This window comes from Streptomyces sp. NPDC002845, from assembly GCF_053591955.1.
This window is the reverse complement of the sequence record NZ_JBSFUU010000014.1, coordinates 1-113,334: the sequence shown is the minus strand read 5'-3', so window position 1 is coordinate 113,334 and position 113,334 is coordinate 1. Positions and strand designations below refer to the sequence as shown.

103 protein-coding genes and 5 pseudogenes (1 of these 108 only partly in view) are annotated in these 113,334 nt (G+C 70.4%); 56 read left to right on the top strand and 52 right to left on the bottom strand.

Features of this window, described 5'->3' with window-relative positions:
* From ACWD3C_RS13070 to ACWD3C_RS13045, 6 genes are all read right to left on the bottom strand, one after another.
* Positions 1–1,005, bottom strand: partial view of a 4-coumarate--CoA ligase family protein gene (locus tag ACWD3C_RS13070; RefSeq protein WP_451143135.1) — the 5' portion only. It extends 564 nt beyond the left edge of the window; 1,005 of the gene's 1,569 nt are visible here — the first part of the coding sequence; the start codon lies at positions 1,003–1,005; its stop codon lies beyond the left edge, outside the window.
* A 70-nt stretch (positions 1,006–1,075) separates the two neighbouring features.
* Positions 1,076–2,242: an acyl-CoA dehydrogenase family protein gene (locus tag ACWD3C_RS13065; protein ID WP_451143133.1), complete on the bottom strand. Its 1,167-nt coding sequence runs from the start codon at positions 2,240–2,242 to the stop codon at positions 1,076–1,078.
* Between the two features lie 107 nt (positions 2,243–2,349).
* Complete coding sequence (locus tag ACWD3C_RS13060) at positions 2,350–4,206, bottom strand: acetyl/propionyl/methylcrotonyl-CoA carboxylase subunit alpha (RefSeq protein WP_451143131.1); 1,857 nt, start codon at positions 4,204–4,206, stop codon at positions 2,350–2,352.
* An 8-nt stretch (positions 4,207–4,214) separates the two neighbouring features.
* Positions 4,215–5,822, bottom strand: coding sequence for an acyl-CoA carboxylase subunit beta (locus ACWD3C_RS13055; RefSeq protein ID WP_451143129.1), 1,608 nt, complete (start codon positions 5,820–5,822; stop codon positions 4,215–4,217).
* Complete coding sequence (locus ACWD3C_RS13050) at positions 5,819–7,540, bottom strand: acyclic terpene utilization AtuA family protein (RefSeq protein ID WP_451143127.1); 1,722 nt, start codon at positions 7,538–7,540, stop codon at positions 5,819–5,821. The genes ACWD3C_RS13055 and ACWD3C_RS13050 overlap by 4 nt, the downstream gene beginning before the upstream one ends.
* Positions 7,537–8,388, bottom strand: coding sequence for a TIGR03084 family metal-binding protein (locus tag ACWD3C_RS13045; protein ID WP_451143125.1), 852 nt, complete (start codon positions 8,386–8,388; stop codon positions 7,537–7,539). Before ACWD3C_RS13045 ends, ACWD3C_RS13050 begins: the two co-directional genes overlap by 4 nt.
* Before the next feature lie 238 nt (positions 8,389–8,626).
* On the opposite strand from ACWD3C_RS13045, the gene ACWD3C_RS13040 reads away from it, so the two are divergent.
* Entirely contained in the window at positions 8,627–9,571 is a 945-nt protein-coding gene (locus ACWD3C_RS13040) for an EamA family transporter (RefSeq protein WP_451143123.1), read from the top strand.
* Positions 9,572–9,805: 234 nt separating this feature from the next.
* On the opposite strand, the gene ACWD3C_RS13035 is transcribed toward ACWD3C_RS13040, so the two are convergent.
* Positions 9,806–10,435, bottom strand: a complete 630-nt coding sequence (locus ACWD3C_RS13035) for a TetR/AcrR family transcriptional regulator (protein WP_451143122.1) — start codon at positions 10,433–10,435, stop codon at positions 9,806–9,808.
* A 108-nt stretch (positions 10,436–10,543) separates the two neighbouring features.
* Here ACWD3C_RS13035 and ACWD3C_RS13030 point away from each other — a divergent pair, with 108 nt between their 5' ends.
* Entirely contained in the window at positions 10,544–11,602 is a 1,059-nt protein-coding gene (locus ACWD3C_RS13030; protein WP_451143120.1) for an aldo/keto reductase, read from the top strand.
* Between the two features lie 14 nt (positions 11,603–11,616).
* Here the strand turns inward: ACWD3C_RS13030 and ACWD3C_RS13025 are convergent, their stop codons facing one another.
* Both ACWD3C_RS13025 and ACWD3C_RS13020 read right to left on the bottom strand, forming a co-directional pair.
* Positions 11,617–12,741, bottom strand: coding sequence for a lipid II:glycine glycyltransferase FemX (locus tag ACWD3C_RS13025; RefSeq protein ID WP_451143118.1), 1,125 nt, complete (start codon positions 12,739–12,741; stop codon positions 11,617–11,619).
* A 96-nt stretch (positions 12,742–12,837) separates the two neighbouring features.
* Positions 12,838–13,083: a GntR family transcriptional regulator gene (locus ACWD3C_RS13020; RefSeq protein ID WP_451143116.1), complete on the bottom strand. Its 246-nt coding sequence runs from the start codon at positions 13,081–13,083 to the stop codon at positions 12,838–12,840.
* 150 nt (positions 13,084–13,233) lie between these two features.
* Here ACWD3C_RS13020 and ACWD3C_RS13015 point away from each other — a divergent pair, with 150 nt between their 5' ends.
* The 4 genes from ACWD3C_RS13015 to ACWD3C_RS13000 all read left to right on the top strand — a co-directional run bounded on the left by ACWD3C_RS13015 (position 13,234) and on the right by ACWD3C_RS13000 (position 15,087).
* The gene (locus ACWD3C_RS13015) at positions 13,234–13,554 is read left to right on the top strand and encodes a hypothetical protein (protein ID WP_451143114.1); all 321 of its coding nucleotides are present in this window, start codon (positions 13,234–13,236) and stop codon (positions 13,552–13,554) included.
* Positions 13,555–13,571: 17 nt separating this feature from the next.
* On the top strand, positions 13,572–13,868 hold the full coding sequence (locus ACWD3C_RS13010) for a hypothetical protein (RefSeq protein ID WP_451143112.1): 297 nt from the start codon (positions 13,572–13,574) through the stop codon (positions 13,866–13,868).
* Between the two features lie 324 nt (positions 13,869–14,192).
* The gene (locus ACWD3C_RS13005; protein WP_451143110.1) at positions 14,193–14,534 is read left to right on the top strand and encodes a MazG nucleotide pyrophosphohydrolase domain-containing protein; all 342 of its coding nucleotides are present in this window, start codon (positions 14,193–14,195) and stop codon (positions 14,532–14,534) included.
* Positions 14,535–14,610: 76 nt separating this feature from the next.
* On the top strand, positions 14,611–15,087 hold the full coding sequence (locus ACWD3C_RS13000) for an HIT family protein (protein ID WP_451143108.1): 477 nt from the start codon (positions 14,611–14,613) through the stop codon (positions 15,085–15,087).
* 42 nt (positions 15,088–15,129) lie between these two features.
* Here the strand turns inward: ACWD3C_RS13000 and ACWD3C_RS12995 are convergent, their stop codons facing one another.
* Together ACWD3C_RS12995 and ACWD3C_RS12990 are read right to left on the bottom strand one after the other, a co-directional pair.
* Positions 15,130–15,585 carry a hypothetical protein gene (locus ACWD3C_RS12995; protein WP_451143106.1) on the bottom strand — a complete coding sequence of 152 codons (456 nt, stop codon included), beginning with the start codon at positions 15,583–15,585 and terminating at the stop codon, positions 15,130–15,132.
* 456 nt (positions 15,586–16,041) lie between these two features.
* Positions 16,042–18,972: an FAD-binding and (Fe-S)-binding domain-containing protein gene (locus ACWD3C_RS12990; protein ID WP_451143104.1), complete on the bottom strand. Its 2,931-nt coding sequence runs from the start codon at positions 18,970–18,972 to the stop codon at positions 16,042–16,044.
* Between the two features lie 352 nt (positions 18,973–19,324).
* On the opposite strand from ACWD3C_RS12990, the gene ACWD3C_RS12985 reads away from it, so the two are divergent.
* The 6 genes and pseudogenes from ACWD3C_RS12985 to ACWD3C_RS12960 all read left to right on the top strand — a co-directional run.
* A complete protein-coding gene (locus ACWD3C_RS12985) occupies positions 19,325–21,058 on the top strand; it encodes a sensor histidine kinase (RefSeq protein ID WP_451143102.1) in 1,734 nt (577 codons plus the stop codon).
* A pseudogene (locus ACWD3C_RS12980) lies at positions 21,055–21,456 on the top strand (roadblock/LC7 domain-containing protein); the annotation flags it as partial. The gene ACWD3C_RS12985 and the pseudogene ACWD3C_RS12980, both read left to right, overlap by 4 nt.
* A gap of 179 nt (positions 21,457–21,635) precedes the next feature.
* On the top strand, positions 21,636–21,983 hold the full coding sequence (locus tag ACWD3C_RS12975; protein WP_451143100.1) for a DUF742 domain-containing protein: 348 nt from the start codon (positions 21,636–21,638) through the stop codon (positions 21,981–21,983).
* Positions 21,984–22,233: 250 nt separating this feature from the next.
* Positions 22,234–23,457 (top strand): cytochrome P450, encoded by a 1,224-nt coding sequence (locus ACWD3C_RS12970; protein WP_451143223.1) that lies wholly within the window; start codon positions 22,234–22,236, stop codon positions 23,455–23,457.
* Positions 23,458–23,538: 81 nt separating this feature from the next.
* Complete coding sequence (serC, locus tag ACWD3C_RS12965) at positions 23,539–24,657, top strand: phosphoserine transaminase (protein ID WP_451143098.1); 1,119 nt, start codon at positions 23,539–23,541, stop codon at positions 24,655–24,657.
* 125 nt (positions 24,658–24,782) lie between these two features.
* Positions 24,783–25,365: pseudogene (locus ACWD3C_RS12960) on the top strand (transposase family protein); the annotation flags it as partial.
* A 6-nt stretch (positions 25,366–25,371) separates the two neighbouring features.
* Here the strand turns inward: ACWD3C_RS12960 and ACWD3C_RS12955 are convergent.
* The 4 genes from ACWD3C_RS12955 to ACWD3C_RS12940 all read right to left on the bottom strand — a co-directional run bounded on the left by ACWD3C_RS12955 (position 25,372) and on the right by ACWD3C_RS12940 (position 30,821).
* A complete protein-coding gene (locus tag ACWD3C_RS12955; protein ID WP_451143096.1) occupies positions 25,372–26,916 on the bottom strand; it encodes a fused MFS/spermidine synthase in 1,545 nt (514 codons plus the stop codon).
* A 326-nt stretch (positions 26,917–27,242) separates the two neighbouring features.
* The gene (locus ACWD3C_RS12950) at positions 27,243–28,757 is read right to left on the bottom strand and encodes a cellulase family glycosylhydrolase (RefSeq protein ID WP_451143094.1); all 1,515 of its coding nucleotides are present in this window, start codon (positions 28,755–28,757) and stop codon (positions 27,243–27,245) included.
* Between the two features lie 214 nt (positions 28,758–28,971).
* Complete coding sequence (locus tag ACWD3C_RS12945) at positions 28,972–29,751, bottom strand: ABC transporter permease (protein WP_451143221.1); 780 nt, start codon at positions 29,749–29,751, stop codon at positions 28,972–28,974.
* Positions 29,752–29,840: 89 nt separating this feature from the next.
* Positions 29,841–30,821 carry an ATP-binding cassette domain-containing protein gene (locus ACWD3C_RS12940; protein WP_451143092.1) on the bottom strand — a complete coding sequence of 327 codons (981 nt, stop codon included), beginning with the start codon at positions 30,819–30,821 and terminating at the stop codon, positions 29,841–29,843.
* Between the two features lie 103 nt (positions 30,822–30,924).
* Here ACWD3C_RS12940 and ACWD3C_RS12935 point away from each other — a divergent pair, with 103 nt between their 5' ends.
* On the top strand, positions 30,925–31,692 hold the full coding sequence (locus ACWD3C_RS12935; RefSeq protein ID WP_451143090.1) for a TetR/AcrR family transcriptional regulator: 768 nt from the start codon (positions 30,925–30,927) through the stop codon (positions 31,690–31,692).
* Positions 31,693–31,723: 31 nt separating this feature from the next.
* Entirely contained in the window at positions 31,724–32,134 is a 411-nt protein-coding gene (locus tag ACWD3C_RS12930; RefSeq protein ID WP_451143088.1) for a PPOX class F420-dependent oxidoreductase, read from the top strand.
* A gap of 86 nt (positions 32,135–32,220) precedes the next feature.
* On the opposite strand, the gene ACWD3C_RS12925 is transcribed toward ACWD3C_RS12930, so the two are convergent.
* Positions 32,221–33,213: a WD40 repeat domain-containing protein gene (locus ACWD3C_RS12925; RefSeq protein WP_451143086.1), complete on the bottom strand. Its 993-nt coding sequence runs from the start codon at positions 33,211–33,213 to the stop codon at positions 32,221–32,223.
* A 164-nt stretch (positions 33,214–33,377) separates the two neighbouring features.
* Positions 33,378–34,574, bottom strand: a complete 1,197-nt coding sequence (locus ACWD3C_RS12920; protein ID WP_451143084.1) for an RNA-guided endonuclease InsQ/TnpB family protein — start codon at positions 34,572–34,574, stop codon at positions 33,378–33,380.
* Positions 34,575–34,831: 257 nt separating this feature from the next.
* Here ACWD3C_RS12920 and ACWD3C_RS12915 point away from each other — a divergent pair, with 257 nt between their 5' ends.
* Positions 34,832–35,512: an SGNH/GDSL hydrolase family protein gene (locus ACWD3C_RS12915; RefSeq protein ID WP_451143082.1), complete on the top strand. Its 681-nt coding sequence runs from the start codon at positions 34,832–34,834 to the stop codon at positions 35,510–35,512.
* 106 nt (positions 35,513–35,618) lie between these two features.
* The gene (locus ACWD3C_RS12910) at positions 35,619–36,209 is read left to right on the top strand and encodes a Uma2 family endonuclease (RefSeq protein WP_451143080.1); all 591 of its coding nucleotides are present in this window, start codon (positions 35,619–35,621) and stop codon (positions 36,207–36,209) included.
* Positions 36,210–36,276: 67 nt separating this feature from the next.
* Here ACWD3C_RS12910 and ACWD3C_RS12905 read toward each other — a convergent pair whose 3' ends face one another.
* Positions 36,277–37,230 (bottom strand): nuclear transport factor 2 family protein, encoded by a 954-nt coding sequence (locus tag ACWD3C_RS12905; RefSeq protein WP_451143078.1) that lies wholly within the window; start codon positions 37,228–37,230, stop codon positions 36,277–36,279.
* Positions 37,231–37,380: 150 nt separating this feature from the next.
* Here ACWD3C_RS12905 and ACWD3C_RS12900 point away from each other — a divergent pair, with 150 nt between their 5' ends.
* Complete coding sequence (locus tag ACWD3C_RS12900) at positions 37,381–38,376, top strand: aldo/keto reductase (protein WP_451143219.1); 996 nt, start codon at positions 37,381–37,383, stop codon at positions 38,374–38,376.
* Positions 38,377–38,756: 380 nt separating this feature from the next.
* On the opposite strand, the gene thpR is transcribed toward ACWD3C_RS12900, so the two are convergent.
* From thpR to ACWD3C_RS12885, 3 genes are all read right to left on the bottom strand, one after another.
* A complete protein-coding gene (gene thpR, locus ACWD3C_RS12895; protein WP_451143076.1) occupies positions 38,757–39,326 on the bottom strand; it encodes an RNA 2',3'-cyclic phosphodiesterase in 570 nt (189 codons plus the stop codon).
* A 252-nt stretch (positions 39,327–39,578) separates the two neighbouring features.
* Positions 39,579–40,997 carry an MFS transporter gene (locus ACWD3C_RS12890; RefSeq protein WP_451143074.1) on the bottom strand — a complete coding sequence of 473 codons (1,419 nt, stop codon included), beginning with the start codon at positions 40,995–40,997 and terminating at the stop codon, positions 39,579–39,581.
* 252 nt (positions 40,998–41,249) lie between these two features.
* Entirely contained in the window at positions 41,250–41,687 is a 438-nt protein-coding gene (locus ACWD3C_RS12885) for a MarR family winged helix-turn-helix transcriptional regulator (protein ID WP_451143072.1), read from the bottom strand.
* 154 nt (positions 41,688–41,841) lie between these two features.
* Here ACWD3C_RS12885 and ACWD3C_RS12880 point away from each other — a divergent pair, with 154 nt between their 5' ends.
* The 3 genes from ACWD3C_RS12880 (at position 41,842) to ACWD3C_RS12870 (ending at position 45,174) form a co-directional block, all read left to right on the top strand.
* Complete coding sequence (locus tag ACWD3C_RS12880; RefSeq protein WP_451143070.1) at positions 41,842–42,024, top strand: ribbon-helix-helix protein, CopG family; 183 nt, start codon at positions 41,842–41,844, stop codon at positions 42,022–42,024.
* A gap of 94 nt (positions 42,025–42,118) precedes the next feature.
* Positions 42,119–42,439 carry a DUF2530 domain-containing protein gene (locus ACWD3C_RS12875; protein ID WP_451143068.1) on the top strand — a complete coding sequence of 107 codons (321 nt, stop codon included), beginning with the start codon at positions 42,119–42,121 and terminating at the stop codon, positions 42,437–42,439.
* Positions 42,440–42,759: 320 nt separating this feature from the next.
* Positions 42,760–45,174, top strand: coding sequence for an HAD-IC family P-type ATPase (locus ACWD3C_RS12870; RefSeq protein WP_451143066.1), 2,415 nt, complete (start codon positions 42,760–42,762; stop codon positions 45,172–45,174).
* A gap of 34 nt (positions 45,175–45,208) precedes the next feature.
* Here the strand turns inward: ACWD3C_RS12870 and ACWD3C_RS12865 are convergent, their stop codons facing one another.
* The 7 genes from ACWD3C_RS12865 to ACWD3C_RS12835 form a co-directional block, all read right to left on the bottom strand.
* Positions 45,209–46,132 carry a hypothetical protein gene (locus tag ACWD3C_RS12865; RefSeq protein WP_451143064.1) on the bottom strand — a complete coding sequence of 308 codons (924 nt, stop codon included), beginning with the start codon at positions 46,130–46,132 and terminating at the stop codon, positions 45,209–45,211.
* 138 nt (positions 46,133–46,270) lie between these two features.
* Positions 46,271–47,110 (bottom strand): calcium-binding protein, encoded by an 840-nt coding sequence (locus ACWD3C_RS12860; RefSeq protein WP_451143062.1) that lies wholly within the window; start codon positions 47,108–47,110, stop codon positions 46,271–46,273.
* Between the two features lie 509 nt (positions 47,111–47,619).
* Positions 47,620–50,745: a sacsin N-terminal ATP-binding-like domain-containing protein gene (locus tag ACWD3C_RS12855; protein WP_451143060.1), complete on the bottom strand. Its 3,126-nt coding sequence runs from the start codon at positions 50,743–50,745 to the stop codon at positions 47,620–47,622.
* 285 nt (positions 50,746–51,030) lie between these two features.
* Positions 51,031–51,477 (bottom strand): NUDIX domain-containing protein, encoded by a 447-nt coding sequence (locus ACWD3C_RS12850; protein ID WP_451143217.1) that lies wholly within the window; start codon positions 51,475–51,477, stop codon positions 51,031–51,033.
* A 118-nt stretch (positions 51,478–51,595) separates the two neighbouring features.
* Complete coding sequence (locus ACWD3C_RS12845) at positions 51,596–52,159, bottom strand: peptide deformylase (RefSeq protein ID WP_451143058.1); 564 nt, start codon at positions 52,157–52,159, stop codon at positions 51,596–51,598.
* A 615-nt stretch (positions 52,160–52,774) separates the two neighbouring features.
* Positions 52,775–52,984, bottom strand: a complete 210-nt coding sequence (locus tag ACWD3C_RS12840) for a DUF397 domain-containing protein (protein WP_451143056.1) — start codon at positions 52,982–52,984, stop codon at positions 52,775–52,777.
* Entirely contained in the window at positions 52,981–53,856 is an 876-nt protein-coding gene (locus ACWD3C_RS12835; protein ID WP_451143054.1) for a helix-turn-helix domain-containing protein, read from the bottom strand. Before ACWD3C_RS12835 ends, ACWD3C_RS12840 begins: the two co-directional genes overlap by 4 nt.
* Before the next feature lie 425 nt (positions 53,857–54,281).
* Between ACWD3C_RS12835 and ACWD3C_RS12830 the strand changes: the two genes are divergently transcribed.
* From ACWD3C_RS12830 to ACWD3C_RS12810, 5 genes and pseudogenes are all read left to right on the top strand, one after another.
* Positions 54,282–55,154 carry a hypothetical protein gene (locus ACWD3C_RS12830; RefSeq protein ID WP_451143052.1) on the top strand — a complete coding sequence of 291 codons (873 nt, stop codon included), beginning with the start codon at positions 54,282–54,284 and terminating at the stop codon, positions 55,152–55,154.
* Between the two features lie 100 nt (positions 55,155–55,254).
* Positions 55,255–56,259 (top strand): diaminopimelate epimerase, encoded by a 1,005-nt coding sequence (gene dapF / locus ACWD3C_RS12825; RefSeq protein WP_451143050.1) that lies wholly within the window; start codon positions 55,255–55,257, stop codon positions 56,257–56,259.
* A gap of 103 nt (positions 56,260–56,362) precedes the next feature.
* The gene (locus tag ACWD3C_RS12820; RefSeq protein ID WP_451143048.1) at positions 56,363–57,391 is read left to right on the top strand and encodes a fatty acid desaturase; all 1,029 of its coding nucleotides are present in this window, start codon (positions 56,363–56,365) and stop codon (positions 57,389–57,391) included.
* A 184-nt stretch (positions 57,392–57,575) separates the two neighbouring features.
* Positions 57,576–58,055, top strand: a complete 480-nt coding sequence (locus tag ACWD3C_RS12815; protein WP_451143046.1) for an ATP-binding protein — start codon at positions 57,576–57,578, stop codon at positions 58,053–58,055.
* Between the two features lie 208 nt (positions 58,056–58,263).
* Positions 58,264–59,184: pseudogene (locus ACWD3C_RS12810) on the top strand (helix-turn-helix domain-containing protein).
* 89 nt (positions 59,185–59,273) lie between these two features.
* Here the strand turns inward: ACWD3C_RS12810 and ACWD3C_RS12805 are convergent.
* Positions 59,274–60,200 carry a DUF3027 domain-containing protein gene (locus tag ACWD3C_RS12805; protein WP_451143044.1) on the bottom strand — a complete coding sequence of 309 codons (927 nt, stop codon included), beginning with the start codon at positions 60,198–60,200 and terminating at the stop codon, positions 59,274–59,276.
* Between the two features lie 560 nt (positions 60,201–60,760).
* Here ACWD3C_RS12805 and ACWD3C_RS12800 point away from each other — a divergent pair.
* The 4 genes from ACWD3C_RS12800 to ACWD3C_RS12785 all read left to right on the top strand — a co-directional run bounded on the left by ACWD3C_RS12800 (position 60,761) and on the right by ACWD3C_RS12785 (position 64,400).
* Positions 60,761–62,194, top strand: a complete 1,434-nt coding sequence (locus tag ACWD3C_RS12800; protein WP_451143042.1) for an MFS transporter — start codon at positions 60,761–60,763, stop codon at positions 62,192–62,194.
* 136 nt (positions 62,195–62,330) lie between these two features.
* Positions 62,331–62,804 carry a DUF2771 domain-containing protein gene (locus ACWD3C_RS12795; protein ID WP_451143040.1) on the top strand — a complete coding sequence of 158 codons (474 nt, stop codon included), beginning with the start codon at positions 62,331–62,333 and terminating at the stop codon, positions 62,802–62,804.
* 26 nt (positions 62,805–62,830) lie between these two features.
* Entirely contained in the window at positions 62,831–63,559 is a 729-nt protein-coding gene (locus ACWD3C_RS12790; protein ID WP_451143038.1) for a futalosine hydrolase, read from the top strand.
* Entirely contained in the window at positions 63,543–64,400 is an 858-nt protein-coding gene (locus ACWD3C_RS12785) for a 1,4-dihydroxy-6-naphthoate synthase (RefSeq protein WP_451143036.1), read from the top strand. Before ACWD3C_RS12790 ends, ACWD3C_RS12785 begins: the two co-directional genes overlap by 17 nt.
* A gap of 45 nt (positions 64,401–64,445) precedes the next feature.
* On the opposite strand, the gene ACWD3C_RS12780 is transcribed toward ACWD3C_RS12785, so the two are convergent.
* Positions 64,446–64,829: a cold-shock protein gene (locus tag ACWD3C_RS12780; RefSeq protein ID WP_451143034.1), complete on the bottom strand. Its 384-nt coding sequence runs from the start codon at positions 64,827–64,829 to the stop codon at positions 64,446–64,448.
* Positions 64,830–65,047: 218 nt separating this feature from the next.
* On the opposite strand from ACWD3C_RS12780, the gene ACWD3C_RS12775 reads away from it, so the two are divergent.
* On the top strand, positions 65,048–65,299 hold the full coding sequence (locus tag ACWD3C_RS12775) for a hypothetical protein (RefSeq protein WP_451143032.1): 252 nt from the start codon (positions 65,048–65,050) through the stop codon (positions 65,297–65,299).
* Between the two features lie 24 nt (positions 65,300–65,323).
* Here ACWD3C_RS12775 and ACWD3C_RS12770 read toward each other — a convergent pair whose 3' ends face one another.
* Together ACWD3C_RS12770 and ACWD3C_RS12765 are read right to left on the bottom strand one after the other, a co-directional pair.
* Entirely contained in the window at positions 65,324–65,935 is a 612-nt protein-coding gene (locus ACWD3C_RS12770) for an HAD family hydrolase (RefSeq protein ID WP_451143030.1), read from the bottom strand.
* Between the two features lie 102 nt (positions 65,936–66,037).
* Entirely contained in the window at positions 66,038–67,084 is a 1,047-nt protein-coding gene (locus ACWD3C_RS12765) for a hypothetical protein (protein WP_451143028.1), read from the bottom strand.
* 263 nt (positions 67,085–67,347) lie between these two features.
* On the opposite strand from ACWD3C_RS12765, the gene ACWD3C_RS12760 reads away from it, so the two are divergent.
* Positions 67,348–69,912, top strand: a complete 2,565-nt coding sequence (locus ACWD3C_RS12760) for a helicase C-terminal domain-containing protein (protein WP_451143026.1) — start codon at positions 67,348–67,350, stop codon at positions 69,910–69,912.
* A 271-nt stretch (positions 69,913–70,183) separates the two neighbouring features.
* Here the strand turns inward: ACWD3C_RS12760 and ACWD3C_RS12755 are convergent, their stop codons facing one another.
* Entirely contained in the window at positions 70,184–70,498 is a 315-nt protein-coding gene (locus ACWD3C_RS12755; RefSeq protein WP_451143024.1) for a hypothetical protein, read from the bottom strand.
* Positions 70,499–70,843: 345 nt separating this feature from the next.
* On the opposite strand from ACWD3C_RS12755, the gene ACWD3C_RS12750 reads away from it, so the two are divergent.
* Positions 70,844–71,128 (top strand): hypothetical protein, encoded by a 285-nt coding sequence (locus tag ACWD3C_RS12750; RefSeq protein WP_451143022.1) that lies wholly within the window; start codon positions 70,844–70,846, stop codon positions 71,126–71,128.
* A 17-nt stretch (positions 71,129–71,145) separates the two neighbouring features.
* Here ACWD3C_RS12750 and ACWD3C_RS12745 read toward each other — a convergent pair whose 3' ends face one another.
* Entirely contained in the window at positions 71,146–71,811 is a 666-nt protein-coding gene (locus tag ACWD3C_RS12745) for a TetR/AcrR family transcriptional regulator (RefSeq protein WP_451143020.1), read from the bottom strand.
* A gap of 90 nt (positions 71,812–71,901) precedes the next feature.
* Here ACWD3C_RS12745 and ACWD3C_RS12740 point away from each other — a divergent pair, with 90 nt between their 5' ends.
* From ACWD3C_RS12740 to ACWD3C_RS12725, 4 genes are all read left to right on the top strand, one after another.
* Positions 71,902–72,882 carry an NAD(P)-dependent alcohol dehydrogenase gene (locus tag ACWD3C_RS12740; protein WP_451143018.1) on the top strand — a complete coding sequence of 327 codons (981 nt, stop codon included), beginning with the start codon at positions 71,902–71,904 and terminating at the stop codon, positions 72,880–72,882.
* 122 nt (positions 72,883–73,004) lie between these two features.
* On the top strand, positions 73,005–73,973 hold the full coding sequence (locus ACWD3C_RS12735) for an ATP-binding cassette domain-containing protein (protein WP_451143016.1): 969 nt from the start codon (positions 73,005–73,007) through the stop codon (positions 73,971–73,973).
* Complete coding sequence (locus tag ACWD3C_RS12730; RefSeq protein WP_451143014.1) at positions 73,970–74,806, top strand: ABC transporter permease; 837 nt, start codon at positions 73,970–73,972, stop codon at positions 74,804–74,806. The genes ACWD3C_RS12735 and ACWD3C_RS12730 overlap by 4 nt, the downstream gene beginning before the upstream one ends.
* Before the next feature lie 437 nt (positions 74,807–75,243).
* Complete coding sequence (locus tag ACWD3C_RS12725) at positions 75,244–75,492, top strand: hypothetical protein (protein WP_451143012.1); 249 nt, start codon at positions 75,244–75,246, stop codon at positions 75,490–75,492.
* Here ACWD3C_RS12725 and istB read toward each other — a convergent pair.
* The gene (gene istB / locus ACWD3C_RS12720) at positions 75,482–76,675 is read right to left on the bottom strand and encodes an IS21-like element helper ATPase IstB (RefSeq protein ID WP_451143010.1); all 1,194 of its coding nucleotides are present in this window, start codon (positions 76,673–76,675) and stop codon (positions 75,482–75,484) included. The two genes, ACWD3C_RS12725 and istB, sit on opposite strands and share 11 nt — an antisense overlap.
* 131 nt (positions 76,676–76,806) lie before the next feature.
* On the bottom strand, positions 76,807–77,640 hold the full coding sequence (locus ACWD3C_RS12715) for an SDR family oxidoreductase (protein WP_451143008.1): 834 nt from the start codon (positions 77,638–77,640) through the stop codon (positions 76,807–76,809).
* A gap of 223 nt (positions 77,641–77,863) precedes the next feature.
* Between ACWD3C_RS12715 and ACWD3C_RS12710 the strand changes: the two genes are divergently transcribed.
* Positions 77,864–79,750 carry a glycoside hydrolase family 15 protein gene (locus ACWD3C_RS12710; protein ID WP_451143006.1) on the top strand — a complete coding sequence of 629 codons (1,887 nt, stop codon included), beginning with the start codon at positions 77,864–77,866 and terminating at the stop codon, positions 79,748–79,750.
* Here ACWD3C_RS12710 and ACWD3C_RS12705 read toward each other — a convergent pair.
* From ACWD3C_RS12705 to ACWD3C_RS12695, 3 genes are all read right to left on the bottom strand, one after another.
* Positions 79,747–80,985: a cytochrome P450 gene (locus ACWD3C_RS12705; RefSeq protein ID WP_451143004.1), complete on the bottom strand. Its 1,239-nt coding sequence runs from the start codon at positions 80,983–80,985 to the stop codon at positions 79,747–79,749. The two genes, ACWD3C_RS12710 and ACWD3C_RS12705, sit on opposite strands and share 4 nt — an antisense overlap.
* Positions 80,986–81,328: 343 nt before the next feature.
* Positions 81,329–82,723, bottom strand: a complete 1,395-nt coding sequence (locus ACWD3C_RS12700) for an NAD(P)/FAD-dependent oxidoreductase (RefSeq protein WP_451143002.1) — start codon at positions 82,721–82,723, stop codon at positions 81,329–81,331.
* Positions 82,713–82,949 carry a ferredoxin gene (locus ACWD3C_RS12695; RefSeq protein WP_451143000.1) on the bottom strand — a complete coding sequence of 79 codons (237 nt, stop codon included), beginning with the start codon at positions 82,947–82,949 and terminating at the stop codon, positions 82,713–82,715. The genes ACWD3C_RS12700 and ACWD3C_RS12695 overlap by 11 nt, the downstream gene beginning before the upstream one ends.
* Positions 82,950–83,199: 250 nt before the next feature.
* Between ACWD3C_RS12695 and ACWD3C_RS12690 the strand changes: the two genes are divergently transcribed.
* Complete coding sequence (locus ACWD3C_RS12690) at positions 83,200–83,877, top strand: GAP family protein (RefSeq protein ID WP_451142998.1); 678 nt, start codon at positions 83,200–83,202, stop codon at positions 83,875–83,877.
* 185 nt (positions 83,878–84,062) lie between these two features.
* Positions 84,063–85,733 carry a DNA repair helicase XPB gene (locus ACWD3C_RS12685; protein WP_451142996.1) on the top strand — a complete coding sequence of 557 codons (1,671 nt, stop codon included), beginning with the start codon at positions 84,063–84,065 and terminating at the stop codon, positions 85,731–85,733.
* Between the two features lie 19 nt (positions 85,734–85,752).
* On the opposite strand, the gene ACWD3C_RS12680 is transcribed toward ACWD3C_RS12685, so the two are convergent.
* Complete coding sequence (locus tag ACWD3C_RS12680) at positions 85,753–85,944, bottom strand: hypothetical protein (RefSeq protein WP_451142994.1); 192 nt, start codon at positions 85,942–85,944, stop codon at positions 85,753–85,755.
* 492 nt (positions 85,945–86,436) lie between these two features.
* Between ACWD3C_RS12680 and ACWD3C_RS12675 the strand changes: the two genes are divergently transcribed.
* The gene (locus ACWD3C_RS12675; protein ID WP_451143215.1) at positions 86,437–88,404 is read left to right on the top strand and encodes a HelD family protein; all 1,968 of its coding nucleotides are present in this window, start codon (positions 86,437–86,439) and stop codon (positions 88,402–88,404) included.
* 59 nt (positions 88,405–88,463) lie between these two features.
* On the opposite strand, the gene ACWD3C_RS12670 is transcribed toward ACWD3C_RS12675, so the two are convergent.
* The 3 genes from ACWD3C_RS12670 to ACWD3C_RS12660 all read right to left on the bottom strand — a co-directional run bounded on the left by ACWD3C_RS12670 (position 88,464) and on the right by ACWD3C_RS12660 (position 91,403).
* Complete coding sequence (locus tag ACWD3C_RS12670) at positions 88,464–89,714, bottom strand: trypsin-like serine peptidase (RefSeq protein ID WP_451142992.1); 1,251 nt, start codon at positions 89,712–89,714, stop codon at positions 88,464–88,466.
* Between the two features lie 187 nt (positions 89,715–89,901).
* Entirely contained in the window at positions 89,902–90,597 is a 696-nt protein-coding gene (locus tag ACWD3C_RS12665) for a copper homeostasis protein CutC (protein WP_451142990.1), read from the bottom strand.
* A 119-nt stretch (positions 90,598–90,716) separates the two neighbouring features.
* Complete coding sequence (locus ACWD3C_RS12660) at positions 90,717–91,403, bottom strand: maleylpyruvate isomerase family mycothiol-dependent enzyme (protein ID WP_451142988.1); 687 nt, start codon at positions 91,401–91,403, stop codon at positions 90,717–90,719.
* Positions 91,404–91,467: 64 nt separating this feature from the next.
* Between ACWD3C_RS12660 and ACWD3C_RS12655 the strand changes: the two genes are divergently transcribed.
* The 4 genes from ACWD3C_RS12655 (at position 91,468) to ACWD3C_RS12640 (ending at position 98,646) form a co-directional block, all read left to right on the top strand.
* On the top strand, positions 91,468–92,139 hold the full coding sequence (locus ACWD3C_RS12655) for an HD domain-containing protein (RefSeq protein ID WP_451143213.1): 672 nt from the start codon (positions 91,468–91,470) through the stop codon (positions 92,137–92,139).
* A 20-nt stretch (positions 92,140–92,159) separates the two neighbouring features.
* Positions 92,160–93,248: a GNAT family N-acetyltransferase gene (locus ACWD3C_RS12650; RefSeq protein WP_451142986.1), complete on the top strand. Its 1,089-nt coding sequence runs from the start codon at positions 92,160–92,162 to the stop codon at positions 93,246–93,248.
* Between the two features lie 165 nt (positions 93,249–93,413).
* A complete protein-coding gene (locus tag ACWD3C_RS12645; RefSeq protein WP_451142984.1) occupies positions 93,414–93,824 on the top strand; it encodes a Pepco domain-containing protein in 411 nt (136 codons plus the stop codon).
* A gap of 13 nt (positions 93,825–93,837) precedes the next feature.
* The gene (locus ACWD3C_RS12640; RefSeq protein ID WP_451142982.1) at positions 93,838–98,646 is read left to right on the top strand and encodes an HD domain-containing protein; all 4,809 of its coding nucleotides are present in this window, start codon (positions 93,838–93,840) and stop codon (positions 98,644–98,646) included.
* On the opposite strand, the gene ACWD3C_RS12635 is transcribed toward ACWD3C_RS12640, so the two are convergent.
* Positions 98,588–98,869, bottom strand: coding sequence for a DUF4031 domain-containing protein (locus tag ACWD3C_RS12635; protein WP_451142980.1), 282 nt, complete (start codon positions 98,867–98,869; stop codon positions 98,588–98,590). The two genes, ACWD3C_RS12640 and ACWD3C_RS12635, sit on opposite strands and share 59 nt — an antisense overlap.
* Before the next feature lie 7 nt (positions 98,870–98,876).
* The gene (locus ACWD3C_RS12630) at positions 98,877–99,272 is read right to left on the bottom strand and encodes a hypothetical protein (RefSeq protein ID WP_451142978.1); all 396 of its coding nucleotides are present in this window, start codon (positions 99,270–99,272) and stop codon (positions 98,877–98,879) included.
* Between the two features lie 56 nt (positions 99,273–99,328).
* On the opposite strand from ACWD3C_RS12630, the gene ACWD3C_RS12625 reads away from it, so the two are divergent.
* Positions 99,329–100,351, top strand: a complete 1,023-nt coding sequence (locus ACWD3C_RS12625; RefSeq protein WP_451142976.1) for a MurR/RpiR family transcriptional regulator — start codon at positions 99,329–99,331, stop codon at positions 100,349–100,351.
* Positions 100,352–100,518: 167 nt separating this feature from the next.
* Positions 100,519–101,418 (top strand): N-acetylmuramic acid 6-phosphate etherase, encoded by a 900-nt coding sequence (murQ, locus tag ACWD3C_RS12620; protein WP_451143211.1) that lies wholly within the window; start codon positions 100,519–100,521, stop codon positions 101,416–101,418.
* A gap of 66 nt (positions 101,419–101,484) precedes the next feature.
* On the opposite strand, the gene ACWD3C_RS12615 is transcribed toward murQ, so the two are convergent.
* Positions 101,485–102,258 carry a carbonic anhydrase gene (locus ACWD3C_RS12615; RefSeq protein ID WP_451142974.1) on the bottom strand — a complete coding sequence of 258 codons (774 nt, stop codon included), beginning with the start codon at positions 102,256–102,258 and terminating at the stop codon, positions 101,485–101,487.
* 317 nt (positions 102,259–102,575) lie between these two features.
* Between ACWD3C_RS12615 and ACWD3C_RS12610 the strand changes: the two genes are divergently transcribed.
* Positions 102,576–103,412 carry an aldo/keto reductase gene (locus ACWD3C_RS12610; protein WP_451142972.1) on the top strand — a complete coding sequence of 279 codons (837 nt, stop codon included), beginning with the start codon at positions 102,576–102,578 and terminating at the stop codon, positions 103,410–103,412.
* 104 nt (positions 103,413–103,516) lie between these two features.
* Complete coding sequence (locus ACWD3C_RS12605; RefSeq protein WP_451142970.1) at positions 103,517–104,086, top strand: hypothetical protein; 570 nt, start codon at positions 103,517–103,519, stop codon at positions 104,084–104,086.
* Positions 104,087–104,098: 12 nt separating this feature from the next.
* Here ACWD3C_RS12605 and ACWD3C_RS12600 read toward each other — a convergent pair whose 3' ends face one another.
* The 5 genes from ACWD3C_RS12600 to ACWD3C_RS12580 all read right to left on the bottom strand — a co-directional run bounded on the left by ACWD3C_RS12600 (position 104,099) and on the right by ACWD3C_RS12580 (position 106,586).
* Positions 104,099–104,518: a PIN domain-containing protein gene (locus tag ACWD3C_RS12600; RefSeq protein ID WP_451142968.1), complete on the bottom strand. Its 420-nt coding sequence runs from the start codon at positions 104,516–104,518 to the stop codon at positions 104,099–104,101.
* Positions 104,509–104,715: a type II toxin-antitoxin system VapB family antitoxin gene (locus ACWD3C_RS12595; RefSeq protein WP_451142966.1), complete on the bottom strand. Its 207-nt coding sequence runs from the start codon at positions 104,713–104,715 to the stop codon at positions 104,509–104,511. Before ACWD3C_RS12595 ends, ACWD3C_RS12600 begins: the two co-directional genes overlap by 10 nt.
* Positions 104,716–104,864: 149 nt before the next feature.
* Positions 104,865–105,998 carry an NADH:flavin oxidoreductase gene (locus ACWD3C_RS12590; protein ID WP_451142964.1) on the bottom strand — a complete coding sequence of 378 codons (1,134 nt, stop codon included), beginning with the start codon at positions 105,996–105,998 and terminating at the stop codon, positions 104,865–104,867.
* A gap of 76 nt (positions 105,999–106,074) precedes the next feature.
* Positions 106,075–106,365, bottom strand: a complete 291-nt coding sequence (locus tag ACWD3C_RS12585) for a hypothetical protein (protein ID WP_451142962.1) — start codon at positions 106,363–106,365, stop codon at positions 106,075–106,077.
* Complete coding sequence (locus tag ACWD3C_RS12580) at positions 106,362–106,586, bottom strand: hypothetical protein (RefSeq protein ID WP_451142960.1); 225 nt, start codon at positions 106,584–106,586, stop codon at positions 106,362–106,364. Before ACWD3C_RS12580 ends, ACWD3C_RS12585 begins: the two co-directional genes overlap by 4 nt.
* Positions 106,587–106,698: 112 nt before the next feature.
* On the opposite strand from ACWD3C_RS12580, the gene ACWD3C_RS12575 reads away from it, so the two are divergent.
* The 3 genes and pseudogenes from ACWD3C_RS12575 to ACWD3C_RS12565 all read left to right on the top strand — a co-directional run bounded on the left by ACWD3C_RS12575 (position 106,699) and on the right by ACWD3C_RS12565 (position 108,664).
* Positions 106,699–107,538 carry a helix-turn-helix domain-containing protein gene (locus ACWD3C_RS12575; RefSeq protein WP_451142958.1) on the top strand — a complete coding sequence of 280 codons (840 nt, stop codon included), beginning with the start codon at positions 106,699–106,701 and terminating at the stop codon, positions 107,536–107,538.
* Positions 107,522–107,785: a DUF397 domain-containing protein gene (locus tag ACWD3C_RS12570; protein WP_451142956.1), complete on the top strand. Its 264-nt coding sequence runs from the start codon at positions 107,522–107,524 to the stop codon at positions 107,783–107,785. The genes ACWD3C_RS12575 and ACWD3C_RS12570 overlap by 17 nt, the downstream gene beginning before the upstream one ends.
* Positions 107,786–107,823: 38 nt before the next feature.
* Positions 107,824–108,664: pseudogene (locus tag ACWD3C_RS12565) on the top strand (IS5 family transposase).
* A 44-nt stretch (positions 108,665–108,708) separates the two neighbouring features.
* Here ACWD3C_RS12565 and ACWD3C_RS12560 read toward each other — a convergent pair.
* On the bottom strand, positions 108,709–109,566 hold the full coding sequence (locus ACWD3C_RS12560) for a maleylpyruvate isomerase family mycothiol-dependent enzyme (RefSeq protein WP_451142954.1): 858 nt from the start codon (positions 109,564–109,566) through the stop codon (positions 108,709–108,711).
* A 116-nt stretch (positions 109,567–109,682) separates the two neighbouring features.
* On the opposite strand from ACWD3C_RS12560, the pseudogene ACWD3C_RS12555 reads away from it, so the two are divergent.
* From ACWD3C_RS12555 to ACWD3C_RS12535, 5 genes and pseudogenes are all read left to right on the top strand, one after another.
* A pseudogene (locus ACWD3C_RS12555) lies at positions 109,683–109,922 on the top strand (transposase); the annotation flags it as partial.
* A gap of 211 nt (positions 109,923–110,133) precedes the next feature.
* Complete coding sequence (locus ACWD3C_RS12550) at positions 110,134–110,682, top strand: DUF1062 domain-containing protein (protein ID WP_451142952.1); 549 nt, start codon at positions 110,134–110,136, stop codon at positions 110,680–110,682.
* Between the two features lie 144 nt (positions 110,683–110,826).
* Positions 110,827–111,393, top strand: a complete 567-nt coding sequence (locus ACWD3C_RS12545) for a DinB family protein (RefSeq protein WP_451142950.1) — start codon at positions 110,827–110,829, stop codon at positions 111,391–111,393.
* A 239-nt stretch (positions 111,394–111,632) separates the two neighbouring features.
* A complete protein-coding gene (locus tag ACWD3C_RS12540) occupies positions 111,633–112,526 on the top strand; it encodes a hypothetical protein (RefSeq protein WP_451142948.1) in 894 nt (297 codons plus the stop codon).
* 59 nt (positions 112,527–112,585) lie between these two features.
* A complete protein-coding gene (locus ACWD3C_RS12535; RefSeq protein ID WP_451142946.1) occupies positions 112,586–113,161 on the top strand; it encodes a Uma2 family endonuclease in 576 nt (191 codons plus the stop codon).
* Positions 113,162–113,334 lie beyond the last annotated feature (173 nt).

The window sequence follows — 113,334 nt, the reverse complement described above, 5'->3', positions numbered from 1 at the left end:
CGCTCCCCTGGGGACGACATGCGTGCCGGGCGAGAGTTCCGTCATGCCGTACGCCTGTCCGATCGGTGGCACTCCGAGGCGGCGGGAGCAGGCGGTGGCGAGCGCCGCGTCGAGGGGTGCGGCGGCGGAGACGATGAACTTCAGGGAGGAGAGGTCGTAGTTGGCCACCGCCGGGTGCTTGGCGAGGGCGAGGACGATCGGCGGGGCCACGTACAGGCCGTCGATGCGGTGCTTCTCGATGGCCGCGAGGAAGGTGTCGAGGTCGAAGCGGGGCAGGACGACGACGGTGGCGCCCTGCCTGAGGGGCGCGTTCATGAGGGCCGTCAGCCCGTAAATGTGGAAGAAGGGCAGCACGGCGAGGATGCGTTCGCCCTGGTGGATCGTCATGACGGGTTCGAGCTGCGAGAGGTTCGTGGCGATGGACCGGTGGGTGAGCATCACGCCCTTGGGGATGCCGGTCGTGCCGGAGGAGTACGGCAGCGCCGCGATGTCTTCGGCGGGGTCGATGTCGACCTGCGGCTCGGGGGCGGTGGTGGCGAGCATGTCGATGATCGACCGGTGTCCGGGGGCGCTGTCGCAGACGAAGATCTCCCGTACGCCGCCCACGCGTTCGGCGGCCTCGCGGGCCACCTCCAGCAGCGGCGACACGGTCACGATCCACCGGGCCTTCGAGTCACCGATCTGCTTGGCCAGCTCCTCGGGCGTGGCGAGCGGGTGCACGGTCGTGACGGAGGCACCCGCGCGCGTGGCGGCGTAGAAGACCGTCGGGAAGGCGATCGTGTTGGGGCTGTGCAGGGCGAGTACGTCGCCCTTGCGCACGCCCGCCTCGGCGAACGCGGCGGCCAGCCGACGGTGGAGCCGGTCGAGTTGTGCGTACGTGAGGGTCGTGCCGTCCACGCCGTCGATCAGCGCGGGCGTGTCGCCGAACTCGGCCGCCCGGCCCAGGACGGCCTCGTGGATGGGTAGTTCGACGGCCGGGACGTCTGCGTACTCGCTGCGGAACATGCTCGGTTCCTCCTCGCACGACGGTGTGCACGGCGGTGTGCATGGCGGTGTGCTGGGTACGGCTTGCGGATCAGTACGACTTGGGCAGGCCCAGGGTCTGGTGGGAGACGTAGTTGAGAATCATCTCCCGGCTCACCGGCGCGATACGAGACACGCGCGCGGCCGTGATGAGGGAGGCGAGGCCGAATTCGGCGGTGAGGCCGTTGCCGCCGAGGGTGTGCACGGCCTGGTCGACGGCCTTCACGCAGGCCTCTCCGGCCGCGTACTTGGCCATGTTGGCGGCCTCCCCGGCGGCGACGTCGTCCCCGGAGTCGTGCAGGAAGGCGGCCTTCTGCATCATCAGGCGGGCCAGTTCGAGTTCGATGTGGGACTGCGCCAGGGGGTGCGCGATCGCCTGGTGGGCGCCGATGGGTTCCCTCCAGACGGTGCGGTCACGGGCGTACTCGACGGCCTTGGCGAGCGCGTAACGGCCCATGCCGATCGCGAACGCGGCCGTCATGATCCGCTCGGGGTTGAGCCCGGCGAAGAGCTGGAGGAGGCCCGCGTTCTCGTCTCCGACGAGTGCGTCGGCGGGGAGGCGTACGTCGTCGAGGGTCAGCTCGAACTGCTTCTCCGCGCCGTGGAGTTCCATGTCAATGCGGCGGTATGCGAAGCCGTTGGCGTCCCTCGGGACTATGAACAGGCAGGGCTTGAGGCGGCCGGTGCGGGCGTCTTCCGTGCGGCCGACTATGAGGGTCGCTTCGGCGATGTCCACGCCGGAGATGAAGACCTTGCGGCCGGTGAGGAGCCAGTCGCCTCCGGCGGGGTCGCGGCGGGCGGTCGTGGTGATGCGGTGGGAGTTGGAGCCGGCGTCGGGTTCTGTGATGCCGAAGGCCATGGTGCGGGTGCCGTCGGCGAGGCCGGGGAGCCACTGTTGTTTCTGGGCTTCTGTTCCGAAGCGGGCGATCACTGTGCCGCAGATTGCCGGTGAGACGACCAGCATGAGGAGGGGGCAGCCTGCGGTGCCGAGTTCTTCCAGGACGATGGAGAGTTCGGCGATTCCGCCGCCGCCTCCGCCGTATGCCTCCGGCAGGTTGACGCCGAGGTAGCCGAGCTTGGCTGCCTCGGACCAGAGTTCGTCGGGGTGGCCGCCTTCTTGGACGACGGTGGTGAGGTATTCGCGGCCGTAGCGCTTGCCCAGGGCGGATACGGCGGCTCGGAGGTCCTTGTGTTCTTGGGATTCGATTACCGGGGACATGGGGCTCCTAAGGGGGAGAGGGCTTCTGCCGTCTGGAGGGTGCGGATTTGTTCGTGGCTGGTCGCGCCCACGCGGCGGAGCCGCATGATCGACACAGCCCCGCGCCCCTAGAGGGGCTCGACCACGGCCAGAAGGGTGCCCATATCCACCTGCTGGCCTGGAATGGCGTGGATGGCGCTGAGCGTGCCCGCGACGGGGGCCGAAATGCGGTGCTCCATCTTCATCGCCTCCAGCCAGATCAGGGGGTCTCCGGCCTGTACCGCCGCCCCCTCGGTCAGTCCCTCGGCGACCCGTACGACCGTGCCGGGCATCGGTGCCAGGAGGGAGCCGGGGGTGTGGTCGGCGGTGGGGGTGGGGAAGCGGGGGAGGGCGGTGAGGGAGGTGGTGTTGACGTAGATCTGGTCGCCGTAGCGGGTTACGTCGAACTTGCGTTGTACGCCGTCGGCTTCGAGGACGACTCGGGTGGGGGAGGTGTGTACGACGCGGGCGCCCGGGGCGGTGAGGCCGGCGCGGGTGTGGTGGTAGCTGACCTCGTGTTCCTCGCCTGCCATGGCGTAGCGCTTGATCTGGGGCTGGGAGGGCAGGTTGCGCCAGCCGCCGAAGCGGGAGCGGCCGTGGGCTTCGGCGAGGGCGGCGGCCAGGGGGGCGTACGGGTCGGGGGTGGGGGTGGTGAGGTCGGGGAGGTGGCGGTCGTAGAAGCCGGTGTCGATGCGGGCGTCGGTGAACTCGGGGTGGCGTAGCGACCGTACGAGCAGGTCGCGGTTGGTGGTGGGGCCGTGGATCGCGGTTCGTTCCAGGGCGGCCGCCAGTTTGCGGACGGCCTCGGCGCGTGTGGGGGCGTGGGCGATCAGCTTGGCGAGCATGGGGTCGTAGTGGATGCCGATGGGGTCGCCGTCGGTGTAGCCGGTGTCGAGGCGGACGCCGGGTGGGGCGGAGAGGTGGTGGAGGGTGCCTGTCTGCGGGGTCCAGTCACGGGTGGGGTCCTCGGCGTAGAGGCGGGCCTCGATGGCGTGGCCACGCGCGCGTGGGGGGTCGTTTTCGAGGGGTTCGCCTTCCGCGATCCGGAGCTGGAGAGCCACCAGGTCCACGTCGAACACCGCCTCCGTGACGGGGTGTTCGACCTGGAGGCGGGTGTTCATCTCCAGGAAGTGGGCCTGGTCGTCCGCGATGAGGAACTCGACCGTACCGGCGCCGACGTAGGAGACCGCGCGGGCGACGCGTACGGCCATCGCGTACAGGGAGTCGGTCAGTTCGGGAGTCAGACCCGGTGCCGGGGCCTCCTCGATGACCTTCTGGTGGCGGCGTTGGAGGGAGCAGTCGCGCGTGCCGAGGGGCCACACCGTGCCGTGCGTGTCGGCGAGGATCTGCACCTCGACGTGCCGGCCGGCCGCGTCACCCTCGAAGTATGGCTCGACGAAGACCTCGCCGTCGCCGAAAGCGCTCAGGGCCTCGGCGCGGGCGGCCTCCAGCTCACCGTCCAGCTCCCCCAGGTCCCGTACCACCCGCATGCCGCGCCCGCCGCCGCCCGCCGCCGCCTTGACCAGCACGGGCAGGTCGGCCTCGGTGACCGTCGCGGTGTCCAGGGGCTCGATCCCCATCAGCTTCTTCGCACGCGTCTTCGACGCCATCGCCTCGATCGCGTCCGGCGGCGGCCCGATCCAGACGAGGCCCGTGTCGAGGACGGCGCGCGCGAAGCCGGCGTTCTCGGAGAGGAAGCCGTAGCCGGGGTGGATCGCGTCCGCCCCTGCGCTCAGGGCGGCCTTGACGATCAGGTCGCCGCGCAGATACGTCTCCGAGGGCGCCGCCCCCGGCAACCGTACCGCCGCGTCGGCCACGCGCGCGTGGAGGGCGTTTTCGTCGGCGTCCGAGTGCACGGCGACCGTCCGGATTCCCAACTCACCGCACGTGCGGAAGATCCGGCAGGCGATCTCGCCCCGGTTGGCGACAAGGAGTGTCGAAATCACTGTTCGCCTCACATCCGGAAGACGCCGAAGCCACCGCGCGCGCCCTCGTACGGCGTCGTGTGGATCGCGGACAGGCACAGGCCGAGGACGGTGCGGGTGTCGCGCGGGTCGATGACCCCGTCGTCGTACAGCCGCCCGGACAGGAACATCGGCAGGGACTCGGACTCGATCTGCTGCTCCACCATGGCCCGCAGCGCGGCATCGCCCTCCGCTGCTCTTTCGTCGTATGGCTGCCCCTTCGCCGCCGCCGACTGCCGGGCGACGATGGACAGGACCCCGGCGAGCTGCTGCGGGCCCATGACGGCCGACTTGGCGCTGGGCCAGGCGAAGAGGAAGCGGGGGTCGTAGGCGCGCCCGCACATGCCGTAGTGCCCGGCGCCGTACGAGGCTCCCATGAGCACGGACACGTGGGGCACCCGGCTGTTGGACACCGCGTTGATCATCATCGCGCCGTGCTTGATGATGCCGCCCTGTTCGTACTCCTTGCCGACCATGTAGCCGGTGGTGTTGTGGAGGAAGAGGAGGGGGATGTCGCGCTGGTTGGCGAGTTGGATGAACTGAGCGGCCTTCTGCGACTCCTCGCTGAACAGCACCCCTTGGGCGTTGGCGAGGATGCCGACGGGATAACCGTGCAGAGTGGCCCAGCCCGTCGCGAGGCTCGTCCCGTACAGGGGCTTGAACTCGTCGAAGTCCGAGGCGTCGACGACGCGGGCGATGACCTCGCGGGGGTCGAAGGGCGTGCGCAGGTCTCCCGGCACGATGCCGAGCAGCTCGTCCTCGTCGTACTTCGGCGGTGCCGCCGGGCCCGGATCGCCGTACGCCTTGCGGTGGTTGAGGCGGGCGACGACGCGGCGCGCCTGGCGGAGGGCGTCCGGTTCGTCGACGGCGAAGTGGTCCGCGAGACCCGACACACGCGCGTGCATCTCGGCGCCGCCGAGCGACTCGTCGTCGCTCTCCTCCCCGGTGGCCATCTTCACGAGGGGCGGCCCGCCGAGGAAGACCTTCGCCCGCTCCTTGACCATGATCACGTGGTCGGACATGCCGGGGATGTACGCGCCACCGGCCGTCGAGTTCCCGAAGACGACCGCCACCGTCGGGATGCCCGCCGCCGACAGCCGGGTGAGGTCGCGGAAGATGGCCCCACCCGGGATGAAGATCTCCTTCTGGGACGGCAGGTCGGCCCCGCCCGACTCGACGAGGCTGATGCAGGGCAGCCGGTTGGCGAGTGCGATGTCGTTCGCCCGCAGGGCCTTCTTCAGGCTCCAGGGGTTGCTGGCACCGCCGCGTACGGTCGGGTCGTTCGCGGTGATCAGGCATTCCACGCCGTCGACGACCCCGATGCCGGTGACGAGCGAGGCTCCCACGGTGTAGTCGCTGCCCCAGGCGGCCAGCGGGGACAGCTCCAGGAAGGGCGTGTCGGGGTCGAGGAGCAGTTCGACGCGTTCGCGGGCGAGCAGCTTGCCGCGTTTCCGGTGTCTCGCCATGTACTTCTCGCCGCCGCCCGCGAGGGCCTTCGCGTGCTCGGCGTCCAGTTCGGCGAGCTTGGCGAGCATGGCTTCGCGGTGGGCGGTGTAGTCGGAGGCGGTCGGGTCGAGGGCGGAGGTCAGGACGGTCACGGGGTGGCCTCCGGGGAGCGGGAGTGGGGGCGGGCAGTCAGCAGGGTCTCCGGTATGTCCAGGTGGCGGGAGCGCAGCCATTCGCCGAGGGCTTTGGCCTGGGGGTCGAAGCGGGCCTGCGAGGCGACGCCCTCGCCGAGGATGCCCTCGACGACGAAGTTGAGGGCGCGCAGGTTCGGCAGGAGGTGGCGTACGACGGTCAAGTCGGCCGTCTCCGGGAGGAGTTCGCGGAAGCGGTCGACGGTGAGGGTGTGAGCGAGCCAGCGCCAGGCCTCGTCCGTGCGGGCCCAGACGCCGACGTTGGCATTGCCGCCCTTGTCTCCGCTGCGGGCGCCTGCGACGAGGCCGAGGGGGGCGCGTTTCCGGGGCCCGGGGGGCGGGGGCTCGGGGAGAGAGTGCTCCTCCAACGGGCCGAGTACGAGGGTGTCGTGGGCCGGAGTCACCGGGACTCGCCGGCCGTCGTGGAGGACGGCCGTGTGGCCGACGTCGCTCTGGGGGACGTACGCCTCTTCGAACACCCCGTAGGGGGCGCCCTTTCCCGGCGGTGCCGGCACATGGAAGCCGGGGTAACTGGCGAGGGCGAGTTCGACGGCGGCTCCGCTGAGGGCCCGGCCCACCGCGTTCTGGTCGGCGTCCCGGACGACGAGCCGGAGCAGGGCACTGGCCGTCTCCTCGGTGGGGGCGTCGGGGTGGTCGGTGCGGGCGAGTTCCCAACTGACGTGTGCCGGACGTGACTTGGCCAGGGCTTCTGTCATCTGCTGCCGTACGAGCGCGGCCTTGGCCTCGATGTCGAGGCCGGTGAGGACGAAGACGACCTCGTTGCGGTACCCGCCGAGGCGGCCCCGGCCGACCTTGAGGGTCGGGGGCGGGGCCTCTCCTCGTACGCCTTCAATGCGCACCCGGTCACGGCCGTCCTGACTGAGCCGGACCGTGTCCAGCCGGGCGGTGACGTCGGGACCCGCGTACCGGGCGCCGCCCGTCTCGTACAGCAGCTGCGCGGTGACCGTGCCGACGTCCACGACGCCGCCGGTGCCGTCGTGCTTGGTGATGACGGCGGTGCCGTCCTCGTGGAGTTCGGCGAGCGGGAAACCAGGGTGACGCAACCGCTCCGGCGGATGCTCGGCGAAGAAGGCGTAGTTGCCGCCGGTCGCCTGCGTCCCGCACTCCAGCACATGCCCGGCGACGACTGCGCCCGCGAGCCGGTCGTGGTCCGTCGGCGTCCAGCCGAAGTGGGCGGCGGCGGGCCCGGTGACCAGGGCCGCGTCGGTGACCCGCCCGGTGACCACGACATCGGCGCCCTCCCGCAGACAGGCCGCGATCCCGAAACCGCCGAGATAGGCGTGCGCGGCGAGGCTTCCCGGGTGCCGTGCGGTGAGGTCGTCGCCCTCGACGTGGGCGACGCGCACCGGTATGCCGAGCCGGTCCGCCAACTCCCGTACGGCGTCGGCGAGTCCGGCCGGGTTGAGGCCGCCCGCGTTGGTGACGATCCGTACGCCGCGGTCATGGGCCAGGCCGAGGCACTCCTCCAACTGGCGCAGGAAGGTGCGGGCGTAACCGGCGGAGGGGTCCTTGAGGCGGTCGCGGCCGAGGATGAGCATGGTCAACTCGGCGAGGTAGTCGCCGGTGAGGACGTCGAGGGGGCCGCCGGTGAGCATCTCGCGCAGGGCGTCGAAGCGGTCGCCGTAGAAGCCGGAGGCGTTGGCTATGCGGAGGGTCATTGGCGGGTTCCTGTGGCGCCCTTGGGCCTCTTGGTCTCTGTAGTTGCTTTGGCCTTTGTGGCTTTCTTGGGCTCGCGCCCGGCTCCGGGTGGTCCGGCGAAGGCCTGGGCGATGTCCAGCCAGCGGTCGGCGTCGGGGCCTTGGGCGCGTACGGCGAGGTCGGCGCGGTGGGCGCGCTGGGTGACCAGGAGGCAGAAGTCGAGGGCGGGGCCGGTGACCCGTTGCGGGGCGTCTTCGGGGCCGTAGGACCAGAGGGACCCGTCAGGTGCGGCCAGCTCGACGCGGAACTCCTCCCCGGGCGCCGGCAGCCCCCGTGCCCCGAAGGCGAAGTCCCGTGCCCGTACGCCGATCCGGACCACGTGCCGCAACCGGCCGGTCGCCCGGCGGGAGACCCCCAGCGCGTCGGCGACGTCCTCCCCGTGCGCCCAGGTTTCCATGATCCGCCCGGTGGCCATGGAGGCGGTGGACATCGGCGGCCCGAACCAGCCGAACCTCGCCCCTGGTGGCGCGGCCCGCAGCGCCTCCTGCAGGGCGGTCCGCCCTTCGCGCCACCGCGCCAGCAGCTCGGCGGGTGGCAGCGCGGCACCCTCCTCGGCCCCCTCGTCGACGAAGGTGTCCGGAGAGGCGAGGGCCTTCTGCACGTACGCCGTGAACGCCTCCGCGTCCGTGACGGCGAGCAGGGCGGCCCGGTCGGTCCAGGCGAGGTGGGCGATCTGGTGGGCGATGCTCCAGCGGAGCGCGGGCGTTGCCAGCGCCCAGCGATCCTCGCCCAACTCCCCTACGAGCCGGTCGAGTTCGTCGCTCTCCTCGCGCAGGTCGTCGAGCACGGGCGTCGTCGGATCGGACACGGGGCGCTCCCCTCGGGGCACGGCGGCATGCGGGGTGGTGCGTGTGAGGGAGCATGGCAGCGCCCGTAAAAACAAGCAAGCGTGCTTGCATTAATAGTCGACCGTCTTCCGCGGAGGGCCTCGCGGAGCAACGCCGTAAGCGCCAAAAGAGGTTCACACTCCTGACGCAGTCCATTACCCTGAACCCGAATGTCTACCTCAATGAACTAACCCCGCTCGCCCCCCTGGACGGCCCCTCGTGACACACCCCAGCACGGAGCAGACCTCGCCCGCGCCCGCCCCCGCTCCCGCGCTCGCCGCGCCGTCGTCCCTCCGCCCGGGCCGTCTCCGAAGCCGGGGTCCGCTCGGGCCGGTCGGGCTGGTGCTGGCCGGGGCGATCTCGGTGCAGTTCGGCGGGGCGCTGGCCGTGAGCCTGATACCGCGGGCCGGGGCGCTGGGGGTGGTGACCCTGCGGCTGCTGGTGGCCGCGGTCGTCCTGCTCGTCGTGTGCCGGCCCCGCGTCCGGGGCCACTCGCGCACGGACTGGGGCACGGTGATCGTCTTCGGCATCACCATGGCCGCCATGAACGGCCTCTTCTACCAGTCGGTCGCCCGCATCCCACTGGGCCCGGCGGTCACGCTGGAGGTGCTCGGCCCGCTCGCCCTCTCCGTCCTGGCCTCCCGGCGCGCGGTGAACGTGGTGTGGGCCGGCCTGGCGCTCGCCGGGGTGTTCCTGCTGGGCGGCGGGGGCTTCGGCGACCTGGACCCGGTCGGGGTGGCGTTCGCGCTGGGCGCGGGGGCCATGTGGGCGGCGTACATCGTCTTCAGCGCCCGCACGGGGCGCCGCTTCCCGCAGGCCGACGGGCTCGCCCTGGCCCTGGCGGTCGCGGCGGTACTGTCCCTGCCGCTGGGGCTCGTCGAGTCGGGGACGCGGCTGCTCGAACCGACCACGCTCGCACTGGGCGCCGCCGTGGCCGTACTGTCGTCAGTCCTCCCCTACACCCTGGAGCTCCTCGCCCTCCGCCGCCTGCCCGCCTCCACCTTCGCCGTCCTCATGAGCCTGGAGCCCGCCATCGCCGCGATCGCCGGCTTCCTCATCCTCAACCAGGCCCTCTCCCCCACCGAGTCCCTCGCCATCGCCCTGGTCATCGCGGCGAGCATGGGGGCGGTGCGGACGCAGGTGGGGCGGGGGAGGGCGGGGTAGCCGCGGGTCACTTCTCCCTCTCCGTCGGCTGACCAGGGTCTGTCCGGCGGATCAGGCTGGAGGAAAGCGACGCTGCCTTGTCAACGCGAGGGAAGCGGGGCGGACGAGCACGCCGATACGGGCTTGGACCACCGCCCAACTCGCCCCCGAGACCGGCGGAACCTGGCGCCACTACGCCCCCTCCCGGAGATCACGCACGGTGACCCGCATTCCGCGACGGATGCGGGAAGCCGGTCACACAGGCCCTCCTTCGCCCCGCAGGTACGCTCCCGCGCGCGCCGCAGCCGCGGCAGCCTCGGCGGCCCGGTCGGCGGCGGCTTCGTCGAGGCTCTCACCGCTGGTCAGCAGACGGTAATAGAGGGGGGCGGAGACAGCACGGATCACCTCGTGGACGTCGGTGCCCTCAGGCACCTCGCCCCGGTCGATGGCCTGCTGGACGGAGGGCGCCCACTCCTTGACGCGGATGTCGTAGAAGCGGTGCAGGGCCTCGGCCGTCTTCGCCTCGCAGGTGGCGGCCGCGATCACTGCCTTGAACAGCGCTCCGTGCCGCGGGTCGGCCAAGGTGCGCTGCACGAGCCGGGCGTTGGCCTTGAGATCACCGAGCAGCGAGCCGGTCTCGGTCCGTGGCAGTGACTGCTCGGCCATGTCCAGCAGCAGGTCGGCCACCAGGCTGGTCACCGTTCCCCAGCGGCGGTAGACGGTGGTCTTGCCCACGTCGGCACGGCGCGCGATGTCGGCGAGGTCCAGGCGGTCAAAGCCATGCTCCGCCAGAGCGTCCCCGGCCGCCTGCAGCACCGCAGCCCGCACCCGCGCCGTGCGCCCGCCGGGACGTACGGTCCCCGGATCCGCACCCTCAAACCCCATAACGGGACTCCAGTTTCATTAATCGCTTACCCCTGCTACGTTGAAGAACACGCTAACGGAACTACAGAACTGTTAGCCAGGCGAGGCAACAAGGATTAAGGAGCAGCCATGGAATACAGGCGGCTGGGCACATCCGGCCTCAAGGTCCCCGCACTGAGCTTCGGCGCCGGCACCTTCGGCGGCCAAGGACCGCTGTTCGGCGCCTGGGGCAACACCGATGCGCAGGAGGCGCGCCGCCTCGTGGACATCTGCCTCGACGCCGGGATCACGATGTTCGACACCGCCGACGTCTACTCCGGCGGCGCCTCCGAGGAGGTGCTGGGCGAAGCGATCAAAGGCCGCAGGGACCAGGTGATCGTGTCCACCAAGACCAGCCTGCCGATGGGCGACGGCCCAGGCGACGCGGGCTCCTCCCGTTCGCGCCTGATCACCGCATGCGAGGACGCCCTGCGCCGGCTCGGCACCGACTACATCGACCTGTTCCAGCTGCACGCCTTTGACGCCGGCACACCGATCGAGGAATCCCTGTCCACGCTCGACGACCTCGTACGGGCAGGAAAGGTCCGCTACGTCGGCATCTCCAACTTCTCCGGATGGCAGGCGATGAAGTCCCTCGCGATCGCGGAGAGGTACGGCCACCCGCGCCATGTCGCACATCAGGTCTACTACTCCCTCATCGGCCGCGACTACGAATGGGAGCTGATGCCCCTGGGGCTCGATCAGGGCCTCGGAGCCCTCGTCTGGAGCCCCCTCGGCTGGGGACGGCTCACCGGCAAAGTCCGCCGCGACCAGCCGCTGCCGACCCAGAGCCGACTGCACCGCACCGCGGACCACGGCCCGCCGGTCGAGGACGAACACCTCTACCGCGTGGTCGACGCCCTCGACGAGATCGCGCAGGAGACCGGCAGAGGAATTCCGCAGATCGCCATCAACTGGCTGCTGCAGCGGCCGACCGTCTCCTCCGTCATCATCGGCGCCCGCAACGAGGAGCAGCTCCGGCAGAACCTCGGCGCCGTCGGCTGGGCTCTCACACCCGACCAGATGGCGAAACTCGATGCGGCGAGCGCCAAGACGGCGCCCTACCCGTACTTCCCGTACCAACGCCAGGAAGGTTTCGCTCGCCTCAACCCACCGGTGGCCGACGTCGCGCCTCCGCCTGCCGCGTGACATCAGCGTCAGCGTCAGCGGCGCGACATGTACAGCTCCAGCGCCTTGTGCAGCAGCCGGTTGAGGGGGAAGTCCCACTCCCCCAGGTACTCCGCCGCCTGTCCGCCCGTGCCGACCTTGAAGCGCAGGAGACCGAGGAGGTGGTTGGAGTCCTCCAGGGTGTCCGTGATGCCGCGCAAGTCGTAGACGGCGGCGCCGAGTTCGTGAGCGTCGGTCATCATGCGCCACTGGATGGCGTTGTTGGGCTGGACCTCGCGTTTGCGGCTGGTGGAGGCGCCGTACGAGTACCAGACGTGCCCACCGACCGTCAGCATCGTGGCCGCCGAGAGGACCTCGCCCTCGTGGTGGGCGAGGTAGAGGCGCATACGGTCCGGGTCCTCGGCCGTCAGCGCGGTCCACATGCGCTGGAAGTACGGGAGGGGGCGGGGGATGAAGCGGTCGCGTTCCGCGGTCTCGGTGTAGAGGCCGTAGAAGGCCGGGAGGTCGTCGTAACCGCCCTGGACGACCTTCACACCCGCCTTGTCCGCCTTCTTGATGTTGCGGCGCCACTGCTGGTTGAGGCCGCGGTGAAGGTCCTCCAAGGAGCGGTCGGAGAAAGGGACTTGGAAGACATAGCGCGGCTGTCCGGCCGCGAAGCCGTCCTCGCCGCCCAGTTCCGTCCGCTCCCAGCCCATACGGCGGAGGCGGTCGGCCACGGCCTCCGCCCTGGGGTCGTGTTCCGTGGCCGGTGTGTCGCCGAGGCGCCGGGCCGTCGGGTCCGCGATCGCCGTCTTGACCGCGTCCGCGCTCCAGCGCCGTACGACCACGGGCGGGCCCATCTTCACGGAGAAGGCCCCGCGCGCCTTCAGATACGCCAGCATCGGCTGCAGCCAGCGGTCCGCCAGGTCGGGCGCATACCAGTCGATGACCGGGCCCTCGGGGAGGTACGCCAGGTAGCGCTTCAGCTTGGGCAACGGGCGCAGCAGGACCAGCCCCGCCCCGACCAGCCGACCGCCCTCCTCGAACCATCCCATGCTCTCCGCACGCCAGTCCGGCTTCACATCACCCCAGGACGGCACCTGCATGTGGCTGGCAGAGGGGCGGGTGCGGATGAAGGCCAGGTGGTCTTCGCTGGTGATCGGCTGGAGGCGGAGGGGCATGCCGGGCTCCTTGTAGCGCTGCGTACGGTCGGTTCGCCAGCGTAGGCAGTCAACCTGCGGACAACTGGCTGCCGCACGAGGCCCACACTCCGCCGACTACGTCTCATGCTTCTGGGGCCGCTCGGCGACGAAGGAGCCGAGGCCGGGCTCGGTGTAGATGAGCCCTTCCCTGCGCAGCCCTTGGTGCACTTTCTGCGCGGTCGCTGTTGCGATGCCGAATTCAGCAATGATCTGCATGACGGACGGCACTCGCGTACGTGGTGGGTAGGTCCCGTCCTCGATCCGCCTGCGGATGACTTCAGCGACCTGCCGCCAGCGAGGAATGTCTGGTACGAACTGCATCACTACACCACCATGCCCATACTGCGGACACTAGTGCGATCCGTGATACTCCCCCCACTATGGCTAGAGCGAGACGCGGAAGACCCCCGCGACGGGAGCAAGCCGTCCGGGGGCGTGGCCACCAGCCAAACCTGAACGGAGCTGATGACAGTGACCGACCTTATCGGTCGCCTCGTTGCCTGGGTGAGCCTCCTGCTCATCCCGCGAGGCGCGCACCGACGCGTCACACACCACCGCACACACCCGGCCGCCCCTCCCTCAGCCACCAGTCCGCCCCCGGCCCGACCCGCACTCCCCGCCCACCGCAGCCCCTACGGCCTGGACACCCCACTCGACGGCACCGCCACCGTGGCCATACGCCCGTACGTGACCGCCCACGAGCAACGCCAACGGCGGCGCGAACTGGCCATGGCCGCAATGGGGCTGGACATGCCCGGCCCGTGCTGGATTCACGGGATGGAGGTCGCGTAATGCGAGGTACGGAAACGATGGCCGAACCGCCGGAACCGCCGCGCGAGGCCCGCCTGTTGCCCTGGGCCGGTTCCGAGGGCAAGGTCTGCTACCTGATCACCGACGAGCAGGGGGGACCGGCCTCCCGCCTGGCCGACGTCACGGAGTCCATCCAGCTCGGCATGGGCACGAACCTGCTCGCCCACGCCCGTGACCTGCTCCCGGACACGCCTCGGGGTGAACTCCGTTTCCTTGCCGAGCGATTGACCGAGGCGCTCGGTGATGTCATCCGCGTCGCCGAGAGTCGAGGGCGGCGGCTGAGGCAGCTGGGCTGAGCGGCCACGAAGACAGCCCGATGCGGTGATGGGGCCGGACCGTTCCGGCCCCATCACCGTGCTCTCATCTGTTGGCGACCGCCTGTGCCGTGAACCAGGACGTGCACACCGAATGCCGCCAGACCACCGACGTCCCGCTGCCTCACGCCCCCGGCATCCTGCTCCAGCGCCGCTGCGGATGCCGCTGCCACTCACACAGCAGTCAGGCCCCCTCAACCCCGACGGACGGTGGCGGCAGGGAGAGCAGGTAAGTGAGTGTGGTGGGTAGGTCGTGCCCGGGTGTCGGGATCGGCCAGGGCACCGTGACGCGAAAGGGTGGGCGTTGTGGATCTTGGGGAGTTGCGCGAGCAGGCACTGCGTATCCATGACCTGTACGACGAGCTCAACCTCCACCAGCGGGGCCGGTTATGGACGCGGGAGGAGTTCATGCTCGGGTTCGTGGGCGATGTCGGTGACTTGGCGAAGCTGGTCATGGCGGAGGAGGGGGCGCGCGAGGTGCCGGGCGGACGGGCGGCGCTGGAGCATGAACTCGCGGACTGCCTGTGGTCGGTGATCGTTCTGGCGCACAAGTACGGGGTCGATCTTGAGGACGCCTTCCGCCGCACGATGGCGGAGCTGGACTCGGCGATCACCAGCCGTCTGCCGGCGAGTGGAGCGGGGTCGTGAGGGGCGGCGTGTTCGCTGCCGAGCGGTCGGGGTCGGGGCGGAGGGGGTGAGGGTGAGGCCAGTGGAGCGGCGGACGATGGATCTCGACGCCTACGCGGCTCGCGCCCAGGGCGGGCCGTGTTTCGTCTGCGCCTTCGTGGGCGGTGACCCGGACTACCGGCACGAGGCGGTGTACGAGGACGAGGACCACGTGGCCTTCCTCGACCGGTGGCCCACCTTGCCGGGCAAGGTTCTGGTCGCGCCGAAGGCCCATGTCGAGCATGTGGTGCGAGATCTGGACGAGGACCGGTACACCCGGCTGATGCTGGTGGTGCGCAAAGTGGCGCTGGCCGTGGAGGCGGTGTTCGCGCCGGAGCGCACGTATGTGCTGTCTCTGGGCAGCCAGCAGGGCAATGCGCATCTGCACTGGCACATCGCAGGGCTGCCGCCCGGAGTGCCGTACGAGCGCCAGCAGTATCAGGCGCTCATGGCAGAGAACGGGGTGCTTACCTACGGCTCGGGCGAGGGCGCTCGATTGGCCCGCGAGCTGCGCGAGGCGATCGACGCCCCTTAACCGATGCCCTTTGGAAACGGAGACGGGCAGAGACGAGGAAGGTCAGCTCTGGGTCGTTTTCGGAGTGCTCGGTGTTTCGCCCGGCAGTGTGACGACCCCGCCGATCTCCTGGGTCACGCGGGCGTGCCCCTTGAGGAACGCGAGTCGGTTCAGCAGGGTGTAGCCCTCGCACAGCACGGTCTCGTGGCCGTCGTACGACTCCAGGTTGAGAACGGCGGCCTCCACGTGCGTGATCTCGCTGACCAGCATCGGTATGCCGGGGCTGCCGAGGGCGTGTGCGGCGCCGGCGCGTTCGTGCAGGACGGGTACGAGTGCGGATCCGCTGGCGTCGGTGATGGTCGACGCGGAACTGTCGCTCAGCCGGCGCAGCTGCGCCCGCGCGTGGAAGGTGACTCGCTCGATCGTCCGCAGTTCGTCGGCGGTGATCTCGAAGGCCGACGGGGGCTGTGACACGGCGTCGAGAGCGGCGCGCTTGGGACGTCTGCGCAGGAACGACATGGAGGCGGGACTCCTCACGGGCAGGCGAGCACGAGCAAGACTTGACGACGGGAGTGTCAAGGGGCGAACTCTGTGGCAACGCGGGTCAGATGGCGTGGGGAGACCGAATGCGGCCCTTCTGACAGGGGGAAGCGCTTCCACGGTAGAAAAGGAATCGGCCACTTGATCGTCGCAAATGCTTACGAATACGTAACGCTGTACGGTTGGAGGTCGCCTTCTCTTGTTATTTCATCCCGTATGCGGTGCTTTGTTCCACGCTGCCCCCGTGATGCCCCGTGGCGCCATGTCGCACTGAGGGACAGGCACACGACAGGACCCCCGCGACTCGGTTCGGTTCGCGACCCCGAGTCACGGGAGGCCCTTGGCTCGTGAGGAAATCGGCGCCCCTAGTTCGTACGGCGCCCCCTTCAGGCGGCCCCTCAGCCCTGGTGGAGCTTGTCGCTGCCCGGCCCTCCGTCAGCCTCTCCCCGGCCCTCTCTCCAGCCCTTCCGCCAGCACCTCCGCCAAGTGCCACCCCCGCCGATCTGCCAGTTGCTCCAACTGCGTACGGCACGAGAAGCCGTCGGCCAGGAGCACGGCGTCCGGCTCCGCTTCCCGTACCGTCGGCAGGAGTTGCTCCTCGGCGCACGCTCTCGACACCTCGAAGTGCCCCTTCTCGAAGCCGAAGTTGCCCGCGAGACCACAGCAGCCGCCCGAAAGGACACCTGTGAGGCCGGCCGCCTCGCGCAGGCGGCGGTCGGGGGCGTCGCCGAGGACGGCGTGCTGGTGACAGTGCGTCTGGCCGATGACCGGGCGGTCGAGGTGGGGTGGGGTCCAGTGCGGGGCCCGCTCCTCCAGGATCTCGGCGAAGGTGCAGACGGCGGCGGACAGTTGGGCCGCCCGCTCGTCGTCGTGGAGGAGCTCCGGTACGTCCGTACGCAGGGCCGCCGCGCAGCTCGGTTCCAGGACGACGACCGGGGCCCCGGAGGCCAGGACCGGTTCCATGAGGTCGAGAGTGCGGCGCATGACCGTGCGGGCGCGGTCGAGTTGGCCGGTGGAGACGTACGTCAGGCCGCAGCAGACCCGGCCTCGGGTGCCTCTCCGGGGCAGGGCCGACACCCCGTCTCCGATGAGCGGCCCCGACCGGCGTACCGTCGGCGGCAGCGCCACCGTCAACCCGGCCGCATCCAGGACTCGTACGGCCGCCCGCCCCACCGACGGTGACAGGTACTCGGTGAACGTGTCCGGCCACAGGACGACCACCTCGCCTCCGCCGCTCGCGGCCCCGCGACGCCGCCTCCACCACCGGGTGAACGGCTCACGGGCCAACCGGGGGATCCGCCGTTCCGGCGCGATGCCGCCCAGGCGCTTCGCCACCGACGTCAACGGGGCTACGGAGGACAGGGTGTTGAGCAGGGCGGCCGTTCGCGTACGGGCGGCCAGGCGGAGCCACTCCGGGAGTCGGCCCATCGCGTAGTGGGCCATCGGGCGGCGGCGGCCCGCGTAGTGGTGGTGGAGGAACTCCGCCTTGTACGTGGCCATGTCGACCCCGACCGGGCAGTCGGAGCGGCAGCCCTTGCAGGAGAGGCAGAGGTCGAGGGCGTCGCGGACCTCCGGCGAGCGCCAGCCGTCGGTCACCACCTCCCCGGCCAGCATCTCGTGCAGCAGCCGGGCACGCCCGCGCGTGGAGTGCTCCTCCTCCCCCGTCGCCCGGAACGACGGGCACATGACTCCTGGTCCGGCGGCTGTCTCCGTACGGCACTTGGCCACCCCCACGCACCGCCGCACCGCCGCCGAGAAGTCCCCGCTGTCCTCCGGGTAACCGAAGGCCACGTCGACCGGCTCGCGCGGCAGTACGGCGAAGCGCAGGTTCGAGTCCAGGGGCGCGGGGCGTACCAGCATTCCGGGGTTCAGCACATCGTCCGGGTCCCAGATCGCCTTGACGCGCTCGAACAGGCCGATGATCTCCGGGCCGTACATCTTGGGCAGCAGCTCCGCCCGCGCCTGCCCGTCGCCGTGCTCCCCGGAGAGCGAACCGCCGTGGGACACGACCAACTCGGCCAGCTCCTCCGAGAAGCGGCGGAAGCGGCCGACCCCGGCCGGCGACATGAGGTCGAAGTCGATGCGTACGTGGATGCAGCCGTCGCCGAAGTGGCCGTACGGCGTGCCGCGCAGTCCGTGCGTGCCCAGCAGCGCCCGGAAATCCCGCAGATACGCCCCCAGCCGCGCCGGCGGTACCGCGCAGTCCTCCCAGCCCGGCCAGGCCTCGCTGCCGTCCGGCATGCGGGTGGCCGTACCGCTGGCGTCCTCGCGGATGCGCCAGAGGGTGCGTTGGGCGGACGGGTCCGACACGACCGCCGCGTCCACGGCATCCGCCGCCCGTACGATCGCCTCGGCCTGCGCCCGCGCCTCGGCCGCCGTGTCGCCGCCCGTCTCCACGAACAGCCAGGCCCCGCCCTTCGGCAGGCCCGCCCCGGCCGGGACCAGGTCCGCCGCCATTCCCTCGACCGTCAGCGGGCCGTGCGGCAGCAGGCCGGCCGCCGCCTGAGCCGCCGCGCTGTCGTCGGCGTACGCCAGGACGGCGAGCGCACGCGCGCGTGGGGACTCGACCAGTCGTACGACCGCCTCCGTGAGGACCCCGAGCGTGCCCTCGGAGCCGCAGAAGGAACGGGCCACGTCCGCGCCCTTCTCGGGGAGCAGGGCGTCCAGGGCATAGCCCGAGATACGGCGCGGGAAGGACGGGAGGGAGGGGAAGCCGGTCCTCAGAGGTGCCAAGTTCCCTTCCACCAAGGCTCGGAGGCCCTCGGGGGCGCCCGCCCAGTCCTGGCCCAGGCGCAGGGCGTCCCCGTTACCGCTGATCACCGACAGCTCGCGCACACTGTCCGCCGTCGTGCCCCAGGCCACCGAGTGGGAGCCGCAGGAGTTGTTGCCGATCATGCCGCCGAGGGTGCAGCGGCTGTGGGTGGAGGGGTCGGGGCCGAAGCGGAGGCCGTGCGGGGCGGCCACCTCCTGGAGGCGGTCCAGGACCAGGCCCGGCTGCACGACGGCGAGCCGCTCCCCGGGGTCGAGGGACAGGACGCGGTTCATGTGACGGGTGAAGTCCAGCACCACCCCCGTACCCGTGGCCTGCCCGGCGATCGACGTACCGCCGCCCCGCGCCACGACCGGCACCCCGCGCGCGTGGCAGACGGACAGGGCAGCCGCCACGTCGTCCGCGTCCCGTGGGGACACGACGCCGAGCGGGACCCGTCGGTAGTTCGACGCGTCCATGGTCGTGAGCGCGCGGGCGGTCGCGTCGAAGGCGACCTCGCCGCGGACCGCCGTACGCAGCTCGTCGCACAAGGCCCTCGCAGCCCTCGCAGCACTCGCGGCCTTCGACTCCCGCAGTTCTTCCCCGAGATCCGTCATGCCCCCAGGATGCATCCGACCACTGACAGTGACCGCCATTGATCGCGGGGCGACCGGAAGTGCGCCGGAGGTGCGCTCGGGATGCGCTGGGTCTGCGCTGCGGATGCGCCGTCGGGTGCGCCGGAACGCGCCCCCGGGAGCCCCGTCGGATTCCGTGAACGAAATAGGAACCAGCCCATTCCGATCACGAACTCCCATATAGTGACGGCCAATTGAGCATCAGATGTCGCTTCCCACGCAGGAAGCGGACGTGGACACGAACCACGAACCAAGAACCACGAACCGCGACCCAAAACCTACGAACCACGACCTACGAACGAGGAACCACCGAGGCCACGACCGAGGACGACTCATGACCGCGCCCCACCCCCCAGGCGAACGCCCCAGCCTCCGCACCCTCGTGCCCGTACCCCTGCTCACGGCCCTGCTCGCCGCTGCCGCGGTCGGCGGCGCGGTGGCCGTGGCCCCGGCCTCGGCGCGATTAGCTCTCGCCGGGGGCACGGGCGCCGCGGCCCTCGCGCTCACCGTCGCCGTCGCGGTGGCCACCCACGCCGTACAGACGGCCAAGCTCCTGCGCCGCCGCCTCGACTCCCTCGCCCGGGACACCGGGCGGATGGTGCAGGAACGGGTGCGGCTGGCCGAGGAGTTCAGCCAGGAGCGGGGACGGCTGACCGACGAGTTCGTACGGGAGCGGGCGCGTGTCGCGGAGGGGTTCGCGCGCGAACGGGCCCGTCTGACCGAGGAGTTGGAGGAGGAACGGCGGCGGAGCGGAGCCGAGCGCACCCGGCTCGCCGAGGAGAAGTCCCAGCTCGCCGAAGAGGTCCGCAAGGCCACCGGTGAGCGCGCCGCCGCCATCTCCGTCACCGCCAACGTGGCCGGCCGGCTCCAGGCGCTCGCCACCGGCACCCTCGCCGACCTGCGCGCCATGGAGGAACGCCACGCCGACGAGGACGTCCTCACCGACCTCCTCCACCTCGACCACCGCACCGCCCAGGCCGGCCGTCTCGCCGACTCCATCGCCGTCCTCGCGGGCGCGCGTTCCGGGCGCCGCTGGGCGCGTCCGATCGTCATGGAGTCGATCCTGCGGGGCGCGATGGGCCGCATCGGCGGCTACCGCCGCGTCCGCCTCCACTCCTCCAGCGAGGCCGCCGTCGCCGGCCACGCCGCCGAAGGCGTGATGCACGCCCTCGCCGAACTCCTCGACAACGCCGCGAACTTCTCGCCGCCCACCGCCGAGGTCCACGTCTACGTCGAGGAAGTCCCCTCCGGCGTCATCGTCTCCGTCGAGGACTCGGGGCTCGTCATGAGCGACGTGCAGTTGCGGCGCGCCGAGCGTGCCGTATCCGGGGAGGACGGCGACCTGACCAGCCTGTCGGGTACGCGGCTGGGGCTCGCGGTGGTGGGGCGGCTGGCGCGCAAGTACGGGCTGAAGGTGTCGTTCCGGCCGTCCGCGCGGGGCGGTACGGGGGTGTTGATGCTCGTTCCGCAGGAGTTGCTGGCGGGGGCTGCGGTGCCGGTTCCGGTGCCCGCGAGCGTGCCGTCGACGGCTCCGGTGCGGTCGGCGGCTCCGGTGCGGTCGAGGTCGTCGGCGCGGCCGCCCCTCACCGATCCTGATCCGACTCCGCCCCGGACCCACGTCCTGGACTCCGACCTGTCGTACGCCGCCGGGCGCGCGCCCGAGGACCTGGACCTGGAGCCCGCACCGTCCCACGACTCACCGAACTCCCCGGACGCCCCGAAGGCACCCGCTGGTGAGCCCTTCGACGCCCTCGGCGCCCTCCCCAAGCGCCGTCGCGGCCAGCACCTCGCCGAGGCCGAGGCCCGCACACGTACGAACGCCAACACCAACGCGAACGCGAACACGAACGCCACTGCCGACGCAGACCCCGACACGGGCTCCACGCCCCGGCCCACCGACTACCCCATCACCAGCGCGGCCCGCTTCGGCAGCTTCCGCAACGCGGTCCGCGGTACGGCGCCGGACCAGGCGGTGGTCCAGGGCACCACGACAGCCGCCGCCCCCGCCTCCGCCGCACCCTGGCACTCGCACCTGGACACGGACCCGGAAGGTGACCCCACCCCATGACCAGCCTTACCGGTACCACCGACGCGAAGCTCACCTGGCTCATCGAGGGCCTGTTGGAGCGCACGCCGGGCGCACGGCACGCGCTCGTGCTCTCACGGGACGGGCTGAAGCTGTGCCGTACGCCGGAACTCTCCGTCGACCAGGCCGACCAGCTCTCCGCGATCGCCGCCGGGATCCAGTCGCTGTCCTACGGGGCGTCGATGGAGTTCGGCGACGGCAGCGGGGGTGTGCGGTCGGCGATGGCGGAGTTCTACGGCGGAGTGCTGTTCATCGTGGAGGCGGGCGAGGGCGCCCATCTCGCCGTGGTCACGGACGAGGACGCCGACGCGGGGCTCGTCGGGCACAACATGAGCGAGCTGGTCGAGCAACTCGGGGAGCATCTGAGCGCGCGGCCACGCGGGGCGACGAGTACGGCCACGGGTGCGGAACTGAGTGCGGCGGCGGACATGATGTCGGGTTCGGCGCCCGGGTCCGGGTCCGGTGGGGCGGCGGGTGTGGTGCCGGGTGCGGCGACAGGTGCGGAATGGGGCAACGGCTCCGGTACGGCACCGGATACGTCACCTCGTACGTCGCCGTCATGAGCCGACCCGGCAGGGACGACTCGCCCGACCGGCTGTACACCCTCACGGGAGGGCGCAGCCGGTCCGCGCCCGACACACCGTTCGACCTGGTGACCCTGGTGGTCGCCGAGAGCCAGCCGGTGCCGGGCATGCAGTCGGAGCACGTGGTGATCCTGCGGCTCACCGAGCGGCCCACGGCGGTCGTGGAGATCGCGGCCGGGCTGCGGTTGCCGGTGAGCATCACGAAGATCCTGCTCTCCGACCTCCTCGCGGCGGGGCGCGTCAGCGCGCGTCATCCGCACAAGACCGCGGTCATCGACCCCGACATCCTGGAGCAGGTGCTCGTTGGACTCCGCAACCTTTGACGGGGGATCCGGGGAATCCGGGGGATCCCAGGCCTCCGGCGCCTCCGGGACACCCGAGGATTCCGGCCCCCGTCCCCACCCCCACCCCCGCCCGCTCGCCGCGAGCCCCGAGGCGTCGAAAGACCTCGGCTTCTTCGGCCTACGCGAGTCGACGCCTCCCTCACTCACCTCTCCCACCACACCCGCCACCCCCACCACTCCCGCCCCCTTCAACTTCAACAGCCCCCATTTCCAGGCCGAACCCGCCGAGCTGTACCGGGAGTTACGGCGTGAGCACGGTGCCGTGGCGCCGGTCGAGCTCGACGGGGGCATACCGGCGTGGCTGGTGCTGGGCTATCGCGAACTGCACCAAGTCACGGGTGATCCGGGGCTGTTCAGCAGTGACTCGGGGCTGTGGAGCCAGTGGCCGTACATCCCCGACGACTGGCCGTTGCTGCCGGTGATCGGCCGTAAGCAGCCGTCGATCCTGCACACGACCGGTGAACGTCACCGTACGCGCGCCTCGGTGATCAGCGACGCGTTGGAGGCCGTTGACCCGTTCGAACTGCGGGCGTACGCCGAGAAGTTCGCGGACGAGTTGATCGACGCGGTGTGCGCGCGGGGCTCGGCGGATCTGGTCGGGGAGTACGCGGCGCTGTTGCCGGTGCGGGTGCTCTCGGTACTTTTCGGGTTCCCGGAGGAACAGGGGCCCGGCCTCGTCAGCGCGCTCAACGACATGCTCGACGGGCGGGAACGGGCGAGTGCGGGGCAGGCGCATGTGCTCGCGTCCATGGCGCGGTTGCTTGCCGAGCGGAGGGCTCGGCCGGGGCGGGATGTCGTGTCACGAATGCTCGCGAGCGCGAGCACGGGTGGTCTCGCCGACGGCTTCGCCACCGGCCCCACCGGTCTCACCGGTCTCACCGGTCTCACCGGTCTCACGGACGAGGAGATCGCCCGCGATCTGGTGGTCATGCTGACGGCCGGGCATCAGCCGACCGCCGACTGGATCGGGAACTCGCTGCGGCTGATGCTGACGGACGAGCGTTTCGCCGCCTCGCTCTTCGGCGGGCGCAACAGCGTCGCCGAGGCCATGAACGAGGTCCTGTGGGAGGACGCCCCCGCCCAGAACGTGGCCGGGCGCTGGGCCTCCCGTGACACCCAGCTCGGGGGGCGGCTCATCCGTGCGGGTGATCTGCTGATCCTGGGGTTGCAGGGGGCGAACTCCGACCCCCAGGTCCGTACCGACTCCTCCGCGCTGACCGGCGGCAACAACGCCCACTTCGCCTTCGGGCACGGGGAGCACCGGTGCCCCTTCCCGGCCCAGGAGGTGGCGGAGGTCATCGCCCGCACGGGCATCGAGGTCGTACTGGACCGGCTGCCGGACGTCGACCTGACGGTGCCGGTCCGATCCCTGCCGCGGAGGGCTTCGCCGTGGGTGCGGGGGTTGAGGGAACTGCCGGTGCGGTTCACGCCTACGCCGGCGGCTGGGAGCTGAGGTCGGGGGGTGTGGTGGCGGGGCGTCTCACCCGACGGACGACGTTTCGCCCACGTTTCATCCAGCCGATAGGCTCCCCCCGTGGCTGATATCCAGATCCCCGCTGACATCAAGCCCGCCGACGGACGATTCGGCGCTGGCCCCTCCAAGGTGCGGACGGAGGCGCTGGACGCGCTCGCCGCCACCGGTACGTCTCTCATGGGCACCTCCCACCGCCAGGCCCCGGTGAAGAACCTGGTCGGCAAGGTGCGCGAGGGCATCAGCACCCTCTTCTCCCTCCCCGACGGGTACGAGGTCGTCCTCGGCAACGGCGGCTCCACCGCGTTCTGGGACATCGCGACCCACGGGCTGATCGAGAACAAGTCGCAGCACCTCAGCTTCGGCGAGTTCAGCTCGAAGTTCGCGAAGGCCGCCAAGCTCGCCCCCTGGCTGGCCGAGCCGACCGTCATCGCCACGGACCCGGGCACGCACCCCGAGCCGGAGGCCGAGGCGGGCGTCGACGTCTACGCGTTCACCCACAACGAGACCTCCACCGGCGTCGCGATGCCCATCAAGCGCGTGGCGGGCGCCGACGAGGGCGCCCTGGTCCTGGTCGACGCCACGTCCGGTGCGGGCGGCCTGCCGGTCGACATCGCCGAGACCGATGTCTACTACTTCGCCCCGCAGAAGTCCTTCGCCTCGGACGGCGGCCTCTGGATCGGCGTCTTCTCCCCGGCCGCCATCGAGCGCGCCGAGCGCGTCCACGCGAGCGGCCGCCACGTACCGGAGTTCTTCAGCCTCCCCACGGCGATCGACAACTCCCGCAAGAACCAGACGTACAACACTCCGGCCCTCGCCACCCTCTTCCTCCTCAACGACCAGTTGGAGTGGCTCAACGGCCAGGGCGGCCTGGACTGGTCGGTCCGCCGCACGGCGACCTCCTCCCGCACGCTCTACGGCTGGGCCGAGGACATCAAGTACGCCAACCCGTTCGTCACCGACCCGGCCAAGCGCTCCCAGGTCATCGGCACGATCGACTTCTCGGACGAGGTCGACGCCGCCGCCGTCGCCAAGGTCCTGCGCGCCAACGGCATCGTCGACACCGAGCCCTACCGCAAGCTCGGCCGCAACCAGCTCCGCGTCGCGATGTTCCCGGCCATCGACCCGGCGGACGTCGAGGCGCTGACGAAGTGCGTCGACTATGTGATCGAGAAGCTGTAGTCGTTCCCAGCGGTACGACGATGAGGGCGCCCGGCGAACACCGGGCGCCCTGCTTCGTATCGGCACAGCGTCACCCGGCGGCCGAGCGCGCTTCCGCGCGGACGATCAGTGTGCCGATGTGGCCGGGCTTCGGAGCGTCGAGCACGCGCGCTTCGGCCGAGGCGAAGGCGACAGCCGTCATCGATCTGCTCGCCGACCGCGCACCCGGGCTGCTACGTGCGCTGCGCGAAGCCGACCCCGACTACGTCCTGCTGGATGGCACCCTCGCGGAATGCGACCGGGTCGGCGACAGCCGGGCCGACTACTCCCACCAGCACCGCCGACACGGGGTGAATGTGCAGGTGGTGACAGACCCGACGGGGCGACTGCTGTGGATCTCGCCCGCCCTGCCCGGCCACGCGCACGACCTGACCGCGGCCCGCACCTACCGGACCCTCCGGATCTGCGAACGCCAGGGCATCCCGGTCCTCGCCGACCGCGCCTACCTGGGCGCCGGTCCCTGGGTGACCACACCCGTCAGACGCCCGCCCAGCGGTCAGCCGGCTGACCCAGCGCACGGCCAACCGCGCGCTCTGCGCGGCGCGGGCACCCGTGGAACAGGGCATGGCCCAGCTGAAGTCCTGGCGCGTCTTCCGCAGAGCCCGGTGCAGGCCGAATCGAATGTCGTCCATCACCGCGGCCGTCCTCACCCTGGAGCGGCAACGCTGAAAGAACTCACTGGCTGCTCCGTGGGCTGTAGGGCTGGAGGAGTTGGTCGACGGGTGCGTAGTCGTCGGTGAGCAGTTGGGCATCGCCGATCCAGGAGGTGAGGTCGTCGCCGGTGGCGATCTTCCAGTCGGTTTGCCGGGCGTCCAGCGCTTCCTGGGTCGCGCGTAGGTCGACTGGTCGGTTGGAGGCGAGCACCACCAGATTGCCGCCCTCGGGGGTGGCGGTCGGGGCGAGGCCGATATCGGTGGGTTCGCCGACGAGGGCGACGTGCTCGAAGGTCTCGCTGAGGGTGGCTACTTCGGCACGCGCGAAGTCCATGCCCCCGTGATCGATGAGGTTGGCAACGTACAGGCCGTCCTCGTTGAGCACCCGCCGTACGTCAGTCATCGCTTCCACTGTGGTGAGGTGCCACGGCACGCTGACACCCCCGAAAGCGTCGCCGACGACGAGGTCACGACTGCCGGCGTCCAGTCGCCGCAGGCCGAGCCTGCCGTCCTCGACGCGTACGTCGATACCGGCTCCTGATCTCAGACCGAGTTGCTCGCGGTCGATGCGCACGACCCCGCTGTCGATCTCGGATACAAGGCTGCGCGTCCCGGGCCGCGTGGCCGCGAGGTATCGGGGAAAGGTGAGCCCGCCGCCGCCCAGGTGGTGGGCAGCAAGTGGGTCACCTTCGGGAAAGGCGACATCGACCACCGACGCGATGGCGCGCACGTACTCAAACTCCAGGAAGGTCGGGTCGTCGACGTCGACGTAGGAGTGCCGCAGGCCGTCCAGAACGAGTGTGCGGCCGCTGTCCCGGTCGGGGTCTGCGACGACTCGTGCGCAGTGGTACCTCGTCTCCACGTCGCAGCCACCGGGCGCGACCGTGGTGGCGAGGCCGCCGGCGACGACCACGAGCGTGAGGGCAGGAGTGCCGCTCCACCCGCGCGTTCGCCACTCGACCAGCGCCGAGCCGACCACCAGCAGTGTTCCGAGGCCGATCAGGATGCCGCTGACCGGCAACCGCGATACGAGGACGAAGCCGGTGAGGACGGTGCCGAAGATGGCGCCGACGGTGCCGACGCCGGACAGTCGGCCGACAACCGTTCCGGTCTCGGCGAGGCTGGTAAGACGCAACTTGGTCACGATCGGCGTCACCGCAGAGAGCAGCGCGCCCGGCACGAGGATGGTCAGCGACGCGATCAACAAGAGCAACGCTGGTGCCCACTCCGCAGTGGTGCGCAGTACGGCAGGGGTGAGCGCCACGACCGCTCCCGACACCCCGAGCGAGGGGCCTATGAGCCGGCGTGGATTGACCTGGTCGGCGATGCGCCCACCCAGCCAGGAGCCGAGGGCGATCGCGGTGAGCGCGATGCCGATCACCATGGTGCTGGTCTCGAGGGTGAGGCCGAGGTAGGGAGCCAGCAGCCGCAAAGCGACGATCTCGACCACCAGGACTGCGGCCGAGGACCCGAACACAAGCACGGCAGCGGCACGGGGACCCAGGCCGTAGTCGCGAGGCCTGCCCTCGGCGGCAGGCGAGGAAGACGATCTGCTCACGGGCGACATCCTTGCATGCGACTCATCGACCGAACAGCATGGCGAGAATCCTCAATCCTCCAGCTACTTCAGCTACCTGGGTGAGCCACCGCGCGGCACGTCCACGCCCAGCCCCCCTGGCCGCCACCCGTGTTCAGCGAATACCGACGGGCGCGCCATGGCGGAGCGAATACGGCCTTGGAGTTTGTGTCGGCCACGGCACTCAGGCCCAGCAAGGCGACGCCCGCCGCTGGTTCATCCGGCGGGGCGGCCCTCTACAGGCGTCAGTGCACTTCCAGCGGTCCGTACGTGGGATGGGGGCGCCCAGTGGTCACCGGGCACCCCCATCCCGCATCTCACGTCGCCGTGCAGCTCACCTCCGGCACACCCCCACCCCCAGGCGCACCCCCGAACCCGAAGCTCGCCGAACCGCCCGCCGAGATCGCCCCGTTGTGCGCGGCGTTGGACGCGGTGACGGTGCCGCCCGTCTGGGTGTACGACGCGTTCCACATCGACGTGACCTGCTGCGAGCCGCCCCAAGTCCACCTCACCTTCCAGGAGTTGAGCGGAGTCGCACCCGTGTTGGTCACCTTCACCTCGGCGTTGAAGCCGCCGCCCCAGTCGCTGCTGACGGTGTAGGCGGCGGCACAGGACGCCGTACCCCCACCGGGGTCGCCCCCACCGGGCCCGCCCGGGAATCCCGGCGCCTTGATGCTCGCCAGATACCCGTCCTTCACCGTGTCCACGGTCGACCAGTCGTCCTTGAGGATCCCGCCCGTGTCACCGGAGTTGGGGTTCCACGACCAGAAGGTCCAGTGGAAGCTGTCGGCACCGTGCTCCGACGTCGACCGCAGGTAGGTCACCAGCGCGGACAGCCAGCGCTGGTCCACCGTGGACTGGAGCGTCGTACCGAACTCGCCGACCCACACGGGCGCGATGTTCTGCTTGAAGATGTAACCCCAGTACCTGTCCCAGATCCCCGGCATGTTGGCGGGGAAGGACGGGTCGTCGAACCAGTCCTGGTGGGCGACGCTGGTGGCGTAGTCGTGGGCGGAGTAGACCAGCCGGTTCGGTACGTCGAGCTGGACCGGGTGGTCCGCGACGCCCATCAGGTTGCCGCCCCACCAGCCGTTGACGCCGTTGTACGTCTGCACGCCCTCGACGAAGATCAGCAGCTCGGGGTTGACGGACAGGACGGCGTTCCCTGCCCGCTGTGCCGCCAGCCGCCAGTCCCTTGCCGTGTCGCCGCAGCCCCAACAGGACGGGTCGTGCGGCTCGTTGTGCAGGTCGATGCCTACGACGGTGGGGTCGCCCGCGTAACGGGAGGCCAGGGAGCGGAGGTTCGTGATCCAGGTCGACTCGGGGACGGCCGAGGTGTACCAGAGGGCGGACTGCCCGGCCGCGTCGGGGCGGTGCCGGTCGAGGATGACCTTCAGGCCGCCCTGACCGGCGTACGCCACGACCCGGTCCAGGACCTGGAGGGAGGTCAGGCCCTGCAGGTCGGCGTTCTTGCCGTCGGCGAAGTTGATGCTGTCGGGCATCGTGCCGGGCTTGAGGATGTCGTCGCTGTAGGGCAGCCGGATGGTGTTGTAGCCCAGCGACCTCATCTGGTCGATCATGCTCTTGTAGTCGCGCGCCCAGAGTCCGTGGACGACGTGGTTGGCGGTCTCGAAGCCGAACCAGTTGATCCCGGCGACACGGACCGGCTGCCCGGCCTCGTCCAGGATCTGACGGCCGCTGGTGTGCCAGTACCCGGCGCCGGGCTCCGCGTGGGTCTCCGCCGCGTGGGCCGGCTGCGCACCGGCCCCGGCCAGCGGTAACAGGAGCGCGGCGGCCACCGCGCACAGCGCTCTTCGCAAGCTGCGGAACATGTCGCTGCTTCCTCTCGGGAGGCGCGGGCCCGGAACGAGTGGGAGCGCTCCCACATCCCGCACCTCCCATGGAAGTCAGGTCACATGGACACGTCAAGAAGTCCGGCACCACCGGATGGAGTCCGGCACCACGACCGGACACCGGTGACGTCCACCAAATACGGCGGACGTCACCGAATGCGGCGGACGGGACGTCACCGACATCCAGCCGCCGTCACCGGCTCAACCGCTGGAACCTCCGCACCGCCAGCGGCAGGAAGATCACCGTCAGTGCCACCGGCCACACCCCCGCCATGAGCAGCGCATGCTGCTCGACCCACGAGTCCCCGCTGCCCACCGGCGTGCCGAACAGCTCGCGCGTCGCCGCGGCCGTGGAGGAGATCGGGTTCCAGGCGGCGACCCAGCCCAGCCAGTCCGGCATCAACTGGGGTGCCACGAAGATGCTGGAGATCATCGTCAGAGGGAAGGCGACCGCGAACAGACCGCCCGCCGCCTCCGGGTTGGGGACGAGGAGGCCGAGCCACACCCCGATCCAGATCAGGGCGAAGCGAAGCCACAGCAACAGGCCGAAGGCGAGGACGAAGTCCAGCCCGCCGTCCGGACGCCAGCCCATCGCGAGCGCGGTCAGCATCAGGATCGTCAACTCGGCGCAGGCGACGATGAGATCGGTGACCCCTCGTCCGGCGACCACCGCGGACGGTGCCATCGGCATGGAGCGGAAACGGTCGATGACGCCTTTGGTGGAGTCGTACACCACGAGCGTGGCCGTGTTGATGAAGCCGAAGGCCATGGTCATCACGAACATGCCCGGCATCAGGAAGTCCCTGTAGTCCCCGCCGCCGGGGACCTTCATGGCGCTGCCGAAGACATAGCCGTACAACAGCACGGACAGGATCGGGAAGCCCAACTGCCAGGCTATGTTGATGGGTTGACGCTGGTAGTGGGTGAGGCCGCGGCGGACGATGTTCCAGCAGTCGGCGAGCAGCCAGTACATACGCGTACGCGTAAGCCCACCGCGGCCCGGCCCCTCGGCCAGGCCTTCAGCCCGGTCCTCGACCTGATCCTCCGTCAGATCCAACGTGCTCACTTCGCCGCCCCCTTCGTCTCCGTCATCCCCGTCCTCTCCGTACGGTGGCCCGTCAGGCGCAGGAACACGTCGTCCAGGCTCGGTCGCCGCAGGCCGATGTCCTCGACCGGGACCCCCTCGTCCTGGAGCGTGCGCGCCACCTCCGTAAGGGCCGAGACCCGGTCGTTCACCGGTGCGTGCACCCTCAACTCCGTCTCGTCGGACTCGGGTTCGCCGTCCGCCACGCGGGCGACGACCTTCACCGCGTGCGGGATGTCGGTCCGCTCGGCGACGACGACCTCGATACGGTCGCCGCCCACCGTGTTCTTCAGGCCGTCCGGGGTGTCGTCGGCGATGGCCCGCCCCTGGTCGATCACGGTGATGCGGGAGGCCAGCTTGTCGGCCTCCTCCAGATACTGGGTGGTCAGCAGCACCGTCGTGCCGCCGGCCACCAACGCCCGTACGGAGTCCCAGACTTCACCCCGGCTGCGCGGGTCGAGGCCTGTCGTCGGCTCGTCGAGGAAGAGGACCGCCGGGGCGAGGATCATGGAGGCGGCGAGGTCGAGACGGCGGCGCATGCCTCCGCTGTACTTGCCGACCCCCTTCTCGGCGGCGTCGGTCAGGTCGAACTGCTCCAGGAGTTCCACCGCCCGCGCCTTGGCGCGCCTGCCGCCCAGGTGGAACAGGCGGCCGAACATCTCCAGGTTCTGACGTCCCGTCAACACCTCGTCCACGGCCGCGTACTGCCCCGTGAGCCCGATCCGGGCCCGCACCTCGCGCGGCCGCCGGGCGACGTCGAGACCGGCCACCTCCGCCTGTCCCCCGTCCAGCCGTACGAGCGTGGAGAGGATGCGTACGGCGGTGGTCTTGCCCGCGCCGTTCGGGCCGAGCAGCCCGTGCACCGTGCCCTCGCGGACGGTGAGATCGAAACCGTCCAGGGCGGGTTTCTCGCCGTACCGCTTCTCCAGACCTTCGGCCCGTACCGCGTATCCGTCCATAGCCCCTCAGCCCCTCCCATGAGCCCCGATTAAATCGAGTACACCGTACCCGATTGCGCGTACACCGTACCCAATTTTTTCGCGGGGATCTAAGCTGAGCCGTATGACGAGCGGCAAGGGCGGTACGGAGACCAGCGGCAGCGGCGATATCGCCCGCACCCTCGAACTGCTGTGGGACACCGGGCGGCGACCGAGCCGCGGGCCCAAGCCGGGACTGACGCTCGACCGGATCGTGGAGACGGCCGTCCAGGTCGCGGACAGCGAGGGTCTGGAGGCGGTGTCGATGCGCCGGATCGCCACCGAGCTCGGCACCGGCGCGATGTCGCTCTACCGCTACGTGCCCGGCAAGGGCGAGCTGCTCGACCTCATGCTGGACCGCGTCCAGCGTCCGTCCGAGAACCCGGCGAACCTCGGCGACGGCAGCTGGCGCTCCGCCCTGGAGGCCCTGGGCCGCGCGACCCTCGGCGTCTACCGCCGCCACCCCTGGCTGCTCCAGGTCAACCAGTCCCGCCCGATCCTCGGCCCGAGCGCGCTCGACGGCCTGGAGAAGGTGCTGTCACTCATCAGGCCGATGGGACTGACCGACCCCGAGCTGATCTCGGCGATCATCATGGTCGACGGGTACGTCGTCGGGGCGGCCCGTACGCAGTTGTACGCGCAGGAGGCGGAGCGGCGGACAGGGCTGACGGACAAGGAGTTCTGGGAGGCGCACGGCCCGGTGCTGGAGAAGGTCATGGCCGGCGGGCGGTACCCGGTCCTCGCCTCACTCTCCGAGGACACGTTCGGCCCCGACTTCGACCACTTCGAGTTCGGGTTGCAGCGGATGCTGGACGGGCTGGAGGTGCTGGTTGCCCGGCGCAGCACAGCGTGACAAAACCGCCGGCCCATGCCTGTATGGAGGCATGAGTACTCCGACTCCGAGCCCCGAGCTCACCCCCTTCGTCAAGCAGTGGGCCGTCCTGCTCACCAGCCACAAGAAGGACGGCACCGGCGTCGGCACCCCCGTGAACCTCGTGGTCGAGGGTGACCACGCCTACTTCCGCACCCCGGGCAGCGCCTGGAAGACCAAGCGCATCCGCAACAACCCCGGCGTGGAGATCGCCCCCTCCACCGCACGCGGCGCCCCGACCGGCCCCGAGATCCACGCCCGCGCCCGGCTCCTGGATCACGACAGCCCCGAGGACAAGCACGCGGCGAAGATGCTGCGCCGCAAGTACCCGCTCACCCACGGCGTCTTCGTCCCGCTCGCCCACAAGGTGATGAGGACGCCGACCCTGCACTACGAGGTACGGGTGGAGGAAGAGGCCGAGTAGCGTCGCCCGAGCAGTAACGCCCGAGGCAGCGCCCGAGCAGCGCGAGGCGTCCCCCGCAGAGCCCAGGGACCCCGGAGGGGCACTCCTCAAGACCTCCGCGTCAACCGCCTCAGCCCCCACAGCACGACGACGCCCCCGGCGACGGCCAGCGCACCGACCTGGAACCCGGAACCAGCCCCGTCACCGTCGCTCCCGGACGCCCCGGAGTCCCCCTCCCCGGAGGGCGCGGGCCCGCTGCTCTCCCCCTCCGGCACCTCCCTGGCGACCACCGAACTCCCCTCCCCCTCAGTGCCGTACAGAATCCGGGAGCCGTCCGCCGTGTACGTCATCGACTCCCCCTGCCGCTGCAAGGGCACGCTCAGCCGGCCGATCCGCTTCGGATTGCCGTCGTTCCAGTCGTACGCGATCCCGCCGAAGTACCCGCGTACGGCGAGCTGCCGGCCGTCGGGCGAGAAGGCGCCGTCGGTGACCCACAGGTCGATGGGGGCGACGCGGCGGAAGGTGTTGGTGCCGCTGGCCGAGAGTTCGGCCGGGCCCTCGTACAGCGAGCCGCCGTCCTCGTACTTGTCCACGATGTACACCCGCCCGGTCTTCGGATGCACCAGCAGCGCCTCCGCGTCGCGGGCCCCGTCGGCGTACTTCACGACGTACTGCGTGGCGCGGATCGTCTGGTCCCTCAGCTCCTTCGGCTCGGGCAGTTCGTAGATCCACACGTAGTCCCAGGTGCCGCCGAGGTTGTCGCCGATGTCGCCGACGAAGAGGCGGTTGCCGGGTCCGATGGAGATCGCCTCGACGTCACGCGGCTCGCCGACGCCGGTCAGGGTGACCGTGGCAACGGTCTCCCCGGTCTCGCTGTCGACGGCGTAGAGGAAGGCCCCGTCGTCGCTGTCGTTGTGCGTCCAGTAGATCCCCGGGTGCTGGCGGGAGGCGGCGAGGCCGCTGGACTCGGTGATCCGGGGGTCCTCGATGGTGAACCCGTCGTCGGCGGCGACCGCGGGGGCGGCCGGGGTGACGGCGAGGAGGACCCCGACGAGGCCTGCGAGGAAGCCTGTGAGGAGGGCGAGCGATCGACGACGCATCCCCCAAGCCTGCCATCCCGCCCGTGAAACGACGTGACTTCGCGGCCGGTCACCCTATGCCCGCCCCCGATCACCCCAACTGCCCCGCTACCCCGGAACCGCACCGGGCGCTGACGCTCACCACACCCGTTGGCTTCTTCCCTCTCGGCGAACGAGGGGGATTCCTACGGCTCGCGCCGTGGGTTTTCCTGCTTCGTCGCCGACCGCCCGCCCGGATTTTTCCGTTGAGGTCTTACACCGGCTCCACAGGCCGAAGCTGCCAGCCCGGCAGCCTTGAGGTTGCGTGCCGCGTTCACGTCGCGGTCGTGCGTGGTGCCGCAGTCGCACGTCCAGGTGCGGACGTTAAGCGGCATCTTCTCTTGCAGGGTGCCGCAGAAGGAGCACAGCCTGGACGAGGGGAACCACCGGTCGATGGCGATCACCTCGCGCCCGTACCACTGGGCCTTGTACTCCAGCATCGTCCGGAACTGCGTCCACGCCGCGTCCGAGATCGCTCGGGCGAGAGAGTGGTTCTTGAGCATGTTCCGGACGGTCAGGTCCTCGATCACGATCGTTTGGTTCTCACGAACGAGACAGGTAGTGACCTTGTGCAGATGGTCACGCCTGCGATCAGCAATGCGGGCGTGGATCTTCGCGACCTTGCGCCGGGCCTTGGCCCGGTTGGCGCCGCCGCCCTCGGCCTTGCGGGACAGTGCCCGCTGAGCCTTCGCCAGCCGGGCACGGTCCTTGCGCTCGTGCCTCAAGTTGGTGATCTTCTCTCCAGTCGAGAGGGTCAGCAAGTGGTCCAGGCCCGCATCGATCCCGACCGCCGCATCCCTGGGCGGGAGCGGCCTGACGGACGGGTCCTCGCACAGCATCGAGACGAACCAGCGGCCCGCACTGTCCTGCGAGACCGTCACGGTCGACGGCATCGCACCCTCGGGGAGCGCGCGGGACCACACGATGTCGAGCGGATCCTTCATCTTCGCGAGCGTCAGCTTCCCGTCCCGGTACCGGAACGCCGAGGACGTGTACTCCGCCGAGCGGCGCGACTTCTTCCGCGACTTGAAGCGCGGGTACCTGCCCCGCTTCTCCCAGAAGTTGACGAACGCGCCTTGCAGGTGCCGAAGCGTCTGCTGGAGAGGAACCGACGAGACGTCGTTGAGGTAGGCAAGCTCCTCGGTTTTCTTCCACGCCGTCAGCATCGCCGACGTCGCGTTGTAGTTGACCCGATCCTGCCGAAGCGTCCACGCCTCCGTACGGGCCTGGAGCGCCATGTTCCAGACCCTCCGCACGCACCCGAACGTGCGCGACAGCTCAGCTGCCTGCGCATCAGTCGGATAGAAGCGGTATTTGAACGCCCGCTTCACGTGAGTGACCATGGCTCACCAACTATCACATCAACTTGTGACTTCCTGTGGCGGGATGATGGGCGGACGCCGAATCGCCCGGTGGTGAGTCGACTCTCCCCGCCCTGCGCCGCAGGAGTCTGATTCCTCTCCCGGCTGAGCAGAAGAAATCAGATAGACGGCAAGCGCACGGAGAACAACGGCTGGAGGACCGGCCGCGTGGCAAGGTTCACAGCCCGGAACGGCGACTCGCCTCTTACTCGCTGGTAGCGATCGTCCATGATGAGCGGATGCTCAGGTTCATGCCCGTCGGCGACTCCCAGACCATCGGAAGCGCGGGCGAACACACATGGCGTTACCGACTGTGGCAGCACCTGCGTACGACGTACGGCGCCCCGTTCCGCATCGTCGGCCCCCGCGAAACGCTGTACGACCAGGCGCTGGCCGCCCCCACGTCGTACGAGTACGCCGACCCCGACTTCCCCCGCGCCCACCTGGCCGGCTGGGGCGAGGGCTGGCTCCACATGGCCCCGCTGATCGCCGAGGCGGTACGCGCGTCCCGCGCCGACGTCCTCCTGGTCTCCCTCGGCCTGATCGACCTCGGCTTCTACACGAGCGCCGACCAGACGGCGGAGAACGTACGCCACTTCGTACGCGAGGCCCGCACCGCGAACCCCCGCATCCGCATGGCCGTCCTCCCCGTCATCCCGAACGTCCGCGCGGAGTCGGACGCCCCCTTCGCCGCCCAGGTGACCCGCTTCAACGAACTCCTGGCGAAGGCGGCGGCAGACCTCGACGAACCCCGCTCCCCTCTCCTCCTGACCTCCCCGCCCCCGTCGTACGACATCAACCTCGACACCTACGACGGCACCCACCCGAACGCGAGCGGCGAACACAAGATCGCGGCCGCTTTCGCCGACGCCATGCACCAGGCGTGGGACCTGGGTGAGCCGTACGCTCCGCAGCGCTGAGGCCGGGGGTGGGCGGAGCAAGCGGGCTTCGTGACCTTGTCGCCGTGCGTATCGTTGTACTGCGCGGCTGCACTCGTCCGTGGGGCAGCCGGGGAGGAGCGCCACGATGACCGTCCTTGAAGACAGGATCGCGATGGCCGAGAGCGACGACACGCACCAGCTCGACGAGATGTTCGAGCGGCTCGAAAAGATGCCCGTCCCCGAGGGATACAAGGTCGAGATCGTCGAGGGGACCATCTACATGTCGCCGCAGCGGGACATTCACTGGGAGACCATTCTCATGATCACCGATGCTGTCAGGGATCACTTCGGACGGCGCTCGAAGGTGTTCTCGGACGTCCGCATCGACTTCCCTGGTCGCCAGAACGGTTACTGCCCGGACGTGGCCAAGCTGCGCGACGGCGCCGAGAAGGACGACGAGGGCCGGTGGCGCTACCAGGACGTCGAATTCATCGCCGAGGTCATCTCCAAGGACACGGCCAGGAACGACTACGGCCCCAAGAAGACCGCCTACGCCCTCGCCGGAGTCCCCGTCTACCTCATCGCCGATCCGTACGTGGGCAAGTGCCGTCTGTTCACCCAGCCCAAGGACGGCGACTACGTGAGCGACCTCTCCATCACCTACGGCGGGGACGTCGACATGACCACGACCCCCCTCGGCCTCACCGTCAAAACCGACGAGTTCCCCCGCGACTGAGTCGCGAGGGAACCCCATCCGGATCAGAGCACCCGGATCAGAGTGGCTCGGACCGGCTCGGACCGGCTCAGAACATCGTGTTGTCGTTCGCCGAAGTCTCCGGCACGTCCTGGATCACGTCCCAGTGCTCGACGATCTTCCCGTGCCGCACGCGGAAGAGGTCGATGATCGCCTGCCCTCGCTCCCCCGGCGCGTTCACGAAGTGGCTGTGGACCGCCACGAGGTCACCCTCGGCGATGATTCGCTTCGGGTCCACCTTCAGCTGCGGGAACTGCTCGAAGTACGCACCCAGTCCGGCCTTCACACCCTCCACACCGTCGGCGATGGTCGGGTTGTGCTGGTGGTACTCCGAACCCCAGTACTTGTCGATGGCGGACAGGTCCTTTTTGACCAGAAGCTGGTCGAAGGCCTTGGTGACCAGCTTCTGGTTGTACGCGGTGGGCCAGCGGGGGCCCGGCCGCTCGGTGCGCGGCCGGCTCTCCGTGGAGAACATGTCGTTGCCGTTGGCCGTCGTCTCCGGGACCTCCTGGCCGACGTCCCAGTGTTCGGCGATCTTCCCGCCCTGGAACCGGAAGATGTCGAAGACGGCCGTGCCGCGCGTGCCCGGGGTCAGGACGACGTTGGAGTGCACGAGCACGAGGTTCCCCTGGGAGATGACCCGCTTGACGTCGTACTTGGCGTCGGGGAACTGCTGAGCGAGCGCGGTACCGAGGTTCTTGAGCGTCTCGGCGCCGTCGGGGGCGACCGGGTTGTGCTGGATGTAGTCCGGCCGCACGTACCGGTCGACGACCTCCGTGTCCCCCTCCTCGAACACACCCTTGAGGACCCGGACAGCAACCTTCTTCTGGTAGTTGAGGTGCGCGCCCTGGTAGTTGAGGTGCGCGCCCGTGTCGTACGTGACGAGGGCGGCGGCGGGGGCCGAGGGCGCCGCCACGGCGGGCACGACCGCGACGGTGGCGGTGAGGGCGGCGGCCACCAGCGCGGCGGCGAGGGTGCGGCGGGCGGGTGCGGTACGGGACACGGGCTCTGCTCTCCGATCAATCGGCAACGTTGAAACTTCAAGCTAGTGCTCACCAAAGGAAAGCACTAACCCATGGTTAGCGCAACACGAACCCGCCGCGTCCCGAACTCCCTTGCCTGGAGCGCACTCCACGCCGTTGGCTTGGCAGACATGAAGTACACGCAGCTCGGACGCACAGGACTCAAGGTCAGCCGACTGGTTCTCGGAACGATGAACTTCGGTCCGCAGACCGACGAGGCGGACAGTCACGCGATCATGGACGCGGCGCTGGACGCAGAGATCAACTTCTTCGACACGGCGAACGTGTACGGCTGGGGTGAGAACAAGGGCCGTACCGAGAGCATCATCGGGAACTGGTTCGCCGAGGGGGACGGACGGCGGGACAAGGTCGTTCTGGCCACCAAGGTGTACGGGCCCATGGCCCCCGACGGCAGCACCGTGTGGCCCAACCACGACAAGCTGTCCGCGCTCAGCATCCGGCGGGCCGTCGAGGCCAGCCTCAAGCGGCTGCGGACCGACTACATCGACGTCTACCAGTTCCACCACATCGACCGCGCCACTCCCTTCGAGGAGATCTGGCAGGCGATCGATGTGCTGGTGCAGCAGGGCAAGGTGCTGTACGCCGGGTCCAGCAACTTCCCCGGGTACAAGATCGCCCAGGCCAACGAGACCGCCGCCCGGCGCGGCGGCACGATCGGGCTCGTCAGTGAGCAGTGCCTCTACAACCTCGCCGAGCGGCGCGCCGAGATGGAGGTCATTCCGGCCGCGCGGGACTACGGGCTCGGGGTCATCCCCTGGTCGCCGCTGCACGGCGGGCTGCTGGGCGGTGTGATCAAGAAGGAGGTCGAGGGCGGGCGCCGCGCCTCCGGGCGTGCCGCCGACACGCTCAACGACCCCGCCGCACGCGCCCAGATCCAGGCGTACGAGGACCTGCTCGACAAGCACGGCCTCGAACCCGGCGAGGTCGCCCTCGCCTGGCTGCTCGGCCGGCCGGGCGTGACCGGCCCGATCGTCGGGCCCCGTACCGCCGGGCAGCTGGACTCCGCCCTGCGCGCCGTGGAGCTGGAGCTGAGCGAGGAGCTGCTGGCGTCGCTCGACGAGATCTTCCCGGGTCCCGGGCCTTCTCCGGAGGCATTCGCCTGGTGACCGGCTCACCTGTTTGACGGTGGTTCAGGTGTGGGCCGGGACGAGGTCGCGGACGATCTTCACAGGGGGGTCGATATGCGCGTATCCCTCGTTCCTGCTCACCCTGCTCACCCTGCACACCAGCCGACTCACCCTGCTCAGTCATGAGCCATCAGCCATCAGTCACCGGCGGCACGGGCACGATCAGCGGTACCGGTGCGGACGTCGACATCACGCCCAAGAGGTCCTCCTCAAGCACCGAGCACCGTCTGAAACCGCATGAACGGGCCCGGGCCGCGCGCTACCTGCCGAACGCGGCCGCCACCGCGACGACGGCGAACATCAGCACAAGCGCACCGGCCATGATCCGGTTCCGGGTCTTCGGGTCCACGTATCCGAGGTTAACCGGCCGCCCCGAGCGACCAGCGGGCGACCATCTCGTACCGTGGCTGCTCCCCCGGCACCCCCGATCTCGGCAGTCGGCTCTGTACGAGGCTCAGCTCGCCCACCCGCCACTCCTGCCCGGCGAAGGCGTCCAGGACGGCGACGTACGGCTTGAGGTTCGCCTGCTCGCGGCTGCGGGCCAGGGTGAGGTGGGGGTGGTAGCGGCGGTGGACGTCCATGTCGAGGCCCGCCTTGCGTCCGGCCGTCTCCGCGCGGTCCGCCAGCAGCCGCATCGTACGCACCTCACCCACCGCCCCGGCCCACAGCGCCCGCCCGCCGAAGTGACCGCCACCGCGCAGGGCCAGCCCGAACGGCTCCGTCCGCCGCGCCGCCCGCGCCAGCCGCTCCACCAGATCCGGTACGGCCTCGTGGTCCACCTCGCCGTAGAACGCGAGCGTGAAGTGCCACCCCGGGCGACCGGTCCAGCGCAGCCGGTCCACCCCCGGCAGACCCCTCAAGCCATCGACGGCCAGGCCCAGTTCATCAGCCACCTCGACCGGCGGCAGCACCGCCGCGAACAGTCTCATATACCCCACTTTGCCAGGCCAGGACCACTGACGCGAGGCCCGGCCGCCGGGGGCGTTCGCCGTGGTGGCGGCCCGAGCGCCGGACCGTTTCGAGGGGCGCGGCGACGCGCGCCAGGCCGGTTTCGAGGAGTACGGCGACGCGCGTGGGTAGCCGTGCCGAGGAGCCGTGTCGACCAGAGCCCGCGGCCCGCGCTGCCGCCGGCCGCCCGCTCGGCGACACCCGCACCGCCCTCCTACACCGCCACCGCCCTCCTACGCCGCGCTGCCCACCGCCACCCGCTGCTCCTCCGTCTCCTCCGTCTCCCCCGCCTTCGGCACGAACCGCACCCTCGGGTGACCGTGGTCCCATCGCACCGACAGGCGCAGGCCGCCGACGCGGATCAGGACCAGGCCCACCGTGGCGGCGGCGAGGGTTGCGACGAGGCCGCCGGCGGCGAAGCCGGCTCGGGGGCCGTACGTGTCGGTGACCCAGCCGGCGACCGGGGCGCCCAACGGCGAACCGCCGAGGAAGACCATCATGTAGAGGGAGATGACCCGGCCGCGCATGGCCGGCTCGGTGGCCATCTGGATGGACGTGTTCGCGGTGACGTTGACCGTCAGGCCGAACATTCCGATCGGGGCCATGAGCAGGGCGAAGAGCCAGTACGACGGCGCCAGCGCGGCCACCGTCTCCAGGATGCCGAAGGCCAGCGCGCCCGCGATGAGCACGCGCAGCCGGGCCGTGCCCCGGCGCGCCGCCAGCAGCGCGCCCGCCACCGAGCCGACCGCCATGAGCGTGTTGAAGAGGCTGTACGAGCCCGCGCCCGCGTGGAAGACGTCGTCCGCGTACGCCGAGAGCCAGACGGGGAAGTTGAAGCCGAACGTGCCGATGAAGCCGACGAGGACGATCGGCCAGAGCAGCTCGGGGCGGGTCGCGACGTAACGCAGGCCCTCGCGGAGCTGGCCCTTGCCGCGCGGAGCCCGGCGGCTGGCGTGCAGTTCGCGTGCCCGCATCAGGAGCAGGCCGGTGAGGGGCGCGAAGAAGGACAGGCCGTTGAAGAGGAACGCCCACCCGGTGCCCACGGTGGTGATCAGCACACCCGCGACGGCCGGGCCGACCAGCCGGGCCGACTGGAAGTTCGCCGAGTTCAGGCTCACCGCGTTCTGCAGCTCGTCGGGATCGACCAGCTCGGAGACGAAGGACTGACGGGCCGGGTTGTCGACGACCGTGGCGAGGCCTACGGCGAAGGCGGCGACGTACACGTGCCAGACCTGGACCTGGCCGGAGAGCGTCAGGACCGCGAGCGCGAGGCCCGTGACCATCATCGCCGTCTGGGTGATGAACAGCGCGGGGCGCTTGGGGAAGCGGTCGACCAGCACACCGCCGTAGAGCCCGAACAGCAGCATCGGCAGGAACTGCAGCGCCATCGTCACACCGACCGCCGTGGACGAGCCGGTGAGGCTGAGCACCAGCCAGTCCTGGGCGATGCGCTGCATCCAGGTACCGATGTTCGAGACGACCTGGCCCATGAAGAACAGGCGGTAGTTCCGGTTCCGGAGGGAGCGGAACATCGAGGTCTTGGAGGTCTTGACGGTCTCGGAGGACTTGACGGTCTTGGACGTCTTGTGGGCGGGCTGGGAGTCGTGGGCGGTCGGTGCGGGGGCGGAATCTGTTCCGGGTCCCGTACTCAATGGGTTCGCCTCCTTGGTGGCCTTCCTTCTCGTACTTCTTCTCGCACTTCTTCGCGTACTTCCCTCTCGTGCTTCCCTCTCGTGCTTCCTCGGCGTACGTCTCGGCCGGCCGGTCGCCGACATCGTCGTCCGCCCTGCGGCTGCCCGGCAGGAGCGGCCCGGGGTCTCACGGGTGCGCCGTCCGCCGGGGCGGGGCGCACGCCGGAGCACACGTCACGCGGACGGCTCTCATCCGCGCGTCATGGGTGCGCGTCACAGATGCGCGAGCTTTTCCAGCACGGGCGCGGCCTCGCGGAGCTTGGCCCACTCGTCCTCGTCCAGGCTCTCGACGAGGGTGGCGAGGAACGCGTTCCGCTTGCGGCGGCTCTCTTCCAGCATCGCCTCGGCACGCTCGGTCTGGGTGACGACCTTCTGGCGCCGGTCCTCGGGGTGCGGCTCCAGCTTCACCAGGCCCTTGCTCTCCAGCAGCGCGACGATGCGGGTCATCGAGGGCGGCTGGACGTGCTCCTTGCGGGCGAGTTCGCCGGGGGTGGCGGTGCCGCAGCGGGCGAGGGTGCCGAGCACCGACATCTCGGTGGGGCTCAGCGATTCGTCGACGCGTTGGTGCTTGAGCCGACGGGACAGGCGCATCACGGCGGAGCGCAGGGCGTTCACGGCGGCCTCGTCGTCGCCATGGGTGAGGTCAGGCATGTTCCTTAGGGTAACTCATTACTCTCCCTAAAGACCACCGGAGCGACTCCGATTGTGCCCGTGAGGCCAGCCACGTATACCCGGAGTCACTCATACGAGTGAGTAAGAAGCGGAACGTGACACAAACCCCGGATCGCCCCTGACCCTCGTGTTCATGGGGACCAGCGTGCTCAGCCTGCGGATAGACGGGGAGCTGCTAGAGCGGCTCCGGAACCATGCGGCCAAAAGGGGAATGAGCGTCCAGGACTATGTGGTCCGGACGCTCATTCGGGACGACTTCGACGAGCGGTTCCAGGCCGCCGTCGAGGAGACGGAGAAGTTCTACGGGGTCACGTGAGGGTCACGTGAGTGACGATCCAGACGAGAATCGCGTGTCCTTCGCGCTGCCACGCGGACACCGACACCCGCGAACCCGCCCGTAAGCTGTCCGCATGACGAAGTGGACCCCCAAGCACGAGGCACCGGAGCCCCTGGAGGGCCCCGTGGTCGCCACCGTCACCGGCGGCACGATCCTCTGGTTCGTCCTCTTCCTCGCACAGCTGCCCTTCTACGGCTGGTTCGACGACCGAGACCGTGCGTGGTGGGTGTGGACGTGTCTGGCGGGGGCGGGGCTGGGTCTGATCGGTCTCTGGTACGTACGGAAGCGGGACGCGGCACTCAAACGAGCCGCTGCCGCGGAGGCGGAAGAGGCGGAGAAGGCAGGGGATGCCGGTGAGACAGAGGCCACGATGAAGTCGGCGTCGGCCGACTGAGCAGGTCGGGCGAAGTCCGCTGCGGTTGGGCCGCGCCCCAAAGGGGCGCGGGGCTGTGTACAGATGCGGCTCCGCCGCGGGGCGCCACCAGCCACGACGGCGCCGCAGACGAACGACGGCACATCGCGGCCCCGCGGCGGAGCCGCATATCGACACAGCCAGCGGAGCGCTTAGGCACCGTCTCCGTCTCTCCCCAACCCCCGGACGGGCCAGCCGTGTACAACCACGGCACCAACTGTCCCCGTCCCCCGTCCTACCCTGGTCGGATCTTTGGCTCACTCGGCGGGTGAAGCCCCCACTCCGCACGTACCGTCTGATGCATGACGCACATCGACGCGAGCGCCGCCGAACTCGATCCTGTGCATCCCATACCCATATCGGGCACCGCCCCGCCCCCGGCGCGGTCACGCGGACTGTCGGCCACCGAGGTGGCCGAGCGTGTGGCGCGCGGCGAGGTGAACGACGTCCCCGTGCGGAGCAGCCGCTCCATGGCGGACATCGTCCGCGCGAACGTCTTCACCCGGTTCAACGCGATCATCGGCGTGCTCTGGCTGATCATGCTGTTCGTCGCGCCGATCCAGGACAGCCTGTTCGGGTTCGTGATCCTGGCGAACACCGGGATCGGCATCCTCCAGGAGTGGCGGGCCAAGAAAACCCTGGACTCGCTCGCGCTGATCGGGGAGGTCCGGCCGACGGTACGGCGGGACGGGGTGGCCTCCGAGGTGAGTACGTCGGAACTGGTGCTGGGGGATCTCATCGAGATCGGCCCCGGGGACAAGATCGTCGTCGATGGCGAGTGCGTCGAGACCGACAGTCTGGAGGTCGACGAGTCGCTGCTGACGGGTGAGGCCGACCCCGTGGTCAAACAGCCCGGCGACCCGGTCATGTCGGGCAGCTTCGTCGTCGCGGGCGGCGGCTCGTTCACGGCGACGAAGGTCGGCCGTGAGGCGTACGCGGCGCAGCTCGCCGAGGAGGCGAGCCGGTTCACCCTCGTCCACTCCGAGCTGCGGACGGGTATCTCGACGATCCTCAAGTACGTCACGTGGATGATGGTTCCGACCGCGATCGGCCTGATCATCAGCCAGCTGGTGGTCAAGGACCACGACCTCAAGGACTCCATCGCGCGCACGGCCGGCGGGATCGTGCCCATGGTCCCCGAGGGCCTCGTCCTGCTCACCTCCGTCGCCTTCGCGATCGGCGTGATCCGGCTCGGCCGCCAGCAGTGCCTGGTCCAGGAGCTGCCCGCCATCGAGGGGCTCGCCCGCGTCGACACCGTCTGCCTGGACAAGACGGGCACCCTCACCGAGGGCGGCATGGACGTCACCGAGCTGCGGCCGCTGGGCGGCAGCGACGAGTCGTACGTACGCACCGCCCTCGGCGCGCTCGGCGAGTCCGACCCGCGCCCGAACGCCTCCCTCCAGGCGATCATCGACGCCTACCCCGACAGCGAGACCTGGCGCTGCACCGAGTCCCTGCCCTTCTCCTCGGCCCGCAAGTACAGCGGCGCGTCCTTCAGCGAGGGCAACGGCGAGTCGAGTACGTGGCTCCTGGGCGCCCCCGACGTACTGCTCGGCGCCGACGACCCGGCCCTCGCCGAGACCGAGCGGCTCAACGAGGAGGGGCTGCGCGTACTGCTGCTGGCCCGCACGATCCGCGAGCTCGACGATCACGAGGTCGCCGTCGGCGCCGAGCCCACCGCGCTCGTCGTCCTGGAGCAGCGGCTGCGCCCGGACGCCGCCGACACCCTGCGCTACTTCGAGGAGCAGAACGTACGGGCCAAGGTCATCTCCGGCGACAACGCCGTCTCGGTGGGTGCCGTGGCCGGGAAGCTGGGGCTGGGCGGCGAGGTCGTCGACGCCCGGCGGCTGCCCGCCGAGCGGGACGGGATGGCGACGGCGCTGGACGCGGGCACGGTGTTCGGGCGGGTCACCCCGCGGCAGAAGCGGGACATGGTGGGCGCGTTGCAGTCCCACGGGCACACGGTCGCGATGACCGGCGACGGCGTGAACGACGTACTCGCCCTGAAGGACGCCGACATCGGCGTGTCCATGGGCTCGGGCTCGGAGGCGACCCGGGCCGTCGCCCAGATCGTCCTGCTCAACAACAGTTTCGCGACGCTGCCTTCGGTGGTCGCGGAGGGCCGGCGGGTCATCGGGAACATCACCCGCGTCGCCACGCTCTTCCTGGTCAAGACGGTCTACTCGGTGCTGCTGGCGATCCTGGTGGTGTGCTGGCAGGTCGAATACCCCTTCCTGCCCCGCCACTTGACGCTGCTCTCCACCCTCACGATCGGCGTCCCGGCCTTCTTCCTCGCCCTCGCGCCCAACAAGGAACGCGCGCAACCCCATTTCGTACGTCGTGTGATGCGGTACGCGATCCCGGGCGGGGTCGTGGCCGCCCTGGCCACCTTCTCGACCTATCTGATCGCCCGTCACTATTACGCGGGCGAGGGCGCGTTGGACGCGGAGACCAGCGCGGCGACCCTCACGCTGTTCCTGATCTCCCTGTGGGTGCTGTCCATCATCGCCCGGCCGTACACCTGGTGGCGGCTGCTTCTGGTGGCCTCGATGGGCCTGGGTTTCCTGCTGGTCCTCGTCGTGCCCTGGCTGCAGGACTTCTTCGCGCTCAGGCTGGTCGGTACGACCATGCCGTGGGCCGCGGTCGGCATCGCGGCGGTGGCGGCGGTCGCCCTGGAGTTCCTGTGGAGGTGGGTCGACCGCCGCTTCCCGGCGTGAGTCCTGCGGAGGGCTACAAGGGCCTACCGGGGGCTTACTTCACGTCGATGAAGTCGCCCTTGGACTTGACCGCCGCCGTGGCGGAGTTGCCCGCGAAGACGTAGCGGTAGGTGCCGTCGGCCTTCGCCCTGACCGTGGTCCTCAGGGCCCCGCCCTTGCGGGTCTTGATGGTCTTGACCTTCTTGAAGGTGCTGGTGCCCTTCTTCTTGAACTGGAGCTGCACGGACCGGTTCTTGTAACCGACGTACTTGCCCGAGCCCCAGCCGGCGTGGCTCAGCTTGCCGGTGACCGTGATGGTCCTGCCCTTCTTCACGGGCTCCGGGGCGGCGTTGGCGGTCAGCTTGGAGTGGCGCTTGATCGCGACCTTGCCGCGGTTGCCCTGCCAGGTCTCGCCCAGTTCGCCGTTGACCTCGTCGACCAGGAGCGCCAGGCCGCCGGCCTTCCAGGTGCGGGCGTAGGAGTTCCGCAGATCACCCGCGCCGGGACGGATGTCGATGACCGCCTTGCAGCTGGCCGTGGTCGAGGACTTGACGGTGCAGGTCGCCGGGTCGTCGCCGAAGAGCACCGGGGTCGTGTCGACGTCGGTCACCGAGTCGGGGGCCGTGCCGAGGTAGAGGAACGGGCCGTTGAGGAAGTTCTCGGCGGTGATGTCGAAGTCGGCAGGGTGCGTGAGCGTGTAGGTGACCGACACGGTCTTGTGCTTGTTGGCGACCACGATCGGCTTGCCCCGGTTGATCTTCATGGCCGAGAAGCTGACGTCGGGGTCCGCCACGGCCGCGGCCGCGGCGGAGGCGGAGGCGGCGCCGTACGAGGACGGGCCGCCCTCGGCGAAGGTGATCCCCCACGGCGTGGCGATGTCGGCACCGGAGGCCGGGTCGGCGGCCTGCGCGGCCGGCACGGCGAGAGCGGAAAGGGCCAGGGCGCCGGTGACGGCGGCCACAGTGGCACGAATGCGCATGCGTTTCCTTGGTGGAAAGGGCCCCGCGGGGATGTGTCCCGCGGGGCCGAGCCGGTGGTGAGTTCCTGGAACTGTCGTCGGAGAGTTCCAGGAACTGCCGGTGATGAGTGCTGAGTACCGAGAACTGGGTCCCTGGAACTACTGAACGTCGATGAAGTCCGCCGCCGACGCCTTGGGCGCCGTGGTGTAGTTGCCCGGGTAGTAGAAGCGGTAGGAGCCGTCGACGTTCGCCGTGACCGTGGTCTTCAGGTAGCCCCCGGTGGCGCCGGTGATCGTCTTGAGGGTGGTGAAGGAGGTCGCGCCCTTCTTCTTGAACTGGAGCTTCACCTTCTGGCCGCCGAAGCCGACGAACGTGTCGGTGGCCCAGTTGGCGCGGGTCAGCCGGCCCTTGACCGTGATGGTCTTGCCCTTCTTGACCGGCTCCGGGGAGGCGTTGGCGCTCAGCCTGGAGAGGCGCTGGACGCGGTGGGTCTTGTAGGCGTCCTTCTCCTGGAGGTCGCCGTCGTTGCCCACGGCCGCCGCGTACACCTTCCAGTTGCCGGCCAGGCCGTTCTTGTACAGGTCGGTCCGGGCGTCGGCGACGAGCGTGATCTTGCAGGTCGACGTGGTCGCGTTCACCTTCGTGCAGGTGGCCTCGCCGTCCGGGATGATCGCGCCGTCGATGTTGGCGGTCTCGATGTCGGTGCCGGTGCCGTGCCAGAGGAAGGCGAAGGCGTCGTCGATACCCGACGGGTCGGTCGCGGTCACCGCGATCGTGAACGTCTTCTTCGTGTGGGTGCCCAGCACGAGGTTCTTGTTGTTGTTGACGACCACCTTGGTGATCTTGGTGTCGCCGATCTGCTCGTTCATCGCCACCGGCGCGCCGAGCGCGCTCCGGGCGGCGGCGCCGGGGTTCTCGTCGGCCTGTGCGGCCGGGACGGCGAGGGCGGAGAGGGCCAGGGCGCCGGAGACGGCGGCCACAGTGGCACGAATGCGCATGTGTTCCCCACATGGAAAGGGAGCCCGCAGGCCATGTGCTGTCACGGCCGTGGCGCGGGTTCCAGAAGTGTCGCAAGGAGCCTGTTGGCTCGGGTGGTCAGATTCATGAGGGGTGCGGATGGTTGTACGAGTTGTAAGAAAGCTTCGCGGATGTTGCGAAGATCACACCTGGCGCCCCGCAACCGCCAAGGTTGCAGGACGCTCCAGCTCGATGGCGGCCCTAGGGCCTGTCCGGCGGATCACGCCTGGGCCGCGGGGCCTGGCACGCACTCCCCCCACTGCCTTAAGGGCGTGGAGAACCCCCAGCCGCGTTGTCGTCGGTCGCAGACGCTCCGCGTCGCCCGCCGCGGCAGCGGCTGATGTCACAGCCTCCTCCGCCTTGCGGCTGCACGCTCCCCCACGCTCGAACCGGCTTCGCTCGGCTCGCGCGGGGGCACCCCCATGACCCCGCTCACCGGCGCTTTCAGGGGCACCGCAGGTTGAGGTCGGCGTGATCCGCCGGACAGGCCCTAGTCGAACCAGCGGTCCCGCGCCAGCTCCTCCGTCCGTGACGGGTCTTCGAGCAGGGCGGCGACCTCGAATCGGCGGGGCCACTGGCCGGCGGCCCAGGCGAGGCCGGCGGCCACGCCCTCCAGGGTGGAGGCGTGCAGCACGCCGTCACGCGTCCGGCGCCAGTCCAGCTCCACGCCGTCGACGACGAGTTCCTCGTGCTCGACGTACGTGGCCGGGGTCCGTGGCCCGAGCAGGACGTGCACGGACTCCGGTACGTCGTGCTCGGTGCCCTCGCTGGTCACTTCCCCGGTCACCGACTCGCTCAGCCGCCGCACCTGGAACAGTTCGGCCAGTTCGGCGGCGCTCGACGGCCGTACGGGCAGCAGCGGGACGCCCTCGGTGAACGGCAGCAGGTCGGGCGAGTCGACGACCATGGCATCGGCCGCGTCCACGACGACGACCTCGCCGTCGAGCACGGCCCGCAGCTCGTCCGGCAGGGTCACCTGCTCCGGGTCGAGGTCCGCCAACGCGCCGTAGAGGGCGTGCAGTTGGGCGGAGGTGACCTCACGGTCCGGGTCGGCGAGCCGGTCGAGCAGTTCGGCGGCGCCGCCGGGCTCGTCGAGGAGGGCGGCCACGGACGTCCGTACGCCCAGCGCCCGCAGCACCTGCTCGTCGTCGAACCCGGTGGCGTCGGCCTCGTCGTACAGCCCGCGCAGCAGCGGATCGCCACCGGCGGCCCGCAGCCCCGCCGGCCGCCGCCCGTCGAGGACGGGGTGACCGCGCAGCCACCAGGCCGTGTACGGCCGTACGACCTCGTGCGTCCCGTCCGGCAGCAGCATCCGCACCGGCTGTGTGAGCGCGTCGCGCAGCGGCGGCCGGGCGAGCAGCGCGAGGGCCTGCGGCCAGCGGTCGTCGTCGACCAGATCCAGATCCCGTACGGCGATGATCTCGGTCGCGACCGGCGGTACGGGTGTGTCCGGGAACCGGTCGAGGATGTCCTCGCACCACACGTCCACCGCGTCGAGCAGCCCGGCGTCGTCGGGCTCGGCGAAGTCCCCTTCGCGCGGCTCCAGTTCGTCGGGGTCGAGAACGACGTCGGTGGCGCGTACGAGGGCGAAGTTCGCGAGCACGCCGCAGGCGGCCAGGGGCTGTTCGCCCCAGCGCTCGGCCAACTCGCTGTCGACGGCGGCCAGTTCGTCCTCGCGCATGACCTGGGCGAAGGGGCTGCCGGGAAGGACGAGCTCTCCGGCGGGCGCGAGCTCGCCCTCCTCGTCGGGGAGGGCGAGGGCGCCGAGCCAGGGTTCGTCTCCGGGTTCGAGCCGGGCGTCCCGGACGAGCGCGAGGACGGTGTCGGCCAGCTCCTCGGCGTCCGGCGCACCGTCCTCCTGGTCCCACGCGCCGCCTGCGTCGTCCTCCAGGGAGGCGGCGACGGCCGCGCGCACCTGGGGCGTGGTGAGGACCGCGCGGGGCGTGGCCGGGAGGGCGCCGAGCTTCTCCAGGAGGGGGTGGGCGGCGTCCGGGTGGGCGACCTTGAGCCCGAGCCGGGCGAGGGCCTCGGGGGCGGCCTGGGCTCCGTCGGGGGTGGGCAGGAGGATCTGCCGGGGCCCGATGGTGGTCCGCCCGTCGGCGAGCGGCACGGGCAGCCCGGACAGCCGGTCGGGGTCGACCCCGACAAGGCTGTCGTAGAGCCGCCGCCACCAGCCCGGCTCCTTCTCCAGCCCGGCAAGGCGGTCGATCGCCTCGGTCAGCGGCACGCGCGCGACACCCAGCGTCCGCAGCTCGATACGGCGTTCGAGCCCGGCGGGCAGCAGGCTGGGCAGCACCTCGGCGAGAACCCGGACGGTCTCGCCACCGGCGCCCTCGACGACTTCGGCGTCCCGCGGCCGCAAGGCTTCGGGCGTGTCCTCACGGGGCTCGGCCGCGGGCGGCAGGAAGGCGGTGCGCGGGAGACGGTCGACGATCGCCTGCCGCAGGGCGCCGTCGAGCTCTCCCTTGCCCAGAGGGCCCGGGACCAGGCCGATGAGCTCGGGGTTCACCGGGCGCCAGGCGGCGAGGAGCTCGGCGTACGCGTCCGCCGCGCGCTGGACGAGGAAGTCGGTCAGCGGCCCGGGGGCGGCGTGGCGCCGGGTGCTGTCCAGCGGGAGGGAGGCGATGAGGAGGGCCGGGACACCGAGGGGTTCGTCGCTGGGGGTGGGGGCGTGGACGACGGGCGCGGTGCGGGGGTGAGCGGGGATACCGTCGGCGCCGACCGGCACGGCCCAGGTGACGGACCAGTGGGGCCGCAGCCGCTCCTCGACGGGCCGGTCGGCGAGGAGGTCGGGGGTCAGGGGCCCGTGCTGGGAGACGGTACGCCAGTGGGTGGTGCCGTCCCGCGAGTCCTCGACGGTGACACCGTGCTCGCGGGCGCGGCGGCGCAGCGTACGGGCCGCGTCCCCCACCTCGACGACGACTTCTTCCAGGCCGGGCAGGGCAAGCAGCAGGGCGTCATCGACCCCGTTGAGGAGCCGCTCGGCGAGATCCTCGGCGGCGGCGTCACGCAGCGGAAGGATGACGACGGTGTCGTACGACTCCGGAGCGCTCCCCTCGGCGGCGAACGGCAGCCGCAGCAACGGCACATGCCCGTCCCGCCGCCGGATCTCGTCCCCCAGCCCCGGACTGTGCCGGGCGGTGTCCGCGGCCAGCTCACGGGCCTCGGCGAGCGACCACCGCACCCCACCGTGCCGCCCGACGACGGCGGGCTCATCGGTCACGGCGAGCACGGCGGCGAACCCGACCCCGAACCGCCCGACGGCCTGCCCCTGCTGCCCGTCCTCCCGCTTGGCGGACGCCCGGAGGGTGGACAGGGACTCCACACCGGCCGCGTCGAGGTGGGCGCCGGTGTTGGCCGCGGCGAGCACCCCGTCGCGCAGGGTGAGCCGAAGCCGCCCCGGCACCTTGCCCCTGCCTGCGGCGTCGGCGGCGTTCTGGGCAAGCTCCACGACCAGCCGGTCCCGGTACCCGCCGAGTACGAGTTCCTCCTCGGCGTTGGCATCCTCGCGGAACCGCGCCGGGCTCGTCGCCCACGCGTCCAGCACCCCGCGCCGCAACCGCGCCGTCCCGAACGGGTCCGCACCCTCGGCCGCCGGCCGCACGAACTTGCTCACGGTTCACCTTTCCTGTCGCCTGAGGGCATGAAGGTACCGTGCGTCGAGGGTGAGGGCTTCCGCCCCGGCCGGTGGCCCCGCCTCAGCGGGACGCTTCGAGGACTGCCGTCTCCACAGAGATCGTCAGAGATCGTCACGGGCGTCGCAGGGAACGCGCAGCGCTTGATCCTCTGCACCGGCGTCGGGGACACGACCGATGCCCCACAGGAAATCGCCCGCCGAACCGCTCAGCCGCGCCTGCTGGAGACGGTCAAAAGCACTGTTCCCATGGCTGCTGGTTGCGGGTCATGTCCGCCAGCCGTCCAACGACACCTGGGGCCCGTCGGCGAGGTAACGGTGGAGGGCGCTGGCGGTCGTGTCCACGAATTCCTCGGGGATGGCATCGGCATCGACCCAGCGGATCTGGGCGTGCTTGCGTGGCTCCCGGTTCTCCGGTTCACCGGACCACTCGTGGGCGGCGAAGACGACGGTGAGGAAGCCGTTGGGCGCTTCGACGCCCCAGGCACCGTGGATGATGTGGGCGACCTTCAGGGCCTCCGGTTTCACGGTCAGGCCGGTCTCCTCGTACAGCTCGCGTACGGCGGTTTCGGTGATGGGCTCGCCGGGTTCGCTCTTGCCGACCGGGAGGTCCCACATGCCCTGGGCGAACTTGGCGGTCTGGCTGCGCTGGAGGAGGACGACGCGGTTGGTGGCCTGGTCGTGGACGATGACGGCGGCGACCAGCAGGGTCATGGACGCGAGGGCGGGCGGTAGGGCTTTGGGCTGGTTGTCGGTCGTCTTCGGCTGAGCCACTGTGTGTGCGTCCCTTCGTCGGCCTGGGTGACAGGCGAGCAGTAGCCCAGGCCAAGCTTCACTCAAATGCCCAGGCTCGGCCCGTCTGCCTGTACTCCTCCACGGGGATCGGGCCGACGCCGGTCCGCATGCGGGCGGTGTACAGCAGGCCGTCGAGGTGGTCGATCTCGTGGTGGATGAGGCGGGCGAGGCCGCGTTCGTACACGGTGGTCATCCTCTCGCCGGTCAGGGCCGTGGTCTCCACCGTGATCTTCAGTGGGCGAGGTACGAGGCCGCGGACGTCGAAGAAGCTCAGGCAGCCCTCGTATTGCTCGTCCGCCTCGTCGGAGCGAGTGGTAATTCGCGGGTTGAGCAGGATGACAGCGGGGGCGTCGCCGGGCGGCTGGACGACAGCGGCGGCTCGTGCGATGCCGATCTGCGGCGCCGCGATGCCCATGCCCTTGGCGAAGGGGTGGACCTGTCCGATCCGTTCCATGGCGACGAACAGCTCGTCCGTGATGCGCTCGGCCTCGTCACGCTCGGTGGGCAGACCGAAGGCGCGGGCCGGTTCGGTGAGTATGCCGGCGCCGTGCTGGACGACGCCGAGGTCTCGCATGCGCTGGCTGGGCCGCACGTCAATCACCTGAACTCCCCTTGATCTGTGTCGCGTTCGGTCAATGCCCGAAACCGCCATTCCAGACGGTACCGAGCGTGCAGGGCGGGTGTGGTCATCGGAGCAGTGAGCGGTTGACGCTCCTTGAGCGCCTTGAGTTCCATCGCGGGATGTCCACACAGCTACCGGGCACGCCCCTGCGCGTGGTGTACGGCAAGGCCGGTATGCACGTCTCGGCAGCGCTCGTGGACGATCCGAACGCTGCCATCGACCACAAGCTGTACTGGGGCACGGTGACGACCCGCGAAGAGGGCATGTACCTGTGCGCCATCCTCAACGCCCCGGCCCTGACCGAGGTGGTGCGCCCCCTCATGTCGTACGGCAAGGACGAGCGGGACATCGACAAGGCCGTATGGCAACTGCCGATCCCCCTAGTTCGACTCCACGAACTCCACGCATCAGCGGCTCGCCGAGATCGGAACAGCAGAAGCTCAGCGCATCGCGGCCCTGGTGCTGGACGAGTCCAAGAACTTCGTCAAGCTGCGCCAGGTCGTCCGCTCCGTCATCGTGGACTCCCCGGACGCCGAGGAACTGGACGAGTTGGTCCGCCTGCTGCTGGAGTAGCAGACGGACCGAGTACCGAGGTCAGCCCTTGGACGCGTACGTCACGAAGTCCGCCCACGCTTCTGGCGCGAGCGCGAGCCGCGGCCCTCCTATGTTCTTGGAGTCGCGGACGTGCACCAGACCAGGGGCCGTGGCGATCTCGATGCAGTCGTTGCCGTCACCGCTGCTGCTGTAGCTACTTCTGAACCACGCGAGCGCGGAGGTGTCCTGGGTGGTAGGGGTGCCGCTCATGTTTCTCCAAGCATCTGCTCGATGAAGGCCCGTGACTCTCGGGGCGTGAGTGCCTGGGCCCGGATCATGCTATAGCGCAGGTCAAGGATTCTGAGCTGCTTCGGATCGGACACGGGTCGGCCGTTGAACGCCCCCTCGGAGCGCCCGACCGCAGTACCATCCGGGAATTTCAGCACCTCGATCAGCCCACCTGTGCCGACGTGTTCCTCACAGTCCGTCGGCATCACCTGGATTGTTACGTTCCGCAACTGCCCCAGCTCCAGCAGACGTTCGAGCTGCCGACGCCAGACCATTCTGCCCCCAACCGGACGGCGGAGCGTCACCTCTTCCTGAACGAAGCTGAGAGTCGGTGCGGGCGACCTCTCGAAAACCGACCGGCGGGCCATCCGTGCGGCCGCCAAGCGCTCCGTCTCTTCATCCGAGTAAGCAGGAAGCCACGCGCCGAAGAGCGCTCGCATGTGCTCCGCGGTCTGCAACAGGCCATGGATGTTGTGGTTGCTGTACAGCCCAATCTCAACTGCCTTGGCCTCCAGCTTCGCGATCTCCCGAACCTTCTTCGGATAGCGGACCTTCGCCACGTCCTCCTTCATCGCCGAGAGCAGCCCACCGGCCCTCAACACCTCGTCCGCCATGTCCAGATACTCGGGCTGCGGAATCCGCTTCCCGCCCTCGATCTTGTAGACCATGTCCTCGCCGTACCCGACCGCCTTGCCGAACTCGCCGGCCTTCATCCCCACCGCTTCCCGCCGCAGCTTCAACTGCCGCCCTGCGGTGGCGATGACCGCAAGCCCCCACTCGTCGTCCGGGTCGACCTCCCAACCCGGCTCGTCCGCCTCGGTCCTGAGCCGTCCCGTGTCCGCATCGGCCGTCATCCTGCGCCCCTCCGTCGTACCGCTATGGCCCAACGACCCCTACCCGTACGACCGTTCCGGACAGGCCAGACACGACCGGACAACGACCGGACAGTCACCGTACGCATCGACGTCGTCACTGTTTACGGTAAGCACGAGCGGCCAGACCAAGTGACGTGAACGAACAATCCGCCCAACTCCGAGCCTTCACCCACCACACCCACCGCTTCGGCGCGCTTCTGTCCCTCACGCCACTCGGCGCCTGCCTCGCCCGTCCGCTGGCACGCCGTTGCCAACTCCCGCCACCGGCATGACGGAAAGGAATCGTTCAGTACCAGCGTGTACTTGTCCGCCCGCGCGACAGCCACGAACATGGTGCGTGACTCGATCCGCTGCGAGGGGGGAAGCGCATGACGGCACCGCCGAGTCGGGACCTCGGTGCTCGTGTGGCCGACACCTTGTCCTCGCAGGCGTTGAACGCGCTGGTGGGCATAGTCGGTGTGGTCATTCCCGTCGTCGCGTGGGTCGCAGAGCGGAGTCTGCTGAAGGACATCCTCCTGGGTGCGGAGACCGTTCTGCTGCTCCTCATGGTGGCGAACCACATGTGGTTACGGCGCATCTACATCCAGCTGCGCCGGGCGAACGACCGGCACATGTCGGACGCCCGGTACTTCGCGCTGGTCCGTGAGCAGTTGGAGCGCGAGCTCATGGCGGGCTTCGGCGAGATCGCCGACGGGCACCTCCAGGTGTACGCGTCCGAGGTGCCCCGTCTGTCGGTGCTGCTCTACCAGGCACTCATCGACGCCGGTACCGAGCCCAAGCGTGTGCTCGCGGCCGACCTCACCACCAATCCGGACCTGCTGACCCAGAGGCGGGAGTACCTAGCCGTCAACCGCCGCCTGATCGAGGTCGGCGGTACGGTGCAGCGGCTGTTCATCTGCTGGCAGAACGATCTCGTCAGGCAGGACTTCGCACGGGCGCTGCTCGCCCTCGTCGATCACCACCGGTCCCTGGGTGTGCAGTGCGCCCTCGCCGTGCGGGACCGGCTGCGCGCCGACCAGGCCGTGGACTTCGTCGTGATATCGAAGGCAGCGGTACTGCTGGAAGAGGAACAGGGAGACGCCGACTACCGCCGGGGCCGCAGTTCCGTGTACTTCAAGCAGGTCGAGCGCTGGGCGGGGCGCTTCGAGTCGGTCTGGGGACACGGCTCGGATTCGGCGCCGTTCACTCTGCAGTCGTACGAAGCGGCTGTTCGGCCCATGCTCGATGCCGGTACGTGGGACGAATCCGCCGTCCACGGCACAGCGGCCCGGCTGTGAGACCTCGCCGCATACGACTCCACCTTGATCGAACGGGCTTCGTTAGCATGGAACGACAGCCGGTCCGGACGCAGCGGGACCGCGCGACGGAAAGTACGTGATGCCTGCTCTCTCGCTCACCAAGGCCCACGGGTCCCGGAACGACATCTTCGTGGTCGACGGCACACCCCATGATCACTTCGCCACGGCGGACGAGCTCACCCGGGCCGTCGGCCTGCTGTGCGACCGCAAGCGCGGGCTGGGAGGCGACGGGGTGTACTTCGTGGCCGACAACAGCGACGGCACCGCGCGGGCCTGGTTCCACAACCCGGACGGGTCCGAGGCGCTGCTGTGCGGGAACGGTATGCGGTGCGCCGGTCGCCTGCTGCTGGACCGCCACCAGGCCGAGTCGGTCGTCGTGCACCAGGGGCCGTACTCCTTCACCGTTCGCGACCGGGGCCGCACGCCCCACGGCGTGCGGCAGGTCTCCGTGGAGCTGCCCGCGGTCGACTTCGCGCCGGCCGAGCCCATCGTGGCCGAGGCGGGTGCGCACGGGGAGTACGTGGACCAGTTGCTGCCCGCCTTCCACCCGTCGCGCCACGTGACGGCGGTCGCGGTGCCGAACTCGCATCTGATCACGGTGATCGACTCCTACGACGAGGCGGAACTGATCGAGACCGGTCGGCGCGTCGCCGGATCACCGGACGTCTTCCCGATCGGCGCCAATCTCTCCTTCGTGCTCCCGCTCTCGGACGACGAGGTGTTCGTCCACACCTACGAACGGGGAGCGGGACTGACGCCGTCGTGCGGTTCGGGCATCGCGGCCTCCCGCGCGGTCCTGTCGCGCCTCGGGCTCGTCGAGCCGGAACGACCGGTGACCGTGCGCAACCCCGGCGGCGTCGCAAGGAGTCGGCTTCAGCCCGTCGGTGACGTATGGCAGCCCCTGCTGGAGGGCAACGCCACCCTCGTGTACCAGGCCGAACTCGACCCCGCCGTACTGCTCGGTGACGGTCCGGTGGAGTTCTCCGGTGAGGCCCACATGGCGGAAATCGGCGCGTTCGCGGAGCTCAGCCGGGAAAACATGAAGGTGTTGCACGAGGCAGGAATCAAGCCGACCGAGGTCTGACCACCACTCTGCCTCCCGAGCGCGCCCGTGCGCCCGGGAGCCGTGACACCGCCTCCTCCGGCGGTCCTGGTCCGGCTCGGGCGGACGGGGAGGGGGACGCGGCTTGGCAGCGCTTGCGGCAGGCATGACGGTCATCGCGGCGGGGATCACGGTGCGGCAGGCGGACCGGTGGTGGTTCAGTCCCGCCCGTGGGGGCCCGCTCGGTCGCCACACGCCGGGCTCACTCCGAACCGTGATGTCGCTCCAGCGTGAGCGGCTGAATGACGTCACGCCCGTGCTCCTGCTCCTCGGGCAGTGGCTGGAGTTCGCCGGGTGGTGTCTGGTGGCCGTGCACGGCGGACCCACTGGGCGCGTGGTCGCAGCGCTCGCGGGGGCGGTCACGTTCCGCCGTCTGCAAGAGATCAGTCACTTCGCGGTGCACGGCGTGCTGGCGCGCGGCAGTCGGTTGAACACGCTTCTCGCCGAAGTCGCCGTCCACGTCCCGCTCGGCTTCGTCCCGGTGCCCGTGCGGCGCCGTCGGCATGTGCGGGAGCATCATCCGAACGCGACGGTCGCCGGGGCCGATCCCAACCTCGCCGAGTTGCACCGGGCGGGGCTGCGGACGGGAGCCAGCACCGTGCGTTGTGTGCGGGGCATGCTTCACCCCCTCACGCCGACCGGTGTGTCGGACACGGTGCGGAGTCTGGTCGCTCCTCTCCGGGAGCCGGGCGCCGGGCGTCTGCGGGTGCTCGGGCCGGTGGCCGTGGCGGTGGCCGTGGCTCTGGTCTTCGGCTGGGAGGCGGCGGTGTTCGTCTTCCTGGTGCCCCGGCTCCTGCTGTATCCGCAGCTTGCCTGGATGTCGCTGCTCGTGGAGCACCGCTGGTTCGATCCGGAGCCGGTCACCGGGCCTCCGGTCGCCGTGGAGGCCGGTCGGTGCCTGCGGCTGTACCCGCGCAACGTACTGCTCGCCCTGCTGGCCCGCGGTACCTGGCTGCCGTACGGGGACCTGTACCCTTCGCGCACTCCGCGCACCCTGCCGTGCGCTGGAACTACCTGCCCGCGCTGGAGCGGTCCCTGTGCGGCCCGGCCTACCGGCCGCAGGCGCTTCTGCTGGGCGAATCCGCCGTACTCCGCCGCCACCGCCGGGCCCTGACGTCGTCCGGCGATGCCGGGGGTGTGACAGCCAGTCCGCTCGGAAATGCCTGGGGCGCGTAGGACGACTGTGCTGGTAAGCCCTTCTGGACAGCCCCGACACCACCGGACAACAACCGGACAGTCACCGTACGCATCGGAGCAGTCACTGTTCACAGTAGGCACGCACCGCCACGCTGAGTGACGTGAATCAGGAAACCGTCGCCCCAGAGGCCGAACTCGACAACCCCATCCGCAACTTCACTGTGCGGCTGTCCTCCACACGACTCGGCGCCCGCCTCGCGCGCCTCCTCGCCACCGAGCAACTACGCATCTGGGGGCTCCCGTTGGAACCGGCCGGGCACATCGTGGCCGAGTTCGCGTCCAACGCGGCCACTCACGGCCGCGTTCCGGGCCGCGATTTCCAGCTCACGCTCTACGTGGTCGGCGCGACTCTCCGCATCGAGGTCACCGACACGCGCGGTGACCGTCTACCGCATGTCCAACGCCCCGCACCCGACGCCGAGTCTGGCCGAGGGCTCGTCCTCGTCGACGCGCTCGCCGACCGCTGGGGCGTGGCAGAAGGACTGCCTCCGCGCAAGACCATCTGGGCCGAGCTCGACCTCCCACCGGAACCCGGCGGCCCGTGTTCCGGTGCCACGGGCGGTCTTTCCCAAGAAACGTGAGGGAGAAAGAACCCGACCAAGCCCCACCCCTCCCGCCCACCCGCGCAAACTCACCCGCGCGGGTGAACATCGCCAACTCGGCTGGATTCGGGCACCGTTACCTGCCCTACGCTCAGCGCAACACAACCGCAGACATGCGACGGCCCTCGCCGGGACTGGCATCCCAGTGCGAGGGCCTGACCACCCAGGAAGAACGGAACTCTTCCCGATGGATACGCAGAACCCTAGCGTGCACCCGCACGCCCAGACCCGTGGAGCGGGCAAAAACCACCCGTCCAGGCACTCCAGGCCCGGCGGTGTCGTCCACGACAACACCCGTCACACGACCCGCTTCACGGTGATCGGCAACCACCTCGCCCAGCACCCCGAGCTCTCTCTGCTCGCCATCGGGCTGGCGGTGCACATCCAGTCGCTCCCCGTCGGCGCCCGCGTCGACATCAAGACCCTCGCCGCCCGCTTCCCCGAGGGCGCCGACCGCATCGCCGCCGCCCTGCGCGAACTCGAAGCCCACGGCTACCTGCGCCGCGAACGCGAACGCGCCCCCGGCGGCCGAATCGTCACCCGCACGATCTCCTGCAACCAGCCGACGGCAGCCCGGCACCGCGCCACCGCCCCCGCCTGCACGCCCGCCCCCGAGCCCGTATGACCGGCACCGGCACCGGCCCCGAAGCCGCACGAGAGGCACCAGCAGCGCGCCAAGCGGGCACCCCGCAAGCCCCTCCCCGCCGTACCGCAGCCCGCCTCCCCCTCCCCCGCCTTCCTCCAGACAGCCACGGACCTCCTCGCCGACCTCCGCCGCCACGACCCCGGCCTGCTCCTCTCCGCCTGCGACACAGCCCACCTCGCCCCCGGCGTCGCCGCCTGGCTGGAACGCGACGTCACCCCCACCGCCGTACGCCACGCCCTGACCACCGACCTGCCACCCGAAGGCCTACGCCGACCGGCCGCCCTCCTGGCCCACCGCTTGGCGGCCCAGCTGCCACCCCCGCCCCCGTTCCGCGCCCCGGCAGCCCCACCACCCGTACCGCACCCCCTCCGCAACTGCGACGGCTGCGACCGCGGCTTCCGCACGCCCGAGCCCGGAGGACGCTGCCGCGACTGCCGCTCTGCAGCCTCCGGCCGCCTCTGAACCCGAACGGAGCCCACGCGACCCTCCCAGGCGGGTACCGTCGGTCCTGACCGCACCCGCGCCCGACACGGCCGGCCGACCGGCTACCGCTACGAGTGCCCCAGCTCCGCCGCCGACTCGTCCGCCGTCACCGACACCGAGCCCGAGTCGGGTGCGGGCCGGAGGGGGAAGGGGTCCACCCGGGTCTCGTCGATGACCGGTGGGGCCGGGCGGGGTGGCTTCGGCATGATCGCGGCCTCCGAGTGGCCGCCACAGCCGTACGCCAGCGACACCACGTGGCCGTCCGCCGGGGAGAACTCGTTCGCGCAGACACCGAAGGCCTGCCCCAGCGAGCCCCCGACGGGGGTCAGGAAGCCGCAGCTGACGCAGGTGGCGGGCGCTGCCTGGGCCATGGCGGTCTTGGGGCCGTGCGAGTCCTCCCAGCGGTCGGCGGCGGTGTGGAGGCCGTAGCGGGACAGGACGCGGGCCCGGCGCATGCCGAGTTCCTCGGCGACGGCGGCGATGGAGCCACGGGTGGGGGCGACGGGGAGGCTGGCGGGGGCGCCCGCGGTGACCTCGGCGTCCTCCGCCTCCACCAGCTCGGCCATCTCCTCCGACACGGCGGAGTTCGGCCCGGGTTCCTCCTCGCCGGTGTAACCGGGCTCCAGCCGGAGGTCCTCGGCCTCCGTGGGGAGCAGGTCGCCGGGGCCCATGTCACCGGGGCGGAGCCGTTCGCTCCACGGCACCCACTCGGGCGCGAGCAACGCGTCCGGCCCGGGCAGCAGAACCGTCTCGGCCAGCGTGACGACCTTCGCGCGCGAGGCCCGGGTGACGGTCACCGCCCAGCGCCACCCGCGATATCCCATTTCCTTGCACTCGAAGAAGTGCGTGACGACCCGATCTCCCTCGGAGATCATCCCGGCGTGCTCGCCGATGACGCCGGGCGCGGCGGCCTCCTCGGCTGCGGCGCGGGCGAGGTCGACGGCCTCGGCGCACAGACGGTCAGGGGTGCGGCTTCGCGTTGTCGCTGCGCTCACAGGTATCGCTTCTCTCCTACGCCGTCTCACGAGTGCGCCGTCCCTCGGCGGGGATGCGGACGGAGCGGACCGGAGGGCCGCGTCGACGTCCGCGCCCGATCGCGCTCGGGCGCACCTACGTCATCCATTCTGCGGGATGACGGAGCGGCGCGCGGCCGAGAACAACCGCCGGGGCGCGCTACGCACGCTACCTTCTTCCGCGCTCTGGGCCCACACCGACGTCCGCTTTGCCCGCGGTACGGCTACCGCCGGGAGCGGAAGTCTGCCCGTCCGCCGGCTGGCGGGAAACCGTCGTGGGGGGTGCCGGTGGGATTTCGCCCCGCCGCCCCTACCCGTCCCATCCCCGGGGCGCCGCCCCGGACCCCTGGGTGAGTGCGGGCGGGTGGGTGGTTCATCGGCCTTGCGGCCTCGTCCTCAAACGCCGGACGGGCTGATGGGACCCACCCCGTACCGGCGGGGTCGAAGGGGCGGAGCCCTCTGGCGGGGACGAAACCAATCCCGGCCACCCCGTACGCACGGTAACCCCACTACGCAGCCCCATCTCAGGGCACTATGACGGAGTGGCAACCGCAAGGTCGCCCCACGGTGCCACCGGGATCGGTGGGGCCAAGGGGAGTGGGCGTGGTGGCGGTTCGGGCCGTGTGAGGGGGCCCGTCCGCGCACTCGGGCGTGCCCTGCACTTCCCGGTGACGGGAACGGCCCGGGGGATCAGGAAGGCCACACACGCGCACGGCGCGGGAGAATCCGGGCTCGGCAAGCTGATCGAACTGCACGCGGTCAACGGCGCCGGCGACGTCATGATCACCATCGCCCTCGCCTCGACGGTCTTCTTCTCCGTGCCCACCGACGAGGCCCGCGGCCGAGTCGCCCTGTACCTCGCCATCACCATGGCCCCGTTCACCCTCCTCGCCCCCGTCATCGGCCCCCTCCTCGACCGCATCCCGCACGGCCGCCGCGCCGCCATGGCGGGAGCCATGCTCGCCCGCGCCCTGCTCGCACTGCTCCTCTCCGGAGCCGTCGTCACGGGCAGCATCGAGCTCTACCCGGCAGCCCTCGGCGTACTGGTCGCGTCGAAGGCGTACGGAGTCGTCCGCAGTGCTGTCGTGCCACGGCTGCTGCCGCCCCGCTTCTCCCTCGTCAAGGCCAACTCCCGGGTCACCCTCGGCGGACTGCTCGCCACGGGGGTCGCCGCGCCGATCGGTATCGGGTTGCAGGCGCTCGGCCCGCGCTGGCCGCTGTACGGCGCGTTCGTGCTGTTCGTGGCGGGTACGGTCCTCTCCTTCACGCTGCCCCACAAGGTGGACTCGGCCAAGGGTGAGGACACGGCGCTGCTCGCGGCGGACCCCGAGCATCTGCACGGGCCGCACCGCCGCAAGACGCTCAAACGCCCGGGGCTGCGCACGGTCGGTATCGCCGTCACCCACGCTCTCGGCGCCAACGCCGCCCTGCGCTGCCTCGGCGGCTTCCTGATCTTCTTCCTGGCGTTCCTGCTGCGCGAACACCCCCTCCCCGGGCAGAGCGCGGCGGTCTCCCTGGCCATGGTGGGTGTGTCGGCGGGCGTCGGCAACGCGATCGGGACGGCCGTCGGAGCCTGGCTGAGGTCCCGCGCGCCGGAGGTCATCATCGTGACCGTGGTCGCGGTGGAGCTGGGGGTCGCCGTCACCGCCGCCCTCTTCTTCGGGGCGGTCCTCGTGGCCTGCCTCGGCGCTGTCGCCGGCTTCGCGCAGGCGCTGTCCAAGCTGTCCCTGGACGCGCTGATCCAGCGGGACGTCCCCGAACACGTCCGGACCTCCGCCTTCGCCCGCTCCGAGACCCTGCTCCAGATGTCCTGGGTGGTCGGCGGCGCCATCGGCATCGTGCTCCCCCTCAACGGCAGCCTCGGGCTCGGCGTCGCCGCCGCGATCGTCGGCACGGGCTGGCTCACGACCGTACGGGGGCTGCTCTCCTCCGCCCGGCACGGGCACGGAGGCCCGGCCAAGGCCCGGGTGGCGTGACCACCCGGGCCTTGGTGGCGTGACCACACCGCGCTCCTCCACCCGCGATCTCCCGCGCTCCCCTCCGCCTCCCGTCCGCGCGGCACGCCGCACCCCGCGTGGGGAGGCCGCTGGACATGCCAGATAGCCTTCGGCCATGACCTCCCTGCGTTCCGAAGCGCGCCGACGCCGCGCCGTCGCCACCATCGGCGTCGTTTCCGCCGGACTTCTCGTCCTGTCCGCCTGTGACAAGCCGACGCCGATGGCCACCCTCACGGTGGGCTCGAACTCGGTGAGCTCCGAGACCGACTGCTACAACGACGGCAAGACGGTCGAGACCGACAAGATCTCGAAGTGCCTCCAGGCCAAGGACATGAAGTCCATCGAGGTCGACCCCGACGAGACGGTGCGCTTCGGCGTGGACCCGGAGATCGCGGACGAGGGCTGGACGATCCTGATGAACGGTCAGCCCCTGACCGACTCCAGCACCAAGACCTACCGCACCATCCCGGGCAGCGTGTTCTTCAACGCCCAGTACGGCGCCCAGGGCGACACCACGGTCGTCTCCATCCGCGAGGGTGAGAACGAGGTCACCGGGCTCTGGTCCTTCAAGCTGAAGAAGGACTCCTGAGCGGTTTCGCAGCCGCTGGGCCGGTCGTGCTCGTGGCCACCGCGGTCCCTGTGGAGAGGGACGCGGTGGCTGGGGCGTTCGCCGGGCCCGTACGTGAGGTGCGGCTTCCCGGGGTGACGCTGTACCGCCTCGGCGACGAGGGTGGCGGTGCCGGCGGCCGCTACGACCTCGTCGCCGCCGGTGTGGGCCCTGCCCTCGCCGCCGCCTCCACCGCCGCCGCGCTGACCGCGGCCTCGCTGGACGGACGGCCGTACGACCTGGTCGTCTCGACCGGGATCGCCGGCGGTTTCCAGCCTGACGCGCCGGTCGGATCGCTCGTCGTCGCCGACGACATCACCGCCGCCGATCTGGGCGCCCAGACGCCCGACGGCTTCCTTCCGGTCACCGAACTGGGATTCGGGACCGTCAACCACAAGCCGCCGAATTCACTCGTACGAGAGGTCGCGGCGGCCACCGGGGCGCGCGCCGGTGCCGTACTGACCGTGTCCACCGTGACCGGGAGCGCCGAGCGCGCGACCGAACTCCGCGAACGTCACCCCCGCGCGCTGGCCGAGGCCATGGAGGGCTTCGGGGTCGCGGAGGCGGCCGCCGCGCACGGCACGCCCGTACTGGAACTGCGGGCCGTCTCCAACCCCGTCGGCCCCCGCGACCGGGCCGCCTGGCGCATCGGGGACGCGCTCGCGGCACTCACCGAGGGGTTCGGGAAGCTCGGGCCCGCACTGGAGAGTTGGAACCCGCATGAGCCCACTCACTGAACCCCTGCAGATCGCGTACTCCCCCTGCCCGAACGACACCTTCGTCTTCGACGCCTGGGCCCACGGCCGAATCCCGGGCGCGCCCGCGCTCGACGTGACGTTCGCCGACATCGACATCACCAACGGCATGGCCGAACGCGGGGAGTTCGACGTGCTGAAGGTGTCGTACGCGGTGCTGCCGTACGTCCTCGACGAGTACGCGCTGCTGCCGTGCGGGGGCGCGCTGGGGCGGGGCTGCGGGCCACTCGTGCTGACGCGGGGGGCAGGTGACGTCGATCTGAAGGGCCGTACGGTCGCGGTGCCGAGCGAGAGGTCGACGGCGTATCTGCTGTTCCGGCTGTGGGCGGCGGAAACCGTGCCCGGAGGGGTCGGGGAGATCGTGGTGATGCCGTTCCACGAGATCATGCCCGCCGTACGGGACGGGAAGGTCGACGCGGGGCTCGTCATCCACGAGGCGCGCTTCACCTACCAGAACTACGGGCTGCACAGGCTCGCCGACATGGGCGAGCACTGGGAGCGGACGACCGGGCTGCCGATCCCGCTCGGCGCGATCATCGCCAAGCGGGCGCTGGGCGACGGGACGCTGGAGCTGCTCGCCGAGTCAGCCCGCGCCTCCGTGCGCGCCGCGTGGGCCGAACCCGAGGTCTCCCGCCCGTACGTCCTCGAACACGCCCAGGAGATGGACCCGGCGGTCGCGGACCAGCACATCGGGCTGTACGTCAACGAGTTCACGGCCGACCTGGGAGCGGACGGTTACGCGGCCGTACGCGGGCTGCTCACGCGCGCGGCGGCCGAGGGGCTGGTGCCGCCCCTCGGCCGCGAGGCGCTGGACTTTCCGTGAGCGCTTCCCGTAGGCCCGGCTGAACAGCTACGCGCGGCTGAGCAACTACACGTCCAGCTGGTCGGCGACCGCGCGGAGCAGGCCGGCGATCTTCTTGCCGGAGGCCTTGTCGGGGTAACGGCCCTTCTCCAGCATCGGCGTGATGTTCTCCAGGAGGGTCGTCAGATCCTGGACGATGGACGCCAGCTCGTCCGGCTTCTTGCGCTGGGCTGCCGCGACCGAGGGTGTCGGGTCCAGGATGGTCACCGAAAGCGCCTGGTCACCGCGCTGGCCCGCGACGACGCCGAACTCCACGCGCTGGCCCGGCTTGAGTGCGTCGACTCCGGCGGGCAGGACCGAGGAATGGACGAAGACGTCGCCGCCGTCGTCGCGGGAGAGAAAGCCGAAGCCCTTCTCGCTGTTGAACCACTTGACCTTGCCGGTAGGCACGTCTGTCCTCGTCCTCGTACTCGTCGGAAAACTGCTCTGACTGCTCTGAACTGTCTGGCTGTTCTGACTGCTCTGGTGGAAGTGCTGGCACCGGAAAACTGCTCTGGAGAGCACTACAGCGGGTCGTCTGGACCCGCCGGTACCAAGGCTAATGGTCCGGGGGCCGGTGACAAGACGTCACCCGGCTGTTCCTTCGCGCTGGGAACTACCCTGGTCCGGTGCGTGACAAAACCCAACCCAATTCCGCCGAACCCGGTGACCGGCTGATCCGTGTCGGTGCGGTCCTCTTCTTCCTCGGCGCCGTGGCCACACTCGTCACCGTGGCCCCGCTCCTCCTCGGAACGGCGCCCTTCCCGACGTACATGTTCGTCCTGAGCATGCTCATGGGTGTCGGGTTTCTGGTGGCGGGGGTGGGGGTCCTCCAGTCCATAGCGGCGGGGCGAAGGCGGGCCCGCGAGGCGAGGCCGTAGGTTTTTTCGCCCCCTCGGGTGGGCCTAGCCGTACGCCTTCAACCACGTCGGGAACGCCGTGAGGTCCGGGAGTACGACATCCGCGCCGGCCGCCCGCAGCTGCTCCACGTCGAACGGACCGGTGGCCACGGCGACGGAGTACGCGCGGGCGGCACGGGCCCCGCGCACGTCACCGGTGTGGTCGCCGACGTACACACTCGCCCCCTGTTCGACCAGCGCGTCAGCCTTCCGCTCGGCCCAGAGGTCACCGACGACCGCGTCGGGCCGTATGCCGAGGTGTTCCAGGTGAAGCTTGGCGTTGGGCTCGTACTTGGCAGTGACCACGACCGCCCGGCCCCCGGCCGCCTGGACGGCAGCTATGGCCTCCAGGGCACCGGGCATCGCGGGCGTCGCGGTGATGGCGATCGTGGGGTACATGTCGCGGTAGAGGTCACTCATGAGTGCGATCTGCTCCTCGGGGAACCAGTACGCCAGCTCCTCCTCCAGCGGCGGCCCCAGCCGGGTGATCGCCTGGTCGGCGTCGATGTACGTCCCGGTGCGCGCGGAGAGCGCCCGGTAGCAGGCGTGGATGCCGGGCCGGGAGTCGATGAGGGTCATGTCGAGGTCGAAGCCGACGGTCAGCGCGCGAGGTGTCATATGGGCCATTGTGCCCAGGGGTGGTGACAACCATCGGTCGACCATCGGTCCACCGCCGGTCCACGTGTGGCGCCCTCGGAGCCGGTGACACGACACAGGCTCTCAGGCCCGGCGCGCCCGCCACACCAGGTACAGCGCCGAGGCGACGGCCGCCCCGCGCAGCACCCAGGGCCAGGTCTCGGTGATCGCGTCGTTCATGTGGCCGTCCACGATGGGGTCGCCCCAGCGGCCCTCCGTACGGCCCCACAGCCACACGATCCCGCCGACCGCGACCAACCCGGGCAGGCCCATCACCGCCCACTTCGACTCGGCGGGGCTCAGCCGCCGGGACAGGTAGGCGATCAGCCAGCCGAGGGCGAGCGGGAGGAGGCTGCCCATGACCGCGCCCGCGACGAGAAGGGCGGCGGCGAGCAGGAGGAGGGGGTTGCTCCAGCCGCCGCGCGGGAGCAGCCGGGGGAGGCGCGGGCGGCGCCGGGCCACGTCCACATCCTGGGCCGGCTCAGGCTCGGCCTTCTCGATCGCCTTCCCAGCGGATTTCTCTACGGCCCGATCGTCGTCCCCGTCAAGCTTCCCCTCAGGCTGCCCCTGAGGCCTCTCCCGCTTCTCCGGCGGCGGCCTCAGCAGCTCCGGAACCTCGATCCCGCCCACGAACCCCGGCACCGCCTCCCCCAGCCCGAAGTCGCCCCCGGGCCCGCCGCCGGCCCCGATCCGCCACCAGTCCTGCTGTACGGCGCTGTCGCCCAGTTCGTGCGTACCGGCGAGGTGGGGCGGGGAGGGGCCGTCGTCGGGGGTCTTCGTCGGCTCGGGATCGGCGGGGCGCGGCCGGGGTACCACGCGGCGCAGGCCCTTGGGCCGCTCCTCCGCCTCACCGGCACGCTGGACGGGCACGGACGCGGGCGTCTCCGGTACGTCACCGTCGCCGGGGGTGCCCGCGGCCGTCACGATCTCGTCGGGGCTGCCGAGGCGGGCGAGGATGCGCCGTACGGCCGCGGGGCTGTCGACCGGGGTCTTGGCCCGCCGCCGGTCGATCTCGTTCCGCAGTTCGGACACCAGCCGCATCCGTGTCGCCGACGGCAGCTGGCGCTGCTGGGCCAGGTCGCCGACCCGGCTCAGGTACTCAAAGACGACCTGGTCGCTCTCAATCCCCACGAAGTCCCCTCCGGGGCGGGTGCGTTGTAAACCCCGTGGTGACGACGGTAGCGCAGGCCGCCCGGCACGGGTGCGCGGCGTCACGTCACGTCGGCGGTCCCGACAGACCTCCGGCCCACCAGATTCCCAGCCCCCCGGACTCCCGGACCCCTGGATTCCCAGCCCCCGGACTCCCGGATTCCCAGCCCCGGACTCCCAGATCCCCAGCCCTCAGCCCCCGTACACGCCCCCTGCCGCAGCCCCCACCCGCTACCGTGGATCGGATGAGCACCGAGGAGAAGCCGCCGGCCCCGCGCTCGCTCGCGGAAGCGCTCCGCGCGCGCGACGACGCGTCCCTCGCCGCGCTGCTGCGCAGCCGCCCGGACCTCATCACCCCGGTCCCGACCGACCTCACCCAGCTGGCCACCCGCGCCGGCACCCGCGCCTCGGTCGTACGGGCCCTGGAGCGCCTGGACCGTTTCGCGCTGCAGACGGCGGAGGCGCTGGCCATGGCCGCGGACCCGGCGCCGTACGACGAACTCCTCGCCCTGATGGCGGGCGACGAGGCCGACCCCACCGTCACCGCCGCGCTCCCCGGCGCCCTCGGCACGCTCCGCGAGCAGGCCCTCGTGTGGGGCCCCGACGACCGGCTCCGCCTGGTGCGCACCGCTCGTGAGCTGCTCGCGCCGTCCCCGCAGCACCCCTCCCCGACGGGTCTGGGGCAGACGGTCGCGGAGGCTACGGCGGGGATGTCGCCGGGCCGTATCCAGGAGATCGTGACGGCGGCCGGGCTGCCGAGCACGCACGACTCGGTGTCGGCCGTGACGGCGCTGGCCGCGCTGTTCACCGACCGCGTCCGTATGCCCGCCCTCCTCGCCACCGCCCCGGCCGAGTCCCTGGACGTCCTGTCGCGGCTGGTCTGGGGCCCGCCGTACGGCCAGGTCACCGCCAGCCCGGCCGCCCATCTGCGCTGGCTGCTGGACCGGGGGCTGCTGCTGCCGACGGCGCCCGGCACGGTCGTACTGCCTCGTGAAGTGGCCCTCCACCTGCGGTCGGGCCGCGCCCACCGCGAGACGGAACCGCTGCCGCCGCCCGTCGAGGCCGCCGCCACGCACCGTCCACAGGCTGTGGACGCGGCCGCGGCGGGCCAGGCGTACACCGCGCTCGCGACCGTCGAGGAACTGCTGAAGGACTGGGACGAGGGCGGCCCGGCGGTGATGCGGGCCGGCGGGCTGAGCGTGCGCGACCTCAAGCGCACCGCCGTCGCACTCGACGTCCCCGAGCCGGTGGCCGCGTTCTGGGTCGAACTCGCGTACGCGGCGGGCCTGCTGGCCTCCGACGGCGAGGCCGACGAACGGTTCGCGGCGACACCGGCGTACGACGAATGGCTGGAACTGCCCGCCGCCGAACGCTGGGCCCGGCTCGTCACCCCCTGGCTGACCGCGACCCGTACGCCGGGCCTGGTCGGCGGGCGGGATGCGAAGGACCGGACGCTGTCGGCGCTCGGGCCGGGGCTCGATCGCTCGGCGGCGTCGGAGGTACGGCACCGGGTGCTGACGCTGCTGGCGGGGCTGCCGGAGGGGGCTGCCGCGGCACCCGCCTCCGTACTGGCCCGCCTGCGCTGGGAACGCCCCCTGCGCGGCGCCGCGGCCACGGACGGTCTACGCTCCCGGCTCGCCCAATGGGCCCTGTCCGAGGCGGAGTTGCTGGGGGTCACCGGGCGGGGCGCGCTGTCGTCGCACGGCCGGGCGCTGCTGGGGCTGCCGGTGGAGCCGTCCGCCGCTGCCCGTCTCCCCGAGGGGCCCGGTGACAAGCTCCCGGCCCACCATCACCAGCACGCGGTCACCACGCCTCCGCTCGGGACGCCCCCGCTCGGGACGCCTCCCCTCGGGGCCGCCGAGCAGGCCGTGGCCGCCGCCCGCGCCGCCCGCCTCCTCGCGCCCCTCCTGCCCGACCCCCTGGACCACGTCCTGCTCCAGGCTGACCTGACGGCGGTGGCGCCGGGCCCGCTGAAGCGCCCGCTGGCCGACATGCTCGACGTGCTCGCGGACGTGGAGTCGAAGGGCGGCGCGACGGTGTACCGCTTCACGCCGGGTTCGGTGCGCCGGGCGCTGGACGCCGGCCGGTCGGCCTCCGACCTGCACGCCTTCCTCGCGGCCCACTCCCGCACGCCGGTCCCGCAGCCGCTGACGTACCTGATCGACGACGTGGCCCGGAAACACGGCCGCCTGCGGATCGGCGCGGCCTCGGCGTACGTACGCTGCGACGACGACGCGCTGCTGGGCGAGATCCTCGCCGACAAACGCTCCCAGCCCCTCGGCCTGCGCCGCCTCGCCCCGACCGTGCTGGCCGCCCAGGCGGACCCGGCGGCGCTCCTCGACGGCCTGCGCGCGATGGGCTACGCCCCGGCCGCCGAGTCGGCGGAGGGCGACGTCCTGATCACCCGGGCCCACGCCCGCCGTACGCCACCCCGTACCGCCCCGGAACCCGTCCCCGAAGGCCCTCCGACCCCCGACGACACCCTGCTCGGCGCGGCCCTGCGTGCCATCCGCGCCGGAGACCTCGCCGCCACGACCCCGCGCAGGACGACCACGCCCGCCCCCAACGGCTCCCTCCCGCGCACCAGTTCCGCCGAGACGCTCGCCACCATGCAGGCCGCCGTCCTCACCGGGGAGGCCCTGTGGATCGGTTACGTCAACGCCGAGGGCGCGGCCAGCCAGCGCGTCGTCGCGCCGATCCGCGTCGAGGGCGGTTTCGTGACGGCGTACGACCACACGGCGGACGAGGTCCGCACGTACCCGCTGCACCGGATCACGGGCGTCGCCGAACTGGCCGACGAGGCGACCTGAGAGACAGTCGAGAGACAGCCGGGAAGCGACCGAGAAGCGACGGCGGAGGCGACGGCGGAGGCAATGAAGGTTCCCATTCGGAACGTCCCATTTCGGTGTCGTGGCCAGGGTTTTATCGGCATGTCTCATGCGTGGGCCACAGCATCCTGTCTCACGATCTTGTCCCCTGCGGCCTTCAGGTCTTGCTGCAGCGCGGCCCGCTGTCGCATGCCAGTGCCGCCGGGGCGGTCCCGCCTGACCGTCCCAGACCGTGTCCGTCCGGCAGGCGTCTTCAGTGCTCGGCTTGGTGCGCGCGCTTCAGTGCGTCGGTGAGTTGTTCAATGCTGGGGGTACCGGTGGTGCGTCCGTCGGAGTCGCGGTAGATCCGGCACGAGACGCCGACGGCGGTGTCTGGCGCGGCAAAGGGATCGGTGCCGTTGATCAGCAGGGTCGGGGATCCGTGCATGCCGTACCGGGCCGCCTCCTCCTCGTTGGTGATCACGAGCACCTCTGCCGGGCCGGTGTCATCGGGCAGTACCTGCTCCAAGCGCTCACACATCGCGGCGACGTTCGGGCAGTCGGGCACCGCGAGTACGACGAGATCCATGACCATTCCTCTCTCGGCGCTGCGGGGTGGCCTCGTAGGGCCACGGTAGGTCCCCGCCTGTGCCAAGAACCTGAGCGTGGTCACCGAACCGGGGCGGGGGGCATGAATAGCGTGGCAGCGAGGAAGTTCTCCACCCGGGGTGCAACGAGGAGCGACGCGGCGCCGCTGGCGGGCAAACGCAGACCCACCGTGCTGATTCTGGGCGCCGTGGTGCCCCACCTGCAAGGCCCAGAGCCCCGAAGCCGCCAAGGTCGCCACCCGGTTCTCGGGGCGAGGTGCACGTGACCGGGGTGGCCGGGCTCGACAAGCCGGAGCCATGCAGGACTTCGTCACCGGCACAGGGTCGTGGACACCCGGCTTCCTGTCACCGCCTGGGAGGGCAGAGATGCCGAGCCGGCCTACGTCATCATCCGGAGCCTCACCGTCAAGGGCTTCGCCCTCGGCGCGTACCTCCACCTCGCCAGAGAGTTCAACCAGCACATGACCGAGTGGTTCACGGCCGGGGAGATCGCCTACGACGAGAAGGTCACCGACGGCATCGACCCTGCCGTCGACGCGTTCATCGAGATGATGCGCGGCGCGAACACCGGCAGGATGCCCGCCCGCAGCGGCCTGGAGACCTGGTCGTAGGCGACAGCCTCCTCTGTTCAGGAGGGGGTGCGCTTCCGTTCGAGGCCGTCGAGGATCAGGTCGAGTCCGAACTCGAACCCGTCGGCGTTGTCCTGGTGCTGGAGGTGGTGGCGGATGTGCGCGGCCAGGTCGGGGTACCGCTCGACTGGGAATGTCCGCAGGAAGCCCTCGCCCGTCTCCTGCATCTGGCCGTGGTCGAGGGGGAAGCCCAACGACTGCAGCGCGTGGCCGACGATGTGGTTCTCGATTGTGTGGAAGGCGCGGTCGAGCAGGTCCGGAGGGAAGCCCGCCTCGCGCAGGTTGCGCAGCGTGCTGTCCAGGTAGCGCATCCGCGCCGGCCCCAGGTTGATGCTGGCCGTCCACAGTGGCGCCGACCAGGGGTGGCGCAGGAGCGCGGCGTGCGCGGAAACCGCGCGCCGCCGGGCGTGGTCCCGCCAGTCCGAGCCGATGTCCGGCAGCTGGATCTCCGCGGCGACGCGGTCGAGCATGCCGTCGAGCAGGTCCTCCTTGTTGTCGACGTGGTTGTACAGGGCCATGCCCTCCACGCCGAGCTCCCGCCCGAGTCGGCGCATCGTCAACGCGCCGATGCCCTCGGCGTCGGCCAGGGCGATGCCGGCATCGAGCACCCGGTCGCGGTTCAGCGGTGTGCGGCGCCCGTTCGGCGGGTCGTTCTGCCTCGGCACGGGTGACTCTCATCTCCTCTTGACGGTCTGCGACCCGAAGCGTAACGTACAGCGTAAATATTTACGCTGTAAATACATAGGTGAGGTGGCATGAGAGCGATCGTGCAGCGCGGCTACGGCGATCCGCACGATGTGTTGGAGTTCCAGGACATCGACCGGCCGGAGCCCGGCGACCACGAGGTCCTGGTGCGCGTCCGCGCCTCGTCGGTGAACCCCGCGGACTGGATGCCGCTGGTCGGCCGCCCTTACGTGCTCCGGCTCGGGTTCGGCCTGACGCGGCCGAAGCGGCGGGTGCGGGGCAAGGACGTGGCGGGGACTGTCGAGGCGGTCGGCGCGAAGGTCACCCGGTGGCGCCCGGGCGCCGCGGTGTTCGGCGAACTGCCCGACGGCGCCTATGCCGAGTACGCCGTGGCCGCCGAGGACGCCTTGGCGCCCAAGCCGGCCGGCCTCGGCTTCCCGGAGGCGGCGGCCGTCCCGCTCGCGGGGATTACGGCGCTCCAGGGAGTGCGCGACGCCGGTGGTGTCCGAGCCGGCCACCGAGTGCTGGTCAACGGTGCTTCCGGGGGTGTGGGCACGTTCGCGGTGCAGATCGCGAAGTCGCTCGGCGCGCACGTGACCGGCGTGTGCGGCACCGGCAGCCTCGGCCTGGTGCGCTCGGCCGGCGCAGACGAGGTCGTCGACTACACCAGGGAGGACTTCACTCGGGGCAAGGCACCCTACGACGTCATCCTCGACCTCGTCGGGAGCCATCCCCTGTCGGCGTACCGGCGGGTGCTGCGCCGCGACGGGGTCTGCGTCGTCGCCACCGGCATGCCGGGCGGCGACGTCCTCGGCCCCCTGCCCTACCTCCTGCGGGCCGTGCTCTCCTCCCTGCGCGGCGGTCCGAAGATGAAGCCCTTCGTGGCGAAACCGAACCCCGACGACCTCACCGCGCTCGCGAAGCTGATCGAGGCCGACGAGGTGCGGCCCGTCACCGAGCGCACCTACGGGTTCCCGGAGATCGCGACTGCCCTTGCCGGGCAGGGCGAGGGGCACGCGCGGGGCAAGACCGTGGTGAGCATCGCGTCCTGATCCGGGCCGCTCGCGGCTCATCGACCAGGGGCGCATTGCGCCCCTTAATTTACAACGTAAATTTACGTGGTAAATATCCTATCGGACTGAAAGCCCGGCTCACGACCTGGAAAGAGCAGACCATGACCCGATACGCGGTCCACGCCGAAGGGCTGCGCAAGCAGTTCGGCGACATCATCGCCGTCGACGGCGTCGACCTGACCGTCACTGAAGGCAGCGTCTACGGCTTTCTCGGCCCCAACGGGGCAGGCAAGACCACCACCATCCGGATGCTCGCGACCCTGATCCGGCCCTCCGCCGGACAAGCGCGGATCTTCGGCCACGACGTCGTCGCCGAAGCCGACGCGGTACGCGCGCGCGTCAGCCTCACCGGCCAGTACGCCTCGATCGACGACGACCTCACCGCGCTGGAGAACCTGGTGCTGATGGGCCGGCTGCTCGGCCACCGGCGCCGCGCCGCAGCCGGGCGGGCCCGCGAACTCCTGGCCGCGTTCGGCCTCGAAGCCGCCGCGGACCGGCGGGTCAAAGGCTACTCGGGCGGCATGCGCCGCCGACTGGACATAGCCGCGAGCATCGTGGTGACGCCCGCCCTGCTCTTCCTCGACGAACCGACCACCGGACTCGACCCGCGAAGCCGCACACAGGTATGGGAGGTCGTGCGGGCGCTGACCGCCGGCGGCACCACGGTTCTGCTCACCACGCAGTACCTGGAGGAGGCCGACCGGCTGGCCGATCGGCTGGCGGTCATCGACCACGGCCGGATCATCGCCGAGGGCACGCCCGCCGAGCTCAAGGAGTCCGTCGGCTCCGGGGCGGTGCACGTCCGGCTGCGGGACCCGGCCCGGCGGGAGGATGCGGCGCGGATCCTGACCGAAACGCTGACCGTGGCGGTCCACCGTGAGGAGGACCCGACGGCTCTGTCGGCCGGCCTGGACGATCCCGGGAGGGCGGGTGCGGCATTGAGCGAGCTCGCACGCGCCGGCATCGAGGTCAGCGACTTCTCCGTCGGCCAGATCAGCCTCGACGAGGTCTTCCTGGCCCTGACCGGCCACAATGCCGCACCCGCAGTCCTTGAGGAGGCCGGCGCATGAGCACCGTCCCGGCCTCGCCGACCACCGACGCCGACCCGCTCCGGCCGGCGCTCTCGACGCGCGTACGTCCGATCCGTCCCAGCGCATCGGCAGTGGCCCTCGCCTTCAGCTGGCGGGCGCTGCTGCGCATCAAGCACCTCCCGGACCAACTCTTCGACGTGACCGTGTTCCCGCTGCTGATGCTGGTCATGTTCACCTACCTGTTCGGCGGGGCGCTGACCGGCTCCACCGGCGAGTACCTGCAGACGGTCCTGCCCGGCATCCTCGTCATGACGGTCACGATGACCACGCAGTCGACCGCGATCGCACTCAACGCCGACATCGCCAAGGGGGTGTTCGACCGGTTCAGGTCGCTGCCGATCTGGCAGCCCGCCGTCCTGGTCGGGGCGCTGCTGGCCGACCTGGGCCGCTACGCGATCGCGGCCACGATGATCGTGAGCGTCGGGGCGCTGCTGGGCTTCCGCCCCGACGCGGGCCTGCCCGGCCTGCTGGCAGGGGTGGCCCTGGTGCTGCTGTTCGCCTGGAGCCTGTCGTGGGTGTGGACGAGCCTCGGCCTGCTGGCCCGCACTCCTGAGTCGGTGATGTTCCTCGGCATCCTCGTGACGTTCCCGTTGAGCTTCGTCAGCAACGTCTTCGTCGACCCCGCCACCTTGCCCGGCTGGCTTGAGGCGTTCGTCAACGTCAACCCGATCACACGCCTGGTCACCGCGGTGCGCGGCCTGATGCACGGCGAGCCGGTCACCACCGAGATCGGCTGGGTGCTGATGACCTGCGTCGGCCTCGTCGCCGTGTTCGCCCCCGTGACGATGCGGCTCTACCGCCGCGAACGATGAGCACTTCGCTCGGCCCTCGCCTCATAACGCGAGGGCCGAGCGAAGTGCAACCACCGGCGGTGAGATTCGAGGTCCGCCCCGCTCAGATCTATGAGAAACATCCACGCTCGGCGAGACGGGACATCAGACAGGAGTTCGTCTCACTGCCCTGTCCTTGGGCCAGAAAAAGGCCACCGTCAGTGAGAAAGGGACACCGGAAATGCGAGCCTACAGGCAACCTGACCGGGCGCCTTGCCATCGTCTCTTCGCCGTCACTCCTTCGGGCGTACGCGGGAGTTCATGCACGCCACACCGAAGACACCCCACTTGTGGGGGACGTCGACCATACCTCTGGGGGATCTTGAGGGGCTGCCCGCATCGCGCCGCGGGCCGCTGGGCAGCCACGCGGTGTCTTCGACGTTTCGACGTACAGCATCCGAAAGGCGAGCGAAACCCTCATGCGTTCCAAGCCCCCCACGACCCGCACCCGTACCCGTACCCGCTCCTCCGTCCTGATCGCCTCCCTCACGGCCCTCATCTCGGCGGCGGCGCTGTTCGGCGTACTCGCCCCGCAGGCCACGGCGGTCCCGCCGCCCCTTCCGCCCCTGCCGCCCCTGCCCCTCCCGATCGCCGCCGGACCCCTGGCGACCGAGGGCCTGACCGTGGAGGGGCCGCTGATCAACAACCTCGTTCTGCCTACGCTGTAGCAGTGCGGCGCAGCCGATAGCTCTCCCCTTCGATGCGGACGATCTCGGCGTGGTGTGCCAGGCGGTCGACCATCGCCGGTGCGATCCCGCCGCCGAAGATCTCGTCCCAGCGGCCGAGCGGGCGGTCACTGGTCACGATCAGCGAGGACCGCTCGTAACGGTGCGCCACCAGCCGGAAGAACAGCTGGGCGGTGTCCGTGTCGAAGGGGAGGTAGCCGACCTCGTCCACGATCAGCACCGGGTACGCGTCGAGCGCGGCCAGTTCCTCGGCCAGCCGTCCCTCGCCCCGGGCCGTGGCCAGCCGCCCGGCCCAGTCGGCCGCCGTGGCGAACAGCACCTCGTGCCCGGCCTGGCAGGCCCGCGTCCCGAGGCCCACGGCGAGATGCGTCTTGCCGGTGCCGGGCGGCCCGACGAACACCACGTTCTCCCGCGCGGCGACGAAGTCCAGCTTCCCGAGCCGGGCCACGGTCTCCCGGTCGAAGGAGCGGGGGTGTTCCTCGTCGAAGTCCTCCAGCAGCTTGCGGGCCGGGAATCCGGCGGCACGGACGCGCTCCTCCGCACCGGCCGCCGCCACCGCGGGCGGGGCGGCCTGCGCGGGGACCGGCACGGAAACGGCGGCGGTCTCCGTCGAGGGTTCGGCGGGGGTTCCGTGCCCCTGGCTCACCCTGTGGAGGAGGTGATCGGACCGGGCGCCCATCGGACCCGACATGTACGCCAGGATCGCCGCCGAGACGATGAAGGCCATGTGGATCACCGTGCCCCAGAGCAGAGCGTGGTGCGAGGTGTGGTGCACGTCCACGAACATCTGCAGCAGATGAACGGACGAGATGCCCACGATGGCCGTGGCGAGCTTCACCTTCAGCACGTTGGAGTTGACGTGCGACAGCCATTCGGGCTGGTCACGGTGGCCCTGCAGGCCGATGCGCGACACGAAGGTCTCGTAGCCGCCGACGATCACCATGATCAGCAGGTTGGCGATCATGACGACGTCGACCAGCTTGAGCACCGCGAGCATCACGTACGTCTCGGTCGCCTGCCCGGTCACACAGCGCAGGATTAAGGCCCACAGCTCGTTGAAGAACTTGTAGACGTACACCCCCTGTGCCGCCACCAGGCCGAAGTACAGCGGGGCCTGGAGCCAGCGGGTGGCGAACAGGGCGTAGCCGAGCGTCGTCGTGGTCACGATCCGCCATTCTTCGGATCCACCGCCGAAAACGTGAATTCACATCACACTTTGGAATGAATAGACATTCAGTAGGACAGGACGCGCCTACAGATCTCGTCGCGGCGCCTGGCCGCGCGTGTGCCGCCGGGTCAGCCTCCGGTGGCGAAGCCGGGGAAGAGCGTCATCCCGCCGTCCACGTACAGGGTGGTACCGACCACATAGTCGAAGAGGTCGGACGCCAGAGCGGTGACCGCGGTGGCGATGTCCGCCGGGTCGCCGACCCTGCCGTAGGGGATCAGCCTGAGCAGGTCGGCCTCGGCTTCGGGGGTGTCCCAGGCGTCGCGGTTGATGGGGGTGCGGATCGCTCCCGGTGCCACCGCGTTGACGCGGATACGGTGCGGTGCCAGCTCCTGCGCCAGGGTCTGCATCATCATCTGTACGCCGCCCTTGGAAGCGGCGTAGTTGACGTGCCCTGCCCAGGGGATGATCTGGTGCACCGAGCTCATGCAGATGATCTTTCCCGCGGAGCGGGACACCGCGGGGACCACTCCTCGGCGCATGAACTCCTTCGCCGCCTCCCGCGCACACAGGAACTGCCCGGTCAGGTTGACGTCCAGGACCTTGCTCCACTGGTCGAGGGTCATCGTGGTGGCGGCGGCGTCCCGTTGCAGTCCGGCGTTCGCCACCAGGACGTCGATCGTGCCGAGCTCGTCCACCATGCGGGCGACCATGTCGACGACCTGGGCCTCCTGCGAGACGTCCGCCTCGTGTGCGTAGGCACGGACGCCGAGAGCCCTGATCTCCCGTACCACCTCCTCGGCGGCGTCCCGGCCCATGACGTAGTTGACGACCACATCGGCGCCCGCCCGGCCCAGGGCGATGGCGGCGGCCTTGCCGATACCCGAGTTGGCCCCGGTGACCAGGGCCTTCTGTCCTTTGAGCAGCGTGGGGACACGCGGGCGTTCCGTTGTGCCGTCGTCCATGGAGCGCCTCCGTAGCCGTGTCGTCCGCGTCTGTGCCGCCGCTTTCCCCCAAGGCAAACACCCGTGCTGCCGGGGGGGTACCGGGACGGTGCGACGGTGTGCGCCGTCCGGTGGAGGACTTCCGGCCGATGGAGCAGTGGCGGGACAGCGGCCGCCGCCCCTGTCGCGAACCTGCCGGAGTGGGGCGACAGTGGGAGGTGAGGTCACAAGAGACGAGATGATCATGGATCTCACGGATCGGTATCCGCACATCGAAGACCACGGCCTCGTCGGCGACCTGCAGACGGCCGCTCTGGTCTCTTCCCGGGGAGTTGTGGACTGGTTCCCGGCGCCTCGGTTCGACTCACCCAGTGTCTTCGCCGCCCTGCTCGACCACGACCGCGGCGGCTACTTCCGCTTCGCCCCCGACGTCCGGGGCGCCAACTGCAAGCAGCTCTACTATCCGGACACCGCGGTCCTGGTCACGCGGTTCATGACCCCTGACGGGGTCGGCGAGGTCTTCGACTTCATGCCGCCGGACCGTACGGGCACGCCCACGGACCGGCACGTCCTGGTCCGTGGTGTGCGGGCCGTACGCGGCACCATGCGCTTCGCTCTGGAGTGCCGGCCGCGATTCGACTACGGCCGCGCCGCCCACGGTCTCGACCTGCGGGACGGGACCGCCGTATTCCGGGCGCCGGATGTCACCGCGTACCTGCAGAGCACGTTTCCCCTGCGGCCCGAGGTCCAGGGCACACGGGACGTACGGGGGCAGGGTGCCCAGGACGTACGGGGTGAGGTCACGCTCCGTGCCGGGGAGGTCGCCACCGCCGTGCTCACGGTGAGCGGACCGGACGGGAAGGCGCCGCGTCCCCTGGTCCCGGGCGGCGTGATCGAGCAGCTGGAGGAGGTGGTGGACTTCTGGCAGCGATGGATACGCACCTCCCGCTACCGCGGCCGGTGGCCCGGCATGGTGCACCGTTCCGCCATCACCCTCAAACTGCTCACCTACGCCCCCACGGGTGCCCCCGTCGCGGCGGCCACCATGGGCCTGCCCGAGCAGATCGGAGGCGAACGGAACTGGGACTACCGCTACACCTGGGTCCGTGACGGCTCCCTGTCCGTACGCGCACTGCTCGACCTCGGCTTCGCCGAGGAGGCGGCGCGGTTCACGAGCTGGCTGGGAGACCGCCTCCGAGGCCAGGAGGGCGCCGGAGAAGAGCCTCTGCAGATCATGTACCGGGTCGATGGGGATCCCCTGCTGACGGAGGAGGTCCTGGAGCACTTCGAGGGCTACCGGGGGTCGTACCCGGTGCGGGTCGGGAACGCCGCCGCCGACCAGTTGCAGCTCGACATCTACGGCGAGGCCCTGTACGCCCTGGCGGAGGGCCGCGAGATCGCCATGCGGGCCGGTTACCACGGCTGGAAGAACCTCGCCCGGACCCTGGACTGGCTCGTCGACTCCTGGGACCGCTCCGACGAAGGCATCTGGGAGACCCGTGGCGGGCGCCAGGACTTCACCTTCAGCCGGGTCATGTCCTGGGTCGCCTTCGACCGCGGGCTGCGACTGGCGGCCGAGTACAGCCGTCCCGCGGACACGGCCCGCTGGACCGCCGCCCGGGACGCCATCCTGGAGCAGGTGATGGAGCGCGGATGGAACGCGAAGGAGCAGAGCCTCGTCCAGTGCTACGGCGGCGATGTCCTGGACGCGTCCCTCCTGCTCATCCCCCGTGTCGGATTCCTGGCCCCGCGCACCGAGAGCTGGCTGTCGACGCTGGACGCGATGGACCGCACGCTGGTCTCCGACAGCCTGGTGTACCGCTACGACCCCACGGCCTCCCCCGATGGCCTGCGTGGCTCGGAAGGCAGCTTCAGCCTGTGCACCTTCCTGTACGTGGACGCGCTGGCCCGGGCCGGCCGTCTCCGGCCGGCCCGCTACGCCTTCGAGAAGATGCACACCTACGCCAACCACGTCGGCCTCTTCGCCGAGGAGATCGGTCCCAGCGGCGAGCAACTGGGCAACTTCCCGCAGGCGTTCACCCATCTGGCGCTGATCATGGCGGCCGCCACCCTCGACGACGCGCTCGACCGGCAGCGCGACGGCGCCGGGGTCCCCGGGGGGAGTCCCTAGGGCCTGAGGCCGTCGAAGGCGACCTCCAGATGCCGGGGCCCGCGGAGGACCGCGTTCTGGCGGTACGGGGGCGGGTCCTCCACCAGGCGGGGATTGTCGAGCCGGCGGGCCAGCTCGGTCAGGGCGATCTGGGCCTCCAGCCTGGCGAGGGGAGCGCCGAAGCAGCTGTGGATGCCGCTGCCGAATCCCAGGTGCTGGTTGTCCGGACGCTCGGGGATGAAGCGGTCGGGGTCGAGGAAGCGCTGGGGATCCCGGTTGCCCGAGGCGAGCACCAGCCAGAGGGAGGCGGCTCTGGGGATGGTGGTCCCGGCGATGTCGATGTCCGTGAGCGTGGTGCGCTGGGGCAGGAGGTGTACCGGCGGCTCGTAGCGCAGCAGCTCTTCCACCATCGGGACGGCCAGGCCGGGGTCGTCACGCAGCCGCTGGAGGACGTCGGGGTGACGCAGCAGGGTGAGCATTCCGTTGGTGATCAGGTTGACCGTGGTCTCGTGGCCGGCGATCAGCAGCAGGGCCGAGGTGCTGAGCATTTCCAGCGGGGACATCTCGCCGTCCGGTCCGTGGCCGGTGGCCATGGCGGAGAGCATGTCGTCGCGGGGCGAGCGGCGGCGCTCCTCGATCAGGCCGGAGAGATAGGCGGCGAGCTCGGTACGTGCCTGGCGGACGGTCTGCAGCTGCGCTTCGCGCTCCTGAGCCGACGCCTGTGACGGGTCGATGCTGGCGGCGAGGATGTCGGCCCAGACGTGGAAGCGTGGCTCGTCCTCGTGGGGGATACCCAGCAGCCTGCAGATCACCGTGACGGGGAAGGGGTAGGAGAAGTTGTCGACGAGGTCGATCCGGTCCCGGTCCCGGAAGCCGTCGATGAGTTCACCGACGATGGAGGCGAGTTCGCCGCGCATGTCGAAGATCCGTCGGGGGGTGTGCGGGGGCCCGAAGGACCTCATGGCCAGCCGCCGCAGCCGATCGTGCTCGGGAGGGTCGAGCTTGAGGAAGGTGGGCGGCAGGTTCGGGTCATCCTCCTGGCTGAGGGGCCTGGGGGCGTCGGGGCTCAGGTTGCGGACGTCGGAGCTGACGCGAGGGTCGTGGAGCAGACTGCGGATCTCCCAGTAGGTGCTGACCAGATACGGCCCCTCCGCGTCCCGGACGACAGGCGTCTTACGGAGTTCGGCGTACAGGGGGTAGGGGTCGGCGCGGTTGGCGTGATCGGTGATCTGGTGCAGGAGCGCGGCCGAGGCCATGGGCGGATTCCTTTCGGGGCGTTCCGGGTCATTCGTAAGAGCCTGTGTCACATCTCCGGCCGGATCAGCGCACGGCGGCGATGGGGGTACATCCCGCGCGAACTCGGTTCGAGCGTGGGGGAGCGTGCGATCGCAAGGCGCCGGAGCGCCCTCGATGGGGGTGCCCCCGCGCGAGCCGAGCGAAGCCGGTTCGAGCGTGGGGGAGGAGCCACGTGGGCGTTTCGGCAACGCGGCTGGGGGTCCCCCCACGCCCTTAAGGCAGTGGGGGAGTGCGTGCCAGGCGGCGGGCGCCCGGCCGGGGATGTGACACAGGCTCCAGGGGCGTCCGTGCCCGGTACGCGGGTCAGGCGCGTGCGGGGGTGAATGAGATCCGCCGCTCGGACGGCGAGTAGCCACTGAGCGTGACCGTGGGGCCGTGGTTGGGGAGTGAGGGGTCGGGGAAGCCGGCCGGCACGGGGTGCATCCCCTCGGGCCTCCGGTCGACGGTGGGGAACTCGGGCGGGAACGACGCGGCCTGTTCGATCTGCCGCTGGTAGAACTCCAGCCATTTGCCCTGGTCGAAGGTGACGGCTGCGATCATGCGGCCCTGGTGCCCGTAGACCGCGGTGAAGCGGCGCTCGGTGAGTGAGCCCTGGGTGACGATGAGTTCCTCCCCCATGGAGGGCACCCCGATGGACTTGATGTTGATGCCGAACTGGGCGGACCAGAAGGCGGGCGTCTCGATGTGCGGACGGCGGTCCCAGCTGGCGTTGATCATGTTGTGTGCCGCGACCTCGGCCTGGGCGACCGCGTTGCCCCAGTGTTCGAGAGACAGGAACTGGTAGCCGAACAGCGGCTGCGGGGAGCGGGCGACATCTCCGGCGGCGAAGACATCGTCGGTGACGATGCCCCGGACGTCGAAGGCCCGGCATCCGGCGTCGCAGGCGATCCCGCGCGGGCCGGCGGCCAGACCGGATCCCGCGAGCCACTCGGTGTTGCGGGTCGCGCCGAGGCACACGACCGCCACGTCGACCTCGACCGCGGTGCCGTCGGACAGGTGGGCGCACCTCAGCCGCCCCGCGGAGTCCCCCTCCAGTCCGGTGACCATCACCCCGCACCGCAGATCGACACCGTGCTCACGCTGGAGATCCGCGGCCACCTCGCCCACCACGCTGCCGAGCGCACCCACCAGCGGTGCCTGGCCGCGCTCCGCGACCGTGACGGGAAGTCCCCGCTCACGGCAGACGGAGGCGATCTCGGAGCCGGTGAATCCGGCCCCGATCACCAGGACCCGGCGCGGCCCCGCGCTCAGCTTGCGGTGCAGCCGCTCGGCGTCGTCTTTGGTCCGCAGGACGAAGACCCCGTCGAGCTCGGCCTCCAGCTCGTGCGGCCAGGGCCGGGCCCGGACACCAGTGGTGATCAGCAGCCGGTCGTACTCCACCGTGTCGCCGCCGTCGAGGTGCACACGCTTGCCCGCCACATCCAGTCCGGTGGCCGCGGCGCCGAGCCGCCACCGCGCGTCCAGCGGTCGGCGCCGGGGCAGGGCCGTATGGTCCGACGGCACCTTGCCGAGCAGGACCTGCTTGGACAGCGGCGGTCGGTCGTACGGTTCGTGGGGCTCGTCACTGACCAAGGTCAGCGTGCCCGTGAAGCCTTCCTCACGGAGTGTCTCGGCGGCCCGCAGCCCCGCCAGGGAGGCACCCACGACGACAATGTGCCCCTCGCGCCGGAGCCTCTCAAGAGAACCGTCAACCGACATGGGAAGCCCCCACCTTCTGTTCGATGCTCTCCCCGTCCGGGCTCTCCACGGTGATGGCCTTGACGGGGCACGCCTCCGCCGCCCGCCGTACGTGCTCGCGCTGCGCGTCGTCGGCCCGCGGGTCGTACATCAACGCCTCGTCACCGTGCATGGTGAACACCTCCGGCGCGAGGAAGGCGCACTGGGCGTACCCCTGACATCGGTTGAGATCAACGACAAGCCTCATGGGATCTCCAGCTCCATACGGCGCGATGGGCCTCCAGCTTCGAAGGGCCTCGGCAGGTGCGCATGCCCACCGGGCCCAACGGGGTGAGGCGCCGCGGGAGGAGCGACCGCGCGGCGCTGCGGCCGGGGCGCGTGGCTCACCCGTTCACCGCGCGTGCCGCGCGGTCGGTGCGTACACGGTCGGATGATGGCGGCGGGTGGAATCCGCCGAGTCAGGTCGGCCGGGCCCCGATCACCGCCCGGAGGCAGCCATGGGCAGGACACTCGGCGAGGTGCTGAGCCTGGCCGCGGGTGTCGCGATCAGCCCGCTCCCCGTCATGGCGATCATTCTCGTCCTCGCCACACCCCGAGGCCGTCGCAACGGCTTGCTGTTCCTCGCGGGCTGGGTTCTGGGGCTGTCGGCTCTCGGCGCTGTGATGCTGGCGATCGCCGGCCCGGCGGAAGCCTCCGTCGAAAAGCAGCCGGCCCGGTGGGTGGGCGGACTGAAACTCGGCCTGGGAGTGCTGCTCCTCCTGTCCGGCGCCCGGCAGTGGCGACGGCGTCCCGCGGACCCCTCGCAGGTGCAGCTGCCGAAATGGATCGCTGCGATCGACCGTCTCTCACCGGTCAAGATCTTCGGGCTTGCGGTGGCGCTGTCGGCGGCCAACATCAAGAACGCCCCGCTGACCATCGCCGCGAGTGCCGCGATCGCGGCGTCCGGGATTCCCGTCGGGCAGCAGGTCGCGTCGCTGACGGTATTCGTGATCATCGCATCGCTCGGGCTTCTGGTGCCCCTGGGTGTCTACCTGGTCATGGGCGAGCGGGCGCAGCGGACGCTCGGCAGCTGGAAGGACTGGTCCGCGCAGCACAACACCGCTGTGCTTGCCGTCCTGTTCTTCGTACTCGGACTGAGGCAGCTGGGGGACGGCATCGGCATCCTCATCTCCTGACCACCTCGCATGATCTCCTGACCACCTCGCACGCCGCGCGTCGGCGCTCGGGAGAAGTCGTCGCGTCCGTTTCCCGCGATAGGCGAACATGGATAGCGGCGCGCATACCCGGCGCGCCGGCCGGAACGCCGTTCCGGCGCCGGGCACGGGGCATGGCCCGAGCCGTGACAGGTGTGGTGTCTGTCATGCTGACGATCCAATCCGCGGAGGTACGCGTGTCCTGCCTAATCGTCCAGAGCGACAAGACCCTGCTCCTCGAAGTCGACCACGAGCAGGCCGATGACTGCCGCCGGGCGATCGCACCGTTCGCGGAGCTGGAGCGGGCTCCGGAGCACATCCACACGTATCGGGTGACGCCGCTGGGGCTGTGGAACGCGCGGGCGGCCGGGCATGACGCCGAGCAGGTCGTGGACGCGTTGGTGCAGTACAGCCGGTATCCGGTGCCGCACGCGCTGCTCGTGGACATCGCCGAGACGATGGACCGGTACGGGCGGCTGACGCTCAGCAAGCATCCGGCCCACGGACTGGTGCTGACCACCACCGACCGGCCCGTGCTCGAAGAGATCCTGCGGTCGAAGCGGGTCGCTCCGCTCGTGGGCACCCGGATCGATCCGGACAGCGTCGCCGTGCATCCGTCCGAGCGCGGGCAGATCAAGCAGGTGCTGCTGAAGCTGGGGTGGCCGGCCGAGGATCTCGCCGGGTACGTCGACGGTGAGGCGCATCCGATCGAGCTGGCCGAGGACGGGTGGGCGCTGCGGCCGTACCAGAAGCAGGCCGTGGAGAACTTCTGGCACGGCGGGTCAGGGGTTGTCGTACTGCCCTGTGGGGCCGGCAAGACGCTTGTCGGGGCCGGGTCCATGGCTCAGGCCAAGGCGACCACCCTCATCCTTGTCACGAACACCGTCTCCGCCCGGCAGTGGAAGCACGAGCTCGTGAGGCGCACGAGTCTCACCGAGGACGAGATCGGTGAGTACAGCGGGACGCGGAAAGAGATCCGGCCCGTCACCATCGCCACGTATCAGGTGCTCACCACGAAGCGGAAGGGGATCTATCCCCACCTGGAGCTCTTCGACTCCCGCGACTGGGGGCTCATCGTCTACGACGAGGTGCATCTGCTGCCCGCGCCCGTCTTCAAGTTCACCGCTGATCTGCAGGCGCGGCGGCGGCTGGGGCTCACGGCCACGCTCGTGCGGGAGGACGGGCGGGAGTCGGACGTGTTCTCGCTCATCGGGCCCAAGCGGTTCGACGCTCCGTGGAAGGAGATCGAGGCGCAGGGGTACATCGCGCCCGCCGACTGTGTCGAGGTGCGGGTCAATCTGACGGAGTCCGAGCGGCTCGCGTACGCCACGGCCGAGACCGAGGAGAAGTACCGCTTCTGTGCGACGACCGCGACCAAGCGGAAGGTAGCGGAGGCGCTCGTACGGCGCTTCGCGGGGCAGCAGATCCTCGTCATCGGGCAGTACATCGACCAGCTCGACGAGCTGGGCGAGCACTTGGACGCGCCGGTCATCAAGGGGGAGACCTCCAACGCTCAGCGGGAGAAGCTCTTCGACGCGTTCCGGGAGGGTGAGATCAGCGTCCTCGTCGTGTCCAAGGTCGCCAATTTCTCCATCGACCTGCCGGAGGCAACCGTCGCCATTCAGGTGTCGGGGACCTTCGGGTCGCGGCAGGAGGAGGCGCAGCGGCTGGGGCGGGTGCTGCGGCCGAAGGCCGACGGGCATCAGGCCCACTTCTACTCGGTCGTGGCGCGGGACACCCTCGACCAGGACTTCGCCGCCCATCGCCAGCGGTTCCTGGCCGAGCAGGGGTACGCCTATCGGATCATGGACGCGGACGAGCTGCTCGCGGAGAGCTGAGGCCGGGCGGGCGGGCCGGTCACCTACGGCGTACGCCCGCCTCCTCCGCGTACTCACCGAGCACGATCACTCTGAACGCCGCGCCCGCGAACACCCTGATCGCGCGCAGGGCGTCACCTATGCGATGGTGCTGTTGGCCGTCGGCCAGTGCGCTCGCGCCGCTCGGCCGGCCGTGTCGGCCAGGGGCTGGGGAGAAGGTCGCTGCACTCATGACTCCATGATGGGACTCGGGCCCACGGATTGCGTCGGTCCAGAGACCTAACCTCCAGGGCCCTCGCCTCACCCTCAGGTCGCTCCCTCGTCACCCTCAGGTCCGCCCTCAGGTCCGCCCTCCCGTACGTCTCCGGAGTGACCTGATCCCCTAGGGGGACCTGGTCCAGTGCACGGGGCACGGGGCACGAGGCTCGTGCACTGGACACGGGGCCCGGGATCCGTGCACTGGACACGGGGTCCGGGGCCCGTGCCCGGAAAACGGTTGGCCCCCGCCCCTCCCCCTCACCTAAACTCTCCGCTCTTGCCCGCCTCCCGACGTGGAGCGCCGCCGTCCGGACGGAAACCGGTCGGCTCCCTCAGACACACGCTCAGCAGTCGCACGCTCACGCAGCAGGCCCCCGGAGGCACCCCCTTGTCCACGTCCACGTCCGACGACCCCCTCTCCCGTGAACGCTCCCACCTCACCGCCTCCCGGGCCGCCCTCCGCGCGATGCGCAAGGACGTGGAGTCGCTCGACATCCGGGACGTCACCGCGAACTGGGTGAACGCCGAAGCGCTCGCCCACCAGATCGACGAGCGGATCAAGGCACTCGCCGACCTCAGTGGCACCCCGCTCTTCTTCGGCCGCCTCGACTATCTGCATGAACCGGGCGCCGACCAGGCAGAGGGGGCGGAGGGCGAGAAGTTCTACATCGGGCGCCGGCATGTGCACGACGCCGACGGCGACCCCATGGTCATCGACTGGCGCGCGCCCGTGTCGCAGCCGTTCTACCGGGCGTCCAAGACGGACCCGATGGATGTCGCGCTGCGCCGCCGGTTCGGCTACACGGGCGGGGACCTCACCGCGTACGAGGACGAGCACCTCTCGGACCCGACCGAGGCGGCGGCCGCCACCAGCAAGCTGCTCCAGCAGGAGATCGAGCGCCCGCGCGTCGGCCCGATGCGGGACATCGTGGCGACCATCCAGCCCGAGCAGGACGAGATCGTACGGTCGGACCTGTCCGGCTCGCTGTGCGTACAGGGCGGCCCGGGCACCGGGAAGACCGCCGTCGGCCTCCACCGCGTCGCGTACCTCCTCTACGCCCACCGTGAGCGCCTCGCCCGCACCGGCACCCTGGTCATCGGGCCGAACCGCTCCTTCCTCCACTACATCGAGCAAGTGCTGCCCGCGCTCGGCGAGTTGGAGGTCAAGCAGGCGACCGTCGACGACCTGGTCGCGCATGTCGAGGTGCGGGGGACCGACGACGCGGCCACCGCCGTCGTCAAGGGCGACGCCCGTATGGCGGAGGTGCTCCGCCGGGCCGTCCGCTCGCACGTCACGCCGCCCACCGAACCGGTCGTGGTCGTACGCGGCTCCCGGCGCTGGCGCGTACCGGCGTACGAACTCGAAGACATGGTGCGGGAGTTGCTCGACCGCGACATCCGCTACGGCGCCGCCCGCGAGGCCCTGCCGCAGCGGATCGCGCACGCCGTACTCGTGCAGATGGAGCGCTCGGGCGAGGCCCCCGACGACCGCGTGCAGGACGCCGTGGCCCGCAACCCCGCGGTGAAGGCCGCCGTGAAGGCGATCTGGCCGCCCGTCGACCCGGCGAAACTCGTCCTGCGCCTCCTCTCCGACGCGGACTTCCTCGCCGTACACGCGGACGGCATCCTGACGGAGGACGAGCAGAAGGCCATCCTCTGGGCCAAGCCCGCGCGGAGCACGAAGACCGCCAAGTGGTCAGCCCCCGATGCCGTGCTGATCGACGAGGCGACCGACCTCGTGCAGCGCACGCACTCCCTCGGGCATGTCGTGCTCGACGAGGCGCAGGACCTGTCCGCCATGCAGTACCGGGCCGTCGGCCGCCGCTGCACCACCGGTTCCGCGACCGTCCTCGGCGACCTCGCGCAGGGCACCACGCCCTGGGCCACGCGGAGTTGGGAGGAGGCGCTCGGGCATCTCGGGAAGCCGGACGCGCTGGTCGAGGAGCTGACGGCCGGTTTCCGCGTACCGACCGACGTCATCACCTACGCCTCCCGCCTCCTCCCCCACATCGCGCCCGGCCTGACCCCGGTCGCCTCGGTCCGTGAGAACCCGGGCTTCTTCGAGGTACGGCCCATCGCGTCCGACGCCCAAGTGGTCGCCGCCTGCGAGGAGTTGCTCCGCAACGAGGGCTCGGTCGGTCTCATCGCCGCCGACGCCCGCGTCCCCGCCCTGGCCGAGGCGCTCTCGGCGGCCGGGATCAGCTGTCTCGCGCCGGGCGAGGAGACGACGTACGAGACCCGGCTCACCCTCGTACCGGCCTCGCTCGCCAAGGGACTTGAGTACGACTACGTCGTACTGGACGAGCCGCGAGCCGTCGTCGACGGCGAACCGGACGAACGGACCGGCCTGCGCCGCCTGTACGTGGCGCTGACGCGAGCGGTGTCGGGCCTGATCGTGACGCACGCAGCACCGCTGCCGCCCCAGCTGGGCTGACGCACCGCGGCCCCCCGGCACAACGCCATAACGCCGGGGGCCGCAGAAAAGCAGCAGGCCTACTTGAACTTGTTGCTGGTCGCCACGTACACCTGCTTGGCGTTCTTGCCGAGCCGCGGTCCCGTGATGAACGACGACCGGTCACTCAGGGAGTTGTTCGACACCAGATACGTACGGCCCTTGTGGCGCATGAACCAAGGTCCGCCCGAGGCGCCGCCGTTCATGGTGCAGCCGACCATGTACTGGGCCGGGTGCCTGCTCGGGTAGCGGGTGCCGAGCACGAAGCGCTTGGTGGCGCCCTGGCAGTGGTACATCTTCGAGCCGTCGTACGGGGACTCGGCCGGGTAGCCGCGGACCTTCATGTTCTTGACCTTGTTGGCGGCCGGGGCGTTGAACCACACCGGAAGCGCCGAACCGAGCCGTTCCTCCAGGGACTTGGAGCCGCTCTCGGGCTTCACATGCAGTACGGCGTAGTCGTACGCGGCGGCCGTCGTGCCCTTGCTGGCCGCGCCGCCCTTGATCCAGGCGCCGGAGGTGGTGGCCCAGTCGACCCAGTACAGGCCGTACGGGGAGACGTTCTTGGCGCGGTAATTGCGCGCCGCCTGCTGGATGTTGAGCTTGGCGCTGTTGTTGAAGGAGGGCGAGAAGGCGATGTTGCGGTACCAGCCGCCGCCCTTGCCCGCGTGCACACAGTGGCCGGCGGTCCACACGAGGTTGGACTTGCCGGGGTGCGCGGGGTCCTTCACGACCGCCGCCGAGCAGACGCTCGACCCCTGGGGCGTGGTGAAGAAGAGCTTGCCCACGGGCGGGGCGTGGCGGTGGTACGTCGCCTTGACCTTCGCCGCCCGCTGCTTGCGCACCTTGCCGTCGGGCATCCACGCCCTGGTGGTGCCGCCGGACCCGGAGGCCGTGTTGCCGGCCTCGACCATGCCGGGCATCGAGGCCTTGGCATCGGCGATGCGCTCGGGCGTCCAGAAGTCCTCGATGTACGGGTTGGCGAAGTCCTCGGCCTTGGATGCCCAGTCGTCGAAGTCTTCCCAGCCGCCCTCCTGCCACTTCTGCAGGGCGTCGCCGGTGAGTTCGGTGGGCAGGCCCTCGGGGAGCTTGAGGCCCCCGATGGTCGTGTCACCGTCACTGTTCTCGCCCGTGTCGATGTCCGCGGTGTCCGCGGTGTCCGACTGGGCGGTGGACGACGCGTCCGCACCGGCCTTCGTCTCGTCGTCCGTCTTGCTGCAGGCCGTGGTGGTGACCAGCACCGCGGCGATCACGGCAGCGGCTGCCGCGAGGCCGCGGCGGCGTATGGATGGCATGGAGCCTTGTCCCCCTGTGACTGAAACATGTCATGCCCCGGTTCGACCGAAGCGCTTCAACTATGCACGTCGGAGGGCAGAGAGTGATCGCCGAGGGCCGTTCCGCACACAACAACTACGTGGCGGATATCGATCCGTGACGTGACATCACATCAGGCCCAGGGCTGGGGAGAAGAAGACCGGTCGGTCACCCGTCCAGTGCCGTACGCCATTCCCGTACGGCACTGGCGGCGACCGGCGCGGCCCAGCCGCCCGGCCGGGCCGCGCCCCCGACGTGGAAGGCGTCGACGCCCGCGGCGCGCAGGCGCGGGAGGTGGTCGAGGCGGAGGCCGCCGCCGACGAGGAGGCGTTGGGTGTGGCCGGGCTCGCGGCGGCGGGCGGACTCGGCCTCGGCGAGGAGGACGGGCAGGCCGGCGTCGACGCCGTCCGCCGACCCGGCCGTGAGGTAGGTGTCGAGTCCCGGCAGGTCGGCGAGCTGCTTGCGCAGGGCGTCGCGGTCGGCGGCGCGGTCGATCGCCCGGTGGAACGTCCACCGGCACCCGTCCAGCTCCCCCGCCAGCCGCTCCACGGCCTCCGGATCGGCCCCGCCGTCCTCCCCCAGGAACCCGAACACGAACTCCTCGGCCCCAGCGCCCCGCATCTCCCGCGCGCCCCGGAGCAAGGCGTCGACATCTCTCGCCGCGAACCCGTCCCCCGGCCGCAGCATCACCCGCACCGGGATGTCCACCGCCGCCCTGACCTCGACGAACGTCCCGACCGACGGCGTGAGCCCGTCCGCGGCCATGTCGGTGACCAGCTCCAGCCGGTCCGCCCCTCCGGCCTGAGCGGCGACCGCGTCCTCCGCGTCGAGGGCGATCACCTCCAGGAGCGCACGCGTGGCCATAGGACCCCTTCCTCGGATGTCGTCGGCCCTCTGGAGGGTCCCTGGAGCGGCTACAGGTCTAGTCCAATCTAAGGGTACGACGACCGAAGGGGCCCTTCACCCACAGAGAACCGGCTCCGTCACCCGTAAATGTTCAACTCCCCCTCCGTCACCCCCACCAACTCGTACCGCGTCCCCGTCAACGGCCGCCCCGTGTGCAGCCGTACGAGGGTGGCGGCGTCGCCGATGTAGCGGGCCGGTGAGGTGTCGCCGGAAGGGGCGCCCAGGAAGAGCGGCTCGTCCATGTCGTCGAGGTCGGCGTGGAGGGACGGGCGGCCCCGCTCGTGGGTGAGGTGGGCCAGGAGGGTGAGGGCGAGGGGCAGGGCCTCGCCCGCGTACGCGCCCGGCTCTCCCCAGGCGTCCCGTACGTCACCAGCGTGAACCCACTCGCCGAGGCCCACCCCGTCGAGGGCGCCACCGGCCTTGGCGATGGCCGGGCCCGCTTCCGTCATGCCCCGTTCCAGTTCGTCGAGGACGGCGGAGAGGGGCCAGTCGGCGCGTTCGGCGATGTCGCGGTCGTTGGACTCGGGGCTGAAGACGCCCTCCTCGAACCGCCTCTCCACCACCCTCGTCAACGCCGCCGAGCAGTGCGCCAGCACATGCCGCACCGTCCACCCCGGACACGCGGTCCGCACCGCGAAGTCCTCCTCCGGCCGGGCCCGCAACAGCGGGAGCAGCACGTCCCGCTCGACGGCCAGGAGCCTTCCGGGCAGTTCGGGGTCCCGTTCACGTACGTGGTGTGCGTCTGCAGGAGTCACAGGAGTCATGGGCCCACGCTATGAGGACACCACCGCCGGGCACAGCCTCCCGCGCGACCCGCACAATGCCCGCATGCCCAACGACTTGCCCCACGACCAGCCCCACGACTTCGACACGCTCCGCTCCCGCTGGCTCCGCACCCTCCTCCCCGCCCGCGACGGCGCCGAGCACCCCGACCCCTCCCTCTACGCCGACAACCTGCTCAAACGCTGGTCGGAGCCGCAGCGCAAGTACCACACCGTCGATCACCTGACCGCGGTCCTGGACCACATCGACGTACTGGAGGAGTACGCGGCGGACCCGGACCTCGTACGGCTGGCGGCCTGGTTCCACGACGCCGTGTACCTCCCGGAGCGGTCCACGAACGAAGAACGCTCCGCCCGCCTGGCCGAACGCGCCCTCCCCGAGGCAGGGGTGCCCGGGGCGAAGGCGGCGGAGGTCGCCCGCCTGGTCCGCCTCACCGTCACCCACGACCCCGCGCCCGGCGACACCAACGGCGCCGTCCTCTGCGACGCCGACCTCGCGATCCTGGCGGCGCCCCCGGAGGCGTACGAGCGCTACACGGCCGCCGTCCGCGAGGAGTACGCCTTCGTACCCGACGACGCCTTCCGCGCGGGCCGCGCCGCCGTACTGCGCCAGCTGCTCGCCCTGCCGAGGCTGTTCAGGACGCCGTACGGGGAGCGGGAGTGGGAGGCGGCGGCGCGCCGGAACATCGGCGCGGAAATCGATCGCCTCCGCACCTGATCCTCCCTATCCTCACGGCCATGCGGCCTATGGGTGGGGACCAGGTACAGGAAGCCGTCGCGCACAGCCTCGGGCTGCTGCGGACGGCCGTCGAGCAGGACTGGACGGGGGCCAAGGCCGGACGTCTGGAGTGGAGTTGCCGCGAGACGGCGGTGCACGTCGCCGACTGTCTGCTCGGGTACGCGGCGAACCTGGCGGGGCGGGTGACCGAGGGCTGGGTACCCTTCGAACTCGCCATGGACGACGAGGCCGGCGACGACGGCGTGCTCCAGGCCATCGAGACAACGGCCACGCTGCTCGCCGTCACCGTCCGCGCCACACCCCGGCACGTCCGCGCCTTCCACCCGGCCCCGTTCCGCGCCGCCGACCGCGAGGGCTTCGCCGCGATGGGCGTGACGGAGATCCTGCTCCACACGCACGACATCGCCGAGGGCCTGGGCCTGCCGCCGTACGAGGCCCCGGCCGAGCTCTGCGCGGACGTCCTCATCCGCCTCTTCCCGCACGTCCGGCCCGGCCCCGCCCCCTGGCCCACCCTCCTGTGGGCGACCGGCCGCGCGGACCTGCCCGGCCGCGCCCCCGTCACCGAGTGGCGCTGGAGCAACCCGCTCCACATCCCCGCCGAGCGCCTCGTCCTCCAAGGCGTGACCCCCGCGGCCGCCACCGATCTCGCCCTGGGCGGCACCGGCGGGTTCGAGTGGATCGAGGGCGGACCGGTCGAGGGGACGCGGACCGGCGCCGGGATGCTGCTCAAGGCGTACGAGGCCGGGACGCACCGGCCCGAGTGGGGCATGTTCGCGCTGGTCCGCACGGAGGACGGCCGCGCGATCGGCGCCCTGGGCTTCCACGGCGCCCCCGACGACGAGGGCCGCACCGAGATCGGCTACGACCTGGTCGAATCCGCCCGCGGCCACGGCTACGCCACCGAGGCGCTGCGCGCGCTGGCCGACTGGGCGCGGGGGCGAGAGGATGTCCGGTCCCTGTTCGCGGTCGTCGACAAGGTCAACACCCCGTCGCAGGGGGTTGTTTCGCGCGCCGGGTTCAGCCGGGTCGGTGACGAGGGGGAGGACGGGGAGCAGTTCGCGTACGAACTGCGGTTCCGATCTGCGTAGTTGAGACCGGAAGACACTGTGCGAGCGGGGTCGATCGATGCGAGCCCGTTCATCATCGTCCGCAAATGCCCCTGCGGGAACTAAAGTTGGCTCTCCAGCTATTCACCGATGAAGCGCCATGACAGCGTGACAGGGCGAGGCATGGCCAAAGGGGGCAGGGGCAGCATGGTCGAGCACGCCGTGGACGGGGGACGGGCAGCCGAGGCCGTCGCGAGAGTGGAAGACGCGGTGATCGAGGCACCGGCGGACGAGCTGTCCCTCCCCTTCTGGGTGACGGCCACCGCCGAGGACATCGCGCTGGGCGCGCAGGACAACGACACCATGGGCCTGTTCAGCCGCGACGGTGACGCCGTACTGCGCTCAGTGCCCCTCGGCCCGTTCCGCAAGAGCCTCGCCGACACCGTCGATGCCCTGCAGCGGATCTTCCAGGAGGTCTCCGACCGCGGCGGCCCGCTTCCGCTCGCCGAGGCGCAGCTCTCCTTCCAGGTCACCGCGAGCGGAGGCGTCCAGCTCATCGGAACCGGGCAGATGCAGGGCACCCGGGGTCTGACGCTGACGTTCAAGCGTCCCGCCTGACCCGGCACCGCCCATGCCACAGCACAAGGCGCTGCTCATCGGGGCCAGTGACTTCGACGACCCGAGCATCGGACGCCTGCCCTTCGTCCGCGACGACCTGCAGCGGCTGCGTGAGGTCCTGATCGGCCGCGGCTTCCTGCAGGCCGACATTCTGGAGAGCAGATACGGCACCACACAGAACACCGTGCGCGGCGCCGTCCACCGTTTCCTGCGCGACGCCGGCCGCGGCGACACCCTGCTCATCCTGCTGAGCGGGCACGGGGTCCACTTCGACGGCAAGGACTATCTGGTCCCGGAGGACGCCACCTCTGACACTCGGCCGTTCACCGACAGCTGCATCGAAATCGGCTGGCAAAAAGAGGTCGAGGCGTCCCCCGCGGAACGCGTCGTCTTCCTGGTCGACGCCTGCCGCGAGGGCATGGAGCTGGACACCAAGGCCATACCGGGGACCCGGCGGTGGCAGCCCCCCAAGATCATCAGCACGCTGCGCCGAAAGGTCGCGTACGTGCACGCGTGCGCGAAGCCCCAAGTCGCCCTGTTCGTTCGGGAGTCGGACGTGCTGCGCCCCGGTTTCGACGTCGGGACCCAGGAGGGCGAGTCGTTCAGCATGTTCTCGCGCGCCGTGTCCGACGTGATCATCGGTGATCCGCACGCTCTGCGCCTGCGTGAGTTCGCCCAACAGGTGCAGGAGCGGGTCAACACGTTCCACCGCGCCTACGGCAAGCCCCAGGCGCCGCAGCAGGTCATGGTCACCTGCGAAACGGACGCCGACGGCGGCGACTTCCCGCTGCTCCCGGGCACCGATCGGCGAACCGAGCTCCACCCGTGGGTACGCGGCGTCGACAAACACCCCGTGTGGCATCACACCCCCGAGGGCCCCGCACGGGAGACCCTCCAGCAGATCTGCGGCACGCTGGCGGGCCGGCTGGCGGCGGCGTACGAGAAGGCGGCGTCGGCGCTGGGCAACGACCCGTGGCACGACCCCGAACTGGCCGCGCGGGCGCACGAGCGGCTGGGATTCCTGGTCGGACGGGCGGACGGGGTACGGCTGTCGCCGGCCGAGGCCGCACTCGCCTTCCTGTTCCCCCTCGTCACCCAGACCTTCTGGGCGCAGGAGGCAGCCCAGCGTCTCGGCGTCCTCAACCCGAACCCGGCGGCCCCGGGGCCCGACCAGGCCCGCTTCCACAAGTTCGCCCAGGGCTTCCCCCGGCTCAAGCGCCGACTGCTCGCCCTGGAGCACAAGAGGACCGCGGGCGGCTCGAGGACGTCGGCCGGTTCGAAGACCGCAGACGACTCGACGAAGCACATCCAGTGGTGGCTCTTCCACCGCTGGTTGATCCAGCAGCCGGACCTATACACGGCCGAGCGCCTCAAGGCGCTCCTCGGTGACGTGACCTCCGACGGGGAGCATCCGTGGATCAGCGACGCCCTCTCCGGCGAACGCCTGATGCGGCTGCTGCGAGAGCATCGGACCATCCCGTTCACCATGCGGCGGGCCACCACTGATCCGGTGCTGCACGGACCCCGGCCGCACCAGGAGGACCGCGAGATCATCGACGCCAGCGGCCTCTACGAGCAGGAGGTGCGCGCACCCCTGGTCACCGCCCTGGTCAAGGCGGCGTACGCCATGGCCGTGGACCCGGTGGACCTGCCAGAGATCGTCGTCGAGCACATCGGCGTCCGCGACAGCGTCAATCTGGAGGCGCTGCGAACCACGGTGCAGCGCTCCGACTGGCGCGTCTCCGGCCTGGGACGTTCCCTCAACGCCATGTGCACCCACCCGGCGATCCAGGTCGCGCTGCGCGAGCACGCGGCCCGTGTCGACCTGCTGCTGCGCGACATCAACCGCGGTGACAACCCCGTCCTGGCCCCGCTCTGCACACTCCCACCGTACGCCGACGGAAGCCGCGTACAGCTCGACGGCAACACCCCCGACCAGCTCTCCGACGGCATCCGCTTCCAACTGGCCGAGGACCGCGTCCAGGAGTTGCTGATGGGAGAGGAGCTGTACGGCGACAGCGAGCTGGCCGTCCGCGAGCTGTACCAGAACGCACTGGACGCGGTCCGCTACCGAGAGTGCCGTACCGAGTACTTGCGACGCATGAACCACCCGGGGGTCGATCCCTGGGAACGCGGCCGCATCGAGTTCGCCCAGGGGGTCCACTCCGACGGCCGCCCCTATCTGAAGTGCCAGGACAACGGCATCGGCATGGGCATCACGGAGCTGAGCACCGTCTTCTCCCAGGGCGGCGCACGCTTCGTCGACCTCCCCGAGTACATCGAGGAGCAGGCTGCCTGGGCGGAACTGCCCGGTCCGAAGCTGGAGCTCCACCCCAACTCGCGTTTCGGGATCGGTGTGCTGAGCTACTTCATGCTCGCCGACGAGATCGTCGTGAGCACCTGCCGACTGGACCGGGAGGGGCGGCCAGGGCGCTTGCTGCAAGTGACGATCGCCGGGCCGGGCAACTTCTTCCGGGTGGACGACCTGGGACCGGGGCAGGACGCCGGAACCACGGTCGAGCTGCTGCTCAGCCAGGAGCGGAGGTCGGTGTCGTGTGTGGACGCCCTGCAGAAGGTCCTGTGGGTGGCTCCGTACCGGACGGTGGCCAAGCATGGGGCCCGCGAACATGAGTGGGAGCCGGGGGAGCTGTCTCCCGCCGCCCTGGAGAGGTCCAGCATCCACCGGCGCTATGCCGAGAAACTCCGCACGATCTGCATCCCGTCGGGGGACCCCGACCTGTGGTGGATCGAGGGCGAAGGAGTCATCCTGGCGGACGGCCTGTACGCAGAGGGCCGACAGAGGCGATACGACCGTCCCCTGTACGGCGTCGTCGTCAACCTGAACGGTGAGCAGGCGCCCGAACTGACGGTGGATCGCAAGAGCCTGCGCTCCTACGACCACGACCACGTGACCGCGCGGATGACCGCCGCAGCCGCCAGTCTCACGCGCCCCGGGCTCGAACTGCCCAACGGAGACTGGCTGGAGGGCGCGAGCCGTTGGTCCATGGCCTTCGCCGACTGCGTGGCCGAGCATGCGCGCCGCGCCGACCTTCCCTGGAGGCTCCACGACGAGGTCTCGGCACCCTTCAGTCGGGTGGGCTTCTTTCCACCCGACGTCGACCTGCTGCCCCTGGTCACCGGCACCTACACGGACACTGAGCAGAGGTGGGCTGCCTCGTTCCTCACCACCATGCCCCCGCTCGTGCTGCGATGGCGGCTGCGCGCGCTGTACCGGGCCGGACTCGGTGGTCCCGTCTCGCTGCCCGGCACCGACACGATGGACGCGCTCTGCGCCCGTCCGTCGGACTTCAGGCTGTTGGTCACCGGCTACTCGAGATTCCCGATGTGGACGAACTCACTTGCCGATTGGATCAAGGGCCCGCAGATAGCCGGGTTCGGCATCTCCCCACCTTCCGAACCGCTCATCAACACCGGTCTGCTGAGCCTCGGCATGCTGTTCTCCTGGCGCGACCCCGCCCAGCCCGTAGGCACGGCGGACCTCTTCGAGCTGAGTTCCAAGGTGGAGCGGCCGCCGTCCGAGGTCGCGGAGCGTCTGAACAGCCTGGGCTACCGCACCGAGTCGCTGTCGGGCTGTGATGCCGTCGAGTGCTCCGACCTGCCTCTGCTCCGACCGCTGGGCAACCTGGCGAAGTGGCTGGCACCCGGCACGGCACTGTCGGCTGCCCAGATCTGCGTCAGCGCGGCACTGGCTGGCTGCTCCACGGCCCAGGCCGCCGGGCGGCTGGCGGAGCTAGGGTTCACGGTCCCAGTGGAGTACCCGGTGCGGGCGCACTGGAGCGAGGAGGAGCTGAACATCATCCACCAGCTGTGGGAGTCGTACGACAGACCGCCCTTGCCCGAGGCGGCCGTGCGGGTCTGCGCGGCCCAGCTGACGGCGGTGGCCCATGCGACGAGCCTCACCCTGCACTTCGTTGCGGAGTTCCTGGGAGAACTCGGTTTCCTCATGCCGCAGGATGTGTCGGAGATGCCCGAGCTGACGGACGACGACCGGGCTCTCCTCACTCACGAACCGCAGGTCAAAGTGGATCGGGAGGTGCCGCTCCGCTATACGGCCGCCGCCTCCCGTCGCCTCACCCGCCCTGCCCGCGCCCTCGCGGAACGACTGCGCGAGCTCGGATACACGGTGTCCGAGGTGCCCGACGACGAACAGCTGCCCTCTCGGGAGGACATCGCCTTTCTCAGTGCTGCCCCCGAGCTGTCCGACCTGCGCCGACCCGTGTCCCTGAACCAAGTGGTGGGCATCTCACACGAAGCCGAGATCTCCCTCGCGGAAGCGGTCGCCCGGCTCGCCTCCCTGGGATACCGCTTCGCCTTCGCCCCCGACGTCGTCTCCCGATTCCGCAACCAGGACACCGAGGCCCTGTACTTCGGGAACTACCCGGAGCCCGGAGACTTCGGCCCCGTCTCCCCGGCGGCCCTGCATGCCGTCGCCCTCCACACGCACCAGTCGGCGGGCACCGACGACATCACCGCTTCCCTCACCGACCTAGGCTTCACCGTCGTACCGCCCACGGAGGAGTGGACCGAGGAACGCCGTCTGGAAGAGGAACTGCTCGCAGCTCTTCACTCCCCGGCCGACACCCCGCCGCCCGCCCTTCCCCGCGGCCCATGGATCTCGCTGGTCACCCTGGCCACCGTGGCGCTGGAGATCGGCATGCCCCTGCGGGACGTTGCCCTCAAGGCTTCGGAGATCGGCATCCGCCACGAGGCCGAGACCTGGTTCACCCCCGAACGGGCGGAACCTACGGAGTCGACGGCGCCGCAGGCCGCCCCTTCGGCCTCCGCAACCCCGCCCCCGTAAGCAACCGCACCACCTCACGGCTGCGCACCTCGACGGCCCCGGCCCGCACGACGTCCGCGTACCGGTGCGACGGGATGTCGTAGTGGTCCCGCTCGAAGGCGCGCTCCGGGATGCCCAGCTCGCGGGCGAAGGCGTGGAGTTCGTCGTACGAGACGTCGCTGACGAGGTGGGACCAGAGCCGGCCGTGCCCCGGCCAGGTCGGTGGGTCGACGTAGATCGTCACGAGCGCCTCACGAGAACGGCATCCCGCCGGTCGCCGACCTCAACGAGCCCACCGCCGCCACCTTCACGCCCGCCTTATGACAGACCCAGTGCGGGTCGGCACCCAGTTCCGGTTCGACGTCGAGAGCGTGAGGGTCGCCGGAGCCGCAGACCGGGCAGAGGGGCCAGCGGCCGTAGCGTTCCAGGAGAGCGTCCTGCACGTCCTGGGCAACCAGCCCGGCCACATAGTCCGCCCCCTCCGGCCACTGCTCGACCCACCAGCGACGCTGAACCACCGAGTCCTCGACCAGCGACACGACATCCGCCTCGGCAACCTCCCCCGCCACCAGATCAGCAAGCACGAGGGCACGCGCCGCGTGCAACACCTGCTCCAGGGGGCTGATGGGGTCGTCAGTGGGGTCCATGCACCCATTGTGCGCACCCTTGACCGTACCTCCGAATGGAAAATAGCTTTCAGATCGTGAGCGATGAAGTGAAGGAAACTTTCGCGGATGTGGGGGGCTCGGCGGACGCGACGGGCGCGGCAGGACAAGCCAGGCGGACCAAGCAGGCCAAACAGGCCAGCCAGGCCAAGCAAGCCGCCCCGCCCCGAAACGCCCCGCCCGCCCCCGCTGCCCTGGCCGCCAAAGTGCGGACGTTGGCGCCGACCATGACCCGGTCCATGCAGCGGGTTGCCGAGGCCGTTGCCGGAGATCCGGCCGGGTGCGCGGCGCTCACGGTCACCGGTCTCGCCGAGCTCACCGGCACCAGCGAGGCGACGGTCGTCCGTACCGCCCGCATTCTCGGCTACCCCGGCTACCGCGACCTGCGACTCGCCCTCGCCGGGCTCGCCGCTCAGCAGCAGTCGGGCCGGGCGCCCGCTGTGACGGCGGACATCGCGGTGGACGACCCGATCGCCGAGGTCGTGGCGAAGCTCGCGTACGACGAGCAGCAGACGCTCGCCGACACGGCGGCCGGCCTGGACACGGTTCAGCTCGGCGCGGCGGTCGCGGCCCTCGCGGCGGCCCGGCGGATCGACGTGTACGGGGTCGGGGCCTCCGGCCTGGTCGCGCAGGACCTGACCCAGAAGCTCCTGCGTATAGGGCTGATCGCCCACGCGCACAGCGATCCGCACCTCGCCGTCACCAACGCCGTACAGCTGCGCGCGAAGGACATGGCCATCGCCATCACCCACTCGGGCTCCACGGGTGACGTCATCGAGCCGTTGCGCGTCGCCTTCGAGCACGGTGCCACGACGGTGGCGATCACCGGCCGCCCCGACGGGCCCGTCTCCCAGTACGCCGACCACGTCCTCACCACCTCCACGGCCCGCGAGAGCGAGCTGCGGCCGGCGGCCATGTCCTCCCGGACCAGTCAGCTGCTCGTCGTGGACTGCCTGTTCATCGGGGTGGCACAGCGAACGTACGAGTCGGCCGCACCGGCGCTGTCGGCGTCGTACGAGGCGTTGGCACACCGGCATCGGAGTGGTTCCGCGTCGCGGTGACGGTAACGGTAACGACAGGCAGAGACTGTCGATCACACCGAACCACAGCACCACAGCACCGAACCAGCGCACCGAAAAGAGCCTGCCCCGTGAAAGCCGACCACCATGACGTACACGAGGTCCATGACGTACACGACGTACGCCACGTACACGACGTACGAGCCGAGTTGGAGACGCTGACGACCGAGGCGTTCCGGCCCGAGCTGTCGGAGATCGACCGGCTGCCGACGCTGGACATCGCGAAGATCATGAACGGCGAGGACGCGACCGTGTCCGCGGCCGTGGCCACGCGGCTCCCGGTGATCGCCGCCGCGATCGACGCGCTGGCGGCCCGGATGGCCCGGGGCGGCCGCCTGATCTACGCGGGCGCGGGCACCGCCGGACGGCTCGGCGTGCTGGACGCCTCCGAGTGCCCGCCGACGTTCAACACGGACCCGGCGCAGGTGGTGGGCCTGATCGCGGGCGGCCCGAGTGCGATGGTCACGTCGGTGGAGGGGGCGGAGGACTCCGCGGAACTGGCGGTACGGGACCTGAACGCGCTGTCGCTGACGCCGGACGACACGGTGGTCGGCGTCTCGGCCTCCGGCCGCACCCCGTACGCGGTCGGCGCCGTCGAACACGCCCGTACGAAGGGCGCGTTGACCATCGGCCTGTCCTGCAACGCCGACAGCCCGCTCGCGGCCGCCGCGGACCACGGCATCGAGGTCGTCGTCGGCCCGGAGCTGGTCACCGGCTCGACCCGTCTCAAGGCGGGCACGGCCCAGAAGCTCGTCCTCAACATGCTGTCGACGATCACGATGATCCGCCTCGGCAAGACGTACGGGAACCTGATGGTCGACGTACGGGCCTCGAACGAGAAGCTCCGGGCCCGTTCGCGCCGTATCGTCGCCCTGGCGACCGGCGCGGCGGACGAGGAGATCGAACGGGCCCTCGCGGCGACGGACGGCAAGGTCAAGAACGCCGTCCTCACCCTCCTCGCCGACATCGACGGCCCCACCGCCGCTCGCCTCCTGGAAGCGAACGGGGGCCACCTGCGGGCCGCGCTGGAGGCGGCGGCGGCCCGCTGACCGGTGTCCCCTACTGCTTCCGTTACTGCTTCTACTGCTCCCGTTACTGCTTCCGTACTGCTTCCGTCAGGAAGGCTTGCCGCCCATGATCTCCACCTCGCCGGTGTCGAGCGAGTAGTAGGCGCTGACGACGGCCAGGTCGCCCTTCTTCACCATCGGGGCCAGGCTCTTGTTGGACCGCAGTTCGGCGGCGGTCTGCCGGATGTGGCTGCGGACCATGGCCTCGACGGGGTCGTCCGTGCGCTGCTGGAGGGCCGCGTCGTACGCCGGCCGCAGGGTCCGCTGGATCGCCTGCAGGTTGCCGGGCAGCTTCTCGCCGTCGTGTATCGCCTTGTACGACGCCTTGACGGCGCCGCAGCTCTGATGCCCGAGCACGACGATCAGCGGGGTCCCCTCCGCCACGGGTCCGTACTCGACGGAACCGGTGACCACCGGCTGCATCACATGCCCGCCGGTGCGTATCACGAACAGGTCGCCGATCCCGGTGTCGAAGACGACCTCCGGCGGGACTCGGGAGTCGATGCACGACACGATCACGGCGTAAGGATGCTGCGCATCGGCGACGGCCTCACGTCGGGCGGGGTCCTGGTCGGGGTGCTGGAGGGTCCCGTCCACCCAGCGCCGGTTGCCCTCCATCAGCCTCTCGAACGCCGTCGACGGCGAGTCGGGCCGCGGGGCCGTGGCCGGCGAGGGGCTCGTCGACGCCCCCGCGGCCGCCGCCGTCTTCTCCGTCGTCCCCGTGCTGTCCGACTTCGACGAACAGCCGGTGATCAGCGCCGCGGAGGCCAGCAGCCCTCCCGTGAGTACGGCTCTGCGCTGCGGTTGCCCGACTACGCTCATGGCTCTTTCCTTCCGGTCGTGTGCACGGGGTCATCGGCCCGTTCTCCCTGGTGAAGCGGGCAACGCCACTGTGTCCGGGGGCCGGTTAACGCCCGTACAGCACTGATCCAGCGCAGAAGAAGGAGAGAAGAAGCACCCGTCCAAAACACGGGGGGTCACACGATGTGACGCTGGGCGGCCCTGCTCGGATCAGCCACCCCGGAGGGGTCAACTCCCTGTTACCGTCGCCCCTTTGGCCAAGCGAGAGCCCAAGCGAGAGCCCAAGTGGGAGCCCAAGTGGGAGCCCCGGATGTGGCCCAGAGAGAGGAGAACGGCTGATGACATCGACCACGTTCCGCATCGGCGGAGACCTTGAGGTGCGACGGCTCGGCTTCGGCGCCATGCACCTGGCGACCGAGCCCGCCGACGCCCGCGCGGCCTCCCTCGCACTCGCCCGGCGAGCCGTCGACCTGGGCGTCACGCTGATCGACACGGCGCATATGTACGGCTGGGGAGCCAACGAGGAACTCCTCGCCGAGGCCCTGCACCCCTACCCGGACGACCTGCTCGTCGCCACCAAGGTCGGCGTCTCGCGGTCGCCGTCGGGCGAGGGGCGGCTGGACGGGCGGCCCGACGTGCTGCGCGCCCAGGTCGACGAGGCGCTGCGCCGACTGCGCGTCGAACGGATCGAGCTGCTCCAGCTGCACCGCATCGACCCGGACACCCCGCTCGCCGACCAGCTGGGCACGCTGCGGGAACTCCGGACGGAGGGCAAGGTGGGCCGGATCGGGCTGTCCGAGGTCACCGTCGCCGAACTCGACCGGGCGCGGGAGATCGTCGACATCGCGAGCGTGCAGAACCGCTACAACCTGCTCGACCGCGAGCACGAGCCGGTGCTCGAAGCCTGTACGGCGTCGGGCATCGCGTTCCTGCCGTGGCGGCCCGTCGCGCACGGAACGTCCGGCGCGCGGGCCGAGGTCGCCGCCGTGGCGGCCGAGCTGGGCGTGACCGCCACCCAGGTCGCGCTCGCCTGGCTCCTCGACCGTTCGCCGGTCGTCCTCCCGATCCCCAGCACCACCCGCACCGGCCACCTGGAGGAGAACCTCGCCGCCACCGGCCTCCGTCTCACCCCGGCCCAGCGCACCCGCCTCGACCGGTCGTCCCAGCCGGAGTAGCCGGAATAGCCGGAGTAGCCGGAATAGCCCAGTACGGGGGACTGTCAGTGGCACGTGACAGGCTGCGTGCAGCAGGAATCGGCAGCCAGGAGGGAACGACCACGGTGAACCACGCACAACTGACCGCACTGGGCCGCGCCCTGCGCCTCCTCGGCGAGCACGGCGAGGCCCTGGCCTCCGACACCCCGGACGCGAAGCTGCACGAGGTCAAGGCCGACCTGAAGCGCGCCCTGGACCTGCTCGACGAGACGGTGACCACGGCCGCCCCCACCACCCGCTGCGCCGAGCACCCGAACGGCCCGGTCGACGAGGACGCCCCCGACCGCTGCCTCCTCTGCGAGACCCGCCGCCGCGCCGCCCGCCGCACCGAGCTGAACGGCGGCCCCCGCCCCACACGCCCCACCGACCCGGCCCCCTCCCGCTACGGCATCCGCGGCGACCGCCCCCAGCCCCAGCAGCGCTGGCTCCCGGAGGCGTGGACCGGCCAGGCCTGGCAGCTCTGCGGCACCCCGCGCCGGGACCGCCGCGAGGCCGAGCTCTACCTCGCCGCCGAGCGCCGGGGCCCACGCCCGGCGATGGCGTACCGCCTGGTCCACGAGTTCACGGACTACGAGGTGCTACGGATCTGGGGCGAGCCGGTGAGAGTGGACATCGAGCCGATGGGGAACCTGTAGGCACACGCTGACTCACGGCAGGGAGCCGCGCTCCACGACCCATTCGGTGGGCTGGCCGGTGATTTCCGCGATGCCGTCATAGTCCGCGTCATAGTGCATCACGGTCACGCCGTGCCGCTCTGCCGTGGCGGCGATCAACAGGTCCGCGACCGACGTGCGGCGGTGCTGCCCCTTGGCAGCCAGCAACCCCTGCACCTCCACCGAGCGAACCCCGATCTCATCGGTCATCGGCAGCCAGTCGAAGCCCTCGCGCACCATTTTGATCCGGGCATGGTCCGTCCCGTTCCGGGTGCTGTAAAGGATCTCCAGATCCACCACCGCGCATGTGGCGACCAGGCCTCGGTCGATGAGGGGCAACAGCCGGGCTTTGACCGGGGGGTGCCTGAAACGCTCCCACGCGCTCTTGTCGACCAGGAACCGCTCTACCGCCACGCCCCCTCCATCACTTCAGGGTCCGCCAGGTCGTCGAGCACTCCTTCTTCCAGCAACTCCACGAAGTGCCGCCGCTTCGCCGCAGCCACGAACTCCGCCAGCGCGCCGTTGACCGTGGCCCGTTTGGTCGTCGTGCCCAGTATCTCGGCGGCTTCAGAGACGAGTGCATCGTCGAGGTCGATCATGGTACGCGACATCGCCACCTCCAGGCATACAGTTACCGCTTTTCAGTATGCCTCACCGTGAGGCGAAGTGAATATCGAACCGGCATCGCCCCTGCACCCGGACATCGGCGTTCAATGAACGCCGATGCCGAAGCTCTCACTCACTTCTCAGGACCACTGGCTCAGCTCAACGACCCCAGCGACGCCACGTCGTACGCCGAAAGCTCCCCGACCCGCCCCGCCAGCACCTTCGCCGCCCACTGAGGGTCCTGGAGCAGCGCGCGCCCGACCGCGACGAGGTCGAACTCCTCGGCCTCCAGGCGGTCCAACAGGTCGTCGATGCCCTTGGTCGGGGCACCCTCACCGGCGAACATGCGGATGAAGTCGCCGTCGAGGCCGACCGAGCCGACGGTGATGGCGGGCTTGCCCGTGAGCTTCTTCGTCCAGCCCGCGAGGTTGAGGTCCGAGCCCTCGAACTCCGGGACCCAGTAGCGGCGGGTGGAGGCGTGGAAAGCGTCCACACCGGCCGCCGCCAGCGGGGTGAGCATCGCCTCCAGCTCCTCCGGGGTCTCGGCGAGGCGCGCGTCGTACGCCTCCTGCTTCCACTGCGAGTACCGGAACACGACCGGGAAGGACGGCGACACCGAGTCGCGCACCGCCGCCGCGATCTCCGCCGCGAACTTCGTACGGGAGACGATGTCGCCGCCGTACGCGTCCGTACGGCGGTTGGTGCCCGACCACAGGAACTGGTCGATCAGGTAGCCGTGCGCGCCGTGCAGCTCGACACCGTCGAAGCCGATGCGCTCGGCGGCGGCAGCGGCCTCGGCGAAGGCGGCGATGACGTCGTCCACGTCCCGCTGGGTCATCTCCTTGCCCGTACCGGCGGTGCCGTCCAGGCGCAGACCCGACGGACCCATCGCGGGCGCGTCCGCGAACGGCGGCTCGCCCGTCTTGCGCACCATGCCGATGTGCCACAGCTGCGGCACGATCTTCCCGCCCGCCGCGTGCACGGCCTCGGCGACCTTCGCCCAGCCCGCGAGCTGCTCCTCACCGTGGAAACGGGGGATGCCGTCACTCTGCCCGGCCGACTCGTGCCCGACGTACGTGCCCTCCGTGACGATCAGGCCCACACCCGAGGCGGCACGGCGCGCGTAGTACGACGCCACGTCCTCGCCGGGTATGCCGCCGGGCGAGAACTGCCGGGTCATCGGCGCCATCGCGATACGGTTCGGGACGGTCAGACCGTTGATCGAGACGGGACGGGAGAGGATCTCGGCGGCCCGGGACACGGCGGGCTCGGCGGGGGTGGCGGTCACGTGGGGACTCCTCCTGGTTGACCAAGTGGTATGCGCATGCACATAAATTTCTCCCACGCGTCAACGGCCCCACCCGTCAGGGCATTCCACCCTCCTCCCGCCCCGCGCTGTGATCCCCGACACCGCCGAGCATCACCGGCCGCTCGGCCCACTCACGGGCGCGGGAGTCGACGCTTGAGTCCCAGTTCATCCGCCGCACCCGCTCCCGCAGCACATCGGACGGCGCCGCCTCCCCCAGCCGCCCCGGCGGACAGTCCCACTCCCGCCCACCGCCCACCGGCCGCAGCTGCACGTAACCGCCCACGCGCCCCATGACCTCACCGATCCGCCCGTCCCGCAGATCCACGGCGTACGACCGTCCGCTCACGGTTCCGACCCCGCCCGACGCAGTACGGCGGCCAGCTGCGCCGCCACCCGCACGTTGCACCGCCCCAACTCCACCAGCGGGAACGGCCTGTCGCTCGCGCCCGTCACCGGGTCCACCCCCAGTGACGGCAACCCGATCCCGACCCCGCGCAACGCCTCCCGAAGCTCCTCCACGACCTCCTCGGTCGACCGCACCCGTTCGCTCGCCGCTCTCTCCACCATGCGCACTTCCTCCACGCTGAGTTCCACTTTCACCACACAGCGTGTCCGCTCGACGTCTAACCTGGCCAGATACGGCGCCCCAACAACCCCATCTGTACGACAGGGAGTTGCCATGTCAGGACCGAAGGACCTCGACCCGTCGTCGTCGCCCCGCGCCCTGCTGGGCGCCGAACTCCGCCATGCGCGGGAGAAGGCGGGCCTCAGCCAGGACGAACTGGGCGGGCGGATTTTCGTGAGCGGTTCGTTCATCGGCCAACTGGAGGCCGGTACGCGGCGGATGCAGCCGGATCATGCGCGGTTGCTGGACGAAGAGCTGGGGACGGAGGACTTTTTCTCGCGGAACTGCACGGCCGTGGCCAAGTCCCGGTACCCCGAACACTTCGCCGAGGCAGCAGAGGCGGAGGCGGAGGCCACAGAGATCCGCCAGTACGCGCCGATGCTGATCCCCGGGCTGCTCCAGACGCCCGCGTACGCACAGGCTGTGAACCGCGCGCACGACCCGACGACACCGGAGGAGACCCTCAACGAGTGGTTGGAAGGCCGGATGGCGCGGACCCGCCTGCTCGATCACCCAACAAAGCCGTTGTTGTGGGTGGTGCTTGACGAGGCGGCGCTGCGCCGGGAGGCCGGTGGCCGGGCGGTGATGGCGGAGGCCCTGCGCCACATCGCGGGCCTGGCCCGCCGGGGCCGGGTCATCGTGCAGGTACTGCCGTTCGACGCGGGAGCGCACACGGCGATGGGGGGCTCGCTGAAGCTGATGGACTTCGAGGACGCCCCTCCGCTGGTCTACTTCGAGGGGGCTCGCACCGGACGGCTGGAAGACGACCCCGCCACCGTCGCCCACTTGAAGTTCACCTTCGAACTCCTCACGGCCTCCGCACTCCCGCCGGAGAAGTCCCTAGCCTTGATCGAGGCATTGGCGCAGGATTACGCCCATGAGGAACATCCCTGACTACGACCTGAGCACGGCCGTCTGGCACAAGTCGAGCTACAGCGCCGGAGGCGGCGACAACTGCCTGGAAGTCGCCCGCTGGCGCAAGTCGACATACAGCGCCGGAGGCGGCGACGACTGCCTCGAAGTCGCCGACGGCGACCCGGCCCTCGTCCCCGTCCGCGACTCCAAGAACCCCCGGGGCCCGAAGCTCGTGTTCCGGGCCCAGGCGTGGGCGGACTTCGTCGACGACCTCAAACGCGGCTAGGCCGTGTCTGGTGGGTCAGTGACGCGGAGTGGGCCCGGTTGGAGCCGTACTTGCCGAAGAACGCTGGTCGGGGCGGGCGGCGGAAGTGCCATCGGAGAGTGATCAACGGGATCTTGTTCCGGCTGCGCACAGGGATTCCATGGCTCGATCTGCCGTCACGGTTCGGGAAGTGGCAGACGGTGTACGACCGGCATCGCCGCTGGTCGGCGGATGGCACGTGGGAGAGGATTCTCCGTGCCGTCCAGGCCCAGGCCGATGCCGACGGGCGGATCGACTGGTCACTGGTGAGTATGGACTCCACCGTCTGCCGCGCCCATCAGCATGCCGCTGGGGCGCGCAGGCGCGCTCCCCGCGTCCTCGGCAAGCGAGTTCGCCCGGCCCGGCACAGGGACGATGAGGCCCTGGGCCGTTCACGGGCGGTTTCACCTGCAAGATACATATGGCGAGCGAGGGCGGACGGCGTCCACTCGCCTTCGTCATCACGCCCGGGCAGTGGGGTGATGCCCCACAGATGATCGAGGTGTTGGACCGTATCCGGGTCGCCCGGCCGGGCGGCGGGCATCCCCGCACCCGTCCGGATCATCTGTGTGCCGACCGGGCTTACAGTTCCCGCCGCAACCGCCGCTATCTGCGCCGTCGGCAGATCAAGCACGCCATTCCCGAGCCGGCCAACCAACGGCCAACCATCAACGCCGGGGCCGATCGGGCGGCCGGCCCACCGGCTTCGACAAGGAGATCTACCGCCGCCGGAATGAAGCGGAGCGAACCGTGAACGCGATCAAGGGCTTCCGGGCCGTGGCCACCCGCTATGAGAAGCGGGCCTACGTGTTCCACGGCAGCGTGCTGGTGGCCGCGCTCCGGCTGTGGCTTCGCGGCTGACGAGCACCGGATGCCGCGGCCGGGGCGGCGTATTGAGGCCGCGGTCAGTAGACGATCGACACGATCTGGCAGGCGGCCTCGGCCAGCTCGCGGTCGCCGTCGATGCGGGCGCGAGCGAGGGCGGTGTCTGGCTGGATGCCGCGGGTGCACAGGCGCCAGGCGGCCTCCGCATCCAGACGCACGAGCGCGGCGGGATGTCCGGCGTCCGGCTCGGCGAGTGACCAGCGGGGACCGGTGGCCGTGACCGTCCAGCTGCCGCCGGCCGGTCCGTCGATCTGCACCTGGACCTGCGTGCCCACCGGCGCGGCGGCCTCGCGCAGGGTGTGAGGCAGGGCCCGCATGAAGGTGTCCAGCACCACGGACAGGAACCGCGGATCAGGATCGGTGTCCTGGCCGACCGCGCGGCCGATCTGTTGGCGATGGGTCCAGAACTCGGTGAAGTCGCGGGCGCTGTCCAGCCACATCGGTGCCGGGTCAACGCCGGCCCAGGACACACCCAGCGACGGGGAGTTGGGGTCGGTGGCCTCGAAGAACGGGGCGATCTGACCGCCGATGAGGTTGAGGGTGTCGGTGAGCGCGGCCGGACTCACCCGGGAGAAGGCGTCTACCCATTCCTGGTTGATGCGGTGGATGAACGCCTCCAGCGTCTCGCCCGGCGCGAAGGCGGGACCTTCCCGGTGGGCGTCGCGGTCGCGGGCTAGGCGCCCGTAGAAGTCGCCCAGGAGGTGTGCGGCGAGATCTTGGACGGTCCAGCCCGGCACCGCTTCCTTGCTCCAGTCGGCGGGCGCCAGGCCGCGCAGCGTGGCCATCAGCGCGGCGTGTTCCGGAGCAAACAGAGAGCGGGCGTCGATCGGGGCACCGAGCCAGGACCGACTCGGCACGTCATTGAGCTGGGAGTTCATGACCGAAGCCTGCCAACCAAATGAGCCGATGGCTATCGAATACCCATTCAGGCCTATCGTGCCGCGAGTCAGCCCCGAACTCATCAGGGCACCACTGGGCCAAGATTCATCGGACAGGCCCTAGGCACACCATCCCCGAGCCGAGGGACCAGCGGGCCAACCGCAAGCGCCGGGGCAGCAAAGGCGGTCGGCCCGCCGGCTTCGACAAGACGATCTACAAGCGTAGGAGCGAGGCCGAGCGAACGATCAACAGGCTCAAGAACTTCCGGGCTGTGGCCACGAGGTACGACAAGCGGGCCTACGTCTTCCACGGCACCGTCACCGTCGCCGCGATCTGGCTCTGGCTTCGTCCATGAACCGCCGGATGGAACCTGGCGGTGAGGCGCTCGAAAACCAGTGGAGCAGCGCCGCTGTGCGCCATTACCGTGCTGCCGAACCAAGTCGTCTGGTCAAGGACGTGCCGTTGTACACCCTGTGAGACCTCCCGAGCGCTGATTTGTCGCGCGTCGCGCATGTGCGCCGCGCTTCTTTTTGCTGCGGACTTCTCACTGAAACCGGTGTACTTCTGTGCTCAAAAACTGGGTGGTCGTGCCCACCTGCCTGCCGCTCGTTCGCCGCCGTTGCCACGCGTGCGCGTCCGAGCGCTTCAGGGCAAGCGGTAAATTTCGCGTCAACGCAAACCACAAGCTCATCGACGCCTGGCTCCTCGCGCTCTGTACCGCTTGCGGGGAAACTGCAAAGCTCACGGTCCTGGAGCGGATGAATGTGCGCTCCGTACGACCTGAGCTGCTGGACCGGCTGCATGACAACGACCCTGGCCTGACAGCTGAGCTGCTCCAGGATCCGGTCGTGCGGCGCCGTAATCGCATCGCCCTCGACTGGGACAACGCCTGGCGCCTCGACACCGGCGGATCGGATCACCTGGACCGCGAGGTGATCGACGTCTCGGTCCGCTTTGCGGCGCGGATCCCTGTCCGGCCGGTGCGACTGATCGCTGAAGGTTGCGGTCTTTCGCGGGCCGAGGTCGAGAGACTGATCACGGAGGGGAAACTCGTTTCGGCAGTCCGGCTGAGCGGCAAGCTCTCCGGCGACTTCACCTTCACGCTCAAGCGCTGAGCCCTCCTCGGGACCACGGGCCTGTCCGGCATGATCCGCCGGACAGGCCCTAGGAGACGCGAGCCAAGAGGTCAGAATCTGACCTCATTGGCTCCTAGCGTGTGGCTCGACCGACGGAACCGGATTCCACGGAGGGCCGAGACCATGAACGACGCCATGAGCCACACCCTGAGCGACACCACCGCCGCCAACGAACCGCTCACCACCGACGAGCGCGCCGACCTGCTGGAAGCGCTGGCCCACCACCGGCGCTTCCTGCGCTTCACCACCCGCGACCTCACCGACGAACAGGCCGGGCAGCGCACCACCGTCAGCGAACTGTGCCTGGGCGGCCTGATCAAACACGTCACGTCGGTCGAGCGGAGCTGGGTGGACTTTATCCGGAACGGCCCCTCGGCGACGGATGACTTCAGCGCCATGACCGAGGAGGACTGGGCCCGGCGGGCCGACGAGTTCCGGATGCTGCCCGGCGAGACACTGGCCGGTGTGCTGGCGGACTACGCCGAGGTGGCCCGCAGGACGGACGAGTTGGTCACCGCCCTGCCCGACCTGAACGCAGCGCATCCGCTGCCCGAGGCCCCCTGGAACGAGCCCGGGGCACACTGGTCGGCCCGCAGGGTGCTGCTGCACATCATCGCCGAGACCGCCCAGCACGCCGGCCACGCAGACATCATCCGCGAGTCCCTGGACGGCGCGAAGAGCATGGGCTGACCCACCGAACCCGCCATCTCGACCGCCCCGAAGCTCAAGCCCTCAGCCCCGAGCCCTCTTTTCAAGGAATGGGTGGAGGGTCTCAACCCACCCTCCCACCCCGCGTGTTGACTTGACGCATTCGGCTTGCCACGCACAGTCACAAGGGTCTAGCGTGCCCACATAACGAACAGCCCCCGCCAGGTGCTACCAACACCTGCGGGGGCTTGACCTACGAGATCGAAGGACGTTTCGATCCCATGGCTGAAGCCAATCCTAGTGCTGCCGTCCTGCCCGCGCACGCGCCCCCGCACCCCATGGCCAATCCGGGTTACGGCAAGCGCTCCGCCCCTGACCAACTCCCCCGCACCAACCACGACTTCGCGCACCTCCCGCCCCGCGAAGCCGCCATCGCCGCGTACCTCGACCGCCTCCCCAACGGCGCCGACATCTCCGTAAAAACGCTGGCCAAGCACCTCCCGTACGGCCAATGCGCCCTGCGTACGGCCCTCAACACCCTCCAACGGGCAGGCCACTTGCGCCGAGGCCGCGAACACATCGCCGGTTCGGGCAGCCCGCGATGGATCACCCGAACGTGGTTCTCCCGTACGGCACGGGACGACGACTGGTGGGCAAGGTTCACGCGGGGCGACGTACCGGAGAAGACACCGGAGTCACCGGAGCCGCAGGAACGCCCCCGCCCGACCCGCTCCCGCGCCCACACCCTCCTCGCCGCCCTCGGCCGCACGGCCCCGGCCCTGTCCCTCTCCCAGGCCGACTGTGCGGAACTCGCCCCGCTGGTGACGGACTGGTTCGCACGGGGAGCCACGGACGAGGCCGTACTCCACGCCCTGACCGCCGGCCTCCCCACCCCCGTCCACCACCCGGCAGCCCTGGTCCGCCGCCGCCTGACCACCAAGCTCCCGCCCGAGCCCGCATCAGAACCCCCACGCCCACCCCTCCGCATGCTGGAGTGCGCGACCTGCCGCACACCCGGCCGCCCCGAGGCACTACCGGGCGGCAGGTGCGGACCCTGCCGAGGCGAAACAGAGCCTCCACGCCCCACCGCGCCCCTGAGCGCCGGGGCCGTGCGTACACACGCGGCCGAGATCCGTGCCGCTATGGCCGACCGACGAGAGAGGACACCCATATGACAGCTCCTACGGTCCGACGGCACTGCCCCGGGGCACGATGGAGGGAAGGAGGCGAAGCCATGACCCCCAGCACCGCTGAACGCCCGCAGATGCCCATCGAGGACTTCGAGGAACTGGCCAGCGTGGCCCCGGCCCGCGTACGGCTCGAATTCGTCGACGGTCGGGTCCGCACCATGGACCCGCTGAGCGTCGAGGATTTCGAGGAGCTGGAACGCAGGGCGCCGGAGACCGTCCGGCTTGAGTACATCAACGGAAAACTAGAGGTCAAGGCAATGCCGGACGGCAACCACGGTTCGATCTTCGTGTGGCTGGTGCGCCAGTGCCTGCTGCAACGTCCCGACCTGGATCTCGTGCCAGAACGGGGAGTCAAGGCCGAGGCCTACCGCAAGGGACGCGCCCGTACGGACGGTTTCCTGGCGCCGGTCGACCACTTCAGGGGACACGGCGAGTGGTCAGACGCCGACGGCGCCCTCATGGCCGTGGAGATCACCTCCCACGACCGGGACACCGACCGCCGCGACCGCGTCGACAAGCCCGTCGGCTACGCGGCGGCCGACATCCCCGTCTACCTCCTCATCGACCGCGACAACAACACCGTCGTCGTGTACAGCGAACCGAAGGACGGCCGCTACTGATCTTTAATGCGTGAGGTAGCAAGGTCACGTTTGGGTCGGACCAATGGTCAGGCCGGTCTCGGTGAGGCAGCCGTCGACGAGGTGCGGGCGGTACTGGATCAGCTTCAGGCCGTGCTTGGCGACCTTGACGAGGTGGTCGACGCCGGTGGCTGCGAGGTTTGCCAGCACCCCGC

Bases quoted from the DNA above. Each gene is read 5' to 3' on its own strand.
- ACWD3C_RS12540 (WP_451142948.1), top strand. From the start codon at position 111,633: ATGGCTGAAGCCAATCCTAGTGCTGCCGTCCTGCCCGCGCACGCGCCC.
- ACWD3C_RS13010 (WP_451143112.1), top strand. From the start codon at position 13,572: ATGGCCGAACCGCCGGAACCGCCGCGCGAGGCCCGCCTGTTGCCCTGG.
- ACWD3C_RS12710 (WP_451143006.1), top strand. From the start codon at position 77,864: ATGGATCTCACGGATCGGTATCCGCACATCGAAGACCACGGCCTCGTC.
- ACWD3C_RS12875 (WP_451143068.1), top strand. From the start codon at position 42,119: ATGACGAAGTGGACCCCCAAGCACGAGGCACCGGAGCCCCTGGAGGGC.
- ACWD3C_RS13065 (WP_451143133.1), bottom strand. From the start codon at position 2,242: ATGTCCCCGGTAATCGAATCCCAAGAACACAAGGACCTCCGAGCCGCC.
- ACWD3C_RS12995 (WP_451143106.1), bottom strand. From the start codon at position 15,585: ATGTCGTTCCTGCGCAGACGTCCCAAGCGCGCCGCTCTCGACGCCGTG.
- ACWD3C_RS12870 (WP_451143066.1), top strand. From the start codon at position 42,760: ATGACGCACATCGACGCGAGCGCCGCCGAACTCGATCCTGTGCATCCC.
- ACWD3C_RS12640 (WP_451142982.1), top strand. From the start codon at position 93,838: ATGCCACAGCACAAGGCGCTGCTCATCGGGGCCAGTGACTTCGACGAC.
- ACWD3C_RS12865 (WP_451143064.1), bottom strand. From the start codon at position 46,132: ATGCGCATTCGTGCCACTGTGGCCGCCGTCACCGGCGCCCTGGCCCTT.
- ACWD3C_RS12785 (WP_451143036.1), top strand. From the start codon at position 63,543: ATGAGCCCACTCACTGAACCCCTGCAGATCGCGTACTCCCCCTGCCCG.
- ACWD3C_RS12580 (WP_451142960.1), bottom strand. From the start codon at position 106,586: ATGGTGGAGAGAGCGGCGAGCGAACGGGTGCGGTCGACCGAGGAGGTC.
- dapF (WP_451143050.1), top strand. From the start codon at position 55,255: ATGCCTGCTCTCTCGCTCACCAAGGCCCACGGGTCCCGGAACGACATC.
- ACWD3C_RS12795 (WP_451143040.1), top strand. From the start codon at position 62,331: ATGACCTCCCTGCGTTCCGAAGCGCGCCGACGCCGCGCCGTCGCCACC.
- ACWD3C_RS12940 (WP_451143092.1), bottom strand. From the start codon at position 30,821: ATGGACGGATACGCGGTACGGGCCGAAGGTCTGGAGAAGCGGTACGGC.
- ACWD3C_RS12690 (WP_451142998.1), top strand. From the start codon at position 83,200: ATGGGCAGGACACTCGGCGAGGTGCTGAGCCTGGCCGCGGGTGTCGCG.
- ACWD3C_RS12755 (WP_451143024.1), bottom strand. From the start codon at position 70,498: ATGGATCTCGTCGTACTCGCGGTGCCCGACTGCCCGAACGTCGCCGCG.
- ACWD3C_RS12560 (WP_451142954.1), bottom strand. From the start codon at position 109,566: ATGAACTCCCAGCTCAATGACGTGCCGAGTCGGTCCTGGCTCGGTGCC.
- ACWD3C_RS12570 (WP_451142956.1), top strand. From the start codon at position 107,522: ATGAGGAACATCCCTGACTACGACCTGAGCACGGCCGTCTGGCACAAG.
- ACWD3C_RS12740 (WP_451143018.1), top strand. From the start codon at position 71,902: ATGAGAGCGATCGTGCAGCGCGGCTACGGCGATCCGCACGATGTGTTG.
- ACWD3C_RS12670 (WP_451142992.1), bottom strand. From the start codon at position 89,714: ATGCCATCCATACGCCGCCGCGGCCTCGCGGCAGCCGCTGCCGTGATC.
- ACWD3C_RS12545 (WP_451142950.1), top strand. From the start codon at position 110,827: ATGAACGACGCCATGAGCCACACCCTGAGCGACACCACCGCCGCCAAC.
- ACWD3C_RS12575 (WP_451142958.1), top strand. From the start codon at position 106,699: ATGTCAGGACCGAAGGACCTCGACCCGTCGTCGTCGCCCCGCGCCCTG.
- ACWD3C_RS13050 (WP_451143127.1), bottom strand. From the start codon at position 7,540: ATGACCCTCCGCATAGCCAACGCCTCCGGCTTCTACGGCGACCGCTTC.
- ACWD3C_RS12655 (WP_451143213.1), top strand. From the start codon at position 91,468: ATGCCCAACGACTTGCCCCACGACCAGCCCCACGACTTCGACACGCTC.
- ACWD3C_RS12695 (WP_451143000.1), bottom strand. From the start codon at position 82,949: ATGAGGCTTGTCGTTGATCTCAACCGATGTCAGGGGTACGCCCAGTGC.
- ACWD3C_RS12920 (WP_451143084.1), bottom strand. From the start codon at position 34,574: ATGGTCACTCACGTGAAGCGGGCGTTCAAATACCGCTTCTATCCGACT.
- ACWD3C_RS12705 (WP_451143004.1), bottom strand. From the start codon at position 80,985: ATGGCCTCGGCCGCGCTCCTGCACCAGATCACCGATCACGCCAACCGC.
- ACWD3C_RS12770 (WP_451143030.1), bottom strand. From the start codon at position 65,935: ATGACACCTCGCGCGCTGACCGTCGGCTTCGACCTCGACATGACCCTC.
- ACWD3C_RS12860 (WP_451143062.1), bottom strand. From the start codon at position 47,110: ATGCGCATTCGTGCCACTGTGGCCGCCGTCTCCGGCGCCCTGGCCCTC.
- ACWD3C_RS12885 (WP_451143072.1), bottom strand. From the start codon at position 41,687: ATGCCTGACCTCACCCATGGCGACGACGAGGCCGCCGTGAACGCCCTG.
- ACWD3C_RS13030 (WP_451143120.1), top strand. From the start codon at position 10,544: ATGGAATACAGGCGGCTGGGCACATCCGGCCTCAAGGTCCCCGCACTG.
- ACWD3C_RS12610 (WP_451142972.1), top strand. From the start codon at position 102,576: ATGACATCGACCACGTTCCGCATCGGCGGAGACCTTGAGGTGCGACGG.
- ACWD3C_RS12700 (WP_451143002.1), bottom strand. From the start codon at position 82,723: ATGTCGGTTGACGGTTCTCTTGAGAGGCTCCGGCGCGAGGGGCACATT.
- ACWD3C_RS13025 (WP_451143118.1), bottom strand. From the start codon at position 12,741: ATGCCCCTCCGCCTCCAGCCGATCACCAGCGAAGACCACCTGGCCTTC.
- ACWD3C_RS12660 (WP_451142988.1), bottom strand. From the start codon at position 91,403: ATGACTCCTGTGACTCCTGCAGACGCACACCACGTACGTGAACGGGAC.
- ACWD3C_RS12985 (WP_451143102.1), top strand. From the start codon at position 19,325: ATGACCGCGCCCCACCCCCCAGGCGAACGCCCCAGCCTCCGCACCCTC.
- ACWD3C_RS12645 (WP_451142984.1), top strand. From the start codon at position 93,414: ATGGTCGAGCACGCCGTGGACGGGGGACGGGCAGCCGAGGCCGTCGCG.
- ACWD3C_RS12850 (WP_451143217.1), bottom strand. From the start codon at position 51,477: ATGACCCTGCTGGTCGCCGCCGTCATCGTCCACGACCAGGCCACCAAC.
- ACWD3C_RS12650 (WP_451142986.1), top strand. From the start codon at position 92,160: ATGCGGCCTATGGGTGGGGACCAGGTACAGGAAGCCGTCGCGCACAGC.
- ACWD3C_RS12685 (WP_451142996.1), top strand. From the start codon at position 84,063: ATGCTGACGATCCAATCCGCGGAGGTACGCGTGTCCTGCCTAATCGTC.
- ACWD3C_RS13000 (WP_451143108.1), top strand. From the start codon at position 14,611: ATGGATCTCGACGCCTACGCGGCTCGCGCCCAGGGCGGGCCGTGTTTC.
- ACWD3C_RS12730 (WP_451143014.1), top strand. From the start codon at position 73,970: ATGAGCACCGTCCCGGCCTCGCCGACCACCGACGCCGACCCGCTCCGG.
- ACWD3C_RS12950 (WP_451143094.1), bottom strand. From the start codon at position 28,757: ATGTTCCGCAGCTTGCGAAGAGCGCTGTGCGCGGTGGCCGCCGCGCTC.
- ACWD3C_RS12925 (WP_451143086.1), bottom strand. From the start codon at position 33,213: ATGCGTCGTCGATCGCTCGCCCTCCTCACAGGCTTCCTCGCAGGCCTC.
- ACWD3C_RS12595 (WP_451142966.1), bottom strand. From the start codon at position 104,715: ATGTCGCGTACCATGATCGACCTCGACGATGCACTCGTCTCTGAAGCC.
- ACWD3C_RS12975 (WP_451143100.1), top strand. From the start codon at position 21,636: ATGAGCCGACCCGGCAGGGACGACTCGCCCGACCGGCTGTACACCCTC.
- ACWD3C_RS12935 (WP_451143090.1), top strand. From the start codon at position 30,925: ATGACGAGCGGCAAGGGCGGTACGGAGACCAGCGGCAGCGGCGATATC.
- ACWD3C_RS12675 (WP_451143215.1), top strand. From the start codon at position 86,437: ATGCGCAAGGACGTGGAGTCGCTCGACATCCGGGACGTCACCGCGAAC.
- ACWD3C_RS12680 (WP_451142994.1), bottom strand. From the start codon at position 85,944: ATGAGTGCAGCGACCTTCTCCCCAGCCCCTGGCCGACACGGCCGGCCG.
- ACWD3C_RS12735 (WP_451143016.1), top strand. From the start codon at position 73,005: ATGACCCGATACGCGGTCCACGCCGAAGGGCTGCGCAAGCAGTTCGGC.
- ACWD3C_RS12915 (WP_451143082.1), top strand. From the start codon at position 34,832: ATGCTCAGGTTCATGCCCGTCGGCGACTCCCAGACCATCGGAAGCGCG.
- thpR (WP_451143076.1), bottom strand. From the start codon at position 39,326: ATGAGACTGTTCGCGGCGGTGCTGCCGCCGGTCGAGGTGGCTGATGAA.
- ACWD3C_RS12760 (WP_451143026.1), top strand. From the start codon at position 67,348: ATGAGCACCGAGGAGAAGCCGCCGGCCCCGCGCTCGCTCGCGGAAGCG.
- ACWD3C_RS12930 (WP_451143088.1), top strand. From the start codon at position 31,724: ATGAGTACTCCGACTCCGAGCCCCGAGCTCACCCCCTTCGTCAAGCAG.
- ACWD3C_RS12840 (WP_451143056.1), bottom strand. From the start codon at position 52,984: ATGAGCGGCACCCCTACCACCCAGGACACCTCCGCGCTCGCGTGGTTC.
- ACWD3C_RS12910 (WP_451143080.1), top strand. From the start codon at position 35,619: ATGACCGTCCTTGAAGACAGGATCGCGATGGCCGAGAGCGACGACACG.
- ACWD3C_RS12955 (WP_451143096.1), bottom strand. From the start codon at position 26,916: ATGTCGCCCGTGAGCAGATCGTCTTCCTCGCCTGCCGCCGAGGGCAGG.
- ACWD3C_RS12535 (WP_451142946.1), top strand. From the start codon at position 112,586: ATGACCCCCAGCACCGCTGAACGCCCGCAGATGCCCATCGAGGACTTC.
- ACWD3C_RS12615 (WP_451142974.1), bottom strand. From the start codon at position 102,258: ATGAGCGTAGTCGGGCAACCGCAGCGCAGAGCCGTACTCACGGGAGGG.
- ACWD3C_RS13020 (WP_451143116.1), bottom strand. From the start codon at position 13,083: ATGCAGTTCGTACCAGACATTCCTCGCTGGCGGCAGGTCGCTGAAGTC.
- ACWD3C_RS12665 (WP_451142990.1), bottom strand. From the start codon at position 90,597: ATGGCCACGCGTGCGCTCCTGGAGGTGATCGCCCTCGACGCGGAGGAC.
- ACWD3C_RS12715 (WP_451143008.1), bottom strand. From the start codon at position 77,640: ATGGACGACGGCACAACGGAACGCCCGCGTGTCCCCACGCTGCTCAAA.
- ACWD3C_RS12630 (WP_451142978.1), bottom strand. From the start codon at position 99,272: ATGGACCCCACTGACGACCCCATCAGCCCCCTGGAGCAGGTGTTGCAC.
- ACWD3C_RS12880 (WP_451143070.1), top strand. From the start codon at position 41,842: ATGGGGACCAGCGTGCTCAGCCTGCGGATAGACGGGGAGCTGCTAGAG.
- ACWD3C_RS12835 (WP_451143054.1), bottom strand. From the start codon at position 53,856: ATGACGGCCGATGCGGACACGGGACGGCTCAGGACCGAGGCGGACGAG.
- ACWD3C_RS13035 (WP_451143122.1), bottom strand. From the start codon at position 10,435: ATGGGGTTTGAGGGTGCGGATCCGGGGACCGTACGTCCCGGCGGGCGC.
- ACWD3C_RS12900 (WP_451143219.1), top strand. From the start codon at position 37,381: ATGAAGTACACGCAGCTCGGACGCACAGGACTCAAGGTCAGCCGACTG.
- ACWD3C_RS12945 (WP_451143221.1), bottom strand. From the start codon at position 29,751: ATGTACTGGCTGCTCGCCGACTGCTGGAACATCGTCCGCCGCGGCCTC.
- ACWD3C_RS12725 (WP_451143012.1), top strand. From the start codon at position 75,244: ATGCGTTCCAAGCCCCCCACGACCCGCACCCGTACCCGTACCCGCTCC.
- ACWD3C_RS12990 (WP_451143104.1), bottom strand. From the start codon at position 18,972: ATGACGGATCTCGGGGAAGAACTGCGGGAGTCGAAGGCCGCGAGTGCT.